This is a genomic window from Photobacterium sp. 270122K (genome assembly GCF_059941365.1).
The window spans coordinates 1-115343 of sequence record NZ_JBPOEN010000006.1; the positions used below are offsets into that span (position 1 = coordinate 1).

Annotated in this window: 93 protein-coding genes and 1 tRNA gene (1 of these 94 running past the window's edge); 15 read left to right on the forward strand and 79 right to left on the reverse strand. The window is 50.4% G+C overall.

Features of this window, described 5'->3' with window-relative positions:
• Positions 1–93: 93 nt before the first annotated feature.
• The 4 genes from ACSF8W_RS11980 to ACSF8W_RS11995 all read right to left on the reverse strand — a co-directional run bounded on the left by ACSF8W_RS11980 (position 94) and on the right by ACSF8W_RS11995 (position 3312).
• Positions 94–348, reverse strand: a complete 255-nt coding sequence (locus ACSF8W_RS11980; protein ID WP_500847562.1) for a hypothetical protein — start codon at positions 346–348, stop codon at positions 94–96.
• Positions 349–487: 139 nt separating this feature from the next.
• On the reverse strand, positions 488–1825 hold the full coding sequence (locus ACSF8W_RS11985) for a protein kinase domain-containing protein (protein ID WP_500847563.1): 1338 nt from the start codon (positions 1823–1825) through the stop codon (positions 488–490).
• Positions 1826–1981: 156 nt separating this feature from the next.
• Entirely contained in the window at positions 1982–2776 is a 795-nt protein-coding gene (locus tag ACSF8W_RS11990) for an adenylate/guanylate cyclase domain-containing protein (RefSeq protein ID WP_500847564.1), read from the reverse strand.
• 8 nt (positions 2777–2784) lie between these two features.
• Positions 2785–3312: a Pycsar system effector family protein gene (locus tag ACSF8W_RS11995; RefSeq protein WP_500847565.1), complete on the reverse strand. Its 528-nt coding sequence runs from the start codon at positions 3310–3312 to the stop codon at positions 2785–2787.
• Positions 3313–3411: 99 nt separating this feature from the next.
• Between ACSF8W_RS11995 and ACSF8W_RS12000 the strand changes: the two genes are divergently transcribed.
• On the forward strand, positions 3412–4431 hold the full coding sequence (locus ACSF8W_RS12000) for an IS110 family RNA-guided transposase (protein ID WP_500847566.1): 1020 nt from the start codon (positions 3412–3414) through the stop codon (positions 4429–4431).
• Positions 4432–4867: 436 nt separating this feature from the next.
• On the opposite strand, the gene ACSF8W_RS12005 is transcribed toward ACSF8W_RS12000, so the two are convergent.
• The 4 genes from ACSF8W_RS12005 to ACSF8W_RS12020 form a co-directional block, all read right to left on the reverse strand.
• Positions 4868–5455 (reverse strand): hypothetical protein, encoded by a 588-nt coding sequence (locus ACSF8W_RS12005; protein WP_500847567.1) that lies wholly within the window; start codon positions 5453–5455, stop codon positions 4868–4870.
• A gap of 320 nt (positions 5456–5775) precedes the next feature.
• Positions 5776–5866 (reverse strand) — tRNA-Ser (locus ACSF8W_RS12010).
• A 125-nt stretch (positions 5867–5991) separates the two neighbouring features.
• Entirely contained in the window at positions 5992–7197 is a 1206-nt protein-coding gene (manA, locus tag ACSF8W_RS12015; RefSeq protein WP_500847568.1) for a mannose-6-phosphate isomerase, class I, read from the reverse strand.
• 317 nt (positions 7198–7514) lie between these two features.
• On the reverse strand, positions 7515–9416 hold the full coding sequence (locus ACSF8W_RS12020; protein WP_500847569.1) for a PTS fructose transporter subunit IIABC: 1902 nt from the start codon (positions 9414–9416) through the stop codon (positions 7515–7517).
• 473 nt (positions 9417–9889) lie between these two features.
• On the opposite strand from ACSF8W_RS12020, the gene ACSF8W_RS12025 reads away from it, so the two are divergent.
• Entirely contained in the window at positions 9890–10735 is an 846-nt protein-coding gene (locus tag ACSF8W_RS12025) for an AraC family transcriptional regulator (RefSeq protein ID WP_500847570.1), read from the forward strand.
• A 16-nt stretch (positions 10736–10751) separates the two neighbouring features.
• Here ACSF8W_RS12025 and ACSF8W_RS12030 read toward each other — a convergent pair whose 3' ends face one another.
• Together ACSF8W_RS12030 and ACSF8W_RS12035 are read right to left on the reverse strand one after the other, a co-directional pair.
• Positions 10752–11561, reverse strand: coding sequence for a PTS sugar transporter subunit IIA (locus tag ACSF8W_RS12030; protein ID WP_500847571.1), 810 nt, complete (start codon positions 11559–11561; stop codon positions 10752–10754).
• Between the two features lie 14 nt (positions 11562–11575).
• Complete coding sequence (locus ACSF8W_RS12035) at positions 11576–11887, reverse strand: PTS fructose transporter subunit IIB (RefSeq protein WP_500847572.1); 312 nt, start codon at positions 11885–11887, stop codon at positions 11576–11578.
• A 231-nt stretch (positions 11888–12118) separates the two neighbouring features.
• Here ACSF8W_RS12035 and ACSF8W_RS12040 point away from each other — a divergent pair, with 231 nt between their 5' ends.
• Positions 12119–12841, forward strand: a complete 723-nt coding sequence (locus ACSF8W_RS12040; protein WP_500847573.1) for a YebC/PmpR family DNA-binding transcriptional regulator — start codon at positions 12119–12121, stop codon at positions 12839–12841.
• Positions 12842–12962: 121 nt separating this feature from the next.
• On the opposite strand, the gene ACSF8W_RS12045 is transcribed toward ACSF8W_RS12040, so the two are convergent.
• Positions 12963–13733 (reverse strand): ABC transporter permease, encoded by a 771-nt coding sequence (locus ACSF8W_RS12045; protein ID WP_500847574.1) that lies wholly within the window; start codon positions 13731–13733, stop codon positions 12963–12965.
• Between the two features lie 9 nt (positions 13734–13742).
• Positions 13743–14366, reverse strand: a complete 624-nt coding sequence (locus tag ACSF8W_RS12050; RefSeq protein ID WP_500847575.1) for an ABC transporter ATP-binding protein — start codon at positions 14364–14366, stop codon at positions 13743–13745.
• Between the two features lie 310 nt (positions 14367–14676).
• Here ACSF8W_RS12050 and ACSF8W_RS12055 point away from each other — a divergent pair, with 310 nt between their 5' ends.
• A complete protein-coding gene (locus tag ACSF8W_RS12055) occupies positions 14677–18867 on the forward strand; it encodes an AsmA family protein (RefSeq protein ID WP_500847576.1) in 4191 nt (1396 codons plus the stop codon).
• 83 nt (positions 18868–18950) lie between these two features.
• On the opposite strand, the gene ACSF8W_RS12060 is transcribed toward ACSF8W_RS12055, so the two are convergent.
• Positions 18951–19574 (reverse strand): LysE family translocator, encoded by a 624-nt coding sequence (locus tag ACSF8W_RS12060; RefSeq protein ID WP_500847799.1) that lies wholly within the window; start codon positions 19572–19574, stop codon positions 18951–18953.
• 136 nt (positions 19575–19710) lie between these two features.
• Complete coding sequence (locus ACSF8W_RS12065) at positions 19711–20574, reverse strand: SMP-30/gluconolactonase/LRE family protein (RefSeq protein ID WP_500847577.1); 864 nt, start codon at positions 20572–20574, stop codon at positions 19711–19713.
• 280 nt (positions 20575–20854) lie between these two features.
• On the opposite strand from ACSF8W_RS12065, the gene ACSF8W_RS12070 reads away from it, so the two are divergent.
• The gene (locus ACSF8W_RS12070) at positions 20855–22705 is read left to right on the forward strand and encodes an ABC transporter ATP-binding protein (RefSeq protein ID WP_428479227.1); all 1851 of its coding nucleotides are present in this window, start codon (positions 20855–20857) and stop codon (positions 22703–22705) included.
• Positions 22706–22789: 84 nt separating this feature from the next.
• Here ACSF8W_RS12070 and ACSF8W_RS12075 read toward each other — a convergent pair whose 3' ends face one another.
• Complete coding sequence (locus ACSF8W_RS12075) at positions 22790–23380, reverse strand: DUF1471 domain-containing protein (RefSeq protein WP_500847578.1); 591 nt, start codon at positions 23378–23380, stop codon at positions 22790–22792.
• Positions 23381–23784: 404 nt separating this feature from the next.
• Here ACSF8W_RS12075 and ACSF8W_RS12080 point away from each other — a divergent pair, with 404 nt between their 5' ends.
• Complete coding sequence (locus ACSF8W_RS12080; protein ID WP_428479229.1) at positions 23785–23985, forward strand: hypothetical protein; 201 nt, start codon at positions 23785–23787, stop codon at positions 23983–23985.
• Positions 23986–24085: 100 nt separating this feature from the next.
• Here ACSF8W_RS12080 and ACSF8W_RS12085 read toward each other — a convergent pair whose 3' ends face one another.
• The 23 genes from ACSF8W_RS12085 to ACSF8W_RS12195 all read right to left on the reverse strand — a co-directional run bounded on the left by ACSF8W_RS12085 (position 24086) and on the right by ACSF8W_RS12195 (position 59378).
• Positions 24086–24454 carry a diacylglycerol kinase gene (locus ACSF8W_RS12085; RefSeq protein ID WP_500847579.1) on the reverse strand — a complete coding sequence of 123 codons (369 nt, stop codon included), beginning with the start codon at positions 24452–24454 and terminating at the stop codon, positions 24086–24088.
• A gap of 34 nt (positions 24455–24488) precedes the next feature.
• Entirely contained in the window at positions 24489–26138 is a 1650-nt protein-coding gene (locus ACSF8W_RS12090; protein ID WP_500847580.1) for a phosphoethanolamine transferase, read from the reverse strand.
• A 374-nt stretch (positions 26139–26512) separates the two neighbouring features.
• A complete protein-coding gene (locus tag ACSF8W_RS12095; protein WP_500847581.1) occupies positions 26513–27091 on the reverse strand; it encodes a DJ-1/PfpI family protein in 579 nt (192 codons plus the stop codon).
• 163 nt (positions 27092–27254) lie between these two features.
• Complete coding sequence (locus tag ACSF8W_RS12100; protein WP_500847582.1) at positions 27255–28676, reverse strand: OprD family outer membrane porin; 1422 nt, start codon at positions 28674–28676, stop codon at positions 27255–27257.
• 605 nt (positions 28677–29281) lie between these two features.
• Positions 29282–30067 (reverse strand): DNA-binding transcriptional regulator KdgR, encoded by a 786-nt coding sequence (gene kdgR / locus ACSF8W_RS12105; protein ID WP_500847583.1) that lies wholly within the window; start codon positions 30065–30067, stop codon positions 29282–29284.
• Between the two features lie 208 nt (positions 30068–30275).
• Positions 30276–32684, reverse strand: a complete 2409-nt coding sequence (locus ACSF8W_RS12110; protein ID WP_500847584.1) for a polysaccharide lyase family 8 super-sandwich domain-containing protein — start codon at positions 32682–32684, stop codon at positions 30276–30278.
• 55 nt (positions 32685–32739) lie between these two features.
• Complete coding sequence (locus ACSF8W_RS12115) at positions 32740–35247, reverse strand: polysaccharide lyase 8 family protein (protein ID WP_500847585.1); 2508 nt, start codon at positions 35245–35247, stop codon at positions 32740–32742.
• Positions 35248–35347: 100 nt separating this feature from the next.
• Positions 35348–38173, reverse strand: coding sequence for a polysaccharide lyase 8 family protein (locus ACSF8W_RS12120; protein WP_500847586.1), 2826 nt, complete (start codon positions 38171–38173; stop codon positions 35348–35350).
• 165 nt (positions 38174–38338) lie between these two features.
• A complete protein-coding gene (locus ACSF8W_RS12125; RefSeq protein WP_500847587.1) occupies positions 38339–40069 on the reverse strand; it encodes a dipeptide ABC transporter ATP-binding protein in 1731 nt (576 codons plus the stop codon).
• 4 nt (positions 40070–40073) lie between these two features.
• The gene (locus tag ACSF8W_RS12130; protein WP_500847588.1) at positions 40074–41216 is read right to left on the reverse strand and encodes an ABC transporter permease; all 1143 of its coding nucleotides are present in this window, start codon (positions 41214–41216) and stop codon (positions 40074–40076) included.
• Positions 41217–41228: 12 nt separating this feature from the next.
• Complete coding sequence (locus tag ACSF8W_RS12135; RefSeq protein ID WP_500847589.1) at positions 41229–42287, reverse strand: ABC transporter permease; 1059 nt, start codon at positions 42285–42287, stop codon at positions 41229–41231.
• 79 nt (positions 42288–42366) lie between these two features.
• Positions 42367–44283, reverse strand: a complete 1917-nt coding sequence (locus tag ACSF8W_RS12140) for an ABC transporter substrate-binding protein (RefSeq protein WP_500847590.1) — start codon at positions 44281–44283, stop codon at positions 42367–42369.
• Between the two features lie 70 nt (positions 44284–44353).
• Positions 44354–46105 carry a DUF2264 domain-containing protein gene (locus ACSF8W_RS12145; RefSeq protein WP_500847591.1) on the reverse strand — a complete coding sequence of 584 codons (1752 nt, stop codon included), beginning with the start codon at positions 46103–46105 and terminating at the stop codon, positions 44354–44356.
• A 99-nt stretch (positions 46106–46204) separates the two neighbouring features.
• Positions 46205–47557 carry an anaerobic sulfatase maturase gene (locus ACSF8W_RS12150; RefSeq protein WP_500847592.1) on the reverse strand — a complete coding sequence of 451 codons (1353 nt, stop codon included), beginning with the start codon at positions 47555–47557 and terminating at the stop codon, positions 46205–46207.
• Between the two features lie 162 nt (positions 47558–47719).
• On the reverse strand, positions 47720–49876 hold the full coding sequence (gene gnpA / locus ACSF8W_RS12155) for a 1,3-beta-galactosyl-N-acetylhexosamine phosphorylase (protein WP_500847593.1): 2157 nt from the start codon (positions 49874–49876) through the stop codon (positions 47720–47722).
• Between the two features lie 32 nt (positions 49877–49908).
• Complete coding sequence (locus ACSF8W_RS12160) at positions 49909–51426, reverse strand: sulfatase-like hydrolase/transferase (RefSeq protein WP_500847594.1); 1518 nt, start codon at positions 51424–51426, stop codon at positions 49909–49911.
• 10 nt (positions 51427–51436) lie between these two features.
• Positions 51437–52660 carry a glycoside hydrolase family protein gene (locus ACSF8W_RS12165; RefSeq protein WP_500847595.1) on the reverse strand — a complete coding sequence of 408 codons (1224 nt, stop codon included), beginning with the start codon at positions 52658–52660 and terminating at the stop codon, positions 51437–51439.
• 240 nt (positions 52661–52900) lie between these two features.
• Complete coding sequence (gene kduD / locus ACSF8W_RS12170) at positions 52901–53662, reverse strand: 2-dehydro-3-deoxy-D-gluconate 5-dehydrogenase KduD (protein ID WP_428479310.1); 762 nt, start codon at positions 53660–53662, stop codon at positions 52901–52903.
• A gap of 122 nt (positions 53663–53784) precedes the next feature.
• A complete protein-coding gene (gene galT, locus ACSF8W_RS12175; RefSeq protein ID WP_500847596.1) occupies positions 53785–54843 on the reverse strand; it encodes a galactose-1-phosphate uridylyltransferase in 1059 nt (352 codons plus the stop codon).
• 48 nt (positions 54844–54891) lie between these two features.
• The gene (galE, locus tag ACSF8W_RS12180) at positions 54892–55908 is read right to left on the reverse strand and encodes a UDP-glucose 4-epimerase GalE (protein ID WP_500847597.1); all 1017 of its coding nucleotides are present in this window, start codon (positions 55906–55908) and stop codon (positions 54892–54894) included.
• Positions 55909–57627, reverse strand: coding sequence for a SulP family inorganic anion transporter (locus tag ACSF8W_RS12185; protein ID WP_500847598.1), 1719 nt, complete (start codon positions 57625–57627; stop codon positions 55909–55911).
• A 132-nt stretch (positions 57628–57759) separates the two neighbouring features.
• Entirely contained in the window at positions 57760–58392 is a 633-nt protein-coding gene (locus tag ACSF8W_RS12190) for a bifunctional 4-hydroxy-2-oxoglutarate aldolase/2-dehydro-3-deoxy-phosphogluconate aldolase (protein ID WP_500847599.1), read from the reverse strand.
• Positions 58393–58412: 20 nt separating this feature from the next.
• Positions 58413–59378, reverse strand: a complete 966-nt coding sequence (locus ACSF8W_RS12195) for a sugar kinase (protein ID WP_500847600.1) — start codon at positions 59376–59378, stop codon at positions 58413–58415.
• Positions 59379–59598: 220 nt separating this feature from the next.
• Between ACSF8W_RS12195 and kduI the strand changes: the two genes are divergently transcribed.
• Together kduI and ACSF8W_RS12205 are read left to right on the forward strand one after the other, a co-directional pair.
• Positions 59599–60435 carry a 5-dehydro-4-deoxy-D-glucuronate isomerase gene (gene kduI / locus ACSF8W_RS12200; RefSeq protein ID WP_428479325.1) on the forward strand — a complete coding sequence of 279 codons (837 nt, stop codon included), beginning with the start codon at positions 59599–59601 and terminating at the stop codon, positions 60433–60435.
• A gap of 192 nt (positions 60436–60627) precedes the next feature.
• The gene (locus ACSF8W_RS12205) at positions 60628–61158 is read left to right on the forward strand and encodes a YgjV family protein (RefSeq protein WP_500847601.1); all 531 of its coding nucleotides are present in this window, start codon (positions 60628–60630) and stop codon (positions 61156–61158) included.
• A 12-nt stretch (positions 61159–61170) separates the two neighbouring features.
• Here ACSF8W_RS12205 and ACSF8W_RS12210 read toward each other — a convergent pair whose 3' ends face one another.
• From ACSF8W_RS12210 to ACSF8W_RS12220, 3 genes are all read right to left on the reverse strand, one after another.
• On the reverse strand, positions 61171–61584 hold the full coding sequence (locus ACSF8W_RS12210) for a hypothetical protein (protein WP_500847602.1): 414 nt from the start codon (positions 61582–61584) through the stop codon (positions 61171–61173).
• Positions 61585–61801: 217 nt separating this feature from the next.
• A complete protein-coding gene (locus ACSF8W_RS12215; protein WP_500847800.1) occupies positions 61802–63070 on the reverse strand; it encodes a dicarboxylate/amino acid:cation symporter in 1269 nt (422 codons plus the stop codon).
• Positions 63071–63187: 117 nt separating this feature from the next.
• Positions 63188–64420, reverse strand: coding sequence for an NAD(P)/FAD-dependent oxidoreductase (locus ACSF8W_RS12220; protein ID WP_500847603.1), 1233 nt, complete (start codon positions 64418–64420; stop codon positions 63188–63190).
• A 404-nt stretch (positions 64421–64824) separates the two neighbouring features.
• On the opposite strand from ACSF8W_RS12220, the gene ACSF8W_RS12225 reads away from it, so the two are divergent.
• The gene (locus ACSF8W_RS12225; protein ID WP_500847604.1) at positions 64825–66606 is read left to right on the forward strand and encodes a chitinase; all 1782 of its coding nucleotides are present in this window, start codon (positions 64825–64827) and stop codon (positions 66604–66606) included.
• Positions 66607–66755: 149 nt separating this feature from the next.
• Here ACSF8W_RS12225 and ACSF8W_RS12230 read toward each other — a convergent pair whose 3' ends face one another.
• Complete coding sequence (locus ACSF8W_RS12230; RefSeq protein WP_500847605.1) at positions 66756–67355, reverse strand: hypothetical protein; 600 nt, start codon at positions 67353–67355, stop codon at positions 66756–66758.
• A 93-nt stretch (positions 67356–67448) separates the two neighbouring features.
• Entirely contained in the window at positions 67449–68546 is a 1098-nt protein-coding gene (locus tag ACSF8W_RS12235; protein WP_500847606.1) for a methyl-accepting chemotaxis protein, read from the reverse strand.
• A gap of 347 nt (positions 68547–68893) precedes the next feature.
• Here ACSF8W_RS12235 and ACSF8W_RS12240 point away from each other — a divergent pair, with 347 nt between their 5' ends.
• Positions 68894–69499 (forward strand): hypothetical protein, encoded by a 606-nt coding sequence (locus ACSF8W_RS12240; RefSeq protein WP_500847607.1) that lies wholly within the window; start codon positions 68894–68896, stop codon positions 69497–69499.
• Here ACSF8W_RS12240 and ACSF8W_RS12245 read toward each other — a convergent pair.
• The 3 genes from ACSF8W_RS12245 to ACSF8W_RS12255 all read right to left on the reverse strand — a co-directional run bounded on the left by ACSF8W_RS12245 (position 69475) and on the right by ACSF8W_RS12255 (position 72552).
• Positions 69475–70419, reverse strand: coding sequence for a LysR family transcriptional regulator (locus ACSF8W_RS12245; RefSeq protein ID WP_500847608.1), 945 nt, complete (start codon positions 70417–70419; stop codon positions 69475–69477). The genes ACSF8W_RS12240 and ACSF8W_RS12245 overlap by 25 nt on opposite strands.
• 68 nt (positions 70420–70487) lie before the next feature.
• A complete protein-coding gene (locus ACSF8W_RS12250; RefSeq protein WP_500847609.1) occupies positions 70488–71801 on the reverse strand; it encodes an ATP-binding protein in 1314 nt (437 codons plus the stop codon).
• Positions 71802–71829: 28 nt separating this feature from the next.
• Entirely contained in the window at positions 71830–72552 is a 723-nt protein-coding gene (locus ACSF8W_RS12255) for a response regulator (RefSeq protein WP_500847610.1), read from the reverse strand.
• 243 nt (positions 72553–72795) lie between these two features.
• Here ACSF8W_RS12255 and ACSF8W_RS12260 point away from each other — a divergent pair, with 243 nt between their 5' ends.
• On the forward strand, positions 72796–73239 hold the full coding sequence (locus ACSF8W_RS12260; protein ID WP_500847611.1) for a thiol-disulfide oxidoreductase DCC family protein: 444 nt from the start codon (positions 72796–72798) through the stop codon (positions 73237–73239).
• Here the strand turns inward: ACSF8W_RS12260 and gltS are convergent.
• Complete coding sequence (gene gltS, locus ACSF8W_RS12265; RefSeq protein WP_500847612.1) at positions 73207–74433, reverse strand: sodium/glutamate symporter; 1227 nt, start codon at positions 74431–74433, stop codon at positions 73207–73209. The genes ACSF8W_RS12260 and gltS overlap by 33 nt on opposite strands.
• Before the next feature lie 991 nt (positions 74434–75424).
• Here gltS and argH point away from each other — a divergent pair.
• Positions 75425–76804: an argininosuccinate lyase gene (gene argH, locus ACSF8W_RS12270; protein ID WP_500847613.1), complete on the forward strand. Its 1380-nt coding sequence runs from the start codon at positions 75425–75427 to the stop codon at positions 76802–76804.
• A gap of 93 nt (positions 76805–76897) precedes the next feature.
• Positions 76898–78238, forward strand: a complete 1341-nt coding sequence (locus ACSF8W_RS12275; protein WP_500847614.1) for an anaerobic C4-dicarboxylate transporter family protein — start codon at positions 76898–76900, stop codon at positions 78236–78238.
• A 128-nt stretch (positions 78239–78366) separates the two neighbouring features.
• Here the strand turns inward: ACSF8W_RS12275 and ACSF8W_RS12280 are convergent, their stop codons facing one another.
• The 9 genes from ACSF8W_RS12280 to ACSF8W_RS12320 all read right to left on the reverse strand — a co-directional run bounded on the left by ACSF8W_RS12280 (position 78367) and on the right by ACSF8W_RS12320 (position 87853).
• Positions 78367–79164: a helix-turn-helix transcriptional regulator gene (locus tag ACSF8W_RS12280; protein WP_500847615.1), complete on the reverse strand. Its 798-nt coding sequence runs from the start codon at positions 79162–79164 to the stop codon at positions 78367–78369.
• Positions 79165–79195: 31 nt separating this feature from the next.
• A complete protein-coding gene (locus ACSF8W_RS12285; protein WP_500847801.1) occupies positions 79196–79768 on the reverse strand; it encodes a YbhB/YbcL family Raf kinase inhibitor-like protein in 573 nt (190 codons plus the stop codon).
• A gap of 169 nt (positions 79769–79937) precedes the next feature.
• On the reverse strand, positions 79938–80708 hold the full coding sequence (locus ACSF8W_RS12290) for a phosphotransferase (protein ID WP_500847616.1): 771 nt from the start codon (positions 80706–80708) through the stop codon (positions 79938–79940).
• Positions 80709–80740: 32 nt separating this feature from the next.
• Entirely contained in the window at positions 80741–82102 is a 1362-nt protein-coding gene (locus ACSF8W_RS12295) for an NAD-dependent succinate-semialdehyde dehydrogenase (protein WP_500847617.1), read from the reverse strand.
• Positions 82095–83408: an ectoine hydrolase gene (gene doeA, locus ACSF8W_RS12300; RefSeq protein WP_500847618.1), complete on the reverse strand. Its 1314-nt coding sequence runs from the start codon at positions 83406–83408 to the stop codon at positions 82095–82097. Before doeA ends, ACSF8W_RS12295 begins: the two co-directional genes overlap by 8 nt.
• Positions 83405–84697: an aspartate aminotransferase family protein gene (locus ACSF8W_RS12305; RefSeq protein WP_500847619.1), complete on the reverse strand. Its 1293-nt coding sequence runs from the start codon at positions 84695–84697 to the stop codon at positions 83405–83407. The genes doeA and ACSF8W_RS12305 overlap by 4 nt, the downstream gene beginning before the upstream one ends.
• A 14-nt stretch (positions 84698–84711) precedes the next feature.
• A complete protein-coding gene (gene doeB2 / locus ACSF8W_RS12310; RefSeq protein ID WP_500847620.1) occupies positions 84712–85887 on the reverse strand; it encodes a N(2)-acetyl-L-2,4-diaminobutanoate deacetylase DoeB2 in 1176 nt (391 codons plus the stop codon).
• Between the two features lie 413 nt (positions 85888–86300).
• Entirely contained in the window at positions 86301–87236 is a 936-nt protein-coding gene (locus tag ACSF8W_RS12315) for an endo alpha-1,4 polygalactosaminidase (protein WP_500847621.1), read from the reverse strand.
• A 62-nt stretch (positions 87237–87298) separates the two neighbouring features.
• Positions 87299–87853, reverse strand: a complete 555-nt coding sequence (locus ACSF8W_RS12320; RefSeq protein ID WP_500847622.1) for a hypothetical protein — start codon at positions 87851–87853, stop codon at positions 87299–87301.
• A 296-nt stretch (positions 87854–88149) separates the two neighbouring features.
• On the opposite strand from ACSF8W_RS12320, the gene ACSF8W_RS12325 reads away from it, so the two are divergent.
• Both ACSF8W_RS12325 and ACSF8W_RS12330 read left to right on the forward strand, forming a co-directional pair.
• Positions 88150–89043, forward strand: a complete 894-nt coding sequence (locus ACSF8W_RS12325; protein ID WP_500847623.1) for a LysR family transcriptional regulator — start codon at positions 88150–88152, stop codon at positions 89041–89043.
• A 171-nt stretch (positions 89044–89214) separates the two neighbouring features.
• Positions 89215–90138, forward strand: coding sequence for an alpha/beta hydrolase family protein (locus ACSF8W_RS12330; RefSeq protein WP_500847624.1), 924 nt, complete (start codon positions 89215–89217; stop codon positions 90136–90138).
• Here ACSF8W_RS12330 and ACSF8W_RS12335 read toward each other — a convergent pair.
• The 23 genes from ACSF8W_RS12335 to ptsG form a co-directional block, all read right to left on the reverse strand.
• Positions 90098–90727: an ATP-binding cassette domain-containing protein gene (locus ACSF8W_RS12335; RefSeq protein WP_500847625.1), complete on the reverse strand. Its 630-nt coding sequence runs from the start codon at positions 90725–90727 to the stop codon at positions 90098–90100. The two genes, ACSF8W_RS12330 and ACSF8W_RS12335, sit on opposite strands and share 41 nt — an antisense overlap.
• Complete coding sequence (locus ACSF8W_RS12340; protein WP_500847626.1) at positions 90721–91434, reverse strand: ATP-binding cassette domain-containing protein; 714 nt, start codon at positions 91432–91434, stop codon at positions 90721–90723. Before ACSF8W_RS12340 ends, ACSF8W_RS12335 begins: the two co-directional genes overlap by 7 nt.
• A gap of 66 nt (positions 91435–91500) precedes the next feature.
• Complete coding sequence (locus ACSF8W_RS12345) at positions 91501–92352, reverse strand: ABC transporter permease (protein ID WP_500847627.1); 852 nt, start codon at positions 92350–92352, stop codon at positions 91501–91503.
• Positions 92349–93323: an ABC transporter permease gene (locus tag ACSF8W_RS12350; RefSeq protein WP_500847802.1), complete on the reverse strand. Its 975-nt coding sequence runs from the start codon at positions 93321–93323 to the stop codon at positions 92349–92351. Before ACSF8W_RS12350 ends, ACSF8W_RS12345 begins: the two co-directional genes overlap by 4 nt.
• A complete protein-coding gene (locus ACSF8W_RS12355) occupies positions 93311–94975 on the reverse strand; it encodes an ABC transporter substrate-binding protein (RefSeq protein WP_500847628.1) in 1665 nt (554 codons plus the stop codon). Before ACSF8W_RS12355 ends, ACSF8W_RS12350 begins: the two co-directional genes overlap by 13 nt.
• A complete protein-coding gene (gene hypF / locus ACSF8W_RS12360; protein ID WP_500847629.1) occupies positions 94962–97523 on the reverse strand; it encodes a carbamoyltransferase HypF in 2562 nt (853 codons plus the stop codon). The genes ACSF8W_RS12355 and hypF overlap by 14 nt, the downstream gene beginning before the upstream one ends.
• 65 nt (positions 97524–97588) lie before the next feature.
• Positions 97589–99391, reverse strand: a complete 1803-nt coding sequence (locus ACSF8W_RS12365; protein ID WP_500847630.1) for a hypothetical protein — start codon at positions 99389–99391, stop codon at positions 97589–97591.
• Positions 99392–99396: 5 nt separating this feature from the next.
• The gene (locus tag ACSF8W_RS12370) at positions 99397–99969 is read right to left on the reverse strand and encodes a HyaD/HybD family hydrogenase maturation endopeptidase (RefSeq protein ID WP_500847631.1); all 573 of its coding nucleotides are present in this window, start codon (positions 99967–99969) and stop codon (positions 99397–99399) included.
• Complete coding sequence (gene cybH, locus ACSF8W_RS12375) at positions 99966–100649, reverse strand: Ni/Fe-hydrogenase, b-type cytochrome subunit (protein WP_500847632.1); 684 nt, start codon at positions 100647–100649, stop codon at positions 99966–99968. Before cybH ends, ACSF8W_RS12370 begins: the two co-directional genes overlap by 4 nt.
• 10 nt (positions 100650–100659) lie before the next feature.
• Positions 100660–102363, reverse strand: a complete 1704-nt coding sequence (locus ACSF8W_RS12380) for a nickel-dependent hydrogenase large subunit (RefSeq protein WP_500847633.1) — start codon at positions 102361–102363, stop codon at positions 100660–100662.
• Positions 102360–103511 (reverse strand): hydrogenase small subunit, encoded by a 1152-nt coding sequence (locus tag ACSF8W_RS12385; RefSeq protein ID WP_500847634.1) that lies wholly within the window; start codon positions 103509–103511, stop codon positions 102360–102362. Before ACSF8W_RS12385 ends, ACSF8W_RS12380 begins: the two co-directional genes overlap by 4 nt.
• 122 nt (positions 103512–103633) lie before the next feature.
• Positions 103634–103978 (reverse strand): hydrogenase/urease nickel incorporation protein HypA, encoded by a 345-nt coding sequence (gene hypA, locus ACSF8W_RS12390; RefSeq protein WP_500847635.1) that lies wholly within the window; start codon positions 103976–103978, stop codon positions 103634–103636.
• The gene (hypE, locus tag ACSF8W_RS12395; RefSeq protein WP_500847636.1) at positions 103978–104982 is read right to left on the reverse strand and encodes a hydrogenase expression/formation protein HypE; all 1005 of its coding nucleotides are present in this window, start codon (positions 104980–104982) and stop codon (positions 103978–103980) included. The genes hypA and hypE overlap by 1 nt, the downstream gene beginning before the upstream one ends.
• A complete protein-coding gene (hypD, locus tag ACSF8W_RS12400; RefSeq protein ID WP_500847637.1) occupies positions 104979–106157 on the reverse strand; it encodes a hydrogenase formation protein HypD in 1179 nt (392 codons plus the stop codon). Before hypD ends, hypE begins: the two co-directional genes overlap by 4 nt.
• Positions 106145–106399, reverse strand: coding sequence for a HypC/HybG/HupF family hydrogenase formation chaperone (locus tag ACSF8W_RS12405; RefSeq protein ID WP_500847638.1), 255 nt, complete (start codon positions 106397–106399; stop codon positions 106145–106147). Before ACSF8W_RS12405 ends, hypD begins: the two co-directional genes overlap by 13 nt.
• A 10-nt stretch (positions 106400–106409) precedes the next feature.
• Positions 106410–107141, reverse strand: a complete 732-nt coding sequence (hypB, locus tag ACSF8W_RS12410) for a hydrogenase nickel incorporation protein HypB (protein ID WP_500847639.1) — start codon at positions 107139–107141, stop codon at positions 106410–106412.
• An 856-nt stretch (positions 107142–107997) separates the two neighbouring features.
• Positions 107998–108522, reverse strand: a complete 525-nt coding sequence (locus ACSF8W_RS12415) for a 4Fe-4S binding protein (protein ID WP_500847640.1) — start codon at positions 108520–108522, stop codon at positions 107998–108000.
• A complete protein-coding gene (locus ACSF8W_RS12420) occupies positions 108509–109132 on the reverse strand; it encodes a TorD/DmsD family molecular chaperone (RefSeq protein WP_500847641.1) in 624 nt (207 codons plus the stop codon). The genes ACSF8W_RS12415 and ACSF8W_RS12420 overlap by 14 nt, the downstream gene beginning before the upstream one ends.
• A gap of 118 nt (positions 109133–109250) precedes the next feature.
• A complete protein-coding gene (locus ACSF8W_RS12425) occupies positions 109251–110099 on the reverse strand; it encodes a dimethyl sulfoxide reductase anchor subunit family protein (RefSeq protein ID WP_500847642.1) in 849 nt (282 codons plus the stop codon).
• Entirely contained in the window at positions 110099–110728 is a 630-nt protein-coding gene (locus ACSF8W_RS12430; protein WP_500847643.1) for a DMSO/selenate family reductase complex B subunit, read from the reverse strand. Before ACSF8W_RS12430 ends, ACSF8W_RS12425 begins: the two co-directional genes overlap by 1 nt.
• Positions 110728–113175, reverse strand: a complete 2448-nt coding sequence (locus ACSF8W_RS12435) for a DmsA/YnfE/YnfF family dimethyl sulfoxide reductase (RefSeq protein WP_500847644.1) — start codon at positions 113173–113175, stop codon at positions 110728–110730. Before ACSF8W_RS12435 ends, ACSF8W_RS12430 begins: the two co-directional genes overlap by 1 nt.
• Positions 113176–113709: 534 nt before the next feature.
• Complete coding sequence (locus tag ACSF8W_RS12440; protein WP_500847645.1) at positions 113710–114699, reverse strand: LacI family DNA-binding transcriptional regulator; 990 nt, start codon at positions 114697–114699, stop codon at positions 113710–113712.
• A 187-nt stretch (positions 114700–114886) separates the two neighbouring features.
• A protein-coding gene (gene ptsG, locus ACSF8W_RS12445; protein WP_500847646.1) for a glucose-specific PTS transporter subunit IIBC crosses the window boundary here: on the reverse strand, positions 114887–115343 show its final stretch. Its footprint extends 1010 nt past the window's final position; only the last 457 of its 1467 coding nucleotides appear in the window; its start codon lies beyond the right edge, outside the window; its stop codon occupies positions 114887–114889.

Genomic DNA, 115343 nt, shown 5'->3' on the forward strand with positions numbered 1-115343 from the left:
CCGCATTAAGCGGACTAAAATAATGTGCCAAAATTGTTGAGGAACGAAACAGGCACATTGTTTTAGTTCCGTTTTAAATGCCTTGTTATGTTTTTACTTTGACTCTACGAGTTCTAGGTCTGACGTAAGAATTAGTAAACTATTTGGAATTGGGTTATGACAATGCAAACCTAGTTCACTTACACTTTCATCGAATTTCACTAAAACCCTTTTGCGAGCATTTTCAGGTTTCATTACAGTCCCAGTTTTACCAACTAGAATCCAATAATCCTCTGTAGAATCACATTCATCATGACTATTATTCTCCCCATTAAATGATACTAATTTAACCCTACTTTTTATTTTCATTGAACACTCATTCGAAAGAAACATAACGCCCGCTTAAGGGGCAGCCAACACCACGACTAACTTTCTGCATAACACCATAAACAAAAAACTAACGCATTATAAAAATGCCACGCGTTGGCTGTCCCTCTTGAAGCGTTTGTTATACCTGTTTTAGAGAAGTCAGGTAATTTGTTATCGCATTACATTTACATTGTGATGCTTCGATATCATCAACAAAGCTATTGGTAAACTTCTGCATTGTAGCCACCACATAATTGCCTAAGTTTTGTTCTGTTACAGACGTAATCATAGATGTGCATGTATCCATTGCTGCAAAACGATTCATTCGAGCAGCAGCATCAATTGCTAATTCAAGTGCCTTGGCTTTTAATTTTGGTTCCACGAGAGGATTATTGAATATCTTTTCCATACTCAAAGCTATCGATTCAGCAAAAGCCCATGAATACTGATCACTTTCTACCATTACGCGATAAACTTTTAGGAAATCTTCTAAATAAGGCAAAATGTGTTGTTGAGGTAGAATAGACATAAACGAACGAGTTAAATCCATACAAATTCGGATCTGATCGCTGCGCTCTATCAACTGGAGCTTTTCAATAAACTTTATTACATGTTCAGGTGTGTATTTATTCTCGTTTTTCAACCTATCTTCGATAGTCGATATCAGTTGATTTACTTCACCTAAACTACCACCACGGTTCAAAATAACATCGTATGCAGATTTCATTGCTTGTTTCATTTCAGAAAGCGATTTATATCTGCGATTATGATCCAGTTCACATGCACGTTGAATTACGTGAAAAACTGCAGGGTGTAACCCTGTATCCATTAAATAAGTCGGATTCTGCCCCGTAAGCAAAACATACAAGCTTTTTCCTAGCATGAAGATATCCCCACGCTCATCTGCATGTTTAAAACCTCCATTTTGATATTCTGGAGGCAAATAGCCTTGCGTCCCCCAGAACATAGAACTACTGGTAAACCGGGATGAAGAATTCGGCTCCATTCCTAGACCAAAGTCTGACACCAAAATATTATCACCCTCGATTAGAAAATTCTGTGGCTTGATATCCCGATGGAAGACACCGTTTGAATGTAACTCTTGAATGCAATCAATCATTTTATTGAAGATTGTTTCTTGGTACGCAGGCTCAACCATAATTTTTGGCATCAACTTAGTTAAATCGCCGTCGCGATAAAATGGCATCACAAAATAGGGAGTGTCGCTATCAGTGTTACTATGTAGAGTATTTAAAACTTTAGTGTTGCCATTGAATGTTTCGAGTAATCGAACTTCTCTTTTAAATCGTTTTACGTATTCTTCGTCTTCTTCTCTACAATATTTAAGGACTAAATCTCCGTTTAGTTGTTGGTGTAGATCTGTAACGAATAGAATTTGCCCCATTCCACCTTCATCGCTGCAAAGCCCATTTACTTGAAATCGACCATCAATCACATCATTCAATTCATATTTCATTTCGATAAACTTCCAATTTCTTCCAAAAGGTATAACGCCCGCTTAAGTGGTGAGCAACGAAATACGATGTTTCCGCAGAACACCTAAATCACTATAATAAACGCATGGTAAAAATGCCACGCGTTGCGAATCCGTCTTGAAGCGTTTGTTAGCAATCTAATCTGCTTCAAGTATTCTCTGAAGGTATTCTGCGCCGTGTTTTTTACACCAGGCACTTTTCAAAACATACGCCGATTTGAATGAAAACCTTTTATCTTGCGAAACATCTATTTGCTCCCAAAGTAGCTGGGGAGTACTGCATGAACAAGAGTATTTCGCTTCCTGAGCTTTTAGTTTTGAATAAAAACGGTCCGATACGTGAATCTCATCGTCTTTCGATAAACTGGACAATTTAGCAGCCATGTTTACAGCTTTTCCAGCCCAAACCTCATTATGCATATCTCCACGAGAAGCACTTTTTCTTAGACCAATTTTGCTTACCAACAAAGTTGCTTGATCAATTCCAATATGTACACCAGTATCGACCTTGGTCTTGTTCGTCACTTTTTGCGCAAACACATCATTAACAAAAGTCTTGAAGGTTACGGCTGAAGCAAATGCATGATGAACTTTATCATAGTCAAAAAGAGCAAATACACCATCACCTTTAATATCCACATAAGAAGCTTCAAGTTCTTTGAATATCCTAACCGCTGTGCCTGTGAATAATGTATATACTCTTCCTGTAGAACTAGCATAATGACTTGCGCTTAATTGTGTCGAATTTTTCATATCAACAAATACACATACAACATTGTCAATCTTCAGCCATTTATCTGACTGCTCCGTAGGAATAGAATCTACATTTGGTATTCGAGCTACCGAAATTGCATTCACAGGCTTACTAAATTTTTTAACTTGATTATCAATAATAATTCTTAGATTGTCTGGTAACTGTTTTTGAGTAATCATTTTTGACCTTAAAAGTAATGAAAGCCTATTGAAATTGAAAACAGAATTACAGCTAAAACTGTAACATTTGAGGCGAGTTTGAACTTTTTATATTTATCTAGCGCTATTTCTGCATTTGTTACGATTTGAGAACTTAAATCCATTTCAAATGACGTCGCTTTGTAACTATCAACTCCCAATTTTCCAGAGAGCAGAGTCACGTAATCAGACTTTGAGTATTTTGCTATATCAGCGAAGTAGAAACAATTATCCGAAGGCTTCTTATCGTCAGGTTTAAACCATTTTTCTTCTAAAATTGGTAAAAATGAAATTATGCAAATAATAGCGGAGCATACTAGAAAAATATAGCCAGCTAAGGCTGACCAGTATGACACTCCCCCCAATTTATCAACTTGTGATAAGACACGCGTGATACCCCACACTACTCCCCCGTTAAGCACTAACAGCGCGGCATTTTTTTGCTCCGCAAACTTAAGCCAATCATTTACATTCGAAAACACTGAGTTCAGTTTTTCTTCTATCGAATCTTTACACATACATACCTCAAAAGATTGCTAACGAATGGCATGGACTCCCCCTCATCCAGACTCTGCCACACTTGAAGAGTCAAACACGATATATGTTCGGAGGTCACCATGTCACTTTCACTCTATGGCATCGATTTAGCCAAACATAGCTTCAGTATCCATGGCGAAGATACAACAGGCAAGGTACTGATCCACAAAACAATATCAAGGTCTAAAGTTCTTGAAACTTTTGCAAACATTCCGCCCGCTATCATTGGGATGGAAGCCTGTGGCAGTGCCCATTATTGGGCGCGTGAATTAACAAAGCTTGGTCATACACCAAAAATCATGGCGGCCAAGTATGTGGCGCCTTTCAGAACGGGCGCCAAAAACGATCTTAACGATGCAGTAGCTATTTGTATCGCCGTTGCCCGTCCTTCAACGCGCTTCGTTAAAATCAAATCTCCCGAGCAGCAAGCGATCTTGATGCTTCATCGCGCCCGCGAAAATTGGGTACATGAACGCACAGCGTTACTTAACCAAATGCGTGCGATGATGGCTGAATTCGGCATTATCGCCCCTGCCGGTCGCCATGCACTACAACGTGCCATTCCCGACGCGCTGGAAGATGCCGAAAACCTACTGCCCGATTTAGCCAGAGCAATCATCGCTGATTGTTACGACCACCTTTTAGTTCTCAACCAGCGCATTGACGATCAGGAACATTGCTTTGATATGCTGGTATCGCGCAGCCATAATGCCAAAAAGATAATGAAAGTGGCAGGTATCGGCCCCATTACTGCGACGGCAGTGATTGCTAGTATCGGCAAAGGCGAGCAGTTCGATAAAGGCAGAGACTTTGCAGCCTGGCTCGGATTAGTGCCGACCCAGTATTCCACGGGCGGTAAACCAAGGCTTGGGCGTATTACCAAAAAAGGCGATAAGTACCTTCGCACACTACTCGTTCATGGGGCACGGGCGGTGATTGCCAGTCTGGGCGACAAAACTGACCGACTCAGCCTGTGGTGCAAAGACTTGGTTGAGCGGCGCGGTTTCAAACGCGCTATCGTGGCATTAGCCGCTAAAAATGCGCGAATTATCTGGTCGCTGCTGCGTCACGACACCGACTACGAACCCATCAAAAATTAACGGATGTAGAAACGCATTTGTGAGGGAGTCACAATCTTCACCGGGTCATTGCAATAGCCAATGATGATATATGGTTAAGACCATTTGCGGGAAAACCTGATAATGCGGCGGGCACAAAAGATGCCTTCTAACGAATGAGGAACCGCAACCGCGTAGTGTCATCAGGGTCATGGCAAATAAGCCAATAAACAGACCGAATGTAGAGCGGCAGTCCCAAACCTTATATTACCTGACGCTGTTGTTGACAACCGGGGGAGTCCATGTAGCCCGCATAAGGGGCACCGAAACGTAGCGGCGATTTGGTTAAAATTGTGCGAAGCATCAAACCTAATCGCCGCGTAGTTTTGTTGTCCCAGCGAGCCTGCGAGCGACTTGATGCGCTTGTTAGGTTTACCGATAATAATCCACTAACCCAATAGTAATAATTGGCATATTGTCAGAATTCATCATCAATATGTTTAATCATACCACTGGACACATCTAGGTAATGACCATCACCAAGATCGATTTCATACTCCTCTTGGTTACCTGTGAAGTAATTCGAACTATTTAAGGTGTTTGACTGAGGTATAGAAGAAAACGGTTGAGGCTTGGTATTATCATAATAACGGCGAATGTCATCTCGACATTGATAGCGGCTCATATAACCGTGCAGACTATTTTCGTAAGTTACACATGACCCATAATTTCTTTCGATAAAGTCTTCAACCAAGAAGGTCATTTGCTCTGGGTTTAACCAAAAACACTCACTTAGATTGCCGGTGCTAAAATGAACCAACCTATCCAAGCTTGGTTGAGCACTAAGGTAGTTTAGTAAATTTCTTTCAATTTCGTGGACATTACCGTGAATTATATTAAAAGCAGCATAAATAAAATACCCAGGGTTCTGAGAAGACCTATGACGCGTATTTAGCCCGTTAGTTGTCTTGCCAACTTTTGACCATTCTCGATTATAGATATCCCCTCCAATGTATATCCAATCATTGCTTTCGGGGCTACTATAAAACTCTTCGGAACCTCTCACTTTTTATCTCCTTATTTGCACTTTGTATGAGGATGGCTGAAACCTAACAACTTTATATATGGAATTGCTCTACGTTACAATTCTACATATTGTCATGGATGCATAATAGCATTGAAGTTAACTCATTGATATTGAAAGCTATCGTAGGGTATGAGGAAAAACAAAAGTAGAATCGTTCCGTATATCACATTCTACATTTCCATCATCATTTCTATATCACAGTTTTATGAAATCGAATGTAGCGTGTGCGTCGGAGTGCAAGGCGAAATAAATTCAACGCATACAAAAAAGCCCTCGTTTTTCGACGAGGGCTTTAAATGTGGCGGAGAGATAGGGATTTGAACCCTAGGTGGGCTATAAACCCACGCCGGTTTTCAAGACCGGTGCTTTAAACCACTCAGCCATCTCTCCATGCGGCGGATAATACGGGTTACAGCTTAGGGTGTAAAGCCCTTTTCACTGCACACACGGTTAACCGTGCATAGAACCCGCAAGTCGCTCATCTTTACAACACGGCCACCCGCATTGCCGCACAATCAGTTGTAGGCGCGGGCAAATTGACCGGTTGAGGTCGCCATGTATTCACCCGTATTCGCCGGAATGAAGACAGATTGGCCTTTCTCAACGGTCACGGTGTCACCATCAACATGAGAAACCGTCAGTGGCGCATCAATGGCCAACAGAATTTCAGCACTCTGTGTGGTCAATACTTTATCTGCCACGTTGGTGTACACGCTGAATTTGAAATCTGGCACTGGGATTGGGTAATGTGCCACACCTGCTTCTTCACCCTCGTTTGCCATTGGGGCCAACAACAAAGTATCGAACGGCATTGGCACACAACGGGTGCAGCTTACTAGCTCTGGCACATCCATGTATTTTGGTGTCAGGCCAGCACGCAATACGTTGTCTGAGTTCGCCATGATCTCAAGGCCCGTGCCTTTAATGTAGGCGTGTGGGGTACATGCATCCAAGAACATGGCTTCGCCTGGCTGTAGTGTCAGGGTGTTCAGCATCAGTGGTGAGAACAAGCCGATGTCGCCCGGGTACTGCTCTGCCAGTTCCAATAGCAAGGCGCACAATGCATCGTCTTTATTCGCTTGGGCATAAGTCAGTAGCGCGTCTACACAGCGATCTTTACGCTCGCCAGACAATGACAACATCGCTTCAAAGAAGGCTTCCAAACCGGCTTCGTTCTGGTTCGCTTCCAGTGCCGCCACCAGCTCTGCCAACTCGTCAATCGCCAGTGCGTTAAACAGCGCAACAATCTCACTGTACTCACGGAAACCGTTCATCGCTTGGTACGGCGTTAATGCGAACACCAACTCTGGCTTGTGGTTAGGATCTTTGTAGTTACGGTTACCCGCTGTACGTGGCACACCAGCCGCTTCTTCTTTGGCAAAGCCGTCTTCTGCTTGGGCTTTGCTTGGGTGTACCTGTACAGACAATGCATTGGCCGCAGACAATACTTTGAACAGGTATGGCAATTCACCAAACGTGACCGTGGTGTCTGCACCGATGATGGCTGACATGTCTGTGGCAATGAAGTCAGACAATAGCGTTGACTGGCCGTTGACCTCGATGGTTGAACAACCATTTTGGTGCGCGCCCATCCAGATCTCTGCTTGTGGCTGACCGGTTGGATTTTCAATGCCGAACAATTCGCCGATGGCAGTTTTGCTGCCCCATGCATAATCCTGAATGATGTTGTGCATGCGGTAAAAACGAGGTGAAGTACTCATAACGTTCCTTATAGCTAATACTGATTTCATTAGCACCCAGTCTACGATTCGCATAGCCTCGATGCTCATGAAATCGGTCTTTACATTAACCGACAATGCCCCTGTTTTCGTTGGGGCTCACCCTAGCAAAAATGCACGCACATTCCCACTGAGTATTTTATTAGTTGTTACCCCTACCACTGTTTCCCTGCACTGCCGCACGACCTGAACGGGCGAGCGTAGAAACGAGGAAGGGCTCCGACCAGGAGCAGTCGGAGCCCGTACCGGCAACACAGGGGGATCAGTTGCCGGAAGGTATTACACGTTCTATACGAGGCTTATGCTGTTGCTGCCTGCGCCGCTTTCGCTTGACGCATTTTCTTCAGTGATACCGCGACCAACGCTGTCACGATAGCACCCGCAGCCATACACGCTAGCGCCAGTACCGGTTTGTTCATCGCACCCAGCAGCGCCACAACCGGACCACCGTGTGCCACGCTGTTGGTGATACCGAATGAGAAGGCCATTACCGCGGCAACCATTGAGCCAAGAACGTTAGCCGGGATCACTGACATCGGGTCTTGTGCAGCAAATGGAATCGCACCTTCAGAGATACCCACCAAGCCCATCGCGCCTGATGCTTTACCTGCTTCGATTTCAGATTCTTCAAAGATGTTGAACTTGCGACCAATCACGGTTGCCAGTGCCATACCTAGCGGTGCCACAGGGATAGCACACGCCATCGCACCCATGAACTGTGTTTGACCGCTGGCAATCATGCCGACAGAGAACAGGAAGGCCACTTTGTTGAATGGACCACCCATGTCGAAACCTGCCATACCACCCAGTACGATACCCAGTAGGATCACGTTGCCAGAGCTCATGTTGGTTAGCATTGCCGTTAGGCCGTCCATCAGGCTTGCAATCGGCGCACCGATAACGAAGATGAACATGCTCGCAATGAACAGAGAACCGGTGATTGGCGCAATCATGATTGGCACCAACGGTTGAATAAACTTGTGGTAGTTAATGTTGACGATGAACTTCACAAAGTAACCGACCAACAGACCCGCCACAATCGCACCGATGAAACCGGTACCCGCTTCTGCGCCGTAGAATGAACCGTTGTTCGCAATCCAGCCACCGATCAAACCCGGTGCCAATGCAGGACGGTCAGCAATCGCATACGCGATGTAACCCGCCAAAATAGGGATCATCAGGGTGAAGGCGACCACACCCACGTTTAGCACTTGGTTCCATAGGCTGCCTGCCGGGATCTGCATGCCGCCTGCGGATGGCTCACCACCAATCGCCAGTGCCAATGCAATCAACAGACCGCCAGTCACAACGAACGGGATCATGTGTGACACGCCGTTCATCAGGTAGCGGTACAGATCAGAACGCGCTTGAGACGCCTTGCTTTCTGTTTCGGCTGGCTTGTCGTCACCTGACACTTGGTAAGCCGGAGCGGCCAGTGCTTGGTTGATCACGCCTTTTGCATCTTTGATTGGCGCTTTCACGCCCGTTTTAATCACACGTTTGCCGGCAAAGCGTGCCATATCAACTTGTTTGTCACAGCTCACGATAATCGCTTCTGCGCGGGCAATCTCTTCAGCCGTTGGGCTGTTTTTCACGCCGATAGAACCGTTGGTTTCGACTTTGATTTCAAAGCCCAGCTCTGCCGCGCCTTTCTCTAGCGCTTCTGCTGCTAGGTAAGTGTGTGCCACACCCGCCGGACAACCGGTTACGCCAATCAACAAGCCTTTGTCAGCCACCGGTGTGTCAGCCGCTTCGGTTTTTTCAAGTAGCAGGCCTAGCGCTTCTTGCTCGGTTTTCGCTTGCATGAAGGCGTCAATAAAGCCGTCTTCAATCAGTTTGGATGACAATTCGGCCAGCACTTCAATATGGTGGTTTGCACCGCCGTCTGGCGAAGCAATCATGAAAAAGAGAGTAGATGGCAGACCGTCTTCAGCACCGTAGTCCACGCCACGACGACTGATACCGATCGCGACTGCTGGCTCTGTCACCGCGGCACTTTTCGCGTGCGGCAAGGCCACACCGTCTTCAAAACCGGTGTTACCCAGTTCTTCACGAGCATGAATATCGGCTAAAAATTGTTGTTTATCACTGATACGGCCCTGCGCATGCAGTACGTCGATCAGTTCAATGAATACGTCTTCTTTGGTGGTTGCTTGTAGGTTCAAGCAAATCAAATTCTCATTAATCAAGTTGGTGATCATGAGTCGCCCCTTCTCGTTATGTTTCTCGTTATGTTTCTCGTTATGCTTTTCGCGAGTGTTGTCTTCGACGGTGTGGTGTCGTTGGGGATATTGTGAGCGAATCTGACACACGCAGATAGTGTACTAGAATGGCATTTACTGGAAATTTGTAACCTATAGAAAAGAGTGTGATCTAATTCTCATTCAACACCCTCAATAAAAAAGCCACAACAAAACACATTTAATTATTTTAAATCAATAATATAAATACAAAAAGGCATCATTGGATGACACTGTGCCGTGCGGCGTTTATTTATTATCACTAGAAAGAAGTAACACTAAAATGCCGTTACCTGTGTGATATTGAGTGATCTGGTTCACGCTATTGCCTGCGTTTTTTGGACAAAGGTGGCCGTCGTCACTTTCTCACCGGATAATGTGCCACACCCCTTCCCCCTGATTGGGATCTTGATTCCATAACGGACAGACTTAGCATGAGCGACGTTTTTCATCACCTGCTCGACACCTTGTTGTCAGAGCGCGAGCATTTCAACCACATCTGGTTTGCCAGCGATCAGCACACGCCGCCGCCATTTAGCTATCAAGTGAATTTTCCGCGATTGGAAATGGTGATCAGTGGGGAGTACATCAATGAATTGGAAGATCCGGAATTGGGGATCACCAAAGTGGCCATCATGCCGGGGGATGCGCTGTACATTCCGCCCAACTGCTGGAACAAACCCGATTGGGACACGGATTGCTCAGTATTAAGCTTATTGTTTGGCCGTCGCCAATTAGGATTCAGCTTGGTGAGTAAAGCGCGGGCGCATACCACGTGCCATGACGTACAAAAGCACAGTATCCCAACCCGTACGGGTCATGCTATCGACCACATTTTGTCTGCACTCAATGCGCTGGCCAAAGAGCCGATCCAAAAACCGATGGATGCCCATTTGCTGCAAGCCCTGCTCAGCTACAGCCAGCAGATGTTGAGCGCCCCCAGCCAGACTAGCAAAAAGCGCAGTGAAGATTTGTATCAAGGGATCTGTATTTACATTCAGGAAAATTTTCACCGGCCGATCAGTCGAGATTCCATCGCCAAGCGCTTCAATATTACGCCGAACCATTTATCGCGCCTGTTTCGCCAGCAAGGCCACATGCGCATGGCGGACTACATTACGTGGGTGCGCATTGAACGCGCCAAGTTCATGTTGAAGAAATACACCTTTCGCTTGCATGAAGTGTCGACCCGCTGCGGGTTTCAAGATGTGAACTACTTTTATCGGGTGTTCAAAAGCAAAACGGGACTGACCCCGTCGGATTACCGTGCGATGCCCTGATCATAACAAAGCCCGCTCACAACAACGGCGTGTCACGAAACGGCGTAGCTAAAGTGTGTTTGATGATGGCTTCTAAAACGTCGGGTTGATCGTTATCAGCCATAATGTCGCAGAATGCCGGATCCAATAAGGCTTGAGAAAAGGCAGAAAACGCCATGAGATGCGGTCGCTGTGGCGGATGCGGTAACACCAAGCCTATGATGCGGGTCACCGGGCCTCGGTTCGATCCCCAATCAAGCGGTTGGGTCAACGTCATACAAACAACATGCGGACACGTCACTGCAGGACTGATCACATGCGGCAACGCAATTCCATTACCCATGCACGTTGAAGACACCGCTTCGCGCGCGAGCAGTTGTTCGAGCAAGGTCGTATTCGAGGCGACCTCTCTCGCGGCCACACAATCGGCCATGACACTGAGCAAAACACGTTTTTCCAGCGTCACGCCAGATTCGGGCATGACGGAGAAAGGCACCGCATGCCACTGACAGGCAAACGGCAAGGCTAAGGCGTGTGCCACTTGCGATGACGGCACATGGCGTCGCCCTCCCTGCACCAGCAGGCAATGCTCTGCGATAAAATCGGTCAGCACAATGGCGGCCAATTCGGCATCCGCCCCTTCAATCAAGATCTGACACAGATCCGCCGGACGCGTACCCAGTGCCATCACACGCATGGGGGACGACACATCGGCCATTTTACGCTGTGACACATTACGCATCACCACCATCGAGCAGAAATAGCCCCCCAGCACTTTCAGTCGATTCAACGCCCACGCGGGCAGTCCATCGTGGCCAATCAAAAAGGTAATACGGCGTACTATCATCGAGGGTATCGTAATCACGCTTGGCAAAATGCCAGACAGCGGTTGATCACACTGATCGGATCGGTCAGGACATCTTCAATTGTCACGCAGTGAATTTTGCTGCCCGTGAAGCGCGCGCGGTGTTCAATTTCAATATCAGAGGCGATCAATACCACATCAGCACGGCCAATATCTTGCACGCTCAGTGGGTTTTCAATCCCCATCGCACCTTGGGTTTCTATCATGATTTGCACCCCCAGCTGCTGCGCGGCTTTTTTCAGTTCGGCGGCGGCCATATAAGTGTGTGCTATCCCTGTAGGGCAAGCCGTTACTGCTACAATTTTCATTCTGTGTTGCTCTCATTAGTCCCAATCGCTGGGAATTTATACGTTTCACAGCGGAATATATAATCGCTACAGTGCATGACTGCAAGTCACGCGGCGAAATTCAACGCAGAAATTGATCTATTGCAGGAAACCCTGTAGGAGAACACGCATTACCCCTAGCCATAGCGCCTTGCTTGCTGGTAAAATCCGCCTCCAACAGAAATCCCAAATATCAAAAAGAGAGTGATTCCTATGGGACGCAGTTTCGAAGTCCGTAAAGCCTCTATGGCGAAAACGCAGGGCGCAAAAATCAAAGTTTATTCTAAGTACGGTAAAGAAATTTACGTATTGGCGAAGAACGGCGGTATCGACCCTGACACTAACCTTTCCCTAAAGCGCATGATCGAGAAAGCGAAAAAAGATCAGGTGCCGACTCACGTTATCGAAAAAGCACTCGATAAAGCCAAAGGCGGCGGCGGTGAAGATTTCGCAACAGCTCGCTACGAAGGTTTCGGTCCGGGTAACTGCATGGTGATTGTTGACTGTCTAACAGACAACAACAACCGTACTTTCATGGATGTACGTCAGTGCTTCGTGAAAAACGGCGCGAAAATCGGTTCACCAGGCACAGCAGCACACATGTTTGAGCACCAAGCTGTATTCCAGTTTGCTGGCGACGATGAAGATGCTGTACTAGAAAACCTGATGATGGAAGATGTCGACGTCACTGACGTTGAATGTGAAGACGGCGTGATCACTGTATTCGCTCCTCACACTGAATTTTTCAAGGTGAAAAACGCACTAGCATCAACAATGCCAGAGATTGTTCTGGACGTTGAAGAAATTTCTTTCGTTCCACAAACCATGACTGAGCTTGCGGGCGACGACGTGGCGATGTTCGAGAAATTCCTTGATGCGCTAAACGATTGTGATGACGTGCAGAACGTTTACCACAACGCAGAGATCGCAGACTAATTCTTCGCTCTCTTGAAAATCCCCGGTACTGCCGGGGATTTTTGTTTCTGCCCCTCACTTAACGCCCTTCTCTTCTTCTCGACCGCTCGTTCTTTCTCTCACTCGCTTCACGCTGACTGACTTACAACATCAACTGACCATAACGGTTAAACGCCGAACGGCTGGCTAACGCCAACGTCGTGCACACCGACACACTGGCTGTAATGAAAATCGCCACCATGATCGCTAATTGGTATTTCACCGCCAGCAAAGGTTCTGTGCCCCCCAATATTTGCCCCGTCATCATGCCCGGTAAACTGACAATGCCCAGCGTGGTCATCGCGGCCAACTGCGGCGCCAACGCGGCCTTCACGGCGGTGCGAATAAACGGCAATTCTGGCTTGGGCGCGCCCAACGCAACATAAAAGCGGTATTCGTCTTGTTTGTCTTTCAACATGCTGTACCAGCGCTCTAGCGCCAGCACATTGGCCGCCAAACAGTTACCCAGTAACATGCCAGCCACCGGGATCAAATACTGTGCCTGCCACCACGGTGATACCTTGATCACCCCTGCAAGCATGGCGGGCAATACAGTCAGCAACCCCAGTCCTAACCCCAACAATAAGGCTGGCAGCACCCGCTTGAGCGGTACACCCGCACGACGGCAAATCGCCATACCGGCTACGCCCACCATGGCAGAGAGCCAGAGTGAATTAAGCCACGGATTTTGAAACGCAAACAAGGTTTGCAAGTACAAGCCCACCACGGCCAACTGCACCGTCATGCGCAATACTGCCGCTAACAGGGTGGTTGTCAGCGCTAAGCGCCAACGCTGAAAGAGCACGAGCGGTATCAACAGCAGCAAGTAAAAACCGCCCAGTGCCCAGTAACTGATTGATAATGCGTTATCCATACGGTGTCCTTATTTGCCCTGCATCACACAATGCTGATTGGCCGCCGCCAGCCAATGTGGATCATGCGACACCGACACAATGGTCAGGGAGTGGGCGGCCAATAGCGTCATGATCCGATCACGGCTGGCCGGATCCAGCGCCGAAGTCGGCTCGTCCATCAACCATACCGGCCGATTGAGCAATAACGCCCGCACAATGGCTAGACGCTGCTTTTCACCGCCCGACAGTTTTTCAACCGGATGATCCAGCGGGTGCGCAAGTTTAACCTGCTCAAGTAACGCGAGGGCGGTATCATCGGAGGGAGACGGCGTCTCTGTGGCGTTCAAATGCCAAGGCAACCAGAGCGCAGCACGAATATCGTCCCCGCCCATGACGGGTTGCTGGGGCACATAACAACATTGCTGGCGCCACCAGGTGAGTGTGTCCTCACTGATGCCCTGCGCCTGCCAATAAAAACCGCCTTCCCGAGCCGGTTGCAACCCGGCTAATACCTGCAACAGGCTCGACTTGCCACACCCCGACGGACCGGACAACGCCAAGTGCTGCCCCGCCGGTAAGATGGCGCTTACTGTCTCGTGCGGGTTGGCTTCAAAGCCTGACGACAAGTCAGACAACACTAATTCATCATTCATGATCCACTCCCTTTGAAAGCGAGTGTAATCACCACTGCAACATGATTCAAATCGTTCAAAATCATCTTGGTTATCATGCTTATTCATGTTGCTCGGTGACAAATCGTGTGTGAACAACAATGCAGTGCAAAATGCTGCGTTATAAGTAGCAAATTTTACTCACTCAGCACTAAGCCGACGATCTTGCATCACAAAAGCAATAAAAAAATGATATATTCTTGCCACAAATTGATATCCCGAGTGCCTCACGTTGATACGAGAGCGCACCGGATCGCTTGATACTGACCTAATGAATGGCACTGAAACGGCAATGACTATCCACTCAGAGAATCAATCAGCCGCCGCAGCTATTGATAATAAAAATAACCCCAATCCGCCGCCTAAGCGCCCACTAAAAACGTGCCTGACATGGCTCGGCTGGGGCCTGTTCACCCCACTGGCTGCCACCACCGCTTTGCTCAGTTATGGGCTGGATCTGGATGTAACCCCTTACCGCACCGCTATCAGCCAATGGCTGTCGACCCATTTAGATCGCAGCACGGAGATTCGTGGGGAAATCCACCTAAACCTGTCGTTTCAGCCGGCGATCCGCCTTGATGGGCTAACCATTGCCAATACCGACACCTTCAGTTGGCAGCCCTTCGTCGAAGCGGGCAAGATCAATGCGCAAATTGCCCTGCTGCCACTGCTTAACCGCACCATTACCGTTGAGCAAGTCGAATTAGAAGACATTGCTGTTTATCTGGGGAAAGATGCACAAGGTCAGGCTAACTGGCCGTTAAGCACGCCACCAACACCCTCCCCTGCGTTGCCTGCTGCGCCTGCCGCAGCCAAGGCAGCAAACACGGAAAAAACGGACGCGTCCCATGGTCTGCCTTTTCAACTGGCGTTAACGCACCACATTACGGCAAAAAACCTGTCGCTGGTGTATGACGATCAACAGCAAGGCCAATACATTGATGGCTACTTGCACGAACTGACTTTGGCCCCTAACACAGAGACGGCTAACGGAGGGGCGACGAACGGAGAGTGGCAACTGACCGCCAGCGGCGAAGCCATCGGTCAGCCTTATCACCTGCAGTTGAACGGGGAGCTCGATACCCTGATCAACCAACAACGCGGCAAGCTGCAACTGGTCGGTGACTTTGCCGGTGCCAATCTGTCAGTGAGCGCTAACGTACAGCCCCCTGCACAAGGCCAAACACAGGCTGATGTGCGCCTGACGTGGGAAGATACCCGCCCACTGGCTGCAATGCTGGGATTAGACATTAAATATGTCGCGCCACTGACGATCACCAGCCAGATCGCCGCCTCACGTGATACGCTCTCTATCAATAACTTGCAGATTGACAGCCCGGTCACACAAGGGACGGGACAGCTGGACATCGAGCTGGGTCAACACAACACCATTGACGGCGCCTTAGCCCTCAAACACATCGACCTGCGCCCATGGTTAGCCCCGCAACCGCAAATGATGATGCGAGCCTTTGGCGCGCCACCCCAACCTTCGCCACTGCAACAAGCCTTAGATCAATGGCTCAATAAAACCAGCACGTCCCTCGCCATCACCATTGACGAAATCTTAGGGCTAGGCACGCCGGTTGAAAACCTGTCGCTCGGTATTGAAGGCGATGAAGGCCTATTATCCGCCCCGATCAGCGCAGATATCGCCAAGGTACCGTTTCGCGGTGAGGCCACCTTGGATGCCACCCAATGGTCATCCCACTTGGCCATCACAATGGGGGCCAACAATTCCCCTTTAGGTGAAATGGCACACTGGCTGACTGGGATCCACAACGCGCACGGCCATTTGGACAGCGCACAGTTAACGGTGACCACTGAAGGGACGAAACTCAGCGAATGGCTAGACAACTCACAGCTGACACTGGCGATGGACAACGCCGACGTCAAATGGGGTGATGGCGCGCAATTTCGCATTGATAAAGCCCGTTTACATGCCGGTTTATATGTGCCGTTTCATTCCAAGATCCGGGGCCAGCTGATGGACGTACCGGTAAAAATCGACGCGCAAGCCGGTAACCTGCAAGACATCATGATCGGCCGAGATTGGCCCGCACGTATCACGGTCGACAGCCCGGCGATTAACATGACGGCGGAAGGCTTGCTCAAACAGACCCGCTGGCAAGAAGGCAGTTGGTTTGATCTGGATGTTCAAAGTGCCGATGTGAGCCAACTCAGCCCGTGGCTCGGTACCCAAACCACCATGCGCGGAGAGATCAACCTCGACGGTAAACTGCGCTACCAAGACGGCTGGATCAGCCTTGATATGCCAGACCTATCCCTGCTTAACAGTGAAGGGGATGTGGCCCTGCGCTGGCGCCCTATCGATACCACTGAAAATACGGAAAACACGCAACGTGCAGCCCCTTTCTTAGCGGTGAATGCGGACTTTTCACGGCTTGATCTGACCCAGTTAGGTCACTTCATGAATGAGGATGAACTGCCACAAATCGAACAGACGGTTCCCACCCAAGGGGTGAACCTGAATGTGCCCCTGCTGGGCAGCGATGTGGTGATTGCCGATGCCGACCTGCACTTTCAGGCGAAGCAATTCATATGGGGCGAACAGTCGATCGATGATCTGTCTTTTAATGGCCAAATCCGCGACGGCAAGATGCGCCACGCTCCGATCTCGGCACAGTATGCGGGCAGCGATGTCCATGGCCAGTTAGATGCGGGCATCAATGCGGCCAATATCCATGCCGCGCTGACACTCTCTGTCGAGCAACCGAACCTCGGTGATATCGCCTCACGCTTTGACATTGCCGATAATCTCGACATGCGTTTACAACACGCGCAATTGTCTGTGGCGGTCTCTGGCCGCACCCTTTTGGAGTTAATGGAACACACGCAGGTCGAGGCCATTTTACGCGGTGGTTACGCGACGTTAGCTGACACTTACACGGGAAAAGCCTTAACACTGCACGTAAAAGAAGGCCGTTTTGTCACCGGACCAGACACCGACACCGCTTTCACCTTGTCAGGCATGGCCGCCAGCAAGCCCATGCACCTGAGCCTGACGTCACTGGCGTTAAAAGCCGCCAACGACGGACGCTCAACACTGCCGGTGGACTTGGCTGTCACGTTGGGAGATATGCGTTTCAATGCCTCATCGCACGTGGCATTACCGCTTGACCCCAAAACGCTAAACCTAACCTTCCACGCCACTACGCCGAACTTGGATCGCTTAGAAACCTTCGCTGCGATTGATTTACCGCCCTACGGCCCGGTTACCGTCGACGGTCAACTGTTGATGGATCGCAAAGGCTATCACCTTAATGATTTGCTGATCACCGTAAACGACAGCCAGTTGCGCGGCCACGGTACCTTTATTCCGCCGGCATCAGCATCAGCATCAGCATCAGCATTGACAACCAGCGGCAGTGACCGTCCGGATGCCACCCTGATCTTAACCGCCCCTTTCATTCAATTGGATGATTTTAAGGTAGATCACTGGCAGGCATGGCAACGCATCACCGACAAACCGGCAGCAAACAGCAACAAGCCAAACGAAACGAAAGAGGCCGACACCAAAGAAAACGCAAGCGTACCAGCATCACTGATCAGTCCGGCAGGATTAGACGCGCTCAATGCCCGTTTCTCGTTGGCGGTGAATGACGTGCGTTCAGGCAACGATTGGTTGGGCGCGGGTAACCTTGCTTGGCAATTGCAAGACGGCGTCTTCACACTCGACCCGCTGTTTATTCAGCTACCGGGCGGGAATATCCATGTCGACAGCACCATCAAAGCCCGCGGCGAGATGTTCGATATCGCCTTAAACGGTAAGGTGGAAAACGTCGACTACGGCGTACTGGCACGTCGCCTGTCACCCGACAGTGATATGCACGGTCGTTTGAGCAGCCAGTTTTCACTGACCAGTCTCGCCAATTCGCCGGATACGTTACTGAATAACGCCGACGGCTTCTTAGGCTTTTCCGTCTGGCCGAAAACCTACGATGCCGAGTTGATTGATTTGTGGGCGGTCAGCCTGACGGATGCGATTGTCCCGACCTTCACCAATAACGATCCGTCGGTATTAAACTGTGTCGCGGGGGGCTTTGACATTGCCAATGGTACAATGAAAGAGCGTAATTTGCTGCTGGATACCACCCGTATTCAGGTCAAAGGGGACTTTAACGCCAGTTATGCGGCGCGAGATTTCTCAGTGTATTTGCAACCGCAATCCAAACGCGCGCAAATCTTCAGCCTGCAAACACCGGTAGAAGTGTTTGGTGAGTTTGAACATTTTGACTTTACCGTACCGCTGGCGGCGATTTTGGAAACCTCGGTGCGCTTTACCACCAGCCCGGTCATTTCACCGCTGCGTTGGCTGCTGGAAAAGCCCCTGCCTCGCGATGGCAGTGCGCAGTGTGAGAAGATCTGGCAAGGCCAGCCGCTCAGTGCCCCCGCGATGACAGCGGTGCCCGTCGCTTCACACCCGCGTCATCCTCACTACCGACCGCCATTTACGCAGCCATAAAAAAACGCCAGCCCTCATCAGGCTGGCGTTTTTCTTTTTGTGTTTTTCTACGGTGCTGTTTTTGCACAGATCAGCGTCTGCCATCAACTCGCCAGTACTTTTACCCCAAACAGGGTAAACAGTCCCCCCGTAGCATAATCCACCCACTTGGTCGAACGGCGGTACAAGGCTTGGGCACGCGCCTGTGAGAAATACACCACCAGCAAACTGTGCCAAAGCAAGGTAATGCCCCCCATTACCAACATGGTGGTCACGGTCAGGCTGACGGTCATGGTGGCTGGCATCGCCAAGGAAAACAGACTCACCACGAACAAACCGGTTTTCGGGTTCAAAATACTGGTGATAAAGGCGTGACGCAGTAACGGATAAAAACCACTGTATTTAGCCTGGCTGGCATCCAGCTCTAACGCCGACACCGACTTATGGGCACGGTAGCAACGGGTGATCCCCAAATAGATCAAGTACCCGCCACCGAGCACTTTCATCACGGTAAACAACGCCGGCATGCTATTGAGCACCACCAACAAGCCCGACGCCCCCAACGCACCCCACAACATCACCGCGACACTCGCGCCGACGGCTGCGCCACTGGCTTGGCGGCGTCCCGTACTGAGCGCGCTGTTAATGGTTAAAATGACATTGGCGCCCGGCGTGATAGACGCTACCGTCCAAATCACGACCACGTTCATTAATACATCGAGATACACGTCCAACTACACACAATCCTTACGGTTTACCCCATCCATTGTGCGCTACTGTACCTGTTTTTATCCCGCAGTCTGTGCGCCTTGCCGTATTTTCAGCCTCTCTCCGCGTCTGAAAAAGCCGCGATGCCCCTCATTATTACCATGTGGTAATGAGCGGCTCATTGATGCCTTGCCAATCCACCGTTGCCGTGATCACTTCACCCGGCTTATCACTGCCTGCGGCACTGGTGACCACCAACTGATGACCCGATTCACCGCCCAATGCCACCATGGTGGGATTTTCTAACGGCACCGGGATCACATGGCTCACCACACCGTTCGGGGCAATACGTACCACCGACTGACCGCTGTACATCGCCACCCAGTAACCGCCTTCGCTGTCGACGCTGGCACCATCCGGACGACCATCAAACTCGGTCAAATCACAGAAGATCGTGCTGTCACCGTATTTACCCGTTTGAGGATCATAATCGGCGCGGTAGATCAAACTGGATCCGGTATCGGCCCAATACAGCGTCTTGCCACACGGTGAGAAGGCCAAGCCGTTGCATGTCCACGCGAACATCGGCATCGCCTGTAGCTGACCCCCTTGCGCCAATTGGTAAAACTGACCCTGATCGCCTTCTTTGGCGCCATTACGGGTACCGGCAACAAAACGCCCTCCGGGAGCGGCACGGCCATCGTTAAAGCGCATGCGCGGATGAGTTTTCTGCAACGGCGCAATCAATTCGCGCTCGGCGTCCCAGTCTTCCAACAGGTACATGCCCGTTTTGGTCGCCAGCACATAACCGTCTTCTTGCCACAAGGCAAAACAGCCCAGCATATCGTCCCAACGGCGCGCTTGCGGCTGGCCGTCTTTCAAACGCCAGATCTCCCCTTCGGCAATATCGACCCAGCACCACATTTGATGACGCCAATCCCAACGCGGACATTCCGCGAGGGTGAACCCCTGTGCCACTAAAGGGTGAAAATCAAGGGCTAATGACTGCACATCTTTCATGAATATTCCTTACTATCACGATCATTGTCTTTGCGCCAAGTTAACCATGCAGTATCACGCCGCGCTACCCTTTTTCAGAATAAAATCATGCAGTACGATTCAACATCACGCCCCATAAGCCTTGGGCTTTCATTGTGTTACACCCCTTTTATGTGATCTATCAACTGAGAACCGTGAAATAGCCAAGAAAGAATGCCTGTGCGCCTTACTTCTGCTCGCACGGGCAGGTAAAATACGCACCCACACGTTGAAAAACGTCACCAATGGGAATCCTCGATTTATGTACACGCGTTTTGAAAAGCTCACCGAAGCCTTTCCTCCTCATGATCCCAAACAGCCACCCAATACCCTGTTTGCCTTCTGCCGTTACTATACCCGTGGCTTTGGCTGGCCGTTGCTGGCCATGTCTGTCCTCAGCGCCTTAATTGCGATTGTCGAAGTCTCACTGTTTGGCTTCATGGGGCAATTGGTTGATTGGCTGACCACCCACAGTCCTGACACGTTTTGGGCCGAAGAAGGCGGCAAGATGATCGGCATGGGCCTCGTCGTGCTGGTGGTTGTCCCTGTCTTGGTCACCTTGCATTCGTTGGTGATCCACCAAACCTTGCTCGGCAATTACCCGATGTCGATCCGCTGGTTGGCCCACCGCTATTTACTGCGCCAAAGCGTCTCGTTCTATCAAGATGAATTTGCCGGCCGTATCGCGACCAAAGTCATGCAGACCGCCTTGGCGGTACGTGAATCGGTCATGAAACTGCTCGATGTACTGGTCTACATCACGGTGTACTTCACCTCAATGATCGTGATGATTGGTCAAGCTGACACGCGCCTGATGATCCCGATGCTGCTTTGGCTTGCCGCATACATTGGCATTCAGTGCTACTACGTGCCCAAACTCAAATCCGTCGCGACCGAACAAGCCGATGCACGTTCAACCATGACGGGCCGTATTGTCGACAGTTACACCAACATTTCGACCGTTAAACTGTTTTCACACACGAACCGTGAAACCGAGTATGCCGAGCAAGGCATGACGGGCTTCATTGACACGGTATACCGCCAAATGCGATTGGTGACCGGGTTTAACTTGTCGGTTGAAGCGATCAACTACCTGTTGGTGTTCATTATTGCCGGTATGTCAATTTGGCTATGGACGGGGTCTGCCATCAGTATTGGCGCCATTGCCATTGCGGTCAGCTTGGCACTGCGCATTAATGGCATGTCCAAATGGATCATGTGGGAAGTGGGCGGTCTGTTTGAAAACATCGGTACGGTGGTGGATGGCATGAAGACACTGTCGCAGCCGATTGCGATTGAAGATAAACCCAACGCACCGGATCTGAATGTACCGCAAGGTGGCATTGCGTTTGATAATGTCAGCTTCCACTACGGTGAGAAGAAAGGGGTGATCAATAACCTGAACCTGACCATCAAACCGGGCGAAAAAATTGGCCTGATCGGCCGTTCAGGTGCCGGTAAATCGACCTTGGTCAATCTGCTGATGCGCTTCCACGATGTGGAATCCGGCGCGATCAAGATTGACGGCCAAACCATTTCGGACGTCACGCAAGAATCGCTGCGCGGACAGATCGGCATGGTGACGCAAGACACGTCCCTGCTGCACCGTTCTATCCGTGAAAACATCCTCTACGGCCGCCCAGATGCGACGGAAGAAGAACTGCTGAACGCGACTAAGCAAGCGCAAGCCCATGAATTTATCGAAACCCTGACCGATCCACACGGTAACGTGGGTTACGATGCGCAAGTGGGTGAACGCGGGGTGAAACTCTCTGGCGGCCAGCGTCAGCGCGTGGCGATTTCCCGTGTGCTGCTGAAAGATGCCCCAATCTTGATTTTAGATGAAGCCACTTCTGCACTGGATTCAGAAGTCGAAGCGGCAATTCAGGAAAGTTTGTATGAGCTAATGGAAGGCAAGACGGTGATTGCGATTGCCCACCGCCTATCGACCATTGCAGCGATGGACCGTTTGATCGTGCTCGATCAAGGGCAAATCGTCGAACAAGGTTCCCACAAGGAACTCTTGGCGCACAACGGCATTTATGCCCAGTTGTGGGATCACCAAACGGGCGGGTTTATTGCCGAAGATGTGTCACTGACACCGGCTTCCTAAACGATTCGCTTGCTTAAACGATCATCACCCAACAAAAAGCCCGACATTAACGTCGGGCTTTTTATCTACGTACCATGCTAACGCTTAGTCAAAGTTAACCGAACGGTGCTTGCAGCGATAAATATCCGCCGCGACAGACGTAGGATCTGCGCCATCTGTCTCGATGATTTTCGTGATGTGGTAACGGTTACCACCACGCATAAACACTTCATTGGCCAATTCATTGTAAATACTGTCAGGACGTGTCGGCTCCACAACATAACTGCTCAATACTTTACATGCATTATTTTCTACTTCTGCAAAAGAAATCGGCTCAACGCTGTGTGCACCAGGCAGTAAGTTAACCATCCCAGCAGGCTTCACTCTACCCGGTTCATTACAACGATAGATCTCTGCCACTACATCGGTTGGACGGCCTCGGCGCGTATCCAACACAGATGAGATGCGGTAACGATCCCCGCCAGCAGAGTGCGTTTCATTCATCAATACTGGCGTAACATTATTCGGATGCGCATCGCGTAACGTATAGGTATGAATTAAATTACAATTTAACTGGCCAATACCCACCTCTGAAATTGGAGAAACAGAGCGAGCATCTTGAATTACACGGACCTTGGGGGTAGAACAGCCACTTAATGTAAGTGTCACTAATGCGATATAGAACGTTTTTTTCATGGGTAGGAGGTATTTTAAAAGGGAGCCATACTACAAGCCCATGATATAACTGAATAACAAATTATTTTTATTGTAACTATAATCATTATTGCATATGCAATTAATCACACCAAAACCATCAACAAATCACTTACAACTCCCCTCCCTGTATTTCCTCATAAAAAATAACATCACAAGCAAAGTTTTCAATTATCAACAGGATTTTACGCTATTTAAAGTTAATTATGATCTCAGTCAACAAATGGATAACAATTCACCCATCAAGATAGTCATGCCTGCGCAAGAATGCTATTACAACGCTATAGGTTATTTTTTTAACGTTACCCACTCTTCATACTGACGTGAGAAGAAGTAATGTGTGCAGCACTGACAAGAGGTCAGTGGTTTAATAAGGAGTGTTAATAATGTTGTGCCCTGATTGCAAACAACCCATGGTTAAAGCCAAAGACAACCACAACCATTGCGTTGAACTCAACTGTCCCCCTTCTCGCACCCAATGCCCTGAGTGTCAATCCAGCCAAACCCAGATCGTCGGGAAAAGCATCAGTGATGCACAATTAACGTGTAAAGACTGCCATGCTGAATGGACGATTTCGCGCAGCTAAATACTCGCCTTCTCTACCGTTTACAAAAAAGCCACGTTAGGCACAAGGCCCACGTGGCTTTTTTATTGTCGATGTCCTATTAGAAGACCCGTAAAGACCGTCAGAAGTAGGTCGTGAACAACACCGCGGCCCACACCATGCCGGTGAGCACCATGGCAACGAAGACCGCCGCTGAACCGATGTCTTTTGCTCGACCAGACAGCTCATGATGCTCAGGGCCAATGCGATCCACCACCGCTTCAATCGCCGAATTGATCAGCTCGACAATCATCACTAGCACGATACACGCCAGCATGGCGACCTGCTCATACACCGTCACGGGTAACACGCTGGTCACGACAATCGCAATCAGCAGCAATACGCTTTCTTGACGAAACGCGGCTTCGTTTTGCCACGCGGCTTTCAGTCCTTGGATAGAATAAACGGTCGCATTCATAATGCGCGTTATGCCTGTTGCTCCGGGTTTCATACGCTTCTCTGTATTACATTCATTTCAATTCGGCTCACAACCGACACGCCGCCAGCATGTCTAATTGTGGTTGGTACTCATGACTACTCACATCCATCATCCCCAACACGGTATGAAAGACATTGTCGTGCGACAGTTTATCATGTTGTGCTACTTGTGACATACACTGTCCATCAAGGCGTTGGTGCTGAGTAAAATCAGGCGAAAACCAAGTGATCATCGGAATGTGCGTTTGTTGCGACGGTGCGACCGCGTACGGCATACCGTGCAAGTAAATCCCGTTCTCGCCCAGTGACTCACCGTGATCCGACACATACAGCATGGCGGCGTTCACCTGCCCACTTTCGTGTTTTAACAGCTGGATGATCTGATCCAACACGTAATCGGTATACAGCAAACTATTGTCATACGTGTTGACTAACTCTTGTTGCGAGCAACGTTGTAAATCACTGGTCTCACACACTGGCGTAAAGCGTTCAAAGGCTTTTGGATAGCGCTTCGCATACGTCGGGCCATGGCTGCCCATCAGGTGCAAGACAATCACACTGTCATTCGTCGCGTGTGCCAGTTGCTGCTGTAATGGCTTGAGGAGAATACCGTCGTAACACAAACCATCTGGGCACAATGCCGGATCCTGTGATCCTTGCGTCGTAATCACATTCACACGATCCGCCACACCTTTGCTGCCACTGTTGTTATCAATCCACGTCACCGCGACACCTGCATGGTGCAACACATCCAACAACCCTTCTTGATGACGGGCTGTCAGCGCATTGTAGTTATCATGGGTCATGCGCGAGAACATACACGGTACCGACACGGCCGTGGCGGTGCCACAAGAGGTCACATGCTGGTAGCTCAAAAGGCCACCGGCCTCGGCTTCTTTCGATAGATACGGGTTCGTGTTTCGTGCATAGCCGTCTAATGCATAATCTTGTGCACGGGCGGTTTCACCCACCACCAGTACCAACACATTGGGCTTACCGGTCTTTCCTTGTTCGGTCTTGCCTTGTACTGCATTGTTGTCCACCGCATCCGTCCCTATTGCGGTAAACGGCAAGTGCGCTTCGTACAACCGTTCTTTCATTACCCGATACCCGGCACTGAGGAAGTTAGTCGGGTTGATCATGGCTTTAATTTCACTGTGATTGCGCAATAGCGAGGCATAATCTTTGTAATAGCCCGCCGCAATGCCGCCCACCACCACAACAGACAACAAAAGAGCCCCGCCTTTGCGTAGCAATAACTGACGAGGTGACGTGCCAAAGTCGACATCAATACGGAAAAGCAATAACAGTGGGATCACCGCTAAGCCCATAAACCAGACCAACATGACTGGCGACAGGTAACTGGTCGCTTCATGCGTATCGGTTTCGACCACGTTAACCATCATGCCGTGATCAAACACCACACCATACTGGTACATGGCATACGTCACCCCTGTCGCGGCAATGATCAAGACAGGCAAAATCACCCGATACACGCGCGGCCAAATCAGCAGCGTAAACACCACGTTCATCAGCGCCGCAATAAAGAGCGGAATAGAGAGCAAAAACCCCCACCCTTGTATAGCCTGCGCATCAAACAAGGCTGACAGGTGATGCCACAACGCCAGGTTTTGAAAAACGGTAAAATAGAAGACAATCAACAGGGTAAAAACCACACTGCGCATTCGACATTTCATACTTGGCACCTACATTCCTTCTTTATTCCTTCTTCACAGACAAGGTTAGTGTATGAAAAAACAAAGCACTTTATTGTCTGACATTGTATGGATGAGGTCTTAGTTGAGGAGCCAAGCGGCGTTAGCGGCGAATAACAGTAGAAAATGGTAGACAATGGTTGATCACTACAGGTGCGTCGTTGGCGATACATGAAGGGGAAAAAGTGAAGAGAACATGGGGCGATCCTGAGAAAACAGGCAAAAAAAGCCCTGATGCTGAAAGCATCAGGGCAACGGAGGTATAACAACAACTATTTACATTAACAGTTTCAAACAACAGTATTTAAACAACAATGGATAATCAAAGAAAAGACACTCAGGAAAAACAATCAGTATTAGCGAAACGGCCAGTGGTCAAAATAAACATGGTTTGCCTGCCACTCCACTTTACCGGGATTATCATCACGCAGGATCTGTGCAACAGTGAAAGCGAATTCAAAGCTGACACCCAACCCTTTACCGGTAATAAATTTATCAGATACAACCACTTTTTTATCTACGTACTGACCATCTGCGAAATTTTCCGCCAGTTTGTCACCCGTGGTATATTCACGGCCCTGCAACAAACCATGCGCCGCAAGCACCTTTGCGCCTGACGAGCACAGCGCACAGATATATTTATCTTCCGCGATATGCCTTTTAAGAAACTCAATCACCATTGGGTTCGCCGACAAATTATCGGTACCTTTCGGGCCCCCTGGCATCATGACGGCATCATAGGTGCAGTCAAAGCAATTTTTCAGCGTATCGTCCGCTGAAATACGCGTTTCAAAATAACTATTCAGTGTGGTGGTTTCCATGCATGACAGCACATCCACCGTCATTTCCATGCGACGCATAATATCGATGAAAACGACTGCTTCCCCTTCTTCAAAGCCATCGGCAAGCAATACAGCGATACGTTTTTGGTTCATGATGTCTCCTAAAGGGATCGTGTGCGCATTCGAACAATCAAACGGCAATTTCTTTGTTATGACCCGCGTCATAACAAAAACATCGCAACAGTCAGTGGTGTAGAAAGAAAGCCCCGCGAACGAGGCTTTCAGTTAGCGACAGTTAATTATCTAAAACTGCGTATTAACGAATACCGAATGAGTAAGACATCATCAGTTTCATGTCGTTACGATCGTACTTGTAGTTCGTGTCTTCTGAGCGGAAGTACGCAGGGAAGAAGTTCACATTCAAGCCTTTTAGATCGCCTTCTAGGAAACGGTAGCGAATGTTGTAGTCGATAGAGTACATGGTACCGTCGTACGTACGATCAGCTGCTTTCTTACTTTTATCTGTGATAACGTCCCAACCGTAGTTACCGCTTAGGCCCATGCTCAGGCCTGGAACACCCCAAGATGCGAAGTTATAGTCTACGCCCAACTTAACGGCTTTCGTGCCATCTGGGTTGTAGTCTTCAATCTGAGAGGTGGCTTGCATGAAGTTACGGTTGTCAGAGTTAGCCCAAGGCGTTAGGCGGAAGTTGTACGCGCCACCTGGATCACTTGGTGCATCTGTTTGGCTATATGCAAAGCGGAAGTTAAAGCCACCAGTCTTCAGATCAGCACCTAGCGCGATGTAGCTTTCCACTTCAGCATCATCAACTTTAGATACTTCGCCTTCGATGTACTTACCGCCATGGTAGAAGAACGCCGTGTTCAACTTCATGTCAGAACCAAGATCAAAGCCGTACTTCACCAACGCCTGCCAGTTGTCACGGTAGTCTTTACCTTGGCCGTAACCTAGGTCAATCACGCCATTGTCTAGCTCATAGATCGCGCCGATAGAGTGAATAAAATCAATCTTCTTCGCAGGAGACATGCTTGGATCACCTTGGTGCCATGCGTTTGTCATGTCTTTAAATTCATCAGACCAATCGTTCTTAAACTGATCCGCCCATGCGTAACCTACGTGTAGGTTACCCATTGATAATTTACCTTCCACACCACGGTATGAATGTGGGTTCAAGCCCCAAGAAGAACGGATGGTACCCATGTTGATACGGGTGTAACCACCGCGTGCCGCGAAGCCTAGTTCTTCATCACCCAGCTTCATTTTCAGTGCAGCAATGTTCAACGACGTATTGGTTTTTTCACAACCATCGCCACCTTTGCCATCATCGTTACAGTCGTAGTCATACAGCAGAATTTCTGACTGACCTACGGTGTCACCGATCTTCAACAAGGTGCTGCCCCATAGGTCAAAACCGATTACGTCTTTAAAGTAACCAGAGCGGTAATCAAAGGCGAGCTGCAGCGTTTGGTTTTCAATCTGTGGCTTAAAGTCTGCACCCGGTGCACGCTCTTCACGGTCACGAATATAAAGGAACGTATGAACATTCAGTTTTGAATCTTCATAAAACGCTTGCTTAGCAGCATCAGATAAATCGATCGCTGCGACACTTTGGTTTTCCACAATATTTGGGTCTAACTCAGCCTGTGCATTAAACGCCATTAATGCTGAGGCGATAGACAAACTTAGCACAGATAAACGCTTTGCCTGCTTTTTCATAATTATATTCCACCAGTTTGTAGGGTGTGTTTCAAGATTGAAATCATATTATTGCATGTACGATTAAAGATAAAACAAAACATCATTTCAGTTTTAATAATTATGACATTCATCATACTTCGAAAAGGCATTTCATTTTTAGGGGAATTGCGTGCCGAGCAAGTTGATAGATTTATTTGTTGCGGATCACAAAACGCATTATGTAGCACAACAATTACCGTATATATCTATTATTTAAAAATGTGATGATACACATGATCTTTATGGCGGCGGCAAATTCGCCGATACAACCGCGCGCCTATAGAAAGGAATTGTCGCCAGAACAGCGTACGTACGAGGAAGACACAGGGTGGTTATCTATAATTTTTTCAGATAATTAGCGCCATTTTAAGCAAGTATCGCCCGATCGTGCGGTACCACGCACACGTAAAATGCGATCCCCCTGTTCATCACCTTGCGTCATCAGGCAACAAGACGATAAACGCAAGAAGATAATGTGCATGACGAAATTTCATAACAGGGAAACAAAAAAACAGAATAAAAAAAACGCCTGTTTTTAGCAGGCGGTTTTTATAATGAGTGATGAATCACACTGATGGGAAAGCTTATGGGAAAGAAGGATATTCTTTACAACCTAGACGGCTTGATACTTCAGCGGCAGAAGCGTGAAGCAATTTAATGAACTCTTCTTTTTTACTCTCCGTAAAACGCATGGTTGGCAGAGAAATGCTCATGCCAGCAACCACGTGATTAAAACGGTCATAGACAGGCACTGCTAGACAACGTAAGCCCACTTCCTGCTCTTCGTTATCTTCACCGTACCCTTGCGCACTCACTTTTGGCAATTCCGCCAGCAGTTCATCAATGCCTTTGTGGGTTTTCGGCGTTGATTGCGTAAACACCACGTCTTTCAGGCGTTCACGTACATCCTCTTCCGAGCGTTCTGCCAGTAGCACCTTGCCAATTGCGGTACTGTACAGTGGATTACGCTTGCCAATACGGGACTGCATGCTCAACTTGTACTTTGAATCAATCTTATGGATATAGATGATGCTGTCACCATCAAGGGCGCCCAGGTGCAACGCTTCCATCGTTTCATCAGAGATTTTGCTCATCTCGGAGTGGGCGTAAGAGATAATATCAATATTGGATAGCGCGCCCGCGCCGACTTCAAACAGCTTCAATGTTAACGCATAACGTTCTGTTTCCCCTTCCTGAGAAACATAACCTAAGGTTTTCATTGTTTGTAAAAAACGATACACCGTACTTTTCGACATCATCAGACGCTGTGACAAATCGCTGATCCCGATTTCTTTTTCAGTACACAGTGTTTCAAAGATAGCCATCGTTTTTTGAACGGAAGATACTGATTCAGGTTGCTTATTGCTCATTCATTCATCCTATACTCAATCGGTGTGCGCTTCATAAGGTTTGAAAGATTTGAACCGCAACGAATAGCGCTTATTTTATGCAAATTACACAAAAAATCAATCGTACACCAATAAAAATGAAACACGTGTTTCAGTTTGAGTTATCTACTAATAATGGGAATATTCTTGCGTGATAGATGATGCTATCAACGCCTTACTTCCCTTCCATTTAATACGACGCACCACAATAAAAACGAAAGTGGTATGTCGCTCCTTCAAGGTCTTTCATATCGACCACCCAGTCCCCAGACACGCGCTGAACACGGCACTCGGGATCGGTTATTAATTCCCCCATAGGGATCGTCGATAAACCGAATGAGACAGGCATATTGGTGCGTGTCGGTTGACTCAACCAAACATGACAAACATTGCCGTGTACTTGGGTCATCAGCATCATTTCACCGTCTAAACAGGCATAGTCACATGCACTGCGAGACTGCCAGTTAATGGCAAAAAAGGTTTGCGAAGTACGGTGGTACACCGCATGCAAATCACGGCGAAGACTCAGCCAGTCCCAATCAGGTTGCGCAGCAAACACTGTTAACTGCACAGCTGTGCAGTTTGGCATTAATAAATATGCATAACGTTGATCATTATCGTATTCTTGTATTGATTTACCATCATCGTGTATTAAATTATGGGCAATCGTCGCACGCAACACCGCCCCCGATACGTTTGTCACAGGCAAGTTGCGCGCATTTTCTGGAAACTGATCGTTCCAGTCTCCCTGACGCATTTCTGTTTGAACAAACAGGTGTTGTGCGAAAGGCAGGTAAACCCCACACTGTGACCTTGTCTCACCGTCACCTTGTACCCAATGCATATGCTGCTCTACGTCGACCTCGTAGCTTTTCATCGCATCAGTCGGCCATGATTGCACCTGCCCGTCCACGGTTAACGTGGCTTGGCTCAGATCATGCAATTGCGTATTGCCGATCGTCGTAAAGGCGTTGCCCTGCTTGGATCGAATATCCGAGCCCATCATGACGATCTGATCGCCGAGGCAGATATAGCTTTTTTTCGCCTGCAACGTATTGTCATGGTTATAGAAATCGGCACCAAACAGCCCCATCTCCCCGTTGGATACCCCACCAACAAAACGCATGTCATGTTTCACATCATCGTATTGGCGGCAGCCGCCATAGTCGGGCAAGGTACGGCCATCGGTGGTGGTTCCCGGTAAAAAGCGTTTATCCACCAGCGGATACCAATCGTGATACTGACGATCATCGTTGTCATACAGATACGTCATACCATCGCCGGTGTACCACCCTTTGAGGTTCTCTTCGGTCGTCGTCAGGCTTTCATAATTACCAATACGATCAGAATGCAGAGAGATCGAGAAAGCAAACCCGTTACCACGATGCACCATACGATCTTGGCAATAAAACAGTTGATTTTGTGGCTGTGCATCTTCCCCTGCCACATTGCAGTTCTGCGCGATCGCCAACGCACTCAGTAACACCTGTAGTTCACTTTGGCCGTGATAAAAACGATCACCATGAAAAGCTAAGTGGTGTTTGATCGCGGACGCTAAACGCGGTTTCACTGTGGCCTGACGAGAGGGATAAAAACGCAACAACGTTGCCAAGGCCGCGATGCCTTCCCCTTCATTCTGTCGCCAGCCACGGGCAATACCGCGTCCAGTAACGCATTCCATCAATTTTCCCCGATACATGAAAGGCAATACTGAGCCTATCAAGTAATCGTCAATCAACGCGTAACGCGGATCCGATACCACTAACCCTGTCTCTTGCGCCGCATACAGCACATGGGCGATACCATTCAGTAAGACCAGCCCGTACCCGCCGATATAGGGAATATTCACATGCTGAAGAAACGAGCCATCACGGTAAAAACCGTTGCCCGATGTAACAGGCTCCAGCGTGGTGGGGATAGCCGTCATCGCCAGCGCAATATCGTCATCGTTTTGTTCAAACATGGCACGCAATAACACCACCATCGCCAGATCAACCAAGTTCGCGCCGTGGGCACGCATCGTTGGTCGTGTGGCGCCGGGACCATGGTGCTCCCAATACGGCGTGGGGGTCATATAGCGTGACGCACTGTTCAGCTTTTCAATCAGCACGGCAGGCAGTTCATCACGTAACAAGGCACACGTCGTATAGAGTGACTTCGGCACCGCAATTTCCCATTCCCACCAGTTACCGGTACTACGTGCTCCTTCAACATAAATATGCGTCAATACCACGGTCAACGCATGGGTGATCGCATGACGCATGTCTGCAGTATGGCAATCCGGGCAAGTACGATACGCCAAGGCCAGATGTTCAATACGGTAACAGGTATGCTCCATATGGCGGTTATGTACTGTGCCGTCGTCATTAAACAGCAGCAGATCCCCCCATATAACAGGCTGACTGTGTTGGGGATACACTTGTGCACTCTTCAATAACGCCTGAAACCATTGTTGTGCGGTTTCAGCGCGCTGTGACAGTACCGGTACCAATAACGCATGTGCTCGCTCTGCCGCCGTTAACCGTGATGGATAGGTCCAGTTATCCAAAAAGCGGGCGTAGTCAATGGTCACATGTGCATCCTCATTGTGTTTTTTCATCGCGGCTTACCTAAAGAAATGGGCACCTTTCGATGCCCATTATTTACAGATACTATCAGTTAACACGGTAAGAGAAGAAGTACGCTTCACCGTCTAGCTCTGTCGTATCTACCTGCCAGAAACCATCAACCAACGACACGCGATCATCTTCATCACTGACAAGGGCATCGCCCATTGCCTGCGGGAAGGACACCTGTATCGCTTTATCTGTACGCGTCGGTTGGCTGATCCAGACTTTCGCCAGATCACCATCACGCACCATCAGCACCGACAATTCACCGACCGTTCTCACCTGCGCACTGGTCTGCGCGGTTTCACTGAACGCGTTAGCCGCTACCGCTTTCAGAGTATTTTCTACCACAACATGGAAATCGGCCGTTTGCGCGACAATCTCAACATCGGGGTTACGGCCATAATCGGCGGTTTGCTCAGCATTGTAGGTCGGCAATAACACGTAGCTGTACGCGGTTTTGCTGTCATTGTTGTGCTCAATCTGCGTTTGTAGTGCCCACCCTGACACGCGGGTGTCGTCCATCTTATTGAGGTTTTCCGGATACAACACTTTCCAGTCACCATTGCGCGAATGGTATTTCATCGTGACCGATTGTGCCGTCGGTAAGTACACGCCCAAGGCAGATCCGTCCACATTGCCCGCCACATGGAAGCTATTGACGGGCTTAGCGACTTGGTTGTTTTCCGGGGTCCACTGTGCACCATCAACGGTTAACACGTTAGTACCCGTTTCATTCAGCTTACGGTTATCAATAACGGTGTAACCCTTGTTGCCTTTGGCTGAGAAATCCGTCCCCAGAGCAACAATTTCATCATCAAACATGAAGTAAGATTTCTTCACGAGCAGGGTGTTATTGTGGTTGTAGAAATTTGCCCCATACAGGCCAATATCACCGTTAGAGGCACCACCCACCCACGTCATGTCTTTCTTGGTATTGTCATATTGACGGCGACCACCACAATCCGGCAAGGTCGCGCCATCTGTGGTCGTCCCTGGCAGGTAACGTTTATCCACCAGCGCATACCAGTCGGTGTATTGATGGCGATCCGCATCATACAAATACGTCATACCGTCACCGGTGTACCACCCCTTCAAGTTTTCTTTCGTGGTGGTCAGACATTCATAGTTACCGATACGATCAGAGTGCAGTGACAGTGACAAGGCATAGTTATCACCGCGATGCACGACGCGATCTTGGTTGTAGAACATGAAGTTACCCGGTGCGGCCATTTGTGGCTTCAAATCTGCATCTGTCATGATGCGATCCGCCACAGACAACAAGTTCAGATCGCCAGTGGTCGCAAAGTAGGTCTCTGGATCTAACGCTAAGTGGCTTTTGATCAACTGCCCCAAACGCGCTTGTGTCTCAGCATCACGGGAGTCATAAAACGATAACAACGCATTCAAGGCGCTGCGGCCTTCCGCATGATTTTGCACCCAACCACGGGCAATGGCACGGCCACTCACCGCATCCATCATTTTGCCTTCATACATGAACGGCTCAACCGCCGAGAACAAGTATTCGTTGATGGTCTGATAACGTGCGTCACTCAAATCAATCCCGGTGTCCGTGATCGCATTCATCACTTTACCGATCCCAGAGAGCAAGGTGACACCATAGGTGCCGATATACGGGATGTTAGCGTGTTGAATAAAGCTGCCGTCATCGTAGAAACCATTCGCGGTGGTCACAGGGGCCAATACCGTCGGTAAGGCATCAATCGCCATCTTGATGTCAGCATCATTTTGTTCGAATGCGCCACGCATCAAAACAACTAACGATAAATCGACTTTGTTCGCACCTTCAGCCGCCATTGGCTCACGGGTTGCCCCTTCGCCATAGTGCTGCCAGTTTGGATCCGGGACAAACCAGCGAGTCGCGTCATTGGCCATTTTCACAATGTCATCAAACTGCGCTTGCTGGGCGGGTGTAATGTGGCCTTCCATCAAAGACAAGGTATCGTACAGCACCTTCGGTACACCGATTTCCCATTCCCACCAGTTGCCCGTCGATGTTTTTCCGGTGGCGTAATAGTCTTTAAGCATGAATGCCAGACCATACACAATGTCATCACGCATTGCATCGGTGGCCAGTTCGTCAAAACTGTTGTACGCCAGCGCCATGGTTTTCAGGTAGTTAAAGCTCGCCATCATATTTTTGTTGTGCACGGTGCCGGCGTCATCACTGACCAACACATGGGTTGCCCACAAGTGATCGGCTTGATCACGCACCATGCTTTCCTGCGCACTACGTCCCGCATCAAAGCGGGAAGCCAAGACCGCTTTATAGATCTCTTTTTCTCGTTCTTCAGCGGTCAGCACCATCGGGTACGTCCACTTATCAATGATTTTACCGTACTGGATCTCAACCGGCTCCGGCGGCGTTGGGATCGACGGTTCAAGCGGAATAGCAGGGATCGACTCTGATGTAAGGCCATCCGAATTCAGATCATCAGAATGACAGCCACTCAAAGCCAGAGTTAACGCAATCGCCACTGTCGATACCGACAAGCGAGTAACAGACGGGCAAGACAAAGACATTGTTTTCATAAAAGAGTCTCTATATATCCATAAGAAAGAGAGAAAAAAAGCGCTGCCCCTCAGGGAGCAGCGCTTTATTTACCGTTACGCAGTCAACGCATCACCCGTATTACAGGGTGTAGCTGAAGTGGTAAGGTGCACCGTTCAGACCGTCTGTATCGATCTGCCAGTAGCCATCCACTAATTCAACGCGGTTGTCTTTGTCTTCCACCGTGGTATCACCCAAGGCGTTAGGGAATTTCACACTCACAGGCTCACCCGTGCGCGTTGGCTGACTCACCCATACCTTCGCTACGTTACCTTCACGTACCATCAGCACAGACAGTTCACCTTTGGTTTCGACCACAGCACTCGTTTGCGCATCAACACTGAACGCGTTCGCCGCGATCGCGTTTTGCGTTTTCTCAATCACCACATGCAGATTCGCCGTTTGTGCCGCAATTTCGACATCTGGGTTGTTACCGTACGCCGTTGTTTTTGCCGCATTGTGGCTTGGTAGCATCACGTAAGCGTAGCTATCCACTTTGCCTGCACCCGTTTGATGATTAATCAAGGTTTGCAGTACATAGCCTTCTACTGTTGGCTTCTCCATCTTATCGGTGTTCAGTGGGTACAAGGCTCCCCAGTTACCCATACGATCATCCCAACGCAGTTCCGCTTTTTTCGCGGTTGGCAAGTAAACGCCCAACTGGGAACCCGCCATGTTACCTTCGACGTGGTAAGTCGTATTGGCCGTGATACTCGCGTAATCATCACTGCTATTGGCCTTCTCTGGTGTCCAAACGGCACCGTCAACGGTAATGGTGTTAGAACCATCTTGCTTCAATACGCGGTTTTCAATATACGTTGCCACGCCCCACGTTTTGTCGGACTGCACATCAGAACCCAGCATGACGATTTCATCATCAAACGCGAAGTACGACTTCTTCGCCGATGTCGCGAAGTACTTACCGTTGGTCACACCTTGGCTTGAGTTGAAGAAATCAGCCGCAATCACACCAAATTCACCGTTTGATGTACCACCTACCCACTTCATGTTCGCTTTCTTGTTGCCATACGTGTTACGGCCCGTACAGTTACCAATGTGCTCACCCGTCGTTGTCGCGCCTTGCATCTTGCGCTGATCAACCAGTGGGTACCAATCGGTGAACTGCTTATGGTCGGCATCGTAAAGGTGTGTCATACCGTCAGCCGTGTACCAACCACGGGTGTTTTCGGTATTGTTTGCGCCACACTCGTAGTTACCAATACGGTTTGAATGTAGCGAGACTGCAAGAGCGTAACCATCACCACGGTGTACCATGCGGTCCATGTTGTGGAACAAGAAGTTACCTTCAATTTCACCTTTCGCCACTACCGATGTGTCGTTCAAGATGCGCTCAGCCACGTCCAGCACTTTAAAGTCTGTCGCTTTAGTAAAGAAGGCATCGGTATCGGTTTGAAGTTGCTCTTTGATCACCGCACCCAAACGCTGCTTCACGTCGCCTTCACGTGAATCGTAGTAACGCAGAAGCACAGACAATGCACCTCGGCCTTCACCTTTGTTCTGTGACCAGCCACGCGCGATAGCACGGCCTGAAACCGATTCCATCATCTGGCCTTTAAACAAGAACGGTGCAACGGCACTGAACAGGTACTCATCCACCAGCTTGTAGCGCTCATCATCCAAAGAGATACCGGTATCATCCAACATCACCATGATACGAGAGATATTCGACAGCAAAATCATGCCGTAGGTACCGATGTACGGAATATCTTGGTGCTGAATGAACGAACCATCGGCATAGAAACCGTCTTTGCTGGTTACTGGCTCAAGCACGATTGGCATTGCATCCAACGCACGCTGAATTTCAGCATCATTCTTTTCAAAGATACCGCGCTGTAGCACCACCATCGAAGTATCAACACGGTTTGCACCAGTGTTCGTAATGTCGTTATGTGGTGAGTTACCCGCATATTGCTTCGTTGGATCAGGCAGTTGCGCGCGAGATGCATCAATAATGTCTTGCATCATGGCTTCAGGTACGTGCGCATAGAGCAATGAGGCGATATCGTGAATGATCTTCGGTGTACCGATCTCCCACTCATGCCAGTTATCTTTTTTGTGTGGGATCAAATCAGCGTTGTAGAAATCTTTCAGTAGGTAGTCCATCCCGAACAGAATGTCTGCCAATACTTCATCGGTAGTAAATGCAGGATCGTTCAGCGTATAAGCCACCGCTAAATCACGTAAGCGAGCAAACGAGGTTTTCGTTGCCATTGCGTTAACCGTTGGGCCATCACCGTAATCTTTATACAGTTTCTGATCGGCCCACAAATACTCCGCGTTGTCTTTGGTAAAACCAGCGTAAGAGGCCGTTGCGGTGTCCAGCTTCGCTTCAATCATGAGCTGATATTGCTCATCCGTCGTATTTGGCGGCGTCCATAGCGATGCCCAATTCTTCACCGCTACATCGTAATCAATCTCTACCGTCGGTACGATAACGTCAAACTCAGCAGGCTCACCTTGAAACTTCACCATATCGCCTTGGCTAATGGTGTTAGTCATGGTGTAAGCACCGGCGGCCAAACCGTCGATTTCAACCACGGCATAACCGTTTGTGAAGTCTTCCGCTTTCAGTTTCACCATTAGCTCAGTCGCGGCATTACGTACCGTTTGAGAGGCCATCACCACAGTGGCTTCATCACCGACCAATAATGGCGATGAGGCCGTTTTGCTTGCAGCAACCAGATCAATCGACACTTTAAACGGCTTATTCGGTGCCGGGTTATTCGGTACCGTTGGTGCATCCGCCGGAATAGAAGGGTTCGCGGGTAGTTTAGGGGTTTCCACTGACGGCGGTGTGGTTGGATTCAATGTATCGTGATCTTCATGAATACAACCAGTCATCGTGGCAGCGATAGCTAACGCAAGTAAAGAGTGTTTCATTTGCATAGGGGTAGTTCTCATTATTAGTTTTGGAAGTAATGTTTTTGGAAATTTGTTTTTATAAACGCACTTTTTATAAACGTACTTTTTATAAATCTGTTTTTTTGGGTAATAAAAACCCTACCGAGCGCGCGAACGCGCTCAGTGAGGGAATTTGAATAAAATTAAGCGTTAAGCCGTCAGGCGCGCTGGTTCTTCGACCAGTTGTGGCTGTTCAGCGCCGGCCTCTAATGGCGGCAACTCGGCTTTAGGTACCGCATCAATCAGACGTTTGGTGTACGCTTCTTGAGGGTTATTGATGATTTGATCCACCGAACCTTGCTCAACGATACGGCCTTTCTCTAGTACCACCATGCGGTCACAGAAATATTTCACTGTGGCAATGTCATGGGTGATCAGAATGAACGACGTCCCGTAGCGGTTTTGGTATTCAATCAGCAGATCCAGTGCACGAGAGCGCAAAGATACATCCAGTGCAGCCGTCGCTTCATCGGCAATCACCAGCTTTGGACGGGTGATCAATGCACGCGCGATAACGATACGCTGACGCTGACCGCCGGAGAAAGCGTGCGGATAACGTGCGGCCCAGTCACGGTGTACACCGACCCAGTCCATCACTTCATGCAGCTCTTTTCGGCGTTCTTCATCACTCATCTCTGGCTTTAGCTGACGCAAAGGCTCAAGAATGATATCCGCAACCGTCATACGGGGGTTCAGCGATGACATCGGATCTTGGAAAATCAAGCGCAAGTCAATGAACAGGTGATCACTTTGCTTACGGGCCAAGTTCACCAAATCCACATCCAGATTACGGCTAGGATCGTGATATTGAATGCTACCAGAGGTAGCGTGATCCAGCCCTAAAATCGCACGACCCAGCGTCGATTTACCCGAACCTGACTCGCCCACGATACCCAGTGATTCACCTTGGTTCACCACGACAGAGACGTTATCTAGCGCGACCAGTTGCTTGCCTTTCTTGAAGAAGCCGCCGCCATTTTCAAAAATTTTGCACACATTGCGCGCATCAATGATCGGCTTGGTCGCCGTTGAGTTTTTTGCGTTATACGGAATTTTCAGCTCAGACGGCAATTCTAAACGGCGCGTTGCATCCATCAACTTAGTGGTGTACGGGTGCTGTGGGTTTTCATAAATCTGACGCACATCCCCTCGTTCTACCACTTCGCCGTCTTTCATCACCACGACGCGATCGGCAATCTGCGCGACAACGCCTAAGTCGTGAGTGATAAACAGAATCGACATGTTGATCTCTTGCTGAAGCTTGGCGAATAAGTCCAAAATTTCAGCTTGAGTCGTTACGTCGAGTGCCGTTGTTGGCTCATCGGCAATCAATATATCCGGGCGGCTGGCAATGGCCATCGCGATACACACACGCTGGCGCTGGCCACCTGACAACGCATACGGGTATTTGTCAATCAGCGTCTCTGGATCCGGCAGCAACACTTGGGTCAGCAGTTTAATGGTCTGCTCACGTGCTGCTGACTCAGTTAGCCCCTTATTACACATGAATAAGGTTTCTTTGATTTGATCACCCACGGTGTGTACTGGGCTAAGCGCACTCATTGGCTCTTGTGAGACCAACGAGATGCGTTCTGCACGGATGCGGCGCATCTGAATGCTGTCACTTTCTAGCGTGGTGATATCGACTTTCGACCCATCCACATGCAGCAAGATTTCACCCGAATCGATATGACCGGTTTTACCTAAGATTTGCAAAATCGCTTTTGAGGTCACCGACTTACCTGAACCGGATTCACCAATGACAGCCAGGGTTTCACCACGAACAATATCGAAGCTAAGGTCTTTAACGGCATGTTTAGAGCCCAGTGTGCTGTCAAAGCTCACGTTCAGGCCATTAATTTCTAATACTTTATCAATCATCTCGTTATACCTCATGGTAAGGGTCTGTCGCATCGCGCAAGCCATCGCCCAGCGAGTTCATTGCGAGAATAACGAACACCACCATGCCCGCAGGATAAAGCAGCCAAGGCGCATCAGCGACTGAGCGGATATTTTGTGCTTCTTGGAGCAATACACCCCAACTTACAACGGGCGCTTGCAAACCAAGGCCAAGGAAACTCAGTGACGTTTCACCCAAGATCATCGCTGGAATCGCCAATGTAACCGCAGCAATGATGTGACCCATAAAGTTCGGCACCATGTAGCGACGAATGATTGAAGCCTGTGAGTTGCCGTCCAGCCACGCTGCATTGATGAACTCTTCATTACGCAGTGACATGAAGCGTGAACGCACTTCTCGCGCCATGTCCGGCCAGGTCACACAACCCAGAATCAGGGTAACCAGGAAATACTTGGTGATGCTGTCCCACTCACGCGGTAGCGACGCGGTGAGTGCCATCCACAACGGTAGCGTTGGGATCGCTTTAATCACTTCCATCACACGGTTAGTTACCGTATCGAACCAGCCCCCTTTCAGACCCGCGATAGAACCAATCGTGATACCGATAACCAAGCTAAAGAACACCCCCATCAAACCCACTGACAGCGAGATACGCGCACCGTGGATCACACGTGACAACATGTCACGACCCATACGGTCTGAACCCAGCCAGAAGAACGGTAGCTTCTTATCATGCGGAACGATGAACTTGGTGGTCATCGGGATGAAGCCCATCAAGTGGTACTCATCGGTTTGGCCGAAGAATTCAAAGTACGCTTTCTTGTTTTCATCCAATTGATAAGATTTTTGCAGCGTCATTGGGTCAGTTTTCACTGAGTAAACACTCAAATGCGGTGCCCACTGGTAGCCCTCATCCGTTTTCTCAATGAAGTGCATTTCCTGTGGCGGTGCAAAGGTGTAACGGCGCCAGCTGTCACCCGACTCGAACGGGGCAAAAAACTCAGCAAATGGCATCGCAACCGTGTAGGCCACCAACAAGAACCAGAAGCTACACCAGGCTAGGCGGTTGCTGCGGAACTTGTGCAGCATCAGTTGAGAGGCCGTGGCCGTCTCTTTATCCAACTTCTTCAGTTTAAAAATATTTAGTCTTTCTACTAGAGCACTCATGTCTTTATTCCTTTAAGCGCCGGCACGAATACGTGGGTCAATCAAACGAAGTAGAATGTCGGAAACCAGCGTACCAATGATGGTGAGACCACCCATGATGAGCAGGATGTCGCCGGCCAGTACCATGTCTTGTTTTTCTAACGCCTGAAGCATCAAGGTACCCAGCGTTGGCATGTTCATTACCTGACTAACAATGATGTCAGCGCCCAACAGTACCGGCAGTTTCCAGCCGATAGTTGCTGCAACCGGGATCAGGGCTAAACGCACAGGGTATTTCATCGTCAGTTCACGCTCGCTCAAGCCTTTGGCGCGCGCTGTGGTGACATACGGTTTATTCAGCTCTTCCATCAAGTTGGCACGCACTTTACGGATGATGGTGGCCATACCCGCAGTACCCAGAACAAGAATGAAGACCCAGCTACGTTGGAAAGAATCCCAGAACTTGGCCAATGACATTGGCTGACCCAGGTACTCATCCGAGTTCAACCCTGTGATCACCACGCCAAAATGTTCATAACCAATCAGGATAGCGATGATAGCGATAACGAAGTTCGGCGTGGCCATTCCTAGGAAACCGATAATCGTGCCGAAATAGTCACCCACAGAATACGGACGCAGTGCGGAATAAATACCGATTGGAATAGCCGTCGCAAACATGAAAATCAATACGCCAGACATCAGCAACAAGGTCACTGGCAGACGGGTTTTGATCGTGTCCCAAACAGGCTCTTGCGTTGACAGTGACATCCCCAAGTCACCGGTCAAAATCCCTGAGAACCAGTCCCAGTAACGGACAAGCAGCGGTTTATCCAACCCATATGTTTCACGGAGAATTTCTATCATTTTTGGGTCAACGGTTTGGCCCAGTGATTGAAGCTCAGCAATCTTCGCGGTGGCGAAGTCACCTTCGGGTAAGTCAATCACAAAGAAAATGATGACGGACATACATAAGAAGGTAAACACCATCAAACTGAAACGAGACAAACCGCTCGCCACCATCGGATGCTTCTCGAAAAATGGCACAACTATTGAGCCCACTTGGTCTCTTGCACCGATTAAGAAATTGCTCATATCAATTCCCCTAAATCCCTATATTGTGTCGCTAGCGTATAAGGGGGAGCAGCCTGTACTGCCCCCCTTTTTTTAGGTGTTATTTTTTGTCAAACCACAACTGGCCAACACGCATTGGTGCCGGTGTCATCAGGTTGTAAGACTCAGGCATACCTTCTGGTACGTTGCGCAGTTTATCGTTCACGATCACTGTGCTTGGTAGGCCGTTTACCGTACCGATAGCGAAGAAGTTCTCTTCCGCGATGTCGATAATTTGCTGCATTAGCTCGTTTTGCTTCGCCTTATCAGCCGTAACGCGGATCTGGTTGTACAAGTCGATCTGCTTCTTCACGGCTGCTGGTGGCTCAACCGCAGAATCTGCATCTGGCGTTGCTGACCAGTTGTACCAGCCTAGACCGAATGTCGATTCAGGAGAGAACGGCATGTACCAGCGCGCTTCATCGATGATGCCCACACCACCGTCGCCGTACCATGGGATCACGTCGTAGTCATTCGCAAAGCGCATTGAGTTCTGTAGCGAACGGTCAACGATGCGGATATCCAACATCACGCCCACTTCTTGCCAGTGCTTCTTCACCATTTCCAGTGCATCACGGGTTTCAGGCTTCACAAGCGTGGTGCTCAGTGCTTCGATACGGATACGCTCGCCGTTTTCCATCAGACGGAAACCGTCTTTGTCACGGTTAGTCAGGCCTAGCTTGTCCAGCATCTGGTTAGCTTTTTTCAGGTCAAACTCGGTGTACTGCTTCGCAAAGTCGTCGCTGTAGAACGGTGACGCGTCCAACGGTGCGGCTTGGTACGGTTCAACTGCGCCCGCAAACAAGGTTTCGCTGATATCCCAACGGTCAATCGCGTGAGACATCGCAATGCGGAAGTCTTTGTTCGCGAACAGTTCACGTTTCACCGGATCTTTTGCGTTTTGGTTCAATGCAATGACCAACACGTTCATGCGTGTTTCAGGGCGCAGCATCACTTTGTAGCCTGATTTTTCAGCGTTACCGAAGATCAATGGACGGTTAGCGGCGTTATCAATGTGACGCGCTTGGAAATCGGTCTTACCGGCAACGGCACGCAGTAGCATTTCTTCTTTGTTTTCAGAGAAGGTCCACTTTACAGAATCGATATACGGCAGCTGGTTGCCCGCAGTATCGACCTGCCAGTAGTACGGGTTACGTACGTATTCGGCAAACGGTGCGTTCGCTGACGGTGGGGTTTCTACCACCCACGGTGCCATCGTTGGGCGATCCGCGTTGGCATAGAATGGGGTGAAGTAATGCGCAGGACATTTCACTTCGTAGTATTCACGCCAAGAAGAGAAACCATCTGCTTTCACCAATTTTTCAACGTCAGCGTTGAACTGAGGCTGGAATTGAGAACAGTACGCTTTGTTGAATGCGGCAATGTTAGACCCATCCACACCCGCTAGCTGGCGAATGAACAAACCGTTTGGCTCTTTCAGCGAGATTTTTACCGTGTGGGCATTGATCGCTTCTGCCTTTGCCGCATCGTGGCTCTTGAAGAACAATGGACGGTTACCCGCATGGTTCGGATCACCCAGTACGTCGTTCACGTAATAAACAATATCGTGTGCGCTGAATTCAGAACCGTCAGACCACTTCATGCCTTTACGCAAGAAGATGGTGTATTCCGTGGCTTCTGCGTTTGATTCGTAGCCTGTTGCTAGGCTGGGTACCACATCGGTGTAAGTGTGGTTGAACGAAAATAGGTTGTTGTTACCTAGAATACGCATGCGGTGACCGTTATCACCCCACAAGCCCACTAAATCCAACGTGCCGCCGTACTGGCCGACAGATTGAAACGGTGTCACAACCAATGGATCTTGCGGTAGACGTTTTTCAACAGTCGGTAGCTTGCCAGCCTTCACAAGTGCGTCAAGCTCAGGGGCTTGCTGGTACGCAAAAGCAGGTAGAGACATAATCGTTGCTATCGAAGCAGCAAGTAGGGAGTACTTACGGTTGAAAATGTTACTTCTCATACATTTCTCCGGAGAGTTTTTAAAAACAAAAACGATATTGGATAAGGTGGACACACCAAGACCCGTCATATTATTGCTTTGCTGTGATAACCTTCATGAGCATTACACTGTGACCTTTGGCCACGTTGCCATGAATGACAGGCACAGCGGCCTGGGCGTAACGAATGTTTGTATTCGGGGCGCACGGCATCACGCTGTAATGCCCTTTACCATCAAGGAGTTGCAGTTCACTGATCAAGGTTAGCCCCATGACTCGCGCTTCGGTCAATGCGTCTAATTCCCCGATGCATTTCACCCAGGTATCCACCGCATGGCCGGACAGAATAAAATTGAAATCACACTGAGAATCGATGGTATGACGACGGAACTCTTCCCCTTTCTCAAACCACTGCACGGTTTCAATCACGCAACCTTCAAACGGCTGCCAGACCGTGATCAATTGCTGTTCACGCAATTCAGAAGTTAAGAGTTGATTACGGAAGAACCACGCTTGTGTTTCGGGATGCTGACAGGCCATGACGTTGTCACCGATAAAGCCTTGCTCAATCCAACGCAGCGCTTCAACGCCAAAACCGTGGGCGGAGGAATACGCAAACTTGAGGTATTTATCGTGACTGTTACGCAATTCGGCGGCAGACGGCGCCCCACTCAGCAAAATACTGATGCCGTTATGGCGGGCGACGAGTTGCTTGTTCTTTTCCAGCGCGACTTGGGTTGACTGCTGAATAATCTGGCTCTCTTGGGCTTGCCAGAATGGATGCCCTTCAGGCAAACGCACCGCCGCAAAGCCTTTCAGCGCCAACAAGGGCGACATCGGGCTGTTGTAAAATTCACTGGCAATCAAATTGGGATAGGTAAAACCGACGCTGAGTGTGCCTTCGCTAACGATAGGTTGCTGGCTCCACCAACGCAGTGTTGCCGCCCACAAGGTTTTCATGTCGCTGACGGTCAGGCTGACACGGCTTAGTGCAGCGGGATAACACGCCAACTCACTCCAAATACCAGCGCCTGCAAAGCGGTAAGACATAGAACGGCCGTACGCAATCGGCGCACCGTCTTCACCGGTCCATAACGCAAAGTTCTGTGCAAACAAAGCAGCACGGTGAATAAACAGTTGGGCGTATTGATTTAATTCTGAAGACAGTTCATCAGTCACGGTATTCACCCAGCGGGCAAACAATAAACCGTAATAATGGAAAGCAAACGGGTTGTAATAGTCAGTACAGCCACTGCGGCCATCACGGTACCAACCATCCCCTAAATACATGTTGTCGATTTCTAATAAATCGCTTTGAAGCACCTGCGCGTTATATTCCGCACCCACATGACGCAATGCCATTAATATAAGCACGCGAAAGAAATGCCAGTTATTATTCGGTATACGAATATCTGTTGCGCTTTGTAGCCAAATAATTAATTGCTGTTGTTGCGTGGCCGTTAAGCGATCAAAGAAAATACATTCTGCATCAACCATGGCCATGGCAATGGCTGACATTTCAACGCAACGTTGGCTGAAATCTACCGGGGCGCCCCAATACGCTTCATGCTCAGAATCAATCCCGTTAATCACCGCCGCCAGTAATTGTTCAAGCAGTTCAGGCGCATCATTCGCCAGTGGCACAGCGCCCCACAAAATGCGAGCAACACCTTCTAAATTAAGGGCTTTTTCATCATAATGGGCACGACCTGTCGCATCAGACAGTGCCGCATTTTCAGGACGCAATCCCGCTACCTGTGCGCCAATGAACGTGGCTAACACGTCTACGGTCTCACGGCGGTTTTGGTACATCACACCATTGGCGTTCATGGCGATTGTTTTCATTTCCTAGCGTCCTGAAGCAGTTTCGATAAATATATTTAAACGCATTTCTTATATTTTCAAAACTGCTTTTCATATTTAATGCCCGCTAGATCATGTTTTTTATTTGGCGCTCTCTCGATTTGTGATCAGTGCACTATTCATCACGAGATTTGCAGGTTTCCCCCGCAGTAAAAGCGCGGCCATCTCTCGTATTTTTGGCGCAGAATGCGTGAAGAAAGCATGGTAAGAAGGACAGAGATAATGCAACGGATTCGTATTATTCGACTCAAAAACAAAACGATGTTTCGGACAGCCACCTTGACAGGCATGTAACCATTCACATTGACGACATTGCGGGCTCAATGTCAGTTGTTTGGCCAGCCCAAACGCCCGATTTGGCACGCCGTGCTTAATTGCGTCTAGCGTGGTGTGGTGAATGTTGCCAAGATAATGCTCAGGGTAGACGTAGTGATCACACACATACACATCCCCGTTGGCTTCTAACGCGAAGTTACTGCCACAGCGCGGCGCATGAGAGCACAAGGTGGCTGGGTAGCCCAATTGACTGGCCAGCGCGCTGTCAAACAACTGCACAAACACCCGCCCCACATCACGCTTCACCCAAACATCGAAAATTCGGTTCAAAAACTCACCAAACTGCGCCGGCGCTACCGACCACGGCGTGACACGGGCTTTAGGATCGTCAGGCAGTACCAAATGCAATACATCTTCATTGTCTTTGTTTTTGCCTGCACATTCGGTCTGGCTGCGTTCCACCAGCGGAATAAACTGCAAAAAATCACTGCCAATCGACACCAAAAAGTCGTACACCGCCTCTGGCTCAGCACCGTTGACATCATTCACCACGGTTAAGGTATTAAACCGCACGCCATAACGTTGCAGCGCTGTGATCCCACGCATCACCAAATCAAAACTGGGTTGGCCGTTGCGCTTCACCCGATAGTGATCATGCAACGCTTGTGGACCATCAATAGAGATCCCCACGAGAACCTGATTCTCCGCAAACAACTGCGCCCAGTCGTCGTCAATCAGCACCCCATTGGTCTGGAGCGTATTGGTGATCTGCTTACGCTGACCGGTGGCCTGAAATAGCGTGTCGATATAATCTTGCTGCAAGGCAAACGCACGGCGGTAAAACGGGATCCCCAGCATCGTCGGCTCCCCACCCTGCCATGCAAACACCACATCCGCCCCTTGCTGGGCATCAATCTGCTGGTGAATGTATTGCGTTAGCGTGGCGTCATCCATGCGCCAGTTTTTTTGCCGCTCGGGGTAGAGCTTTTCTTTTTCCAGATAGAAACAATAAGTGCAATCGAGATTACACACCGACCCACTCGGCTTGGCCATGGTATGGCAGTGTGGTGAAACGGGGAGTTGCGCTGCCGCGTCGGCCCATTGTTGATATAACGGGTGTGTTGCGATAGCAGGAGAAAACAAGTGAGAGGTGTTCATTACAGTCCTTGCCAGTGAAGACGTTGCCAACCATTAAGCGGCCAACCATTCACATCCAAATAAAAAACGGGCCCAACCGAAGTTGAGCCCGTAAGATAATGATAAAGCTATTAATTAACTTTGGTATGCCTCACAAATCATACAACCTGTGACGCTGTGACATCACGCTTCCAGCCAACGCCACTCATAGCCCTCAAGCACCATCTCATGCTGTTGGCCTTGGGTGTCAGTGATTGTCACGGCTTGTGGCGTATCCGTGTAGTTCACCACCGTCGCTTTACCCGTTGCTGGGTAGTAACACGCATCCACATTGGCGCTGTTTGATAGCCATGGGTAGCTTTCCTGATCAGACTGCGACAACCACAACAAGATGTTCTGCAACAAGCGCGCATTGGTCATGGTGAATGGCAAGTTACCCAAGTACACCGAGCGACCTTGGCCGTATTCACGTGCCGTCAATGCCAAGTGTTGGCCTTGTGCCGCAATCACGCTCATGTCATGTGCTTGTGGGTACACATAGCTCAAGTTACCGAAGTCTTCTTCGCCCGTCAGACACTGCGCCAAGAAGTGCTCGCCATCCAACTGCACAGGCTGTGCCACACGGCCCATGGTCAAAGACGTTTCTTTTTCCAGGCCGAACACGTCGCCTAGCTGGAAGAAGCGGCCATTCTGTAGGTGCGCTGACGGATCACAGATCCCCAACAACCCACCACCGTTACCCACGAACTCACGCAGTGCTGTGATGATCTGTGGATTGCCCCAGTTTTCACCGCCACTCCATGCCGAATCAGCGTCACCAGTATTGATGATCACCTTGATGTCATCGCTAATGCCATGCGCAAGAATGTCTTCAAAGCTGATAAATTCCACGTCAAACGGCAGACCCGCCAAACATTCCAATGGGTTGTTACCCACAAGTTCCATCACGTCTGGGCGTGGCGGCACGTAGAAACGCTGATCTTGTGCTTGGTTTTGTAGCCAAGAACGCGCCACACCCCATGCGTTTAACACGGCGATTTTTCCGCCCACTTTGGCTGACGCTTCACCACCGGTGTGCTGACGATAAACACCGAACTCACCAGAAAGCTGAGTCACATGGTCGATAAAATGCGGGAACTTGTTCGCAAGCGACAGGTAACCACCGTAACCGATGCGATCCAACGGCTTGTGCAGCATGGCACGGCGGATCTTCACCCAGTTCGCCATCGACTCGATCACCGGGTTGTTGCCTTCGCGGAATACATCCGGGAAGAAGTACGGGTAGAAACGGGCTTCTTTGATTTGATCGCCCGCAGAATCGGTCAGACGACGCAGTGCCACACCGTCTTCTACCGCGCCCACGTTAATGTCGATACCGATCTCTTGGTAAGACGGAAGGAAAGGTTCAGTACCGATCCAGTGGTCACCCTGGAACATCGCCGCACGTTTGCCGGCATCATGCGCCATTTGCACAAGTTCACCGGCAAACTTCGCCACAAACTTCTGAATGAACGCCATCCAGTCACGGTACTGCTTGCTTGGTACTTTGTAGGTGCCGTTGTAGTAACCCGCATCGACGAAGTCTTCCGGCGTCAGGCGGTAGCCGTATTCTTTCTCGAAATCATCCAGCGCTTCTGGGCTCACGGTTTCGCCGTAGCCTGTCCAGTCGCGGTAGATATCTTGGTTCTTCTCGTTGGCATCAATAACAAACAAGAAAGCAAAGGTGGTGAAACGAACAACCGACGTATTCGGGTGATCTTCCAACCACTGCGCGAAGTAACGCTTCAAGTGTGCGCGACATTCTGGGTGGTACGGGTCAAGACTGCGGATCTTGTCGCCCGTCCAACCGTTAGTCAGTGCGTTGTACATCGACACACTGTCCCATACCTGACGTACCATTACCGACGCGGTGTATTCATGGAATGGTGTGGTGTCACGCACCACAATGGTGCCGTTCTCAGCCACAAAGTCCCACTGATCAACCGATACCACTTCATTGGTAGTGCGGTTACGCACTTCCCAGTGTTGTTTCGGGTTGCTGTTATCGTCCAGCTCGTATTTCTCGGCACAGTAACCCTGTAGCGGGTGGATCACCAACTCCGTCGCCATCGCCGTTAACGGGAACGATGACAAGTATTTACGGTGCAGATATTCAGGGTGTGCTTTCGCGTAAGCCTGATCGGCACGAACGATGCACAATACTGAGTAAATATCGCAATCTTGCTCTGCCAATGAATCTGGCATGGTGGTGCCGTCACTGTCACGTAGGGCATCAGCCTGCCAACGTTTGTACAGATCCAATACCACTTCTTCCTGTCCCACTTCCACTGGAAGTGTCATGTGTCCTTGCGTTGTGTGTGCCATGCTAATTCTCAAACCTCGATAGCCAGTTGTACGTCTTCGCGCTTAATGCCTTGGGTTGGCAAACCTGTGTCGTAATCACGCACGATAGGTGCAACACCGTCTGCCGGACGTGGACGGAACAGCCCCATCCATTCTCTTTCTTTCTCAGGGCGCCATGGTCGGCATGCCCACTCAAACGTGCGGAACGTATCGCGGATATGATCCATATACGCCAGCAGCTCATCGTGCAGCTGGTTACGCACGTCAATGTAATCTGGGTGTTCAATCAGGTTGTGGACTTCGGCACGGTCGTTCACACGATCGTACAGCTCATCCGTGCCCAGCAGGTTGATCACCAACTTATGGGTGTCTGTGATCCAGCCGCGCACCGGAATGAAACCACCGTTAGAGTCGTGTTCCACTTCGTAGCGGTTAAATTCCACCATCACACCGTTGAACTCACGCTCAGCCGGTGTGTCTTCCAACAAATCATTGCCCGGCATGATCGGCGGCTGCGCAATGCTGGCCAGCTTCATGATGGTCGGCATGATGTCGATATGGCTCACCGGACGATCAATCACGGTACCGGCTTTCTCGCCATCGGTATTTTTGATGATCAACGGGATATTGGTGATTTCGTCGTACACCGCTGCGCCTTTGCCCCACAGTTTGTGGGCACCGTTCATTTCACCGTGATCGGAGGTATACACAATCCAGGTGTTCGCTAACTCTGTCTCATCCAAGTGGCTCAACACGCGGCCAATCTCTTCATCCACAAAGTCGTTGCAGCCGAAATACAGTGGGTTGATGAAGTACTGCGACCCCACACCCGCGCCTTTAGCGCGCGACCATAAACGGTGGTGCAATGGCTTGCTTGCCAAGTCATCAAACGCCGCTTCACCCAAGTCGAATTTGAAGTCTTTGAACTTCTCGACATGCTTCGGCGGGCACGTGAACGGATGGTGCGGCTCGTCATACGACAACACCAACAAAAACGGTTTTTCTTCGACGCGGTGCTGCTCAATGAACGACAAACCACGGTTAGTGATACGGTGGCCCCACGTGAAATCCGCTTTGATTTCGTGCGCTTCCAACTCCGCAGGGCTGTTCAAGCCACGGCGCCATAGCGTGATCTCTTCTTCGGTCAGTTCATTGAGGTAGTTCACGCCGTCATACCAGTAATCAGGGTGCCAACCTTGTGGACACACCCCGGTACCGAAATAGTCGTGACCATCAAGGTGCCACTTACCGATGTAACCGGTGTTGTAGCCTTCCGCTTGGAAGATCTGCCCCATATGGCGAATGTTGGTGCCTAGCGCGAGGTTATTGGTCCATGCGCCGCTTTGGTGCGAATACATGCCCGTAAACAGACCCGCACGGGCTGGCGTACACAATGGACAGGTGGTGTAGGCGCTATCAAAACGCACACCGGTATCCGCCATGCGATCCAAATGTTGAGTATCTGTTGCCTGACCGGAGTAGCGCTCAACCACGTTCGCGCCCTGACTGTCGGTCATGATCAGGATGATGTTAGGTGCCTTTTTCATTGCCAACGCCTTACCAGAAGAAGTTACGGTAACCGTGAGCACGCATCAGCGCCTCAAGGTAGTAGTAATCGCCGTACGGCAACATGTTGTCGCACAAACCCACTTTCACGAACGATGCGCCATTGGCCAGCAAGCCTTCCGCTTGTTCGTTGTCACACAGGTCACAACTGTTCATCAGCCCTTGTAACAGGTACAAGCCCCAATCACTGAACTGTGCCGCTTCTTCCATCAACTGCGCACGTTGTGCGTCATCACGCGGCAACAACTCCGCTTTGTCTTCCAGTGCTTGTGCAATCAATAGGAAGCCCGCAGCGGTAATGGCACCGGCTGAGCTGTCTTTGTACTGAATTTCATCAGCAGGCAGACGGTAGTCCCACACTGGCACACCGTCTGGCGTGATCACGTCAGCAGCAAAACGCGCGACTTTCTTAGCCAGATTCAGGAAGTTATCGTCTTTGGTATACAAATACGTTTGCGCGTAACCGTGGATCGCCCATGATTGACCACGCGCCCAGCATGACTCGTCGGCATACCCTTGGAAGGTTTCGCCTTTTACGGGGGTTTGGTAAATCGGATCGAAGTTGTACGAGTGATACGTTGAGTAGTCGTCACGCACAATGTGCTTGGCCAATGTTTCGCTATGGCGGATCGCCACTTCACGGTAACGCGGTGCACCCGTCACCTCTGCTGCCCAAAACAGCAATGCGGTGTTTTGTAGCGAGTCGATGATGGATTTGCCTTGGATCACGTCTGGCTTTTCTAACGCCAGCGGGTGGGTGTCGTTCCACGCCACAATGTAGCCGCCCACTTTACGGAAACGGTGGATCAGGTGATCCGCCGCACGCAACGCCATCATTTTAGATTCTTCACACCCGGTCAGTTTGTATTCGGCCACGCAGCTCAAGCTGTACTGGAAGCCCAAATCATGATCCAACCAGAACGGATCAAGCAGCATGTTAGCGAAATACGATTTACGCAGTTTTGCGCTGTTTTTGAATTGCTCATCAGCGGTCGTCTGGTAGCACAACCATAGCTGGCCCGCCCAGAAAGACGAGACCCAATCAAACGCACCACAATGGGTCCAACTGAAATCCGCATTACCAATTTTTGGATTGCGCTCCCCAATGCGAGGAATATTGCGTTTAATGGTCGCCATCACTTTAGGGAGATGTTCCAGTACGCGTTTTTTATCGAGCTCACCCGGTAATGGGGGTAAAGCAATAAACTCATTCATGTGCTACTCGCCAATAATCAATCAAGCATCATGCAAACAATGCGAAAGGGTATGAGGGGGATTTTACGCAAGCTGGAGGCAAAAAAAATAGCTCAAAATCACAAAAAGTAAAACCTTGTTTCAAATAAAAAAATAACAATTCCAACTAAATACTTCTCGCCATCAACCGCTGAAAGCAGAATAAGCAGGGTATAAAAAAGCCAGCTATACAGCTGGCCTTTCTCGGTAAAAAGCAGAGAATTAGCGCGCTAACCAGCCGCCATCTACCGCCAATGTGTAGCCGTTAATGTAGGCTGCGGCTGGCGATGCCAAGAATACGGCGGCACCACCCACATCTGCAGAGGTTCCCCAACGGTTCGCTGGAATACGCTCACGGATCGCTTTTTCACGCACTTCATCGGCACGCAAGGCTGCGGTATTGTCAGTGGCCATATACCCTGGGGCAATCGCATTCACGTTGATGTCTTTTGACGCCCACTCGTTAGCAAGCGCACGCGTCAAGCCCATTACCGCACTCTTAGACGCGGTGTAAGAAGGCACACGAATACCACCTTGGAATGACAACATAGACGCGATATTAACGATTTTACCGCCATTTCCTTGCTCTTCAAATACACGGGCCGCCGCCTGAGACATCATGAACACCGCTTTGATGTTGATGTTCATCACGTCATCCCAATCGCTCTCGCTAAAGTCGATAGCGTCTTCACGACGGATAATGCCCGCGTTGTTAACCAAAATATCAATGTGACCGTGCACCGCTTTGGCTTGTGCAATCACATCATTCACCACCGACGATTGGCTCAGGTCTGCGGTAATATTGAAAAACGCCTGACCGGTTTCTGCAATCAGTTCAGGGGTATTACCTGCATCGGCATAGTTCACACCAATAATGTCAGCCCCTGCTTGTGCAAGTGCCAACGCCATGCCTTGACCTAAACCCGTATTACAACCGGTGACAATAGCGACTTTCCCTTCTAGCCTAAACGCATCAAGAATCATTTTGAAACCCTGTTTTATTTTTTTAAACCCAAAGCAATGATATAACTAACTGGCACAATATCAAGAAAATAAAACACCATTTCAGTGTGCTGATCGCATTTTCTGATATGCGTCACATGCCATTATTGCGCCTGTTTATAATGCACGGTGTCGCTGACCGCACGCAGACGCTCTGCCGCTTGCTCTGGGGTTAAATCACGTTGCGATTCCGCTAACATTTCGTAGCCAACCATGAACTTTCGCACGCTGGCCGAGCGCAACAATGGCGGATAGAAACACGCATGTAATTGCCAATGGGCGATGTCGACCCCGGCTTCAACGTTTGGCGCACCGTGCCACCCCATGGAATACGGGAAGCTGCACTGGAACAGGTTGTCATAACGGGTGGTCAGTTTTTTCAACGCCACGGCTAAGTCGGCCTGCTGATCGTTGTTCAGATCCGTCAGACGGTGCACACACGCTTTCGGTAATAGCAGGGTTTCAAAAGGCCACGCCGCCCAAAACGGGACAACCGCCACCCAATGTTCAGTCTCTACCACGATGCGTTCTTGCAACGCCAACTCGCGCTGGACGTAATCATGCAATAGCGACGACCCGTACTTCTGGTAATAGTCACACTGGTTGCGATCTTTGCTCGCCACTTCGGTTGGGATAAAACTGTTGGCCCAAACCTGCCCGTGTGGGTGCGGCTGCGAACACCCCATGGTTTCGCCTTTGTTCTCAAATACCTGCACCCATAAGTAACGATCACTCAGGGCGTTTTGTTCCGTGATCCACGTTTCAACCACTTGGCATAGCTCAGCGTGGCTCAGTTCTGGCAGGGATTTACTGTGATCCGGTGAGAAACAAATCACACGCGCTTCACCGCGTACCCCTTCCATTTGCATTAACGGATCGGCTTTTTCCACCACCAGCGGCGTGATGTGGTTCAAGGCAGCAAAATCATTCTGGAACACAAAAGTGCCTGTGTACTGTGGATTCACTTCCCCTGAGATACGTGCATTGCCCGCACACAGGTAACAATCCGGATCGTGCGATGGCAATACCGCTTGTGACACGGCTTCTTGCTGTCCGCTCCACGGACGCTTGGCGCGATGCGGTGACACCAACACATAATTCCCCGTTAAGGGGTTGTAACGGCGGTGGGGATGCTCTGTGGGATCAAACGCTATTGGATTCATTGTTCTTATTTTCCGTGATATATTATCGAGACAACTAAAAAAATCGTTTTATTCTTCATACCCTTGCGGGTTAGCAATTTGCCAATGCCAGGTGTCCTGCGCCATTTTTAGCACGTCATATTTGGCCTTCCACCCGAGATCTCGCTCTGCTTTATCGGTGGACGCCCAACATTCTGCAATGTCACCCGGACGACGCGGACAAAATTCATAATCAATACTGCGACCAGACGCGGCTTTAAACGCATCCAGCATGTCCAACACACTGGTGCCTTGACCGGTACCCAAGTTGTACACGTGTAACCCGGCTTCGCCGCCTTTGCGATCCAGCGCCGCAATATGGCCATCCACCAAGTCGATCACGTGGATATAATCACGCACCCCAGTGCCATCAGGGGTCGGATAATCATGACCAAACACAGACAGGTGCGAACGACGTCCCACCGCCACTTGGGCGATATACGGCATCAGGTTATTCGGGATCCCTTTCGGATCTTCGCCCATCAACCCTGAAGCGTGTGCCCCGACCGGATTGAAATAACGCAATAGCGTGATACTCATGTCCGGTTGCGCATGTTGAATATCACGCAGACACTCTTCCACCATCAACTTGCTGCGCCCATACGGGTTGGTCGCTTGGGTCGGGAACGCTTCCGTGATCGGCACACTGGCCGGATCGCCGTACACGGTGGCCGACGAACTGAAAATCAGACTTTTCACCCCGTGCGCTTGCATCGCTTCCACCAAACGCAACGTGCCATTCACGTTATTGTCGTAATAGGTCAGCGGCTTTTCGACCGACTCCCCCACCGCTTTCAAACCGGCAAAGTGAATCACCGCATCAATGTTGTGCTGCGTGAAAATGCGATCCAGTAACTCACGGTCACGAATATCGCCCAGATAGAAGGTCGGTGAACATTCCGTCAATGACTCGATACGGGATAGCACCAAGGCGCTACTGTTGTGCAAGTTGTCGAGAATAACGGGCTGATAGCCTGCTTGATGCAAGGCCACACACGCGTGGCTGCCGATGTAACCACAGCCGCCGGTCACTAAGATGGTTTTCACTCAACGCTCCTCTGGAATCGCGATAGGGGGATGGACGGGTAAATGAACAGGTGGATGAATAGGTGTGTGGATCGGCCTATGACTCGATGTATCACTGTGACGCAATGCTTGAATCGCCTGCTGCACGTTGGTGTAGAAGGTCATGGCAGAAAACGTGTGACCAAACCCACCCGCGTGCAGGGCCTGCTTTGGGTGCGTCTTGAAATAGCAAAAATAGATCTGCTGCTGATTACGCTTCACCAAATCCGCCAGCATTTGTGCGCCGGTGTAATCAATGAAGTTAATCCCACGGCCAAAAATAATCAGGTGTTTGGCGGTCGACGCTTGTAGGCTTTTTTGCAGATACTGGGTGGAGCCATAAAAAATCGAGCCATTGATCCGCAAAATCTCGGTATCGGCCTGAAAGGCTTCAGGCACGTTATAGGCACGTGGATCCAACTGCTCGATCTGCGGGCACGAGGTTTTACGCAAATAGAAAAACAAGGAAATCAACATACCGACGTAAATGGATAGCTCTAAGTGCAGCACCAAGGCGGCAATGAAGGTCGCCACTAATACCAAGGCTTCTTTTTTGTCATGGGCCAGAATGTCTCGAATGTGGTGAAGGTCGATCAGGTTATAGGACACCACAAACAGGATCCCCGCCATGCCCGCAATCGGGATGTACGCGGCATACTGGGCGAAGAACAGCAGAATAATGGACAAAAACACGGCCGCAAAAATGGCGGCACACGGGGTTTTCGCGCCACTGGTGTAGTTCACGCCACTGCGGGTAAACGAACCAGACGAGACATAACAAGAGAAAAAGGCGCCAACAATGTTCGACATCCCCTGCCCGATGAACTCTTGGTTAGATTCAATCAGCTGGCCGGATTTCATGGCCACAGAGCGGGCAATGGAAATGGCTTCTACCAAGCCTAATAACGCCACGGCTAAAATGCCCATCGCCATTTTTTCGATGCTCACGACATCGGCTGCCGGCAAGGAAAAGACCGGTAAACCGCTTGGCATCGCGCCAACCAAAGCCACATCACCCAGCACCAAACCCAGCAGCGTCGCAAGGATCATCGCGCACAACATGTTTGGCAGTTTCGGCAGGTAACGCTTGATCAGCAAACACGTCACAATGGTCGTGCCACCAATCAACAGGCTATTCATATCGACGTTCGCGATCCCCGCCAGCGTTAACTGCAGGTTATCCAGCGCGGTACTGCCACTGGCCACATCTAAACCCAATAAGTGTTTTAACTGGCTAACGGCAATCACAATCGCGGCGCCGGCGGTAAAGCCCAACACCACCGAATGAGAAACAAAATTCACCACGGCGCCAAACCGCAGCAATCCCATGATCAGTTGCACCACACCGGCGCATAAAGTGAGTGTTAACGCGAGTTGGATAAAAAGCGGTGAACCGGGCGCCGCAAACTGGCTGACGGTGGTAAACACAATGACTGACAGGGCGGCCGTCGCCCCTGAAATCAAATGAAACGAAGAACCAAACAAAGCGGCAATCACCGCAGGCACAATACAGGTATATAAGCCGTATTCCGCCGGCATACCGGCGATCATCGCATAGGCGACGCCCTGTGGCAGCACGATGATGGCACCGGTCAGGCCAGCGATCACATCAGCACGCAAATCTTGTCGGGTGATCGTGGGTAGCCAACGTAAAAAGGGAAAACACGCCATCATGAACGGTGGCAGCATAACTTTTTGCATAGTGTTGCTCGTCATACTGAGAGTGATAAAAGGAAAAATGGCGGTGCGCCACGTTAATGCGAGCGTTGAGTTTCAGCCCTCGCATCAGCACACCACCGACAACATGCCTTTGTCTGTAACGGCAGCCGTTTATTACTGCAGTGCAGCAACCGCTTGGCGCACTAAACGGCCAATTTCATCCCAGTTTTGTGCATCAATCAGATCACCCGGTACCATCCATGTACCACCACACGCGGCAACACAGGATTGTTCAAGGTACTGACCGATATTGCTTTCACTCACCCCACCCGTTGGCATAAAGGTCATCGGGTAAACCGCTGACAGTGATTTCAACATCGCGATACCACCTGACGCTTCAGCCGGGAAGAATTTCACCATGCGTAACCCCATGCAGTAGGCTTGATCTACTGTGCTTGGGTTATTGGTACCCGGTACCACCGGCATGTTTTTTTCTAGGCAGTACGCCACCACGTCTGGATTAAACGCTGGCGTCACAATGAAGTTCACACCCGCTTCAATGGATTCATCCACCTGCGCTTTGGTTAACACGGTACCAGAACCAATCAGCATCTCTGGGTAAGCGTCTCGCATGCGGCGGATGGCTTCTGCGGCGGCAGCGGTACGGAAGGTCACTTCCGCACATGGCAACCCGTTTTCAATCAACGTTTTCGCCAGCGCAACGGCATGGTCGGCATCCTTGATGGCGATGACCGGTACCACTTTCATTGCTTTTAATTGCTCGGCGAGCTGTAACGTACAAGACATTTCACTATTCCTTATTACTGTCAGTAAGAGGGGGTAGGCAGCAACGCATCGGGCATTGCTGACAGGGGAATGATGGCACCACGATGCGTGATCACCGTGCCCGCTAAGCGGTGACCCGCACTCGCCGCATGGGTTTCATCATACCCTTTCAGGCGATACGCCAAATACCCGGCATTGAATGCATCACCCGCTGCCGTGGTATCAATCACGCCATTAACGGGTTGCGGGGCGACCATGATCACTTGACCATGCGTATGAATACGGCACGCCTCTGCGCCACATTTCACCACCACTTCTTTCACACCTAGCGCCGCCACACGTTCAGCGGTCGCTTGGGCTGAAACATCACCAAACAACAAGGCTTCATCATCATGGGTCAGTAACGCCATATCCGTTAAGGCATACATGGCGTTATAAATAGATTGGGTTTCTTCCGGAGAGCGCCACAGCGCAGGGCGATAATTGGAGTCAAAACAAATGAGTTTGCCGATAGCACGCAGACGCGATAGCACGCCCAATAAGCGTTCGACATTGGCGGCAGACTGAATGCCTAAGGTGATCCCGCTGAGATAAATCATGTCGAACTGGCTCAACGTGGTGAACAAGGCTTCATCGTCCACATTATCCAGCCAGAATCGCGCGGCAGAATTGTCACGCCAGTACGAGAAGCGGCGCTCACCGTCAGGATCGGTTTCAATCAGGTATAAGCCAACATTTTTATCCGCCAGCTGTAACACCTGCGACATATCGACACCCTGCGCCGCGCATTGGTCGATGATCTCTTGGCTGATCGCATTTTGACCAAATGCGCTAAAGTAAGACGCCGAGATCATCGCCTCTGGCGTATCTGGCGTATCTGGCATAGCGCCGACGCGCGACACATAGATCGCCGTGTTCATGGTGTCACCACCAAAGCCTCGTCCTAGCTGCTGCGATTGGATTTCGACCATACATTCGCCGATCACCGCAATTTTTTTCACTTCCATATTCAAGCCCTACAACGCATTTTTCCAAATTATATTCCTCGAAAATAAAATATGAAACGTAGTTTTGAATTTTGAATGTGATAATTGAAATTTTGTGACGGGAGTAGTGAAACTGCGTTTCAAAAATTTATCTATACGATACTTCTCGGCTATGATGTGCACATCGGTTATGCACTACCGCATAACAACAGCATATTGCGACAGTGAGAACAGAATAATGATGAACGTAAGACAATCCATCCATAGCAACCACGCTAAGCAACTTGATACCACTGGCCTGCGTGAAGAGTTTCTGGTTGAAGAAATCTTCACCGCAGACGCAATCACCATGACTTACAGCCACATCGATCGCATCATTTTCGGTGGCATCATGCCGGTTGAAACGGGCCTTGAGTTAGCCGCAGACTACGGCAAGACCTTGGGTGTGAGTTCTTTCCTTGAACGCCGTGAAATTGGTTTTATCAACATTGGCGGTGCAGGCGTGATCCACGTGGATGGTGTGGATTATGAAATCAATCACCGTGAAGCACTGTACGTGGGTATGGGCGCAAAAGAAGTGGTATTCCGCAGTGTCGACGCGGCGTGCCCAGCGAAGTTTTACTTTAACTCTGCCCCTGCGCACATGACGTACCCAACAAAGAAAATCACACAAGAAGAAGCGTCGCCAGTGACATTGGGCACGGCGGCAGAATCTAACGTACGTACGATCAACAAATACATCGTGCCTGACGTATTACCAACGTGCCAGTTGGTGATGGGTTTGACACAGCTACACGAAGGTAGCCTATGGAACACCATGCCATGCCACACGCACGAGCGTCGCATGGAAGTGTACCTATACTTCAACATGACAGAAAACACGAACGTGTTCCACATGATGGGTGAGCCAACAGAAACGCGTCATATCATTGTCCGCAATGAACAAGCCGTGATTTCACCAAGCTGGTCAATTCACTCTGGCGTGGGCACCTCTGCTTACACCTTTATCTGGGGCATGGTCGGTGAGAACCAAGTGTTCAACGACATGGACCACGTGGCAATGCAGGATCTTCGTTAATTTAGCTTGGCCGCTAATAAATTAACACTGAAATAATAATAAACTCCTTTCTTGAATATCCCATTTGGGTGCTGTTAACAGCACCCTTTTTTATTTATGAGCAGTTACGTTATTATTTCATCGGCATCAACACTTTAATTAGCACGTATTATTCGTGCGTCATGCTTTCTGTTTATATCTCAGGATCCCCTCATGCTGATCAATGACATCACCGCGCAATTTTTCTCTGGGGCACAACTGTTTGGTTATCTCAGTTTCGTTCTGGGGGTACTGACGTTTTATCAGAAAAATGATCGCCGCTTAAAAATGCTGATGTTGCTGCTGACCCTCAATCATGCAGTACACTTTGCCCTACTCGGTGCGGTCGCGGCCTGTGCCAGTGCTTTGCTTTCGCTGCTGCGTACCAGTGTTTCTCTGTATACGCGTTCACACCGTGTTGCTTACGGGTTTATGCTCGCGGGGGCATTGATGGGCTATTGGGTGGCAGACACGCCAGCGGATATGCTGCCGATTTTTGGCACCACCATCGGCACGTACGCGTTGTTCTGTTTACAGGGCATTGTTATGCGTTTCGCGTTTTTGGTCGGCGGGGCGTGTTGGCTGGCTAACAACTTCATCATCGGCTCCATCGGCGGTACCGCGTTAGAAGCCTTATTGATGAGTGTGAATGTGCTGACGATTTGGCGTCTGTGGCGGGAGAAGGCCGGACTTGTGATTAAGTGATAAAGGCCATACTTATTCCATACTCATTGGGGGAATCCAAGTGTATGTGATTGACTCAGAAAAAAGATCCATCTTTATATCGAAGGGAGCCAAGCGATTAAAATGAAACACATGCTCTTCGCCTTCTGCATTGCCTGAGATTGAAACAATCCCCGTCTTATTGATAGATAAAAGACGATGAATTAACGGGCTCTCTGAACCATACAGAACCGTGATAATCCATTTTGCTTTTTCTAATTTATCGCTATCAGAATAATAAGGGGAAGAAAGTAGTAACATCGCTTCTCTACCCAAGCCACAATCACGGGTATTAATGATGAGTACATCTTCATTTTTTAACGGATAGATCCTTTTATTTTCAAGCACGATTGGCGGTGATTTCAGATTTTCTTGTATCAACGCCACATTTTCATGGCTTGTTGACACCGTGCAGTCCTCATACCCGTACGCCATTGATGACGCTAACATCGTCATACAAAGTAAAATACACTTCATCCGTGATCACCATAGAATAAAAATGGCTTGATGTTCCTCCTTAATCCTGTGCGTGTTAACTTAAAAATAAACAGACTGGGATGGAGATCTATATATAAAGAGTGGCTCTGCTCTCCGTCATCGCCACTCATTCTGCTTATTCAAAAAGTTAACTCGCTTTCGCTTGCCACTTATCCACCACCAGCGCGGCGATCAAATCCCCTTCGACGTTCACGGCGGTACGGAAGGTATCTAACGGACGTTCAATGATCAGCAAGATCGCAATGGCTTCCAGTGGAATACCTGCGGCCAGCAATACCAACTGCATGCCCGACATCGAGCCAGATGGCATACCCGGCGCCCCAACGGACGACACCATCGCCATGATGAAGATCATCACCAAGCCAGTGGTGGTTAAATCAATCCCGAACAACTGCGCCAAGAAAATCGCCGCCACGCCTTCAAACAGTGCGGTACCGTCCATGTTCATTACAGAACCTAATGGCAATACCATGCTGCTGGTTGACGGCGAGACACCCAGTTTTTCCTCTGCGGCTTGCATCGCCAAAGGCAGGGTTGCGGCACTGGAAGAGGTCGCAAACGCCATCGCCAGCGGGGCAGAAATGGCTTTAAAGAGTGTAATCGGACTGATGCCCGTCGCAATTTTTGCGATACTTGGCAATACCACCACACCGTGAAACAGGGTCAGTACAAACACCAGCAAAGCAAACATCGCCAACTGGCCAAACAAGGCTTCGCCGCCAGTCAGTGAAAACTCAAAGATAATGGCAAAAATGGCCAACGGTGACAGACGCACAATGCCATGTACCAAGGTATTGATGCCTTTATTCAGGCCGTTAATCACCTCAAACAACGGATGCTTTTCAGGTAACGCCACCAGCAGTGAAATGCCCATCATGAAGGCGAACACCACAATGGCCAGCAAGTTACCATTGGCAATCGCCGCAACGGGGTTCACTAACGCCATGCTGAAGATTTTGCTGACAATCGCGCCACCGTTAGCGGCATCTTCACTGATCAGTGTCACACCGTCTGACACTGGCACCGATTGCATCAAGGGTTGCCAAGGCGGCAACAATAACGAAGCCCCCAAGCCTAAGCTAATGGCGATCAGGGTCGTCATGGTATAGAACACGATTGTCCGGCCACCCAATGTTTTCAATCGAACCGTCGAGCCGATGTTGGTGATCCCTTCAATCAGTGACAGCAACACCATCACGCCCACCACCATTTTCAACAAGCCGATATAACTGGTTTTGCCCAGCATCAACAATTGATACCAGCCTTGCTGACTCAACGCATCGTGCGTTAATGCAGTTGGTGCAGCCACCCACGACAAAAGAGAGGCAAACAACCAGGCACTGGCAGCAGCCAGCAGAAGTTGAAGAGGTAAAGAGCGACGCAGTTTTTGCCACATAACGTTTTGCCACATAAGCGCGGTTCCATCAGAAAAAACAGGATCGGGTGACACACACGTGCCACCCGTTATCATTATTAAATTTTGCTATATATAGGAATGAAGCGAGTCCAAGACTTAAGACTGGTTGCCTTTGTAGTACGGATTCAACAAGCATTTGATCCGCTTTAGCATCACCAAGGCCGTCACACGCCCCCAACCAAATAAAATACGTTGGTGTAAACGGAAGATCGTGTCATACAAATTGCGAACTAAGCGGCCGCGCAACACGAGCTTGTCATGCATTAAGGCACCCACGGCGTAATCATGACCAAGCGCCACCACCATACCGCCATCATTAAAGATAAACGGCTTCAACGTTTTGCCTTTCAGCAGACGTTTAAATTGAGCGGCCAAATGCCCTGCCGCCTGATTCGCCGCTTGCGCACGCGGTGGCACAAATGAACCGTCCGGTTGTGGGCATTCAGCACTATCGCCCATCACGAAAATCGCGTTATCAACTGTCGTTTGCAGCGTGTCATACACTTTGAGCTGATTAATACGGTTGGTTTCAAGACCATCAAGCTGTGTTAACCAGTCAGCACATTTAATACCAGCCGCCCAAATTTGCAGATCTGCCGCCAGTACCTGATCATCCGCCGTGATCAATCGGCCTGATTCCGCACGTTGAATACGGGTGTTCGTTAATACCGTCACACCTTGTTGTTCCAACTTGCGCTGTACTTTTTCAGACATACAAGCAGGGCTTGCTGGCAATACACGGTCCGCCGCTTCAATCAGTGTGATCGAGAGTGATGCGCCATGACGATAACGTTGCAGTTTATCGCTCACTTTTGCCAACTCTGCTGCGAGCTCTACCCCGGTTGCACCCGCGCCAACAATCGACAGACGGTGCTCACCTTCGGTACGCAGCAACGGGTTAATTTGCTGCCATGCCGTTTGCGCCTGTTCCGCAGAATCAAGAAACAAGCAGTGCTCGCTCACGCCTGGGGTTTTGAAATCATTGCTCACCGCCCCCACCGCCAGTACAAGGTAATCGTAGTTCAGCGTTTCAGTACCGTTCGCCACATGATTAATGGTCAGGGTTTTCGCTTCGCGATCTAACCCAGTCATGGACGCCTGAATATACTGGTAGCCATTGCAGGCAGCGTGTTGCAGATAGCTCACCGCATCAAGCTCGTTATCAAACGTACCGGCAGCAATCTCATGCAAACGCGGTTTCCAGTAATGATGAGATGACGGTTCCACCAAAGTGATAGTATGTGCATCTCGACGGCCTACACTGCGCCCCAAGCGCGTCACCAACTCAAGACCCGCCGCACCACCACCTACAACAATAATATTCGACATCGTATGTCCCACCTTGCTCACGCCGCTGTCTATCGCTAAGCCACGTATCAGATTCATTTGAAAGCCCACAATGACTGCGGGATTTGATGTGGCACATTATATTGATACGAAATCAAATGATAATCCCATCAAAACTTAAATGACTTTTACGCAGCAGTAACAATAAAGGCATATGGTGGGTATCACGGCCCCTCAGAGTAATGCGCTGACTTTTCCTTGCGCTCAATCTGGTGGTTCTGAGCATTTTGTGACCGAGCACATAGTTACCCATGTTCAGCGCCGCAAAGAAAAAAGATGTTCGTGAATAATCTCGAAGTGGCTGATCACAACGCTGTGAGACGGGAAATATCGTCTAATAATGAGTTGGTCAATTTCAATATCACAACATCAAAGGAATGAACGCCATGCAAATTTCTTTCTCTAAGAAAGAACTTGGCTTACTGGTCGGGTTGGCGCTTGCCAATACCTTCAGTGGTCAGCTTCATGCGGCGACTGCCCCCATTGAATGGGTGGCCGGTCAGACCAAAGTGAGCAACGGTGACATCGTGATTTTCCAAACGAAGTGTTTCGAGGCGAAAAACAGCCCGGGCACATGGGAAACCCCGAAAGCTGGTAGCTGGTTCTGGAACAGCGCAGAATGTACTGGCGTCACGCCAGATCCGGATCCAACACCTGACCCGGACCCAACGCCGGATCCTGATCCGACACCTGACCCAGATCCAACGCCGGATCCCGATCCAACACCAGACCCTGACCCAACCACCGCTACGCCATGGGTACCAGGCCAAACCACCGTTAAAAACGGTGATGTTGTGATTTTTGAGAACGTTTGCTACGAAGCACGCAATAATCCAGGTTTGTGGGAATCGCCATCATCCAGCAGCTGGTTCTGGAGTGTCGTCGACTGCCCAGCAGGTCCTGGTCCAACACCTGACCCTGATCCAGACCCGAACCCAAATCCTGACCCAGATCCCGATCCCGATCCAACGCCAGATCCAGACCCAACACCGGGTGACTTTACTATCATTCCTGATGGTAACGGCGGCTACCTCATGCCACGTGCAGAGCTAACGGCTTACGAGTTCAATCAGACCAACACGGATCTATTTAAGTCTGTACGTTCTGATATCGAAACCCGTGACAATGCGATTGTAGAAGCGGTTGCACCATTGAAATCCAGCAACCCTGACAACGTTCAGCGTGCTGAGATGATCGTGGATGAAGCGACGTGGGAGTTCCTCTTCCCACTACGTAACGAACAATACACCTATACCCGTTTCTTACAGTCTATCGCGAAGTTCCCGGCATTCTGTCGAACTTACACCGATGGCCGTAACTCTGACGACATCTGTCGCCGCTCGCTCGCGACCATGTTTGCGCACTTCGTTCAAGAAACCGGGGCAAATGCGCCAAACTGGGAAGTCAGCCAAGGTGTACCACGCTGGCGTCAAGGCCTGTATTACTTGCGTGAAATGTACAAGGACGAAAACGTTCAAGACATGACCTACAGCAAGTGTACCGAATGGCAAGGTGAGCGTTGGCCATGTGCGACCAATAAGAGCTACTTTGGTCGTGGTGCTAAGCAGCTAAGCTGGAACTACAACTACGGGCCGTTCTCTGAAGCCATGTTTGGCGATAAGAGCGTACTGCTAGAAAACCCATCATTGGTTGCTGACACGTGGTTGAACTTGGCCTCAGCCGTCTTCTTCTATGTGTACCCACAGCCACCGAAACCAAGCATGCTGCACGTGATCGATGGCACATGGCAGCCGAACGCCGCGGATAAAGCAGCCGGTATTGAGCTAGGCTTCGGGGCAACGATTCAAATCATCAACGGTGCATTTGAATGTAATAAAGGCAGTGAAGATTTCCGCGCGCAAAACCGTATCGACTACTACCAGTTGATTTCGAAAGAGCTGGGTCTGGATATCTCCGGTGAGAAATTGGGCTGTGCCAACATGAAACCATTCAACACCGATGGTGCTGGCGCGCTGATGATCACATGGGATAAAGATTGGGGCTACAACGCCAATACCCCTGGCAACAAGAGCTTTATGTGTAAGCTGGTACCTTACCAGTACGCTTACAATGCCTTGTTCCAAGGTGATTATGAGAAGTGTGTGGAATACCACTTCGACGTACAAGCCATTGATGAAAGTGGCCAAGTTATCCCTGAAGGCAAGTAGGGCTGACCCCGACAAAGTGCCATTTCTGGCGCCGTTGGGCTAATAAAAATGGCCATGGTTTTCACCATGGCCATTTTCTTTTTCATTCTTTGTGTCTTTGGCTCATCGCAGCCGAGAGACATAGATGACCAACACACTCGTCAACTAGCTTACTCGTCGAGCGCCTCGTAAGTGTCTTTCATTTCAGCCGGCGCAATACCATAACCCGCATCGGTTAAATACCCGTTTTTATATACCGTCATCCCTTGGGTATTCCACTCTACCGCAATCACCGCCGTTTCACCGTCTTGACTGCCCAACAGGGTCAACAGTTCAGGGGTGATGGGGATCGCCTTGATGGTTTTGGCCCGCTTAAACGGCATAAAGGTATCAAACATAGGCAGATCACCGTACGTGTCGAGCCATGTGGTTTTCGGTACAAGCCATTCATTGTAAACCGCCCCACTGACCGGTTTCGGCGCACGGGCAATCACCACATCTTCTGTGATGGTATTTTCTGTTTCCAGCGTCGGTTTACCGTCTGTGCCTGCCACATACGTCGGCAGGCTGCGTCCCAGTTCGGCCTTGTGGGCCAAACGTCCAAACGTCACCGCTTTTTTTCGGTATTCCTGCGCGCCCTCAAACGCCACCATCACCTGTGGGATGGCTTGAAACGTGACGGGCGTACTGTCTGTCGCCGCCCATGCATTCAGGGTCGGCATTAACAGTAAACTCAGGGCAAAAGCGGTTTTTTTCATGCTCTTTTTCAACGCTATCTACATCACTTAATTATATTTCTATCTATATAGAGTAATACGAAGTGACCGCAAGGGGAAAGCTTTCCTCACTTTCTCGTGCCACGCTTACTGCATTTTGGCTTGTGCGATTTCCCCTTCTAACTCATTGAGCAAAAGGATCACCGTATCAGCCGCACGCTCCATCATCGCGATACATTTCACCCCTTGGGCTTCATTACCCTGCGCATAGGCATGCAGCGCTTGCTTGCCATAGTTATGGACTTGCGCATGCGGGGTTTCTAATTGCTTATAAGACGGACACTGCGAAAACAAGTGTTTACCCCGCCCCTGATAATACCATTGCCCCAAGCGGCACTGCTGATGCCCGGCCACACTGCCATCTGAAAAATCACGGTCACGAATTTTTTGATAAATGGCGATTTTCCACACCACGTGATCCAACTGTACAAGACGCAGGAAAATCGCCGAATAACTTTGATCCACCAGGTTATACAGCATGTCCGTGTTGTGCAGTAAGGTGGTCACAATGTCGACCAATTCAGTGATCTTGTCATGCAAAATGGCACATTGCGCTTCAATGTATTCCGCGCTTTGGTGGCATTCTTGCGTATTATTGCTGATGGCGCTCACGCCGCTTTCAATCTGTCCGGCCGCTTCACTGGCACTTAATGCCAGCTTTCTCACCTCGTCAGCCACCACAGAAAAGCCTCGTCCATAATCACCCGCACGGGCGGCCTCAATCGCGGCATTCAATGCGAGTAAATTGGTCTGCTCTGACACACGATTAATCGTGATCACAAACCGACTGATATCCTCCGCACTCAGGCGTAGCGTATCGAGCGACTCCCCACTGCGTTTGATCTGCGCAATCAGATTTTGCAGTGTTTGACGAAAGCTTTCTAATATCGCGATACCATCGCGGTTTTCAGCCACATGCTGATCTAAATGCACTTTCAAATGATCTGCCGCCATGGCGATATGGGTACGGATATGCTCAATCGGTGACAATGAACTCAGTAAACTGTCCAAATAGAGTCGCTGGGTACGCAAATCTTGATCTGCATCCGCAGCCACCGACTGCAATTGCCCACATTCACTTTGTGCCAGTGCTAATGCGGATTTTAACTGCGCGATTTCTTCTGCTTGCTGCGCCAACAACGGCGCGTGATCGTCGGTTTTATTGAAAAAGCTAAATCCAAACATAACGCTGATAATCCCTTAAAAAGACAGCCCCAACACCGCCCTGACTGCCACATTGATGTAAGTGGTATGGTTGAGGAAAACGTGAATGACCTATTCCCAATAAGCATCCCGTGTTATTGGGAATAGGTGATCTCGCGGAAAATGGCCGCCATCTTATACATGTTTCATGCCGTGTTAAAGTGATATCTCTATGCATATCAGCTCATTAGGCACCTTGTTTTTCATATCGGCAGTAAAGGGAATATCTTTTTGATATTTATCAATAAAGAGAGAGATAACATAACAATAATTCTCACAATAAGCGCATACTGAATATTCTCCCGCGGCCTCAAACAGGAGGTAATGCCATGCAATCCATCACTCAAAAACCTGACAACGGACAGCCGTATACTGCCCTCGCGCCCCGTTCGGCAACGCCACTGACATGGTGTATGCATGCCATGACACTCGCGCCGATTGCGCATTTGGCGGTGGGTATTCCTGTATGGGGGATATTATTTACCGGCTCCCTGCTCTATGTCGTAGGGTTAGCCTGCTTTGCGCTGTCATGGGTGTTACCGTTTGATGCGCCCCATGCACTGGCGATGACCTACACCGTCATCGGCAAAGGTGTCATTGGCAGCACGCTGTATTCCGGCTGGCCATTACCGCTAATGAGTGTGATCCCGCTGCTGTATGGCATTGGGTTACTGGGGTTAAAACGGCGTTACCGTCAAACCTCGCTGGCCGCATGGGTCGGCTACGACATCGAGACTTTATGGCGAGCTGCGTGGATCTCGCTGGGTACGATCGCCATTGCTCTTATCTTGCAAATGGGGACAGACAGCGCGATGTGGCTGTCTGGTGGCGTCACGAGTGGCTATTTATTGTTGCGGGTAGCCCGTTTTTACTTACCTTGGCGTCACTACCTTAAACGGCAGCCAACCAATCACGCCGGTAAACTCAACGGCTGAGGGCCGCGGACTTGGTTGATGATCAATTCACGGAACCAGCGGTGACTGTGATCAAAATCGAAGTGCTTATGCCACATCAACACATAACACCCTGAATGCATTTCAATCGGCACTTCCCGTCGTATCAATGCCTGATTACCCATCATGTAATCAATGTATTTGGCAGGGGCGCAAAGGATCAAATCACTCTGCTCACACAAATCCATTGCAGATTGGAAATCGGTTAAATTGACCGCGATATCCCGTTTCAGGTGCTGCAGATCCAGCACATCATCCAGCAGCCATTGATCAATACCGCCAAACACCACCTGCAGATGACGGTATTTCAGGAAAGTCTCTATCGTCCATGGCTCTTGCAACAAGGGGTGATCATTTCGCACCAAACAAATGGCGTGATCACGCACAAGCTCCACATAGTTTAAGGCGTCGGGAATATTCCCAATATGCCATTTCGAGCGCGGATCCCATTCCCAGCAACTTATCGCCATATCAATTTCACAGCGCAGTAGCTGATCTAAACTGTCCCGTCGCCATGTTTTCGCGTTAATGCTCACTTTCGGTGCTTCGCTCAGCACCGCGGGCATAAAATAGGGATACGTTAAAGAATACGCAGTTTCCACCATATGCAGGTGAAATATCCGCTCACTGTCATGGGGCTCAAAATGGCTAGGGCGGGTAAAGTGCTCTAAGCCTTGCAGCACCTTGCGCAATTCCGGCGCCAGTTGCTTCGCGCGGGGCGTGGGACGCAAACCGTGAGACGTTCGCTCAAACAGCGGATCATTAAACACCTCACGCAATTTTGCGAGCTGCTTACTCACGGCCGACTGGCTAAGATGCAAACGTGCTGCTGCTGCCGTGACACTTTGTTCTTCCAGCAACACATCCAATACATTCAGTAAATTATAATCAAACCGTGACACCCGCCACTCCCTCACACCACTCGCACAGAATCCGCGGAGTGTAACTTGCCATACTCTGCCGAAGCAAGTTACTGCGGCAACGTAATGGTTACCCGTGCTCCGCCGCTTTCACTGTCAGTGATCACTAACTGACCATGGTGCAAACTGACGATTTGGCTGACAATCGACAGCCCGAGCCCATGACCGCCAGACTGACGATCACGCGCGCTGTTAACCCGATAAAACGGTTGCAGCACATTGGCACGTTCAGACTCCGGAATACCACACCCGTCATCATCAATATGAATCACCAGTGCGTCTGCTTTCTGTTCTACCGTCACGGAAATCACGCTGTCAGCATAACGGCTGGCATTGCGGATCAGGTTCGACACCGCACGTGAGAGATGGTGTGCATCCAGCACCCACAAACACGGTGAAGGACAGGTCAGGTTCACACTCGGTACCGTGCCGTCTGTCGGTTGCGTCACCAGCGATTTTTGACATTGGCTGACCGTGTGATCGAGCAGCTCTGCCACATCGACCGTTTTCAATGACAACATGATCCCTGCGGCCAATGAAGAGCGCTCCATTTTGGCGTAATACAGCAACTCTTCAATCAACGCTTCCAATTCATCCATGTCATCATGAATGCCTGCAATATAGGTTTGCTGTTGAGCCGACAGTTCTGACGTTTCCAGTAAATCCAATTGGCATTGCACGCGAAAAATGGGCGTGCGCAGCTCATGCGCGATGGCGTTAGATAACTGCTTATGACTGGCAATTAAGGCGCCGATTTTATCGGCCATCTGGTTAAAACGCAGATTGAGCCGCCCAAGACGATCCCGAGGATGCTCAGAGGCGCGGGCATGAAAATCCCCTTCTGCGAAGGCCAAGGTCGCGCGTTCTAACTGATTAAAACGGCGTGCCAGCAGGCGGATCATCAAGGCGCTGTAGAGGGCAAATGTGAACAAGAATGACAGCCATAGGATCACCAGTTGTGTCTCGGCATGCTGCCAAATCGACGCCGTTTCATCAGGGGCGAGGTAATACACCTGCTGGCGGTCACCATAGGTCAGCCAAAAATGGTTATCACGCTGATAGGCAACCCCGTCACGCTGCAGCTTTCTCACCACGTTCGCGGTCAACGCCGGATCATCCCAAGTCATGGGGGTAAGAATTAAGCTATTACGCTTAGCAAAGCCCGTTAACAGTTTATCTGCCACCGACAGCCCGCGCTGGGCTTTCACATCCTCTAATATAGACACCACACCGGACACATACCCCATTTCCACTTCCCCTTCATAATCCGGGGTGAGGGTGTGCACCGCAGACGCAAAGGCCACCACACACAGCAAAAACAGGCCGGATAAGCCTAAGAAAAATTCAAGATACAGGCGTTTCATCGGCCTCTCCTATGCCTATTGGCGTCCATCACCAGCGATCAGGCACAAATAAATAGCCTTTGCCGCGCACCGTAATGATCTTGCGTGGCAGTGTCGGGTTGTCCCCTAGCTTTTTGCGGAGCGTCACGATCTTATTATCGATGGTACGGTCTAGGCCGTCATATTGAATACCGCGCGTGGCCATCACCAAGTATTCGCGCGTAAGCACTTCATCTGGTCGGCAAGCCAGTAACCATAATAAATTAAATTCGCTGTCGGTCAGGTTGATGGCCTTGCCAGCCACATCACACGCGCGCAATCGCTGGTTGATCACCAACGCACCGTATTGGCGTTCAAACTGAGGGGGGTCTTGCTCATGTGCTTCAACGGTCGGAGCGCCCTCTGCAACGCGAGACTGGCGGCGTAACAGCATGCGCACTCGTGCTAACAGCACACGCGGTTTGATCGGTTTGCAGACGAAATCATCCGCCCCAAGTTCCAAACTCGCGACGTGATCGATATCGTCATCACTCGCAGTTAACATCAAAATTTTGCCGAAAAACGTGTCTCTGATCTGGCGGCACACACTTAAACCATCCATTCCCGGCAACATCAAATCCAAAATCACCACATCTGGCTGGACGGCGTCAATCACCGCTGGCGCTTGAGCCCCGTCATAAACGGTGGTCACATCAAATTGCTGCTGGCGAAAATACGCCGCCAAAAGGTCACACAGCTTGGTGTCATCTTCCACCAACACCATTTTTTCCATCCGGCTACCTCATACTGCTTTGCTGTCGTGTCTTTTCTCTCGTCATGATAAAGGATAGCGGCGACAGATGGATACCTCTAAGCGATAAATAACAGCGCGATAAATAAAAAGGCCGTAACGTAAAACGCGATACAGACAAAAACGGTCGCGATATCCACAGTGAATAAAAACCGACTGAAATGATCGACACGTTTAATGCGCACGTTAATACTGACAATGCCGACACCCGAAAAGGATAACACTGTGACACTCACCATTTTTTACGATGGTCGTTGCCCGCTGTGCGTGGCAGAAATGCAACAGCTGCAACGTGCCAATCATCAAGGAACACTGCGGTTTGAAGACATTGGCCAGCCTGATTTCACGCAACGCTACCCCAATATTAGCCCGAAAAAAGCCAGCACCATTCTGCACGGCGTCCGTGAAGATGGCGTGTTACTACTGGGGTTGGATGTCACCGCACTCGCATGGCGCAGTGTCGGACAAAAACGCTGGATACAGATGCTGCGCTGGCCGCTGATCCGTCATGTCGCAGACGTGTGTTACCGTATTTTTGCCAAACACCGTTACCGCTTTTCGGCGTTGCTGATGGGACAAGCCCAATGCGAGGCATGTTCGCTACCTCGCACGGCCGATGACACCCGCGCCAACACACTAAAAGTAAGACAGAAAATACGGAATGATTAACGCGTTGGCCAAATCAATAAAGAACGCACACACCAGCGGAACAACAATAAACGCCAAGTGTGAGTTCCCGTAACGCTGGGACACCGCCGACATGTTTGCCATGGCTGTCGGTGTTGAACCTAACGAGATCCCACCAAAGCCCGCGCAAATCACTGCCGCATCGTAGTTTTTCCCCATGGCCGGAAAGACGATAAACAGGTTCACCGCCACCGCGACCACAAACTGTGCCGCTAGAATGGCAAAAATCGGCCCCGCTAAATCAATCAGCGTCCATAACTGCATACTCATGAGCGACATGGCCAAGAAAGTGCCCAGTGAGATGTCCGCGATTAATGCCACCGCCGGTTTACGTGCCGGCCAACGCGTCCCCGTGATACGGCGAATACCTGTACCGTGGATAAGATTGGTCATCACAATACCGGCAAACAAACAGGTGACAAACAATGGCAACTGCAAACCGGCACTGGCAACCAATTCATTGAAGATATAGCCGACAATCACGCAGACATGAATCGCGAAAACAGCATCAAGAAAATCAAAGCCGGTGATTTTGCCGTTGTCTTCCTCGTCCGCGACCCCGACATCCAAAGCTTCTTTCTGTGCCGGTTTTAAATCGTAACGGGTGATCAAAAATTTAGCGATCGGGCCCCCCATCAAACTGGCGAGAATCAACCCGAAGGTAGCGCAAGCCACCCCAATTTCCATCGCATTACTAATGGCAAAGTTCTCGGCAATTCGGGGCGACCACGCAATCGCGGTACCATGCCCGCCAATCAACGACACGCTGCCCCCTAGCAAGCCCACCGGACCATCCAATTCAAACAACCCCGCCATGCCGATCCCGGTCAAGTTCTGCACCAGCATGTACCCGATAGTGATCGCGAGCAGTATGATTAAGGGTAAGCCCCCTTTCACCAAGTCACGCAAGCTGGCATTAATACCTATGGTGGTAAAGAAGTACACCAACAGCACATCCCGTGCGATCAAATTAAATTCAATCGCGATCCCTGATACCGCGTACACAACGGCAATCAGCACTGAAAACACAATGCCACCGGTCACGGGCTCAGGAATGCTGAATTCTTTGAGCGGCGCGAACTGTTGATTAAGTTGCCGCCCAACAAACAGCACCAATATCCCAATCGTCACCGCAAAAAACGAGTCAAACCGCAAAATGCCGCTTACCCAATCCATGTCCATCGTGCCTCCTTGCCCAAATTACGCGTTAATATGCCTATTGCTCATCTCAAGGTAGCAAACAATGCTGTATTGGAGGTAAATAAGGCGACGAAGGTGCGAAGAAGCGCAGGGATGAGTAGCTAGTAAGTGCAGGGACTAGGGGCGAGTAAAGGCAGGTAAAGCAGAGGCGAGTGTCGAGGGACGGGTCATGCTTCGCTCCGAGTGAGAGCAAAAGGGTCCTGTGGTCCTGTGGTCCTGTGGTCCTGTGGTCCTGTGGTCCTGTGGTCCTGTGGTCCTGTGGTCCTGTGGTCCTGTGGTCCTGTGGTCCTGTGGTCCTGTGGTCCTGTGGTCCTGCATGCAAGATTTCAGATCCCTTCATGGATGCAAGCGCTTTCGCTCTTGCCCACCCCTTTAAACTCGTCCCGCGCCTACTTGCTCCTGCCCCCCGATCTACCACTGAAAACGGTTACATCTCAAATAAAAACACCGTACTGCAAACTTGTTGCACCACGAAGCGTGATCTTTAGTGGTTAATTTATTTTATTAAACCGCTATTTTATAAATAATGTGACTCCTGACTCTTTTATTAACAAAGAATAATTATATTGTGCACCCATCGAAAAAGGTGAGCGCGGTTTGCTCATTAGCGCCATAGTAAAGGATTGTCTCGTGCCAGTATGCCTAACATTTCAAGGTAATTATCGTCGATTGAATTTCGATTCAATTACCTAACCCTCTTTCTGTTAATACCCTGTAGCCCTCGGCTATATGGCTATTGGCGCACCCTATTTTTCCGCTACCGGAACCAACAACTACAGCCTATCTATTTGTAAATAAAGACTTGTATTTATCCAATGTCTGTTTTGCAACGTCTGTGTTCGATGGTTATCCGTTCGCGTAAAAACATATTGTATTTATCATATTTCATTTAATCGTTATGGATTTTCTTATTTATCCTGACGGTTCTTATATTGTTATTAATTTATTTAATTTTTACGAGGTTTTTATGTCTTCTAAATTGTGGGGCGGTAGGTTTGATCTACCAACAAATAAACTTGTTGAAGAATTTAACGCAACGATCATGATTGAAAAGCGTTTGTTCCCTATTGATATTAAAGGCAGCATTGCACACGCAACCATGCTGGCTAAACAAGACATCATTACACAGGAAGAAGCGGATCTGATTATTTCTGGCCTGCAAGCCGTCGCAAAAGAAGTTGAAGAAGGCACGTTCGTTTACGACACCGCTGATGAAGACGTACACATGTCTATCGAAAAGCGCATGACTGAAATCATCGGTCCAGTCGGCGGTAAACTGCATACCGCACGTAGCCGTAACGACCAAACCACGCTGGATTCAAAAATGCACATGCGTGGCGTTATCCAAGAAAACCTGACACTGATCCGCGAAATGCAGAAAGTGATCATCGAGCGTGCAAAAGGCGAAATGAACGTCATCATGCCGGGTTACACGCACCTACAGACCGGTCAGCCAATCCTATTCTCGCATTGGATCATGGCGTACTTCTGGATGCTTCAGCGCGACTACTCTCGCTTTGAAGATTTGCACGAGCGTATGGGCCAGTGTCCGCTCGGTTCTGCCGCACTTGCAGGGACCACCTTCCCTATCGACCGTTTCCACACCGCTGAACTGTTGGGCTTTGATGAACCGACACACAACAGTATCGATTCAGTGAGTGACCGTGACCACATGGTGGAATTCAATGCTGCAGCTGCAATCTGTTTCATGCACCTGAGCCGTCTGTCTGAAGAAATCGTGCTGTTCTCAAGCCAAGACTTTAAGTTCATTGAACTGTCTGATGACTTCTGCACCGGCTCAAGCATCATGCCACAGAAGAAGAACCCAGATATCGCAGAGAAGATCCGCGGTAAAACGGGCCGTATGTACGGTAACTTGATGGCGATTCTGACCACCATGAAGGGCCTACCTCTGGCTTACAACACCGACATGAGTGAGGACAAAGAAGCGGTATACGATTCTATGGATACCCTGCAACTGTCACTTCAAGTCATGACACCGATGATCGAAAAAATGGTGATCATTGAAGCCAACACCCGTGATGCGGCTGACCGTGGTTTCTCTACCGCGACAGACATGGCGGATTACTTGGTACGTAAAGGCCTGCCATTCCGTGAAGCACACCACGTTGTCGGCTCTGCGGTGAACTACTGCATCAAGCACGACAAGAAACTGGACGCGCTAAGCCTTGACGAGTTCCGTTCATTCCACCCTTCTATCGATGAAGATATCTACCAAGATATCACGCTAGAAGCGTGTGTATCAGCGCGTAACTCTTACGGCGGCACGGCACCTCAAGCGGTTGAAGCACAAATCGAACGCGCTGAAGCCATCGCAGCAAACTAATCATTCCCCTATCACGCGCCCGTCTGCTCGGCGGGCCGTTTGACAGACAGTCAACGGGGTTGCCACACGGTCATCCCGTTTTTTGGAGTAAGTATGAGCGTTGAATTTTGGCTACAGCTGGCTGTAGTACTGACCTGTATCGGCGTGGGTGGCCGATTTGGTGGCGTCGGTTTGGGTGCCGCCGGTGGTTTGGGTGTCTGTATTCTGGTGCTGGGCTTTGGCCTGCAACCGGGGTCACCACCGACCACCGTGTTACTGATCATCATCGCCGTTATCGCCTGTACCAGTGTGCTGCAAGGTGCGGGCGGTTTAGACTTCTTGGTCCGTATCGCGGAAAAACTGCTGCGGAAAAAGCCAAGTGCGATCACCTTCTTGGGCCCATTGATCTCTTCGATGTTTGTGGTGTTCTGTGGTACGTCATACGTGGCGTTTGCGGTTTACCCGGTTATCGCCGAAGTGGCAGCGGAAGCAAAAATCCGTCCTGAACGTCCGATGTCGATGGCGGTTATCGCCTCAGGTATCGCGATCACAGCAAGCCCGATGAGTGCCGCAACAGCGGGTATGATCGCGACATTGTCGATGTACGACGTCACCTTCTTCCAGATCCTTGCCGTCAGCATGCCTGCGTTTGTTATCGGTACCTTGTGTGGTTGTGCCTTCGTGTACAAACGTGGTGCTGAACTTGAAAATGATCCTGAATTCCAACGTCGCGTGGCGTCAGGTGAATATCAAATGCTGCATGAAGATGAAAACCTACAAGCAGAGAAAGCGGCGTACGTTCCAACCAAACCCGTTAAACTCAGCGTACTGATCTTTGGTTTTGGTGTGGCGACCGTTATTTTGTTCGGTACCTTCAAATCGCTGCTGCCTTCTTGGGACATCGACGGCAAAACCGTTGTACTGGCGACGCCTGTGCTGATCCAGATGGTGATGCTGGCGTGTGCGCTGTTCATGATCATCTTCGCCAAAGTGCCAAGTGACAAGTTCGCGTCAGGCTCTGTGTTCCGCTCTGGTTTGATCGGTGTGGTTGGCGTATTCGGTATTTCTTGGATGACTGGCACGTTCTTTAACGCTTACCAGCCTTTCTTTGAAACCACGTTTGAAGGCATGGTAGAAAGCGCACCGATGATGTTCGGTTTGATCCTATTCTGCTTCTCAGCGGTTATCTTCAGCCCATCTGCCACCGTTTCTGCACTGATGCCTTTGGGCGCCGCAATGGGTATTCCACCGGCAATGCTTGTCGCACTGTACCCAGCAACCTGTGGTGACTTCATCGTTCCGGGTGCAGGCCAAATTGGCTGTGTGTCTTTCGACCGTACCGGTACCACCAAGTTGGGTACGTATGTTGTGAACCACAGTTACATTCTGCCTGGTTTCGTGATGGTCATTTCTTCCGTCACCGCGGGTTACTTTATTTCTAAGCTGGTTTTCTAATTTCTACCTGAAAAAGACAAACAGCAGAAAGAAACCCAAAGCAAACACAACATCATCCAAACACAAGAGGGATCATCTGATCCCTCTTTTTTATTCTGCCTTTTTTACGCACCCGCCGAACAACGATTTTATATATCCGACGGTAACGTTTTTAAATACCCGCTGGGTGTCACCCCAAACTTGCCTTTAAAGCGCTGGCTAAATCGCCCTTCGGATTGATAGCCACAGCATTGCGCTAACAGTGCCACATTGCTGTCACCGTGTTGCATTAAATACAACGCGTGATTCAGGCGCACTTCGGCTAAGACTTCGCGGTACTGCCGCCCTTCTTGTTTGAGCTTGCGGATCAAGGTCGCACGACTCATGGCAAAATGTGCGGCCACGTCATCCAATGCATGCTCCTCGCCGGGAGAATGAGATAAATACTGGCTGATTTGCTGACTGAACGTCATCTGTGCGTGCGGAAATAGCGGGTGTAATTGGCCTTTTTCAGCCAACTGCTGGTATACGCCCATCACCCAAAAGGTTTGGGTTGCCTCACTCATTGTATTGAGATCAAACGAAAACAGGGCATCCAAGGTGGCATTCAAGGCACTGTCGATCTCAAACATCGGCGATGTGCCCCGTTGATCTCGCGCTTCGCTGACAGTTTGACTTAGCGTCAACATGGCCTCTGTCGGCTGACAGTGAAAGCTGATCATACGTGACAGAAACCGCCCGTTGTGCGGCAGGTTATCAAAACTCAATGATGCCGAGGCTTCGCACGGTAAGCACTGCGACGACATCACCTCTACCGTACTGTCTTTCCAGAACAGACGTTTACTGCCCGACAAAATATGGATCAGACTGGGAGAGTGGATCCGCACATTGCGCAGCGGTTGTTGCTGCCCGGCACGAAACCATGTCGTTTGATATTGGTGCGCCATCACGCTCTCCCGTGTCTTATCTCGTTACGGCTTATCGGGTAAAGGTTGCGGTCAGTTTCGCTTTACCTAACGCCATATTATTTAGCGTAAAACCAATCACTGCCGGTGTGGTGTCAGGACCGACATTCAACGTCGCGGTTGGCAACGCCCATACGGTGAACTGGTAACGGTGCATGCCATCGCCTTCCGGTGGACACACACCGCCAAAGCCTGTGGTGCCGTAATCAATACGCGCCGTTTTACCGCCGATTTTGTTGATATCGACGCCGCGAGGCAATGCAGTCACATTCGCCGGAATATCATACGCTACCCAGTGCCAGAAACCACTGCCTGTCGGCGCGTCGGGATCATACGCAGTAATCGCAAAACTCTTGGTGCCTTTAGGGGCATCTTTCCACATCAGTTGTGGCGACTGGTTACCGCCATCACACCCCCAGCTGTTGTATTCAAAGGTCTTCGCCATTGGATGGCCTTCCTGAATATCGTTACTGCTTATTTCAAACGCATTCGCCGACTGCGCCACCAGCAAACTGAGTGCAACAACGGATGAGGCCAAGGCTTTCGATGCGTGTTTCTTGAAGGTGGACGTCGTCAATGCTGACATGTTTGATGCGATGGATTTCATGGGGCAACTCCTTATCTGAGAACGAGATAAGTGTACCCAATCCAATATGCAAAATAAGACCAATAAGTATCACTAAGAACAACAAAGCATTACTTTTTGATACTTTATGTTTGTTTTTGGTATTTAATCATTCGCTCAATCCTTACAACTAGACCAACCCTTGCTGAATAGCGTCGGCATGCTGTTGAATGTAAGCAATATCCGCCAAGTACGCGAGATGGTGTCCATCGGCAATATTCGCAGCAAATTGGGCGTTGCCATTATCCGCTTCCGTGCGCATGAAATTGACTAGCGCCGTCAACCGTTCAACCATCGCAGCAGGCAACGCCTCACGCTGCGCGACCGTGGCGCCGTAACCGTCACAGAACACTTTGGCGCGAGCGATTTGCTCGTCTAAAGTACCGAGTCGATCGACCTCGTGGGTTTTAAACGGCGCCCAACAATACACCGCATAAGCCAGATCCCACAAACGCGGCGCGGGGTGTGCGGTATCGAAATCAAACACACCGACCACTTCACCTTGCTGCAAGGCCACATTGTACGGGGCAAAATCGCCGTGACAGATCACCTCATACGGCGCCCGTGGGTTTAGCATCCATCTGCCTTCCTCTACGGGGTGTTCCGCTAAAAACGACACGGACGCATCATGCAATGTTCGCAACAAGGTCGCCGCGGAGTGTAACGCGGGCAAGCCGGCTATGTCGCCGATAAGTGGAGTGTTATACGCTTCGCCTACGACAAAACTGAGCCGTTCTTGCAGGCCTTCAACCGCAATAAATCGTGGTACCCCTTGTACGCCTTGCTGCTCAAAATGCTGCAACACGCGGTGAATGGTCGGCGACCACGGCGACAATGGCCGCAGCACGGTGTCGCCGTCGTGAACAATGGCATTTTCCCTACCGCCGGATAGTGTTTCCATACCACTCCTTGTTATGTTTTAGAATCCTTCATTCATTTTATCCAAATCTGCTTGGCATTAATAAAAGCTTTGATCCCTTGCTCGCCTAATTCACGACCAAAGCCGGATTTTTTAATCCCGCCGCTGGGTAAACGTGGGTCGGTTTTCACGATGCCGTTAATGGCCACTTGGCCGGTTTCGAGCTGTTCTGCCAAGGCCAAGGCTTTCGCGCTGTCACGGGTCCAGACGCCCGCCCCGAGCCCGTATTCACTGGTATTCGCCACTTGCAGCGCCTCGTCAGCATCACGCACCGGACACACCACCATGACCGGACCAAACACTTCTTCTTTCATCCCACACATGCCAACATGAGCGTCAGTTAACAAGGTGACGGGATAGAAAAAGCCGTCGCCGTCAGGTAATACTCCCCCCAATACACAGCGGGCACCCTGCGCGATGCTTTCCGTGACTTGGCGATGCAGATTAGCACGCAAGTCTTCACGGGCAATAGGGCCGATATCCGTAGTGGGATCGTTCGGATCCCCCACTTTTAGTGCTTGCAGGCGCTGTTTCAATTTACCGACAAATTCATCATAGATAGATTGCTCGACCAAAATGCGCTTCGCCGCAATGCACGATTGCCCCGCGTTGATGATACGCGACAACACAGCAACATCGGCAGCAGCCTCTTGATCGGCATCGGCCAACACAATGCAGGGATCGGCGCCACCCAACTCCAACACCGCGTGTTTAATTTCTGCTGCGGCGGTGGCTGCCACAATCCCACCTGCTTTGGCTGAGCCGGTAAATGACACTGCTTGAATGTGTTTATGCCGAATCGCCTCACCCACTTGCTCCGTTTCAATCGGTAAATTCACCACCAATCCCTCGGGGGCGCCTGCGGCTTTAAACACCTGCTCGATAGCGACAGCACACCCGGGCACATGCGGATCATGCTTCATCACACAGGTATTCCCAGCCATGAGTGCTGGCGCAAGAAAGCGAAACGCAATCCACAGTGGCGCATTCCACGGCAACACCCCCAGCAAGGGCCCTAATGGCTGGTAATGGACATAGCTGAGACTGGCATCACTCTCGACACGGTCATCGTGCAAATACGCCGCCGCATACTCGGCATAGTGATCGCAACACCACGCGGCTTTTTCGACTTCGGGGCCGGCTTCTTTCACGGGCTTGCCCATTTCATCGGTCATCAACTGGCCGAGCCGCGCTTTATCGGCGCGCAGTTGGGCGGCGACCCGTTTAAGCAGGCTGGCGCGTTCGTCCATACTGACGTTGCGCCACACCACATAGGCTTGCTGCGCGAGCGCTATTTTTTCGGCCATTTGCGCAGAGGTTAATGTGGCATAGCTTTGTATGATCTGACCCGTTGCGGGATTCATCGCATTAAGCATCTTTTTTCTCCTGCGTATTTACCACGTCAGCTTGTGCAGCTTGCACGGCGGCTTGACCCTTGCTGGCTTTACTTTTAGACGGTTCCAAAGTGGATATGGAGGACGCGTTTGCCGTTGACAGAATAGGCGCAAGTTGGGTTGACGATGGGTGCACCACGAAGTCTTTCTCTAACGAGAAGAAAGATTCAATGCCCGTTTCTGTCACGTAAATAGTGTCGGAAATCCCGCAGGTTTTATTGCCATCGACGCCCCACATCCAAGGGATAATATGAAAGGTCATCCCTTGCCTCAAAATGGTGGAATCGCCCTGTTTTAAGCTGCAGATATAGCCTTCATCCCAACTGGGGGGAAAGGCGATGCCAATGGAGTAACCGGAACGGGTGATCAATCGTGCGCCGACATCGTTATGCGAGATGATATTGCGGACTAAATTATCCACGTCCGACACCGTCATGCCCGGTTGCACGTAGCCATGCAGGGTATCTAACGCCATTTTCATCAGCTCTTGCGCTTTATACATGGAGTCAGTGAGTTGCCCATTCACGGCGGTACGCATCATGGCGGTATGGTAACGCCGATAGCAGCCACCGACTTCGAGAAACACATGGTCATTCGGCCCGACAATGCGCCCTTCCCACGTGGCATGCCCTATCATGCTTCTGGGTCCCGAGGTGACATACGGCATAACGGCCGGTGGTTCACCGCCCGCCTTGAACATCGCCGCACTGATAGCGGCACCGATGTCATTTTCACTGACCCCAGCAACAGCAGCCTCAAGGCCAGCCTGCATACCCGCCTCGGTTGCAAAGGCGGCTTTCTTCATGAGCTCAATTTCAGCGACTGACTTACAAATGCGGCCTTCTTCCACAATACCAAAACAATCAAGCAGCTTGCCTTCGGTTAAGGTGGTATGGATAAAATCTTGCTGATACGCAGGGAAAAAGTAGCTATTTCGTTCATAACCAATGCGCTTATTATTTAAATTAAACTCGCGCAGTGTTTCCACTAACATCTGAATCGCATCACCGGTATCTGGGTACGGGCGCGTATGTTCGACCCACGTGCGTTCAATCACATTGGACTCTTCCATCGCTCGGGTGATCATGATGGGCTCTTGATCCAAGGGCACAATCAGCCCCTGAAAAAACGAGTACCCCGTGGTCTGGTAGTCGGTTAAATACATGATGTTTTCAGGGTCGGTGATCACCACCGCATCCAAGCACCGCTCAGCAATGCGCGATCTTAATGCAGCCAAACGCGCTTGGTACTCTTCGGGGGCAAAGGTCATATCGTCTCTATTTTTCATTTTGCCGCCCTCCCTGTTTCAACCTCTGCCGTGTCGTGCTCGGCAATCACTTTCTCAATGGCCGCAACGACAATATTGAGCCCTTTCGCAAGATATGCATCTTCAATAGTGAGCGGCGGGATCAACTTAATCACCTGTCCGCCCGTCCCGCAGGCACCGAGCAGCAACCCTTGCTGAAAACACTCGCTGACCACCGCCTTTGCCGCTACACCGTCTTGCAGATCAATGCCCACCATCATGCCTTTCCCGCGGATTTGAATATGGGGGTAACGGTGTAATCCATCCAAATAATGGCGCATGATGCTGGCTTTACGCTTCACCTCTGCCATGAATTCATCATCTTCAAAATAGCGCAACACCTGTACCCCTCCGATGAAAGATAAACTTTGCCCGCGAAACGTACCGGTGTGCTCACCAGGAGACCAATGATCATCCCATTCAGGCTTCACGAGATTCATTGCGATGGGCGTACCCAACCCGCCTAACCCTTTCGCTAAACACACGATGTCAGGGTCAATGTCATACTCATCAAAACTAAAGAAAGCACCGGTGCGTCCCATGCCCGCCTGAATATCATCCACAATCAGCAAGGCGCCGATTTCTTTGGCCAAGGCAGCAAGGCTTTTCAGCCACGCTTTATCGGCCACATTTACCCCGCCTTCCGCTTGCACCACTTCCACCAAAAACGCGGCTGGCAGCGACTGCCCTGACGACGAATCCTGATACTGTGCTTTCAACTGTTCGAGTGCCAAGTGACCATCAATATGACTTTCATCCTCTGCGCCAAAAGGCTGATGTTGCACATGGTTTAATGGCACCCCTGCCGCCCCCCGAAAATAGCTATTCGCGGTAGCGGCCAATGCCCCTAACGTCATGCCATGAAAGGCGTGGTTGAATGCCACGATCGTCTGTCGCCCCGTCACCCGCCGTGCCAGTTTCATGGCCGCTTCCACCGCGTTAGTGCCAGTGGGACCAACAAATTGCATTTTATGCGGCATATTGCGGGGGTTAAGCACTATATCAACGAACTTTTCCATAAATTCACGTTTGATACAGGTGCTCATATCCAGACTGTGCAGCACACCGTGGCGCTGAATGTAGTCAATAACTGCTTCCGTCATATGGGGATTGTTATGACCAAAATTTAGCACCCCCGCACCAGCAAAGAAGTCGATATACTCACGCCCGTTTTCATCGGTTTGAATGGCGTTATAGGCCGTATCAAATACCGTGGGATAAATGCGGCAATAGCCGCGTAAATTGGATTCACGTTGCTCAAAGATGCTCATAATCCGGCTCCTGGCTATTGAGATGAAGGTGTGGGTAATGCACAAAGGAGACAGAACCAGCGCATGACCGGCTCAATCAATTGATCATTAAAATCGTAATAGGCACTGTGGCAAGGTGGTGAATGGTCGACACCGGGTACGCCCGCGCCAATGAGGGCAAATGCCCCCGGGATCGCGTTCAAGTAGTAGCTGAAATCCTCCGACGCCATAATGGGTTGCAGTGAGTCGGTATCCAGTGCCACCTGACCAAATAAGGCTTGCCATGTGGTGCGGCTATGGGCGGCTTCTGTCGCGTGGTTCACGGTGGGTTGATACCGGGGATAGTGCGTCACTTGGCAATCCACACCGTAACTGGCGGCCGTGTCCTGACTGATCTGCGTGATCCACTCCCCCACCGTCACCGCATCGTTCATGTGTGACACCCGAATCGACCCACTGAGGGTGGCATGGGTGGGAATGGTTGTGGGGCCACTCGGGGCATCAATGGCTGTCACGCTAACCACCGCCGCCGTTTGTGGCGGTAATCGACGCGCCACGATTTGCTGTAAATTAACCGTAATCGCCGCGGCCGCTAACACCGGATCACGGCACAGATTGGGCTGGCTGGCATGTCCACCTATGCCGGTGAGTACGATCTCGAAAGTGGCATTGCCCGCCATCACCGTCCCTTCGGGACAAAATAGCTGACCCAGTGGTATCGCTGGCCAATTGTGCCAACCATAAATGGCATCAATGCCCGCCAATGCGCCGTCGTTGATCATCTCGCGCGCGCCGTGGCCGCCTTCTTCGGCAGGTTGAAATATCACACTGACCGGATGCGTCAATTGGTGTTCATGGGCTTTTAGCCACTTCGCCGTACCCAGCAAAACCGCAGTGTGTCCATCGTGGCCACACGCATGCATCACCCCCTGTTGTTGAGAACACCATGACACGCCAGAACGCTCTTCAATCGGCAAGGCGTCCATATCGGCACGCAATAAAATATGCTTGCCCGACTGGTTCGCGGCCAATGTCGCGATCGTGCCCAATCCGGCGCATTCACGCCACTCTATTGACATCGCGCTCAACGCTTCACGTATAGTGTTAGCGGTGTGCTTTTCCTGCCAACTCAATTCCGGTTGCTGATGCAATTGGCGGCGCAATAACATCGCGTAATCAACGCATTGTTGCCAATAAACCGTTTCGGCCATAGCGACCCCAAACCCGTGAGGGCGGTGTATCAGATCACATCAACAGGGATCCGATAAACGCCAAATGAAGACGAAAGAAAATCTGAGAAAAACACAGAGGCAAACAGCCTGGCGTGTTAATACAAACAAAATGGGAAGGACTTAGTGATGGGGCGACATAAAGGTGGGGTTATTACCCGTGACAAGGCCGGAGTGCGGTTTGAGATAGATAATCTGCATCTGCTTCATCTGCTGCGCCTCCGTTTGCTGCAAACAGTCACAGGCCCCGAAACACTCTTATGGATCACTTAACGTGATCGGGGTCTTGGCTTAAAAATAGAATAAACACTTAGTAGTAAAGTAAGCACAGGGTTTAGGGATTTGCAACTTTTGCCCTTGCATTAACATACGGGGATAAGCGATGTGGGATAACGTTATAAACAACTCAATCGAAAGGTATCATTCAAATCCAGCGGTAAAATCAACGTACTGAACTGCATCTCCCGCGAACGGACACACAAGGCCTCTTTGTCTGCCGTATTTTGTTGATATTTTTGCTCGTATTCTACATTGAACACCGCTTTACCTTGCTCAATAAACGGTGCCAATTGCTGACATTCATTAAATTCAAAACATTGCTCATTCACGGCAAAGTCAAAATACGTGACTAACTCAGGCACTTGTTCAACGTTGTTTTTCAGACCAACAGACAGGTTTCGACTGTGTGCTTCATTGGCAAGCAGCCGGTTAAACGTCAGCTGATCGTCAGCCGTTAAATCAAAGCCGGTGTTATTTTTGTATCCATCCACGTTATCCGGCTCGACACCATCACACCCTTTTTGCACCGCCAAATCTAACCGCTCTTTCATGATAAGTAACACATTGGAAGAGCGAATATCTAACCACCGCTCCCCCGGCCAGCCATCCAGTGCATTGCCTAACTCTGCCGATTCAAACGCGGTCGCATCTGGGCGCCATTCTTCATACGATCCTGCGGAAAAGTAGCAAATCACCTTGATGTTTTTCGCTTGTAAGTCCTGAATCAGCGTTTCAGCGGAATCAAATACATCAATGTCATACATGGCAACGTCATAGGTGGTATTGACCGTACCGTTGAGCTGCCACTGCCAAGTGGTCATCACCGGTGGACGGTACCAGCCGCCTCGAGTAATAGGAGAAAGGGTGTCAGGGTCGATACTGATGGGATCAATCGCGCCATTTTCTGGAAGCGATGTGTCGGGCGGCATGTCCACGGTCTCAGGCGGAGCCGTACCACCGCCCTCATTAACCGGCGATTCTTCGCTGTTGCAGCCTAGTGACAACGATAAGACACACGCCGACACCACTGTAGGGAGGATGAAATTACGCATACCCTACAGTCTATGTGTTAGAGGAGGATAACGCGAATCGTCATCAGATTGTGCGCACTTATTTAAGGCGTTGAACGGAAAGGTCGATCTGAAGCGGGTGCCTTCATGGCCTCGTAAATCACAGATTGAAAGGTGTACTTGGGACGCGACTGAAGGTTGCAGTCGTCTTTATACATCTTTTGATACATCGGCATGCCCCAAAAGTCCGTCCAGTAAACCTCCACCATTTGGGTGGTCGTTGAACAATGCGTCTCAATTGGCGCGTACTGTTGCAAAGCCTGATCTAACGCCGCCACTTTTTCATCGTCCAAAGCAATCGCGCCGATGTAAACGCCATTATTGATGCTAGAGGCATAAGTGCGTCGTGCATCACCTAAGCGGCTGACGTGCATGACGTTATCGCGGATTTCAATGACATTGGCGTTTGAACTAAAACACCCGATTGAACTCATGACAATTTTCGTCCCATCCTTGCGCATCAATTTGGTCATGGTTAAGTCATTGGTAAACGGTGCGGATAGGCTTTCCGATAAGTCACTCGGTAAACCATCGTCAGAAACACACCCCATCAAGGATAGAGAGGCCAATAGTGCCAATATCTGCTTTTTTACTGCCATTTCGCCTGAATCCACTGTTCTACTTTATAAAATCGACGAAATATCCCAATAAACACGACCCGGTGTCAATCGTTAGGTCATTCTGATGCGCAAAACAGACTCCACATAATCGGTACAAACGAATTCGAGCGAAAGGACTCATACAAAAGAGAGTGTGCAAAGAGTCGCGTCAAACAGACCCGCTCCAAGCCCAACACGGTGAGAAAAGTCTGTTTCCGATTTAGCAACAATAACGGTGGGGTTCTCACTTTACTCCCCTCGCTAAACGGTTAATATAGCGCTCAAAGGAGAACAGTATGCACTCACTGAATTTAAATTTGCTACGAACATTTTATAACGTGATTTTATACGGTTCTTTTTCTATTGCGGCCGACAAGCTGTATATTTCAAAATCCGTTGTCAGTAAGCACATTAAATTATTGGAAGAAAGCCTGAACTGTACGCTGATCCAACGTACTACCCGCACCATTAATTTAACCGATGAAGGACGTTACCTTTACGAGCAATGTGCGAAAATATTCGATAGCATCAGCGACTGCTATGAATATATTGATGACAGAAAAGGCGAAGTACGCGGCAAACTCAGAATAAAAATGCCACCGGTATTAGAGCATGACGCGTTTATGACTGATGTCATCACCCAAGTCATGATGCAGTATCCAAACCTTAATATCGACATTGTTTTCGACAATGCCATTGGCGATTTAGTCGGTGAAGGGTTTGATGTGGCATTTTACATTGGTCAACCCAGCGACAGCTCTTACAAATGCCGCAAAGTCAAAGCGTTGAAGACGTACATCGTTGCCTCACCGGATTACCTCGCTCAACACGGGGAACCGCTGACGCCTCAGGACTTGGTCAATCATCGCTGTATGAACTATGCCCACTGCCTGACACAGAAAAAGTGGACGTTTATCGACGAACAGGGCGAACTCAATGACAGCGTCTCGCCTTACATCGACTCGTACATTGAGTCACACAGTGAACGCCAACTGGCAGAATTTGCAGCAAGAGGATTAGGGATCACCGCCTCGTTAGCCTTTATTGCCCAACCGTATTTGGAGCAAGGCACATTAGTCAGTCTTTTATCAGATTATACGTGGGATACCTCGCTTTATATTCTGTATCCGGATAATGTGGTGGTGCCATTAAAGACTCGAAAGTTTATCGACCAATTATTTAATCAATAAATTACTGCTTATATTTTTATTGTTGTCTGCATGCCAATATTCATTGGCATCGTTTCGCTGCACGTAAAATTCAACAATGAATAATCCTTGAAATTATTTTTATTTAAACAGATGATGAAAGTGTCTCACTTTCGTCAATGGCACCTTTGTGTGTTTTTTATGGTGATGACTATGCAATCTTTACGACACTCTTTCACGTTAACGAACATGGCTGTTTTCATGGCGCTTTCTTTTTCTTCCTCCCTGTATGCCAAAGAATCGAAAGTGGTGATTCCGGTGGATGACCAATCTGTCGTCGGCACCCTGAACGTTCCGGATAATGTCGTGCAACCACCCGTGATCCTCATGCTACACGGGTTTATGGGGCAAAAAGACGAGTTGCAGATTGAAGGCACCGACGAAGGGATCTACACCCGTACTGCACGCACGTTGGCCTCGCAAGGTATTGCAAGCCTGCGCATTGACTTTCGTGGCGCAGGCGAAAGTGATGGCCAATGGGCTGACACTACCTTTTCCCGCCAAATTGAAGATGCCCAGCGCGCACTGCAATGGCTGAAAAAACAACCGCAAATTAACCCCAACAAAGTGGGGCTGCTTGGTTGGAGTCAAGGCGGCCTTGTCGCCAGCCATGTGGCCAATTTGAATCCGGATCTCGATGCGGTCGTTCTGTGGTCACCGGTGACTCACCCCTACATGACGTACGGCAAATTAATGGGCGCTGACTTGGTGCTGAAAGCCAGCGCCAGCGAAGCCGAAACCCCGTTTACGACCACCACGCCGTGGGGTTATGAAACCACGCTGAAAGGCAAATTCTTTAAAGAAGTGCTGACCATGAACCCGATTGGTGCCATTGCCCACTATCCGGGGCCGCTGCTGGTGATTCAAGGCACGCAGGATGATCTGGTCGTCAATACCGATGCGTGGATGCACTACCACCAAGGCGACAATAAACACGTTGAACTCAATACTGATCATGTCTGGGGCGCGTTTTCAGGGCCGAGCATGTTAGACGAGCGCGTGCTGCCAGAAACCATCAACTGGTTCAATGCCGGTTTTAAGGCTCACACCGCACTTGCCGATCACACACCTGATTGAGCAAAGCGCGATCATGGGAAATCACCAACACGCCGATGTGGCGAGCCTTGCAGTGACGTAGCAAAGCCTGCCAAAGCTGTTGCTGGGTGAGCAGATCCAACGGGGCGGAGATCTCATCACACAACAAAAATTGCGTCGATGGGATCAACGCCCGCACCACATTCAGTCGCTGTAATTGCCCGCCGGAAAGCTGTGAAGGTCGGCGTGCTAACCATGCGGGCTGAATGTGAAAATCTGCCAGTATGGCGCTGAAATCCGTCTCACGCCAACTTTCGCGTAATGACTGGTCTAACGTCAGGTAGGGATTAAACGCAAACTCTGGCTGTTGGGCCACCCATTGCACCGGATTGGCTTGTCCTTGTGGACAAGCTGGCACCGACAGCGTCCCGCGATGCAGTGGCTGGATCCCGGCCAGCACTTTTGCCAAGGTCGATTTTCCGCACCCACTGGGGCCGAATACCCCCACCACTTCACCGCGTTGTACAGTGATGTCACATAACGCCAGTTCACGTTTTGATTGCCAGCTGGATAAAAAACGAAATGGACGCTCTGACTCATAAACCACCACGCCCTGCTGCAAACTCAACATAGCGAATGCCCCCAATTTTCCGGCAACGCCTGCCACAACGCTTGGCTGTAAGCATGACACTGACCATCCATCATCGCGCTTGGTGTGGTTACGTCCACCAATCGCCCTTCTCGCAGCACCACTATGCGATCTGCCCAACGTAATAACTGACGCAAATTATGGGAGATGATCACCATGCCTTGATGCTCGGTGCGCGCAGTTTCCCGCAGTTGACGATACATCGTCTCCGCTTGTGTTTCATCCAGTCCGGCACAGGGTTCATCCGCCACAATAAAAGCGGGAGACTGCACTTGCGCCTGCGCCAAACACGCCCGTTTTGCCATGCCGCCAGACAGTTGATGCCGATAACACCCAGCAATATCGCTATTGCGGGTCGCATGGGCCTCCCGCAACGCATGGGCTCCCCACAAGGCATAGGCAAAATCGGCACGCCAACGGGCCAAATGCTGCCCGACCGTTTTTAACGGGTCAAACACTGCAGCCGATTGAGCAGATAACGCCAAAGAGCCCGTCGCTTTTACCTCGCCATGGCGACAAAACCCGGCGGGCACCTGTCCCAACAGCGCGTGCGCCAATATACTTTTGCCACTGCCGCTTTCACCGATCACACCGACGATCTCTCCCCGCTGCACGGTAAAACTGATGGGATGCAGCAGGCTTACATCACAGGATGACGATATTACGGATAATTGGTTGATAGATAACACGTTAACGACTTATTCCTTTCTCAGCACTATTTACCAGCAACGATTAACTGCCTCAATTAGCGGCCCTTAAGCGCCTGAACGCGACAGCAGTGCAGGGGCATTGCCGCGCAACGTACCGCTGATTTGTTGGGCACTCGCTGACAATAACAGCACGCACAACACCAGTAAGGCACCGGGTAATACGGCTAACCACCACTCCCCGGCCAGCAAATACTGACTGGCTTGTGACAAAATCACCCCGATTGCCGGAGTGGCCGGATCAAAACCAAAGCCCAAGAAGGTCAGTCCTGCCATGTGTGACAAGGCTTGCGGCAACATGACCAACATCCCCGTTAACCACTGTGGGGCAATATGGGGGACGATATGCCGCCACAATAACGGCAAACGGCGATGCCCAAATTGCTGCGCCAGGTGGAAATACGGAGAATGGGTTACCGCCTGTAAATCACACAGCAGCAAGCGGGTGAGACGCGGCCAATGGCTCAAGGCAATGGCGGCAACAATCCCCACTGCGCTGCCACTCGCATCCGCCGCGACTGTCGTACTCATCGTCACACCGCTGAACGCCAGCGACAGCAGAATCATCAACAGCAGATGCGGTACTGATAAGCACACATCAATGGCAATCCGCACACTACGGTGTACCCAGCGATTTGCTGCCGATCCCAAGGCCAACAACAACGCCAACAAACTGCTCAACAATACGGCAAGCGCCGCTAACGTCACACTGTGATAAAGCCCTTTCAGACTGCGGGTCAGCATATCCCGCCCTAACCAATCGGTTCCGAAGGGATGGGCCCAGCTCGGTGGAAGATTACGCGCCAGCACGTTGAGATCTAACCCCGACGATGGATACAGCGCTGCGATCATCATCAAGCAAACGATGCCCCAAGCTGACCAAGGAATGTGGCGGCTCATCGTCTTACCCCCGGCGTCAGCCAGTCGGCACACAACGACGCCAATGCATTCCCCACAAACACCAGTACCGCACTGAGCACCGTGGCGCCCAGAAACAATGCCGTATCATGGGTCAACCCAGCCTTCACCACGGTTTGACCCAGCCCCGGGTAATTGAATAAGGTTTCCGCCAGCATGGATCCACTGAACAGCTCCGCAAAGCTGGCCAAGTGCAACACCAATGCGGGCACCAAACTGTTCTTCACCACATGAAAGCGCACGCGCGCCCAGACACCTTGTCCGTGCATTTGCGCATACTGCACGGGCGCATCACGCAATACATCCACCACTTTTTCGCGGGTATGCAATATCAACGGCGCCATATACACCAGCACCAAGGTTGTCATAGGCAACACCATATGTCGCAGCAAGCTGCCCAGTCCCTGCTCAAACACACCATCGCCATAAGGCGCGGCACAGCAGGCCGGCAGCCACGACAATTTGACGGCAAACACGGCAATCAGCACCATGCCTAACCAGAACGGCGGCATCGCCGATAACACCCAAGCGGTTGTGCGGATCACCCTATCCGGCCAACGGTTCGCACACAGTCCCGCCAGCAGCCCCAGCCCGTAACCGACAAAAAGGGCCAACAACCAACTGATGCTCATCAATAACAAAGAGACCTGCCCGCGCTCCCACAACACAGTTAACACCGGTTGACGATAGAGCACCGACTGCCCCCAGTCACCGACCGCCACATGGGCCAGCCATTGTGAAACTGACGCCCATACCGAACCTTGCTCGCCCAACTGTGCTGCCAGCACCGCCTTTTGCGTGGCCGAAACGGCAAACAGGTTACCGTTCAGGTATTGTGTGACCGGATCCAGAGGCGAGAAATGCAATAAACTCGCCGCCACGATCACCACCAGCAACAACTGCACACCCAGCCGGACGACGAAGCGGATAACAAGGCGCATCAGGGTTTGCATTGCCACGTCCAATCCGTGATGTTATTGGTGAGCGGCCAACCATGGGCATGCGGCTCCATCATCGGTTTGCCCAAATCCAAACACGGATTACCTGCATACACGTGGGTCAGATTCACCAACCACGTCCAAGGAACATCCTGATAAATCTGCTGCTGAGCCTGACGGAAATGGGTCATGGCCTGTGACCACGAAGGCGCAGATTGCGCAGCATCCAATTCACGATCCACAATCGGGTTGGCGTAATAGCCACTGTTATAGAAATCCACACCTTGATACTGGCTGTGGTAGGTGTAACGCATCTCGCTCGGAGACAATGCGCCAAAACCGAACAGCACTGGCGAGCGATGCATTACCTGACTAATACGCTCCCAACGGGTGCCTTGAGTAGCCACTGCAATCCCTAATGGTTTGATCATTTGTGCGATCGTCAGGGCCAGTTGCTCACGAATGCTGTCACCGGATTTGTAATAGAGCGTGAACGTCGCTCGCACGCCATTTTTGGCACGGATCCCGTCATCTTGCACTAACCAACCGGCTGTCGTGAGCGCTTGTTTTGCGGATTGCATTGCTGCTTGTTTGGCTTCTGCATTGACCGTACCAGTCGGTGACAGGCCGCCCTTTTCAGCAGGGGCAATACTCCACGGTAAGCCATCGGCAATGGAATACGCGGTGCGCGCGTAACCGTCCAGCAAGGCATGCACCAGCAACTCACGATCAATGGTGCTATCAATGGCTTGTCGAATCGCTTTGTCTGACGTCACATCATTGCCTTTGTCGTGCCCGTCGAACGGCAACATCGGCCACGCAATACCACGATTGTCGACACTGGTGATACGCCACTGTTTGATTGTCGCTGGCAGTGTTAGGGCATATTGGGGTGGGATCGCCGCTAAATCGATCTGGTGCGACAACAATTGGGTATAGCGACTGGCTTCATCACTGAATACGATAATCAGACGCGCAAGATGCGGCTTCTCGCCGTGATAATGCGGGTTAGCGACCAATTCTAACGATTGGCCTTTTTGCCAACGCACAAACTGATACGGCCCCGAGCCCACCGGATGCTGGGCATAATCCGGGCCATACGCGTTCTGCGGCACAATGCCCAGTGAAGCCAGCGTATCGAGAAAACCAATGTCAGGCTGCTTAAGGTGAAAGATAACGGTCTCTGCATCCTGCACATCCACCTTGGCCAAGTTGGTCAGGTCATACAGTGAAGCCACCGATTTCGCTGTGCGGTACGTAAACGCCACATCACTGGCCGTTAGTTGTGTGCCATCGCTGAAGACCAAATCAGGTTGCAGGCGCACTGTCCACGTTGTGCGATCAGGTGATAAAGTCCAATGCTGAGCCAGATCGCCAGCGACTTCTCCTTCACCCGTGCGTTTTAGCAAGGCGGATTGGATCAGGGGATTGTTATAGCGCCCCCAGCCATAAATGGGATCAAACCCCGCTGTGGGCTCATCCCCCAAGGCAATCGTCACCGGTTGTTGATAGACCGAGGCCACTGATACCAAGGGCGCCGACACCGAAGCTGCCGACACCGAGGGCGCAGCCTCCGCCGGCAAGGTGATAAGCAAAGAGAGACACAGTGCAGACAAACGCACTCGACGCCCCCCCTGTCGCGAAGACGTATTATTATTCGTGATCATGGTGAAGGCCGTACCACAGTTGGCCCAGCGCAATGCTGGCATCGTTAACAGGAAGCTCGGTACTGGACAGCACCGGCATACCACAAGCATTCAGCTTTTGCTGGCACAGCGCATTGAGTACGGTGTTTTGAAACACCCCACCACACAGCACCACGCAGGGTGAGGGATCATCAGCCCTGTCTTGCGTACAGTTTTGCGCACAGCCTTGCGTGCTGTCTTGTGTACTGTCTTGAATAGGGTCTTGCTCGGTAGCGAAATGGCTGACGGCGAACTGCTGCACGGCATCTGCTAATGCCGCGATAAAGCCCCAGGCAATCGCACCAATACGCTCGGGCGTCAATGGTAATGCAACTACCACCTCGACGATCTGCGCAAACAAGCCTTGGGTATCCCATAGAGGAACATTACCCTCAACTTTTATGAGTGGCAGCGTGAAGGACAACGCTGAGGCCAAGCTTGCCGCATCCTGCGTTCTTTGATTTTGCGAGCTATGATGTTGCGGGCTATGAGGTTGCGCGGAATTCCGTTGTTTACTATGCCGTTGCGCGGCGTCAGCCAGTTTCATGCCCGCTTCCCCTTCATATGGCGCGTTACCGACCAAACCGAGTAATCGAGCGACGGCATCAAACAAACGCCCCATCGAAGAGCACGGCACACAAGCTGCTTTTTCTTCCCACAGGCGATGCAGGTTATGAATCCAACGAGGATCGACCTCTGCCAACGCCTCTAATTGCATGGCGACAATCGCCTCCACACTGTAACGTTCAAACAGTAATGCCAGCAGCAAACGGGTTGGATCCTGCACCGCCTTATCGCCGCCGATCAGCATAAATGGCGCAAGGCTGGCGACACGCTGGTAACCATGGATATCGGCCACCATGGCCTCTGCGCCCCAAATGGTGCCGTCGTCCCCAAGGCCTGTGCCATCAAAGGCAAAACCCAGCACCGGTGCCGTGCGTTGATGCATCGCCATTTGCGCCAGAATATGGGCGTAATGGTGCTGCACAGTGATCACTGCAGGCTGTGGTAAACATGCCGCTTGAGCCAAAGCGGGGGCCAGTCGGCTTGAGGCGTAATCCGGATGCTTATCGCACACCGTTAGCGTGGGCGTTAACCCATAACACTGCTGCAAAAAGGCCACGGTTTGTTGGTAATGCTGCTCACTGGCAAGGGTATGCAGGTCGCCAATATACGGGCTCACCACCATTTGCTGGCCAAACGCCAAAGCCACGCTGTTTTTCTGCTGTGCTCCGGCAGCAAGGAGGACTTGAGATGTCGAACAAGAAACCGGAGTAGGTAGAGGAAAAGGCAAAGTCAATGGCGCATAACCGCGCCCCAATCGCATCAGCATGGGCTGGTCATTGCACACCTGCACCACACTGTCGTCACACGGGTGCGCGATAGGACGGTCATGATCCAAAATGCCATCCACGACATGCGCCAAGTGCTCAATCACAGCTTCTTCAGACGTTAAAATCGGCTCGCCACTGATATTGGCCGACGTCGCCACCAGCGGGCGCGCCAAGCCTTCGAGCAACAAGGTATGCAACGGCGTATAAGGCAACATCACCCCTAAAGCATCTAGATCTGGGGCAACAGCTTCTGCGATGTTGTTTCGCGGATCTTGTCGCTTTGTCATCAGCACAATCGGGCGTTGGCGACTTGTCAGGGCATTCCAAGCGGCCGGCGTTCCCTCGACCAGCGTTTGCGCCATCGCCTCGTCCTTAACCATCACCGCAAAAGGCTTTGCCGGACGGTGCTTGCGCGCACGCAGTGATTGCACAGCAGTCGCATGGGTGGCATCGCACATCAGGTGAAATCCCCCCAACCCTTTTATCGCAAGGATCTTACCTTGTGATAGTGCCGTCATCGCCTGTGTTAGTGCGGCTTCTCGCGCAGCGAGTTCTGTCCCTTGTGGCGATAACAACCGCAGCTGCGGGCCACAATCGGGGCAACTGATAGGCTGCGCATGGTAACGGCGATCCAGCGGATCATGGTAGGCACGTTCACAAACCGGACACATGGCAAAGTCTGCCATGGTCGTGGACTGACGGTCATAAGGCAGTTGGCGAATGATGGAATAACGTGGCCCGCAATTCGTGCAGTTAGTAAACGGATAACGATAAAAGCGACTGGTGGGATCAGCAATGTCTTGCAGGCAATCCGGACACGTCGCCATATCCGGCGACAAGGCGACGGATGCACCGGATTGAACATCTGATGCTGCTGTTCCAGACGCACAACCTTCACTGCGGATAATTTGGAAGTCCGTCAATTGCGGATCCACCGGCAGCGAAGTTACGGCATGGCTGTCGATTCGCGCCAATGGCGGCGGATTGGCAATGATCGCCGCCACACAGGCATCCACCGCCGCCGACGCACCTTGCAGATGCACCGTCACCCCTTGTGCATTGTTCAGCACCGTGCCGTTCAAACCGAACGCCATCGCACTGCGGTAGACAAAAGGTCGGAAACCGACCCCTTGTACAATGCCCTGAATGGTGAGTTGGCAATGGAAGGCTTCAGCCTCGTCAGATACTTTGAACACCTTGTCTGTTCTGAACACCTTGTCTGCTATGAACCCATTATTCGCTTTGCACTCCGACACCGTCATTACCACCCTCGGCCTCGGCGCTGCTTCAACAGCAAGGCGCCCACACTCAGGTTGCTGCTATCCAGTGCCAAACGGCGGTTGGCAAATAACGGAAAGTTTTTCCCAACGCGTACGGCTAAGCGTTGCGCGAGGCATTCATTGGCCATTTCATTACCCGCCAGCACCACTTGCTCAATGCCGTATTTGCCATCCAGATGTTCAATCCAGGTCGCCAAGTGATCCGCCAGTGAATCCATGATGCCAAACGCCAGCTTAGGCACTAACGCATCATCACCATCGGTCGCCAAACGAAACGCCATCACACTGGCTAGCGTCTGATAAAAATCTAATCCGCTGATGGATCGTCCGCTGATGGATAGCCCGCTGATGGATACGTTAGACTCTTGATTATCATCAAGACTTTCATCAAAACCGATATCAATGCGATGAGCATTCTTGCCTTGAAAAGACATCGCCGCCGCAATAACCCGATCGGCCAGTTGCTGAACAGACTGCGCTGTTGTTGCCAGCCCCATCACGCAAGCACACGCGGCAAACAAGGTGGTCAGGTTATCGCGCGGGCCAGTAAAGTGCATACCTACGAGTTGTGCGGTGTCTTCTGGAAAACGGGCTGAAAAACGGCTCAGCAAATCATGGCGACCTTGCGCTTCCAGTGCCTGCCACCATTGCTGACCGGTTTGCGGCAACGGACGCAACCGAAAGAACACCTCCGGATTCAGACGCGGATCCAACACCACCAACTGACCCGGTGATTGGTTGCTGAAATAAATCACCGCCTGATGACGCCATACGTCTGACTCAATGCTGCCCGCATGCAATGCACACAACGCATGACTGGTACGATCCGAGGTATCCCGAGACGGCGCAGACAACGCAAAGGTGACAATATTTTTGTGCCAGTCGGCGCGTAAACCTCGCACCGTCGCGCTGTCATGTAACGGCGCTTTCAATCCGGCAAACGGCGCAGGTACCGAACCCGCTGCGTCAACGTCGCATTCAGACCATTGATTGGCGACCCACGCCACCGACAGTTGCGGCGCATCGGTGCGATAGAACAGATAATCCACCCCTTGCTGGCGCAGGATTTCAGCCAGCACCGAAAGTGCGCGATGCCAGGCAAAGCGCACCCCGTACAAGGTCTGCGTGATGGGAGGCTGCTGAGACGACGGTTTAGCAAACAGCGTCACCACCGGTTTTTCCACACTGGAGAGCGCCATCACATGGTGATGTTCAGCTGAAAAATGGGCCGCCAAGCGGTTCGGGTTACACACCAGCACGTGAGCCCGTTGCGGTGTCGCGTCCGTAAACGGCAATGTACGTAATGTGGTGCGATGCCCGCCAACCGCCAGCGTCACCTCGCCTTGCTCACGCAACTGCTGCGCAATCCCCTGAATGTCAGTAAACGAAATCGCCGCCGAAGGATGTTGTTCCCCATGGCACACGGGACAAGCTAAATCGGTCTGGCCAAATTGCGGCGACTGGTTATCCGCAAACAAAGGATGGCAATGCTGACAAAACGGGCCGATGACAGTGCGAGTTTTGAGCGGGATCCGCCCACCGATACGAGAATCGACCGCCTCAATGCGGGCATCCGTCATCCAAACCGAGTAGAGAAAGTCTTTACCAATGGCAGCCGCCAAGGTTTCCAGCTCTGCCTGTTCGCCCTTCGCTTCCAGAAAGAAACAGCCGTTGCACCAACCGATCGTGATCCACAAGGGTGCATAGTCGAGGTAGCGGTTGCACATCTGGGCGTACACGGCCACTTTGCGTGAACATGCAAAAGAAAATCGAAGTAATTTCATACGGTTTATGCCTCACCGCAACAGGAAGAATCATGCTTGTTCGCATGGGCCTTAAATGAATCCGGGATCAGCGCGGTGATATCCACATTTGCCACCCGCTGACAGGTGATGCCCAGCCCTTGCAGATGGTTGAGCAGGGTTTGCTCCATGAGCGGGATCCCCGCCTGAATCTGCGTTGTCAGGCCAAGATGCATCGGCTCTAACACGGTCGGCACCATGCCAAGGATCCAGGTATCGGGCCGATCGCCCACCATCTCCATCATGATCAGGGTCTGCAGCATCTCCACTTCATGGGCACTGCCTTGCCAGTCAATTTCCGGTGGCGCATTGTCGAAATTGAAGTAATACACCTGACCGGGCTTGGCACCGGCGGCATTAACGGTATCCACCACGATCAGGTGATCGTAACGGGCCAAAATCGGGGTGAGCCCTTGCGCCAACGTGCCGCCATCAAGGGTGTCGATCTGGTGTTCAGGGTGAGAGAAGCGGTAGTTTTCCGCGATGTAATTGACGAAATGTACGCCGACTCCTTCGTCGGCGTACAAGACATTGCCAATTCCCAATAGCAATATCTTCATTCAGCATCATCCTTACGGACAGATTGGTAATCGTAACCAGACAGAATGGAATCGGCAGAACCATTGCGGAAACGGATCCCCGTCCATACCACCATGTAGATGTGAAAAAAGACGAAAATGATAAACGCCCACGTCACATAATGGTGCCACAAACGCACGTTCGCTAACCCGCCCATCCATTGCGTCAACTGATCGGTAACAGGCAACAACATCGCCGCCACCCCGCCGTGGTAGACGTTGTCATACAGCATCAAACCAGTCACGCACATGAAGATCGCCAAGGTTGAGATCCCGGCATACACCACCAACTGCAGCGGGCCGTATGCGCCGTGGTGCGGCGGTTTACCCATCCACAAATAGGCTTTGATTTGTTGCAGCCAGCTTTTGGTGCTCAGGGCATCATTGATGGAGCGTCTTTCCACATTGCTGCGGCTAAAGAAGAACAGGTACACCCGCGCCATGGTGATCGCCACCAGCATGAAACCAAACACTTCATGGGCAAAGCGGATCCAGCCATTCACCAGCACATCACTGCTTTCCGGTGCGACAAGAAACGGCCACGAAATGTAAAACCCGGTGATCACCAAGGCGGTGATCGCCAATGCCCGCAACCAGTGACACACGCGGATCACTACCGAAAAGACCCGCTCCCGTTTATAGAGCACTGCTTCGCTACTCATCACGGACTCCTTAGAATGCGTTCGGATCGATACGGAACTGACTCAGCGACTGACCTTTGTAGTCCATCACGTGCACCGAGCACGCCATGCAAGGGTCGAAAGAGTGGATCACACGCAGAATTTCCAGCGGCTTGGTCGGATCGTCCAACTTCAGCCCCACCAGAGAGGCTTCGTACGGCCCCACTTTGCCATTGCCGTCACGCGGGCCAGCATTCCAGGTGGTCGGCACCACCGCTTGATAGTTTTCAACCAGACCGCCTTTAATGCGGATCCAGTGGCTCAACAAGCCTCGTGGCGCTTCAATCATGGCAAAACCTTTGTATTCCACATCAGCGTTCAGATCCGGCGCAATATAAGTCGAGGTGTCAGACTGAATGTTATTCACCAAGGCTTCAAAGGTGCGGTTACCATGACGCGCCTGCACCAAAGTATGCAGCATGCGGGCAGCGGTACGACCGAGGGTGGTAAACAGGGCGGCTTTTGGCAAACCGGTACGCGCCAAGAACGCATCGACGATCTCCACCACTTCCGGCACACCACGCCCGTAGTTCACTAATACGGCCGCTAACGGGCCCACTTCCACCGGCTCACCGGCATAACGTGGCGATTTCACCCAAGAGTATTTCCCTTCGCCATCCACCGTTGGCAGGGTGCCAAACACAGTTTCACGCTCAACAAACGGGGTATGTTCAGGAATGGTAGTGCCATCCAGCGGGTGTTGCGGATGCTGGGCGTTGTACCACGAGTGAGTCACGTCTTCTTCAATCTTGTACGGGTCAATTTCTTCAACATGGGCGAGATCGCCATTACGGATGATCCCGCTCTTGAACAAGTACTGGTTCTGGCCGACAAGGACATCGTTGGTCGACATGAAGTTACGCACATTCACCCCGCCCAATACGGACGGCTCTTGTCCGTAAGCGGCGGCTGCCATGATGAGATCGGCCTGATAAGCGCGTTCAATAAAGTCCACCACGGTGGCGCGGCGCTGAGCCCATTCCTGCAAGCGGGCCGGGTTGATCATGTCGCGCACACAGGTGATCCCACCGACGACAACAGATTGCGGATGCGGGTTCTTGCCGCCCCAGATCGCCATCATCTCGGCCACTATGCGCTGAATTTCCAACGCTTTGAAATAGTGTGACAGACCAATCAGGTTCTGCTCAGGCGTAAAGGAATACGACGGGTTACCCCAATACGCGTTGGCGAACGGGCCCAATTTGCCGGTATCAACAAACTTCTTCACTTTTTCCTGTACCGCGCGCAACTCGCCTTCGCCTGCCGCCATCGGGGTATCGGAATATTGCATCGCCACCTGGGCGGCCTTGGCTGGATCCGCTTTTAACGCAGAAACGACATCTATCCAGTCAAGGCCGTGCAGGATATAGAAATGCACGATATGGTCGTGCATGTGCAAAGCTTCCAACATCATCGAACGCAGGTATTTGGCGTTCATCGGCACCGCTGCGCCAATGGCATCTTCCACCGCCATGGTGCCGCACAAATAATGCGAGAACGTACACACGCCGCAGATCCGCTGTACCAGCAAACCCACATCAAACGGGGTACGGCCTTTCAAAATGATTTCCAGCCCACGGAACAGGGTCGATGAGGCCCAGGCTTTTTCGATCACATTGTTCTCATCCACTTCGACTTCAATGCGCAGATGCCCTTCAATACGGGTGATCGGGTCAATGACAATACGCTTGCTCATTTTTCGTTGTCCTCATCGTTATAAGCGCCAGCAAAGAAACTGCCCACTGCGTGAGCCCCAATGCCCAAGGCAGTCAAGCCAAGGGTGACGGCACCAATGGTGTCGGCAGTAGCATCCAATCCGTGTAACAGTTGGCGGCCCAGTGGCTTTTCAAAGTCAGCCATGTCATCCCAGAAATCCGGTTCAGAACACCCAATACAACCGTGACCGGCCAGCACCGGCCAACTGGTGTGGTTGTTAAAACGCTCTTGCGGACAGTTGTTATAGGTGTATGGCCCTTTGCAGCCCATTTTGTACAGGCAGTAGCCGTTTTCAGCGGCTTCATCACCGAACTCTTCCACGAACTCGCCGGCATCAAAGTGACCACGGCGTTCACAGTTATCGTGGACGCGCGCGCCATAGGCCCACTTAGGACGGTTGAAGGTATCCAGCGCCGGCAACTTGCCAAACATGATGTAATACATCAGGGTGCCAACGATATTGGAGGAACTTGGCGGACAGCCGCCCAAGTTGATCACCGGGCGATCAATCACCGCATGCACACCTTTTGCGCCGGTCGGATTAGGCTTGGCCGCCTGTACGCCACCAAAAGAGGCACAGGTACCCACCGAGATAATCGCTGCTGCGCCGGCGGCCGCTTCTCGCACCATGTCTAAACCGGTACGGCCTTTACAGCCCAGCGTCAGAAACGCCCCGCCATTAGCAGTAGGCACAGCCCCTTCAACCGCCAACAAATACTGGCCATGATAATCACGCATGGCCGCATCAAGATTTTCTTCTGCTTGCCAGCCCGCTGCGGCCATCAGGGTTTCCTGATATTCAAGCGAGACATGATCAAAAATCAGGGTGCTGACATCCGGTGTGGACGAGCGGATCAATGATTCTGAACAGCCGGTACATTCGGCCATGTGCAGCCAAATCAACGGCACGCGATCGGCCAGTTCCGCCGCTTCTGCCACCATCGAACTGAACGGCATTGGCAAGGCTAACGCCGCCGTCAGGGTTGCACTCCACACCAGAAATTCCCGTCGGCTAATGCCGTTTTCTTCCAGACGTTCCTGCAAAGGCTGTTGTTTTTTGCTGGGGAGCTGACGCAATTTCGCCAGCCGGGATTGTCCCAGCGCATAAAGGGCAGCATGTGTGTCCATGGCTCATCCTTAATTTGAGAGTGATGATGTTTTTGGTTTTATATCGAGGAAATATCAGCCGGCGGGATACAAGCCCCACCCGTTGACTATTTGTTACCTGTCGGTAGAAAAGCAGTCGGCGTTCAGGTCGCCATCTCTAGCTGCATCAACAGCAGATCTTCGCCGTCTATCACGGTCGTATCCCGGCCATGGCATTGCGGGCAAATGACCTGTCGATGCGGCATCTCAACATCTTGTTGGCAGGTATGACAGTGGATCACCAAAGGCTGTATCTGCATCTGCAACTCGGCGTTACGGCAAACCCCTTCCAGCTTGAAGGTATCAAAAGCGGTTTGGAGCAATGCCGGCTCAACGCCACTGAGTTGCCCCACCTTGATCGCCACCCGGGTGATTTCCCGCGCGCCGTTGGCACGGGCATGGCTTTCACACTGTTCGATCAAGGCACTGACAATGGAGTACTCGTGCATCAGCAGATCCTCGGCAACAGTTCGCCCTGCGGCACATCGAGGTAACGCAAGCTGCCCCACGGCGTCGCCAATAGCACTTTGCCCAATTGTCGTTGGTCAACACAGCCGATCTCAGCAGCGGCAGGACAGCAAGCAAACGTGGTCATTACGGCCAAGGCGTCAGCCACTTGATCAGCAGGCAAGGCCAGCACAAAGGTGCCTTCGTTGGCCAAATCAAACGGTTCCATGCCGTACAGTTCACACAGACCGCGCACCGTATCGCGCACCGGAATCGCGGCTTCCTGCAAGGTGATGCCCACGCCAGCGGCACGGGCCCATTCATTCACGACGGCCGACAATCCGCCCCGAGTGGCATCGCGCATGGCATGAATATCAATACCCGCTGCGATTAATGCGTCCACCACTGGCCACAAGGTCGCACAGTCACTGTGCAGATCCGCTTCCAGCTCAAGGCCTTCGCGGTTCATCAGCACGGTCGCCCCGTGACAGCCAATATCGCGCGACACGATAATGGCATCACCAGGTTGAAGGTTGTGGGCAGAGATCCCCGCTTGAACCACTTGTCCCAGCCCAGCGGTATTAATGTAAATGCCGTCAGCACACCCGCGCGGCACGACCTTGGTATCGCCACACACCACGCGCGCACCACACACTTGCAGCTCACGCGCCATACTTTGTACAAGGGTTTTCAGGGTCGCCATCGAGAACCCTTCTTCAATGATGAAGCTGCAACTGAGTGAGTGAGGTTTCGCCCCCATCATCGCCAAATCATTCACGGTGCCGGCCACGGCCAGTTTCCCGATATCGCCCCCTTTGAAGATCAGCGGCGACACGGTAAAGCTGTCGGTAGTAAATGCGGTCTCGCCGGACAAATTCAGCACGGCGGCATCTTCTTCGCGTTGCAACAACGGGTTATCAAACGCAGAAAAGATGATGTCTTTGATCAGCCGCCCCATTTCTTCGCCACCACCACCGTGACTCAGTTGAATGTATTGCTCTTTCATTGCGGATTTCCTGTGGTTAAGGCATTCACGGCATCGGCGTTTAATACGCCCTGATAGCGGTAATAGGCATTACACGCCCCTTCTGAGCTCACCATACAACTGCCTAGCGGGCGCTGCGGCGTACAGCCTCTGCCAAAGACACGGCAATCGGCAGGCTGGGCCAAGCCACGTAAAATGTCGCCACACTGACAGGCTTTGTGATCGTCTACCGCTTCATCACTGAGGATTGCGGCAAAATGGCGTTCGGCATCTCGGTGCGCAAAAGACGGTTTCAGTTGCAACGCGGAATGAGGAATGGGGCCTAACCCACGCCAGCGAAAAACGGCGCGAGGTTCGAAATAGGTATTCACCCACTGCTGGGCGGCCACGTTGCCATCCTGACTGACGGCGCGGCTGTATTGGATATCGACCGAGGCTTCGCCGGCGACTTTCTGGCGAACCAGACGCAACACGGACTCCATCACATCCACCGGTTCAAATCCGGCGACGACGACTGGCGTGCCATACTGTGCCACCAACGGTTGATAGATCTTCGCGCCCTGAATCACACTCACATGAGACGGCCCGATAAAGGCGTTCACCTTCACTTGCGGATCATCCATCACCGCATGAACGGCCGGTGGTACCAAGACATGGTTGATGTGAAATAACAGGTTATCGATGCCTAATGCCTCTGCCTGTTGCAGCAAAACGGCGGTCATCGGGGTCGAGGTTTCAAAGCCAATGGCAAAGAACACCACGGTTTTATCCGGGTTTTCCTGCGCAATGCGCAAGGCATCCAGCGGATCATACAGAGGACGCACATCGCCGCCTTGGGCACGGCATTGCGCCAAGCTGCCACGGGAGCCGGGTACGCGGATCATGTCACCCAAGGTCACCAAAATCACATTGGGCTGCTGGGCCAAGGTGATGGCGTGATCGATGCGCTCTTTAGGCATCACACACACCGGACAACCCGGGCCATGAATGAACTGAATGTTGTCTGGCAACAAGCCTTTAAGGCCAAACTTCATGATGGTATGGGTATGACCGCCACACACTTCCATGATGTGTAACGGCGCATTGAGCTGCGCCGCTTCCTGCTGGATCAATTGCGCCAAATAACGCACCGTCTCTGGGTTGCGAAACCCGTCATAAAGAGGCTTTATACTGGACTGGGCATTCATCGTGGACATGAGCCGTTTCCCGCCTCCAGCTTGTCGATCATTTCCTGATACAACGCGAGGCTTAATTCCGCATCGGCTTTGTCGATTTTGTTCATCACAAAACCAATGTGGATCAGCACATAATCGCCAATGGCAAGTGGCTCCATGTAGAGGTGACGGCTGACTTTACGTTGCACCCCTAAGGATTCGACGGTGACGCTGAGCGTTTCGTCATCAATGGCAATAATTTGGGAAGGAACCGATAAACACATACTGCGCGCCTTACTGCATCTGGCTATTAAGCCATGCCACAACAGGAGCCAGCGTGTCAGGCTGCTTCACCGACACCTCTAGCACAACCGCATTCGGGTTAAGCTTGGCGACCTGCTCACGGGCGGCTTCCAGGCTGAAATCAAAATGCGGCAACAAATCACACTTGGTCAGTAACACCAAATCAGCGCGGCGGAACATCACCGGGTATTTTTCAATTTTGTCATCGCCTTCCGGTACCGAGACCAGCACGATATTTTTGTGGGTACCCACATCGTAGCTGGCCGGACACACCAAGTTGCCGACATTTTCTACAAAGCAGATATCCAGATTATCCAGCGGCAGGTGATGCAACGCACCGTGGACCATGAAGGCATCCAAGTGACAAGCGGAGCCGGTTTGGATTTGGTAAGCCGCAATGCCCTGCGCCTGTAAACGGTCGGCATCGCGAGAGGTTTCTAAGTCACCTTCAATCACGGCGTAACGCAATGACGTATATTGATGCAGGTGCTCCAGTAACGTAGTTTTGCCGCTGCCCGGGCTACTCATGAGGTTAAATGCCTTCACCCCATGCTGTTCAAAATGGGCGCGGTTATGGGCGGCTTCCGCATCGTTTTTGTCTAGAATTTTATGTATGACACGCAGCGTCTTTTTATCATTCAGTTGTGGATTATGAACAACGTCGTGATGATGATCTTGTTGATGGTGATGATCCGTCAACGAACAGCCACAGTCTTTACACATAACTACTCCAAACACATTCTGTTTATTTGTTTTCTTATTTCTGTCACATTCAAAGAAAATACATTGACGACGTTTTAAATGAGCAACCGAGGATTAAAATCGTTCACCACCATGCCTTGATTGAATACGGATGAATAATCACGAATTGAATAATCGCGGCATGACGAAAGTGAACAGCAATAAATTCGCTGGTGAGTTACCATGCACTCACACTCATAAAAATACACATCAGCGCACGACCTCAAATAAGGTCGAGATGGCTAAGGTGTGTCCCTTAATTTTCATCACTCAAATTTTAAAAATATCTCTCTGAAAATGCACAAAATATCAACTGATAGGATCGTCAATATCACTCTTGTCGGCCATCTTAGTCCTGCGTACAGCAAGGACAAACACATAAAACTTCAATCTAACTTTGTATTTTTATACGTTTTTAGCATTTTTATGCGTTAATGAGACGTATTCTTGCGAACGACAGCGGAAGAAATGAATAGTTAATGAAGTGCCAATAAGCGGGGAAAAGAAGGGACAAAGAAGAGGACAGATAATAAAAATCGGTGATAAAAACAGCGACAATAAACAGTCAAAACGACAAAGAATCCGTAAAAGTCACCGTTATACTTTCAAAATAACCGTTATACCTTCACAGTGACCATGCAGAATATGTTCACGCATACTGCTTTATTATGAGCGTCGATAATTCATCATACACAAACGATAGCGATAAAAATGACACTCGAAAAAGGGGCCAACAAATAGGACTAGCAAAAAAGAAAAACAGTCCCTGTAATGAAAATAAACACTACATCCCTAAAAATCAGGTAAAGACTTTAGGTCATTACCTTAGCTCATTGGATTAGCTCATTAATTGAAAACTGATCATGCTGTTATAACAAGACTGCGCACACTGACCACAGCCTTTGCATAATGCTGTATCGATACGCGGTTTCGCATCCTCTTGCCACACCAGTGCGCCGTAGGGACAACTGCTCTCGCAACTGTCGCAAAATCCATACATATTTTCACAGCTGTTCGCAATGGTCGCGACCAAGCCGGTATGCGCCGTTTGCTCAGCCAGTGCCAAGGTAGGGCACGCTTGCTGACACCGCCCACACAGATCGCACGCGGCATAACTGATATCAATCGCCGCGACGCCTTTCTCCATTGTGATGATCTGGCTTGGACACGCCGAAGCGCACAGGCCACATCCATCACACAAGCGTAAAAACAACGATTCATCCACCGCAAAAGGCGGACGCGCCGCCTGACGGGATAGTTTTTCTGACGCCAGAATTTCTGGCGCAGAAGAAGATGTCGCCGCCGCACGCCAACGGGTGAACAGGCGGCGTTTGCTGTGATCAATGGTCTCAGTACTCGACATCACGGTAATCTCGTTTTAGTGCAACGACAATGCCGTCGCGGGCACACAGCGCCTGTAACAATGCAGCAGTCGTCTCAGACAACATGCGATAAGCATTAACGGTCGTGGCCGCATGAAAACGCTGATGAAAATGATCAAACCACGGCATCAAATGTTCAGCCAACAGGATCTTAGCGCGATCGTTGCGTTCTGCTTCCAGCAACATTCCCAAGACCATCAGCATCAAACCGATTTGATCTTCCGGCTCACGCATGTCGGAATCCAACACAAAACCGCACTGCTGTAAGAAATGGCGATACACGATGGTCGATTCACCAAACAACACCGCTTCTTTGTCGATGTACGCCGATCCCCACGGTGGTGCCGGCATCTCCCCTAGCCCGGCAAACAAGCGATCATGCTCTTGTTGAAGCGCCGCACGTTCCGTCTGTTGAAAGGCCTTTAGCAGGGCATTCAATTCAGCGACCGGCGAGTCAACATGTTGCTGTTGCAGTTGTAATAGCGCCGTCACATTCGCAGCGTCGTAATCTTTAGGCGCATAGTAAAACAGGGCACCGAACAGTTTCAGTACCGTACTCATGTCTTGTTGTTCAAGTTGGGACAGTTGCATAGCGAACCTTTGATAATGGGGAAAGCGTAGAGTGATGAGGGAGTCAGAAAACTCGTGGCAGTAATGACAAGACGTGGGGCGAACGCGCCGCCCCACGGGATATCATGATCAGAGCTGATCAGTACAAGCCGGACGTGAAGTGCATGCCGTAAAACACATTTCGGCCCAGCAGGTCTGCCACAAACAGCACGATAAATGCCACCACAACCAGACGGTTTTTCTGACGCGGTGTTTGAGCAAACAGTTCTGCGTAACGCCACAAGGCACCGGCAGCCACCAGCAACAGCACATGACCCGCCACATAACCTGATAGTTGTGTGATTTGTGCCAGACCACTGTGGATCGCAGTAGAGATCCCCGCGAAATACAGCACGTGCATCACCACGAACGCCACATTCAAGCCAATCAGTGTCAGACCCGTCCACATCAGGCGACGGTTAACCGATTCCACGGTGATATCTAAGACGGTCAGCAAGGTGTAACCAAACAGCACGCCCGAGGTCAGTACCGTGAACCAGAAGGCCAAAGTGGTCATTGGGGTAAACCACGCCGGCACGGTTTGGATCAGATACACTTTGGCCATGGCGAACATGAACACCACGCCCACCGCAACAGATAGCAGGTTCACCACTTTGCGCACGCTGTCGTTGCCGATTTTCATGACAGACATCAGCCAGTACAAACCCGCCAGCGACAGGAAGCCCGCCCCGGTTAAGATCTCATTGGACAGCGCAGCGCTACCCACACGGTTTAACGCATTGAACGCACGCAGCGGGCTGCCCAAGTGGGTGGTCGAGAACAAAAAGCCCACACCCATGAATACCAAAATGGCAAAACGGGCAATGTACAGGCGCGCATCTGCTACACCCGGCTTCTTAAAACGGTCAAACAGGTTGACTGTCAAATGTGCACCGACAGCGGTTTGAGCCAGAACCGTAAAGGCGACTAAGGGTCCTTCGTATAACATTATTTCACCTCTCGTGGGTTCTGCAGGAAGCCAGTGCGATCGTTTGACGGACGGCCATTCGGATTAAGCTTCACAATCAGGTTCGGGCTGGTAATGCGGGAATCCGGCAGCGGTGCTACATCGGCATTGCTGCCGTATTTCGCGCGCAGCTCGTCAATCGGACCAAACTCAATGGCACGCAACGGACAGCTGTCGACACAAATTGGCATCAACCCTTCTGCTACGCGCTCGTAACAGCCATCACATTTGGTCATGTGACCCTTTTCTTCGCTGTATTGCGGCGCACCGTAAGGACACGCCATGTGACATGACTTACAGCCGATACACACGCTTTCATCGACAACCACAAAGCCGTCTTCTTCACGCTTGTGCATCGCCCCCGATGGGCACACTTTGGTACACGCCGGATTTGAACAGTGGTTACAGGAAATAGACAAGTAGTACGCAAACACGTTTTGACGGAAAGCGCCGTCTTGCTCGGTCCAGTTGCCGCCCACGTACTCGTACACACGGCGGAAGTTACGATCGACGCCTAAATCTTTATTGTCTTTGCACGAAAGCTGACACGTTTTGCAGCCGGTACACTTACTTGAATCGATATAAAAGCCATACTGCTTCGCGCTGCTCATTATTTCGTCCCCATTTTCTTAATTAGTGTCACTTCAACGAGGTTGGTATGGCTCGGATTCGATTTCGCCAGCGGACTCGGACGTTGCGTGGTCAATACGTTGATGGAACCAGCTTGGTCAATGCCTTTACCGTTCGGCGTATACCAGGCACCTTCACCCAGACCGACCACGTGCGGCATGATGCGCGGTGTCACTTTAACGCGCACATGCAGTTCACCGAACTTGCTGCGTACGCTAACCAAATCACCGTTATCAATGTTGCGCTGTGCGGCATCTACCGGGTTGATCCACAACTCTTGTGGTGCAGCGGCTTTCAGGATATCGACGTTACCGTAGGTTGAGTGCGCGCGGGCTTTGTAGTGGAAACCCGTTAGCTGTAATGGGAACGCTTTACGATCCGGGGAATCCCAACCGTTAAAGGTCGACACGTATTCCGGCAACGGTTTGATGGATTCATCCGCATCCAACTCCCACTCTTCACCGATTTTCGCCAGTGTCTCAGAGTAGATTTCAATCTTGCCTGATGGGGATGGCAATGGGTTCGCTTCTGGATCTTGACGGAAAGCTTCAAACGCCACGTGTGGACGGTCAAACTGCTTCTTGTAGATCCCTTGCTGACGCATGGCATCGTAAGACGGCAGTTCCGGATCGTTATTCTGTTTAACGGTCTCGGCATACATCCATTGCAGCCACTCTTCCTGCGTACGACCTTCGGTAAAGGCTTCTTCTACGCCCATACGCTTAGCCACACCAGACATGATCTCGTAAATCGGCTTACACTCGAAACGCGGTTCAATGGCTTGGCTGGCAAAAATGAAGTACGGCATCGACGCTGCTGCACCATCCATACAGAAGTCGGATTGCTCTGACGTTGTACAATCTGGCAGCACGATATCGGCGTATTTAGCGGATGAGGTCATGTGGTTGTCGATCACCACAATCATTTCACACGCTTTTTCATCTTGCAGGATTTCGTGGGTACGATTGATTTCTGAATGCTGGTTGATCAGACAGTTACCGGCATAGTTCCAGATGAACTTGATATTGTTTTTCAGCTGCTTAACGCCTTTGATGCCGTCAGTTAAATCGGTCATCTCAGTGCCACGGAAAATCGCATCCGTCCACAGGAACATTGGGATAGACGCCGTGATCGGGTTAGGCACTTTCGGGAAACGCTGGAACGGGTAAGAATGGTTACCTTCACGGGCACCGGTACCGCCACCTTGCAGGCCAACCTGACCACGCAACAACGACAACATCATGATGGCTTTACATGCCTGCTCACCGTTAGCAGAACGCTGTAGGCCCCAGCCCTGTGTGATGTAAATGCGCTTCGCATCACCGATTTCAATCGCCAGTTTGGTGATCACATCGGCTGGAATACCGGTAATTGGCTGTGCCCATTCAGGGGTTTTCTCGATGCCATCCGGGCCTGTACCCATGATGTAATCTTTGTAGCTGCCGTTTTTCGGTGCTGAGGCTGGCAAGGTGTTGCGGTCGTAGCCGACACAGTAGCGATCCAAGAAATCTTGGTCGACTTTGTCTTTGCTGATCAACACATGGGCAATGGCAGCAACCAACGCCGCATCGGTACCGTGTTTGATTGGGATCCACTGATCTTCACGGCCAGCGGCCGTGTCGGTGTAACGCGGGTCAATACAAATGGTGCGGGTCTGGCTGATGTTCTTCGCATCCACATAGTTGTGAACCTGACCACCACCCGACATACGTGTTTCCGCCGGGTTGTTACCGAACATCAAACACAAATCGGCATTTTGAATGTCATCGATGGAGTTGTTATCCACCCATGTACCGTAGAAGTACTCTGACATACATTCGATGTTAGCCGCCGAGTAGTCACCATAGTGGTTCAGGTAACCACCACACAGGTTCATCATGCGGGCAACCAAGGTCGCACTTGGATCCCAACTCTTGGTCACCGTGCCGCCTAGCGTACCGGTACCGTAGTTCAGGTAAACCGCATCGTTACCGTAATCTTTAATAATACGCTGAAGGTTATTACCAATCAGATCATAAGCCTCATCCCAAGTGATGCGCTTAAATTTGCCTTCACCACGCTTGCCCACGCGAAGCAATGGGTATTTCAAACGGTCAGGAGAGTAAACACGGCGGCGCATTGAACGGCCACGCAAACAAGCGCGCACCTGGTGATTGTGGTTATACACATCATCACCGGTGTTGTCGGTTTCTACCCATTTAATTTCCCCATCCACCACGTGCATGCGCAATGGACAACGTGAACCACAGTTCACCGTACAGGCAGACCAGACAATTTTTTCATCCGGCTTTGCTGGCGTTTCTTTCGCCATGGCTTTAGAAGCAAACGGCAGTGAGATCGCATTACCTGCCAATGCTAAAGCGCCCAGTGCCGAGCCGCCTTTTAATGCATCACGCCGCGTTATTTTAAACTTACCATTCAGGCTCATGGTTTTTCCTAATATCTGATTGAATTAGGCAGAGGCACTTAATGAATAACTTTATTAATTAGGCACGGAACACCCTATATGTAGCAATATATTGCCTTACATATTCGTACACCGTGAAAAGTCATCAATTAAGCGAAATAGAATCAATGCTGTAGCACACCAATCCCCTACCGCTACCGACAACCTTATCGATTAGGGATTTTGTGATGTTGACCTGTATCAATGAATAAATACGCAACGAATGCAATCTAATATTTCACGATAACGTAAAATATAAATACATTATTAACGGATGGGGAGATGATAGTGATAATGGTTATTAGTTAATCCGGAGTGAACACTTAAATCACTGATAAAGTTAAACATTATCAACTTCAACAAAAGGAGTTATCTGGCGCATCAATCAAAATTAAAATCAATTAAATGGTAATTAATATCATTCCTATTTGATATTTCTCGGGTCTCAGTGGTAGCAAATATATGCCCACACAAACCATAACTGATTTTTTCAAAAGTATACTGACTACCGTTTATCTACAGGCGAGATGAGAATGCCCGTTCAATGTCTCCCTCAATCAAAGTGCGCTGAGCATAAGGTCCTTTTGAATGGAGCATCGCATCCATGATTTTAAAAGCGGAGGCTCCCACCTCTTGGTAGTCATGCTTCACATAAGGGATGCTGTATTCAAAGATATCTGCGCCAGGAATAAGGTCAAAACTAAACACCATCGAATTTAAACGGTGATAATTAAGCGCCTGGATAGCCCCTTTTGCGATCAAATTATTCAGCGCCAAAATCGAGGAATAACGCTTAGTCTGAAATAACTCAATGCAGTGTTTTTTTACTGCTCGTGAATTAAAGTCAATTTTCAGCACATCATAATTAAATATATGTACACTTTTCAAAAATGCTTCAACACCACGTAACCTCTCATTAGAAACACTGCTATGTTGACTGCCACCAATGATCAAAAACTGTTTATTACTGTCCATTGAAACTGCCAATTTGGTAAGATCATACGCATTAGAAGCATTATCAAACTCTACTAACGGGTAATCCGTTCCTTGTATAATCTGTTCAATAAACACTACCTTCACACCTGAACTTGCCAATTGTGAAAGATATTCCGGCTTGTAGTTCTCGTTCTCAAAGATTGGAGAAAGAAAGATTCCTTTCACTTTGTAACTTAACAGACGTTTGATTGCGATAAGCTCTCTTTCTTTGCTATTTCCTGTGTCGATAAGGATGCATTGAAAACCTTTCCCCATCGCTTGATTATTGATTTCTTTAAATGTTTCAGCGAAATAAGGATTGCCGCTATCAGGTACAACGACACCTAACAGGTTGGTATTTTCTATCGGTAATGTCACCGAACGCGAACTGTGCAGATAGCCGACCTTATCGCAGGCGGCTTGTATCTTTTCACGGGTCGTTTGAGCCACCTGATCTGGATAATTAAAAAATCGGCTCACGGTCATCATCGATACCCCAGAGAGCGCAGCTACATCTTTAATCGTTATCATTGATTGCTTGATCCATCAGCCAAAGAGCAATGTGAAGTATTTCATGTCTCTTGTGCTTTGCGTATCACACAACGTAAAAACTGAGACGTTCAATCAAACATATTCCATGTACATATATTGCGACATCACCACCTCTGTACAAAAAAGCACAGAGGCAGCGATACGTTTTATTTTATGAGGGGCGTTCTTATTGCTGATAAAGGTTTCTGATGCGGGTCGCTATCACATCGGATTTCGTCCCAAAGATACTTTGAACACCATCATCTTTGAACACCACACCATGAGCGCCAATGGCTTTAATTTTATCGATGTTTACTTTACTGCGATCTCTTACGGTAATGCGTAAACGGGTAATGCACGCATCAATATTCGCCATGTTATCGATCCCACCGTGTGCATCCACGATGTCACGACAAATCTCTGACGTAATTTCACGCAACTCTTTCGCACTGGTTGAACTCCCTTCACGCCCTGGCGTCTTCAGATCAAACTTGTGAATCGCAAAACGAAAGCCAAAGTAATACAAAGGCACCATGACTAAACCGGTCAGAACCGCATAAATCCACCCGGAACTGTTTTCATTGAGTACCCCGAACAGAATGAAATCAATGAGTCCACCAGAAAAAGTATGGCCGATATGAACA

Coding starts and splice junctions, on each gene's coding strand:
- ACSF8W_RS11980 (WP_500847562.1), bottom strand. CDS start 348: ATGAAAATAAAAAGTAGGGTTAAATTAGTATCATTTAATGGGGAGAAT.
- ACSF8W_RS11985 (WP_500847563.1), bottom strand. CDS start 1,825: ATGAAATATGAATTGAATGATGTGATTGATGGTCGATTTCAAGTAAAT.
- ACSF8W_RS11990 (WP_500847564.1), bottom strand. CDS start 2,776: ATGATTACTCAAAAACAGTTACCAGACAATCTAAGAATTATTATTGAT.
- ACSF8W_RS11995 (WP_500847565.1), bottom strand. CDS start 3,312: ATGTGTAAAGATTCGATAGAAGAAAAACTGAACTCAGTGTTTTCGAAT.
- ACSF8W_RS12000 (WP_500847566.1), top strand. CDS start 3,412: ATGTCACTTTCACTCTATGGCATCGATTTAGCCAAACATAGCTTCAGT.
- manA (WP_500847568.1), bottom strand. CDS start 7,197: ATGAGTACTTCACCTCGTTTTTACCGCATGCACAACATCATTCAGGAT.
- ACSF8W_RS12020 (WP_500847569.1), bottom strand. CDS start 9,416: ATGATCACCAACTTGATTAATGAGAATTTGATTTGCTTGAACCTACAA.
- ACSF8W_RS12025 (WP_500847570.1), top strand. CDS start 9,890: ATGAGCGACGTTTTTCATCACCTGCTCGACACCTTGTTGTCAGAGCGC.
- ACSF8W_RS12030 (WP_500847571.1), bottom strand. CDS start 11,561: ATGATAGTACGCCGTATTACCTTTTTGATTGGCCACGATGGACTGCCC.
- ACSF8W_RS12035 (WP_500847572.1), bottom strand. CDS start 11,887: ATGAAAATTGTAGCAGTAACGGCTTGCCCTACAGGGATAGCACACACT.
- ACSF8W_RS12040 (WP_500847573.1), top strand. CDS start 12,119: ATGGGACGCAGTTTCGAAGTCCGTAAAGCCTCTATGGCGAAAACGCAG.
- ACSF8W_RS12045 (WP_500847574.1), bottom strand. CDS start 13,733: ATGGATAACGCATTATCAATCAGTTACTGGGCACTGGGCGGTTTTTAC.
- ACSF8W_RS12050 (WP_500847575.1), bottom strand. CDS start 14,366: ATGAATGATGAATTAGTGTTGTCTGACTTGTCGTCAGGCTTTGAAGCC.
- ACSF8W_RS12055 (WP_500847576.1), top strand. CDS start 14,677: ATGACTATCCACTCAGAGAATCAATCAGCCGCCGCAGCTATTGATAAT.
- ACSF8W_RS12065 (WP_500847577.1), bottom strand. CDS start 20,574: ATGAAAGATGTGCAGTCATTAGCCCTTGATTTTCACCCTTTAGTGGCA.
- ACSF8W_RS12070 (WP_428479227.1), top strand. CDS start 20,855: ATGTACACGCGTTTTGAAAAGCTCACCGAAGCCTTTCCTCCTCATGAT.
- ACSF8W_RS12075 (WP_500847578.1), bottom strand. CDS start 23,380: ATGAAAAAAACGTTCTATATCGCATTAGTGACACTTACATTAAGTGGC.
- ACSF8W_RS12080 (WP_428479229.1), top strand. CDS start 23,785: ATGTTGTGCCCTGATTGCAAACAACCCATGGTTAAAGCCAAAGACAAC.
- ACSF8W_RS12085 (WP_500847579.1), bottom strand. CDS start 24,454: ATGAAACCCGGAGCAACAGGCATAACGCGCATTATGAATGCGACCGTT.
- ACSF8W_RS12090 (WP_500847580.1), bottom strand. CDS start 26,138: ATGAAATGTCGAATGCGCAGTGTGGTTTTTACCCTGTTGATTGTCTTC.
- ACSF8W_RS12095 (WP_500847581.1), bottom strand. CDS start 27,091: ATGAACCAAAAACGTATCGCTGTATTGCTTGCCGATGGCTTTGAAGAA.
- ACSF8W_RS12100 (WP_500847582.1), bottom strand. CDS start 28,676: ATGAAAAAGCAGGCAAAGCGTTTATCTGTGCTAAGTTTGTCTATCGCC.
- kdgR (WP_500847583.1), bottom strand. CDS start 30,067: ATGAGCAATAAGCAACCTGAATCAGTATCTTCCGTTCAAAAAACGATG.
- ACSF8W_RS12110 (WP_500847584.1), bottom strand. CDS start 32,684: ATGAAAAAACACAATGAGGATGCACATGTGACCATTGACTACGCCCGC.
- ACSF8W_RS12115 (WP_500847585.1), bottom strand. CDS start 35,247: ATGAAAACAATGTCTTTGTCTTGCCCGTCTGTTACTCGCTTGTCGGTA.
- ACSF8W_RS12120 (WP_500847586.1), bottom strand. CDS start 38,173: ATGCAAATGAAACACTCTTTACTTGCGTTAGCTATCGCTGCCACGATG.
- ACSF8W_RS12125 (WP_500847587.1), bottom strand. CDS start 40,069: ATGATTGATAAAGTATTAGAAATTAATGGCCTGAACGTGAGCTTTGAC.
- ACSF8W_RS12130 (WP_500847588.1), bottom strand. CDS start 41,216: ATGAGTGCTCTAGTAGAAAGACTAAATATTTTTAAACTGAAGAAGTTG.
- ACSF8W_RS12135 (WP_500847589.1), bottom strand. CDS start 42,287: ATGAGCAATTTCTTAATCGGTGCAAGAGACCAAGTGGGCTCAATAGTT.
- ACSF8W_RS12140 (WP_500847590.1), bottom strand. CDS start 44,283: ATGAGAAGTAACATTTTCAACCGTAAGTACTCCCTACTTGCTGCTTCG.
- ACSF8W_RS12145 (WP_500847591.1), bottom strand. CDS start 46,105: ATGAAAACAATCGCCATGAACGCCAATGGTGTGATGTACCAAAACCGC.
- ACSF8W_RS12150 (WP_500847592.1), bottom strand. CDS start 47,557: ATGAACACCTCTCACTTGTTTTCTCCTGCTATCGCAACACACCCGTTA.
- gnpA (WP_500847593.1), bottom strand. CDS start 49,876: ATGACACTTCCAGTGGAAGTGGGACAGGAAGAAGTGGTATTGGATCTG.
- ACSF8W_RS12160 (WP_500847594.1), bottom strand. CDS start 51,426: ATGAAAAAGGCACCTAACATCATCCTGATCATGACCGACAGTCAGGGC.
- ACSF8W_RS12165 (WP_500847595.1), bottom strand. CDS start 52,660: ATGAATGAGTTTATTGCTTTACCCCCATTACCGGGTGAGCTCGATAAA.
- kduD (WP_428479310.1), bottom strand. CDS start 53,662: ATGATTCTTGATGCGTTTAGGCTAGAAGGGAAAGTCGCTATTGTCACC.
- galT (WP_500847596.1), bottom strand. CDS start 54,843: ATGAATCCAATAGCGTTTGATCCCACAGAGCATCCCCACCGCCGTTAC.
- ACSF8W_RS12185 (WP_500847598.1), bottom strand. CDS start 57,627: ATGCAAAAAGTTATGCTGCCACCGTTCATGATGGCGTGTTTTCCCTTT.
- ACSF8W_RS12190 (WP_500847599.1), bottom strand. CDS start 58,392: ATGTCTTGTACGTTACAGCTCGCCGAGCAATTAAAAGCAATGAAAGTG.
- ACSF8W_RS12195 (WP_500847600.1), bottom strand. CDS start 59,378: ATGGAAGTGAAAAAAATTGCGGTGATCGGCGAATGTATGGTCGAAATC.
- kduI (WP_428479325.1), top strand. CDS start 59,599: ATGAACGTAAGACAATCCATCCATAGCAACCACGCTAAGCAACTTGAT.
- ACSF8W_RS12205 (WP_500847601.1), top strand. CDS start 60,628: ATGCTGATCAATGACATCACCGCGCAATTTTTCTCTGGGGCACAACTG.
- ACSF8W_RS12215 (WP_500847800.1), bottom strand. CDS start 63,070: ATGTGGCAAAAACTGCGTCGCTCTTTACCTCTTCAACTTCTGCTGGCT.
- ACSF8W_RS12220 (WP_500847603.1), bottom strand. CDS start 64,420: ATGTCGAATATTATTGTTGTAGGTGGTGGTGCGGCGGGTCTTGAGTTG.
- ACSF8W_RS12225 (WP_500847604.1), top strand. CDS start 64,825: ATGCAAATTTCTTTCTCTAAGAAAGAACTTGGCTTACTGGTCGGGTTG.
- ACSF8W_RS12235 (WP_500847606.1), bottom strand. CDS start 68,546: ATGTTTGGATTTAGCTTTTTCAATAAAACCGACGATCACGCGCCGTTG.
- ACSF8W_RS12240 (WP_500847607.1), top strand. CDS start 68,894: ATGCAATCCATCACTCAAAAACCTGACAACGGACAGCCGTATACTGCC.
- ACSF8W_RS12250 (WP_500847609.1), bottom strand. CDS start 71,801: ATGAAACGCCTGTATCTTGAATTTTTCTTAGGCTTATCCGGCCTGTTT.
- ACSF8W_RS12255 (WP_500847610.1), bottom strand. CDS start 72,552: ATGGAAAAAATGGTGTTGGTGGAAGATGACACCAAGCTGTGTGACCTT.
- gltS (WP_500847612.1), bottom strand. CDS start 74,433: ATGGATTGGGTAAGCGGCATTTTGCGGTTTGACTCGTTTTTTGCGGTG.
- argH (WP_500847613.1), top strand. CDS start 75,425: ATGTCTTCTAAATTGTGGGGCGGTAGGTTTGATCTACCAACAAATAAA.
- ACSF8W_RS12275 (WP_500847614.1), top strand. CDS start 76,898: ATGAGCGTTGAATTTTGGCTACAGCTGGCTGTAGTACTGACCTGTATC.
- ACSF8W_RS12280 (WP_500847615.1), bottom strand. CDS start 79,164: ATGGCGCACCAATATCAAACGACATGGTTTCGTGCCGGGCAGCAACAA.
- ACSF8W_RS12285 (WP_500847801.1), bottom strand. CDS start 79,768: ATGTCAGCATTGACGACGTCCACCTTCAAGAAACACGCATCGAAAGCC.
- ACSF8W_RS12290 (WP_500847616.1), bottom strand. CDS start 80,708: ATGGAAACACTATCCGGCGGTAGGGAAAATGCCATTGTTCACGACGGC.
- ACSF8W_RS12295 (WP_500847617.1), bottom strand. CDS start 82,102: ATGCTTAATGCGATGAATCCCGCAACGGGTCAGATCATACAAAGCTAT.
- doeA (WP_500847618.1), bottom strand. CDS start 83,408: ATGAAAAATAGAGACGATATGACCTTTGCCCCCGAAGAGTACCAAGCG.
- ACSF8W_RS12305 (WP_500847619.1), bottom strand. CDS start 84,697: ATGAGCATCTTTGAGCAACGTGAATCCAATTTACGCGGCTATTGCCGC.
- doeB2 (WP_500847620.1), bottom strand. CDS start 85,887: ATGGCCGAAACGGTTTATTGGCAACAATGCGTTGATTACGCGATGTTA.
- ACSF8W_RS12315 (WP_500847621.1), bottom strand. CDS start 87,236: ATGCGTAATTTCATCCTCCCTACAGTGGTGTCGGCGTGTGTCTTATCG.
- ACSF8W_RS12320 (WP_500847622.1), bottom strand. CDS start 87,853: ATGGCAGTAAAAAAGCAGATATTGGCACTATTGGCCTCTCTATCCTTG.
- ACSF8W_RS12325 (WP_500847623.1), top strand. CDS start 88,150: ATGCACTCACTGAATTTAAATTTGCTACGAACATTTTATAACGTGATT.
- ACSF8W_RS12330 (WP_500847624.1), top strand. CDS start 89,215: ATGCAATCTTTACGACACTCTTTCACGTTAACGAACATGGCTGTTTTC.
- ACSF8W_RS12335 (WP_500847625.1), bottom strand. CDS start 90,727: ATGTTGAGTTTGCAGCAGGGCGTGGTGGTTTATGAGTCAGAGCGTCCA.
- ACSF8W_RS12345 (WP_500847627.1), bottom strand. CDS start 92,352: ATGAGCCGCCACATTCCTTGGTCAGCTTGGGGCATCGTTTGCTTGATG.
- ACSF8W_RS12350 (WP_500847802.1), bottom strand. CDS start 93,323: ATGCAAACCCTGATGCGCCTTGTTATCCGCTTCGTCGTCCGGCTGGGT.
- ACSF8W_RS12355 (WP_500847628.1), bottom strand. CDS start 94,975: ATGATCACGAATAATAATACGTCTTCGCGACAGGGGGGGCGTCGAGTG.
- ACSF8W_RS12365 (WP_500847630.1), bottom strand. CDS start 99,391: ATGAAATTACTTCGATTTTCTTTTGCATGTTCACGCAAAGTGGCCGTG.
- ACSF8W_RS12370 (WP_500847631.1), bottom strand. CDS start 99,969: ATGAAGATATTGCTATTGGGAATTGGCAATGTCTTGTACGCCGACGAA.
- cybH (WP_500847632.1), bottom strand. CDS start 100,649: ATGAGTAGCGAAGCAGTGCTCTATAAACGGGAGCGGGTCTTTTCGGTA.
- ACSF8W_RS12380 (WP_500847633.1), bottom strand. CDS start 102,363: ATGAGCAAGCGTATTGTCATTGACCCGATCACCCGTATTGAAGGGCAT.
- ACSF8W_RS12385 (WP_500847634.1), bottom strand. CDS start 103,511: ATGGACACACATGCTGCCCTTTATGCGCTGGGACAATCCCGGCTGGCG.
- hypA (WP_500847635.1), bottom strand. CDS start 103,978: ATGCACGAGTACTCCATTGTCAGTGCCTTGATCGAACAGTGTGAAAGC.
- hypE (WP_500847636.1), bottom strand. CDS start 104,982: ATGAAAGAGCAATACATTCAACTGAGTCACGGTGGTGGTGGCGAAGAA.
- hypD (WP_500847637.1), bottom strand. CDS start 106,157: ATGTCCACGATGAATGCCCAGTCCAGTATAAAGCCTCTTTATGACGGG.
- ACSF8W_RS12405 (WP_500847638.1), bottom strand. CDS start 106,399: ATGTGTTTATCGGTTCCTTCCCAAATTATTGCCATTGATGACGAAACG.
- hypB (WP_500847639.1), bottom strand. CDS start 107,141: ATGTGTAAAGACTGTGGCTGTTCGTTGACGGATCATCACCATCAACAA.
- ACSF8W_RS12415 (WP_500847640.1), bottom strand. CDS start 108,522: ATGTCGAGTACTGAGACCATTGATCACAGCAAACGCCGCCTGTTCACC.
- ACSF8W_RS12420 (WP_500847641.1), bottom strand. CDS start 109,132: ATGCAACTGTCCCAACTTGAACAACAAGACATGAGTACGGTACTGAAA.
- ACSF8W_RS12425 (WP_500847642.1), bottom strand. CDS start 110,099: ATGTTATACGAAGGACCCTTAGTCGCCTTTACGGTTCTGGCTCAAACC.
- ACSF8W_RS12430 (WP_500847643.1), bottom strand. CDS start 110,728: ATGAGCAGCGCGAAGCAGTATGGCTTTTATATCGATTCAAGTAAGTGT.
- ACSF8W_RS12435 (WP_500847644.1), bottom strand. CDS start 113,175: ATGAGCCTGAATGGTAAGTTTAAAATAACGCGGCGTGATGCATTAAAA.
- ACSF8W_RS12440 (WP_500847645.1), bottom strand. CDS start 114,699: ATGATAACGATTAAAGATGTAGCTGCGCTCTCTGGGGTATCGATGATG.